General features: G+C 72.0%; 92 protein-coding genes and 1 pseudogene (1 of these 93 cut by a window edge). 36 read left to right on the top strand and 57 right to left on the bottom strand.

From position 1 onward, the window contains the following. Positions 1–139 carry the beginning of a WD40 repeat domain-containing protein gene (locus ACZ6I3_RS16730; protein ID WP_469415284.1) on the bottom strand. Its footprint begins 3,266 nt before the window's first position, so the window shows 139 of its 3,405 coding nt (coding positions 1–139); it begins with the start codon at positions 137–139; its stop codon lies off the left edge, out of view. A 225-nt stretch (positions 140–364) separates the two neighbouring features. On the opposite strand from ACZ6I3_RS16730, the gene ACZ6I3_RS16725 reads away from it, so the two are divergent. Next, the gene (locus ACZ6I3_RS16725) at positions 365–1,855 is read left to right on the top strand and encodes a hypothetical protein (protein ID WP_469415282.1); all 1,491 of its coding nucleotides are present in this window, start codon (positions 365–367) and stop codon (positions 1,853–1,855) included. Between the two features lie 256 nt (positions 1,856–2,111). On the opposite strand, the gene mmuM is transcribed toward ACZ6I3_RS16725, so the two are convergent. Further along, positions 2,112–3,023, bottom strand: a complete 912-nt coding sequence (gene mmuM / locus ACZ6I3_RS16720; protein ID WP_469415280.1) for a homocysteine S-methyltransferase — start codon at positions 3,021–3,023, stop codon at positions 2,112–2,114. A gap of 129 nt (positions 3,024–3,152) precedes the next feature. Between mmuM and ACZ6I3_RS16715 the strand changes: the two genes are divergently transcribed. From ACZ6I3_RS16715 to ACZ6I3_RS16705, 3 genes are read left to right on the top strand one after another with little or no spacing between them, the layout of a single operon-like run. Next, positions 3,153–4,550, top strand: a complete 1,398-nt coding sequence (locus ACZ6I3_RS16715; protein ID WP_469415278.1) for an amino acid permease — start codon at positions 3,153–3,155, stop codon at positions 4,548–4,550. A gap of 9 nt (positions 4,551–4,559) precedes the next feature. Next, a complete protein-coding gene (locus ACZ6I3_RS16710; protein WP_469415276.1) occupies positions 4,560–5,675 on the top strand; it encodes an aminoglycoside phosphotransferase in 1,116 nt (371 codons plus the stop codon). 24 nt (positions 5,676–5,699) lie between these two features. Further along, positions 5,700–6,527, top strand: a complete 828-nt coding sequence (locus tag ACZ6I3_RS16705) for an MOSC domain-containing protein (protein ID WP_469415274.1) — start codon at positions 5,700–5,702, stop codon at positions 6,525–6,527. Positions 6,528–6,530: 3 nt separating this feature from the next. Here ACZ6I3_RS16705 and ACZ6I3_RS16700 read toward each other — a convergent pair whose 3' ends face one another. Beyond that, positions 6,531–8,639: an autotransporter gene (locus ACZ6I3_RS16700; protein ID WP_469415273.1), complete on the bottom strand. Its 2,109-nt coding sequence runs from the start codon at positions 8,637–8,639 to the stop codon at positions 6,531–6,533. 108 nt (positions 8,640–8,747) lie between these two features. Between ACZ6I3_RS16700 and ACZ6I3_RS16695 the strand changes: the two genes are divergently transcribed. The 3 genes from ACZ6I3_RS16695 (at position 8,748) to ACZ6I3_RS16685 (ending at position 12,480) form a co-directional block, all read left to right on the top strand. Then, positions 8,748–9,809, top strand: a complete 1,062-nt coding sequence (locus tag ACZ6I3_RS16695; protein ID WP_469415271.1) for a hypothetical protein — start codon at positions 8,748–8,750, stop codon at positions 9,807–9,809. A 159-nt stretch (positions 9,810–9,968) separates the two neighbouring features. Next, positions 9,969–11,066 (top strand): glycoside hydrolase family 43 protein, encoded by a 1,098-nt coding sequence (locus tag ACZ6I3_RS16690; protein WP_469415270.1) that lies wholly within the window; start codon positions 9,969–9,971, stop codon positions 11,064–11,066. 1 nt (position 11,067) lies between these two features. Then, complete coding sequence (locus tag ACZ6I3_RS16685; protein ID WP_469415269.1) at positions 11,068–12,480, top strand: family 43 glycosylhydrolase; 1,413 nt, start codon at positions 11,068–11,070, stop codon at positions 12,478–12,480. 6 nt (positions 12,481–12,486) lie between these two features. Here ACZ6I3_RS16685 and ACZ6I3_RS16680 read toward each other — a convergent pair whose 3' ends face one another. Further along, complete coding sequence (locus ACZ6I3_RS16680) at positions 12,487–14,151, bottom strand: rhamnogalacturonan lyase B N-terminal domain-containing protein (protein ID WP_469415267.1); 1,665 nt, start codon at positions 14,149–14,151, stop codon at positions 12,487–12,489. 189 nt (positions 14,152–14,340) lie between these two features. Between ACZ6I3_RS16680 and ACZ6I3_RS16675 the strand changes: the two genes are divergently transcribed. The 3 genes and pseudogenes from ACZ6I3_RS16675 to ACZ6I3_RS16665 all read left to right on the top strand — a co-directional run. Next, positions 14,341–15,384 carry a rhamnogalacturonan acetylesterase gene (locus ACZ6I3_RS16675; RefSeq protein ID WP_469415266.1) on the top strand — a complete coding sequence of 348 codons (1,044 nt, stop codon included), beginning with the start codon at positions 14,341–14,343 and terminating at the stop codon, positions 15,382–15,384. Positions 15,385–15,474: 90 nt separating this feature from the next. After that, a complete protein-coding gene (locus tag ACZ6I3_RS16670; protein WP_469415264.1) occupies positions 15,475–17,184 on the top strand; it encodes a DUF2264 domain-containing protein in 1,710 nt (569 codons plus the stop codon). Positions 17,185–17,186: 2 nt separating this feature from the next. Continuing rightward, a pseudogene (locus ACZ6I3_RS16665) lies at positions 17,187–17,405 on the top strand (isocitrate lyase/phosphoenolpyruvate mutase family protein); the annotation flags it as partial. Between the two features lie 116 nt (positions 17,406–17,521). On the opposite strand, the gene ACZ6I3_RS16660 reads toward ACZ6I3_RS16665, so the two are convergent. From ACZ6I3_RS16660 to ACZ6I3_RS16530, 27 genes are all read right to left on the bottom strand, one after another. Further along, positions 17,522–17,686, bottom strand: coding sequence for a hypothetical protein (locus tag ACZ6I3_RS16660; RefSeq protein WP_469415263.1), 165 nt, complete (start codon positions 17,684–17,686; stop codon positions 17,522–17,524). A 52-nt stretch (positions 17,687–17,738) separates the two neighbouring features. After that, positions 17,739–18,329, bottom strand: coding sequence for a TetR/AcrR family transcriptional regulator (locus ACZ6I3_RS16655; protein ID WP_469415262.1), 591 nt, complete (start codon positions 18,327–18,329; stop codon positions 17,739–17,741). A 136-nt stretch (positions 18,330–18,465) separates the two neighbouring features. Further along, the gene (locus ACZ6I3_RS16650; RefSeq protein ID WP_469415259.1) at positions 18,466–19,722 is read right to left on the bottom strand and encodes an ATP-grasp domain-containing protein; all 1,257 of its coding nucleotides are present in this window, start codon (positions 19,720–19,722) and stop codon (positions 18,466–18,468) included. 93 nt (positions 19,723–19,815) lie between these two features. Next, complete coding sequence (locus tag ACZ6I3_RS16645) at positions 19,816–21,048, bottom strand: ATP-grasp domain-containing protein (RefSeq protein ID WP_469415258.1); 1,233 nt, start codon at positions 21,046–21,048, stop codon at positions 19,816–19,818. Positions 21,049–21,051: 3 nt separating this feature from the next. Next, entirely contained in the window at positions 21,052–21,564 is a 513-nt protein-coding gene (locus ACZ6I3_RS16640; RefSeq protein ID WP_469415256.1) for a flavin reductase family protein, read from the bottom strand. Beyond that, positions 21,561–22,916 carry an LLM class flavin-dependent oxidoreductase gene (locus tag ACZ6I3_RS16635; protein ID WP_469415254.1) on the bottom strand — a complete coding sequence of 452 codons (1,356 nt, stop codon included), beginning with the start codon at positions 22,914–22,916 and terminating at the stop codon, positions 21,561–21,563. Before ACZ6I3_RS16635 ends, ACZ6I3_RS16640 begins: the two co-directional genes overlap by 4 nt. 51 nt (positions 22,917–22,967) lie before the next feature. After that, positions 22,968–23,927, bottom strand: coding sequence for a D-2-hydroxyacid dehydrogenase family protein (locus ACZ6I3_RS16630; RefSeq protein ID WP_469415252.1), 960 nt, complete (start codon positions 23,925–23,927; stop codon positions 22,968–22,970). A gap of 1 nt (position 23,928) precedes the next feature. Further along, the gene (locus ACZ6I3_RS16625; RefSeq protein ID WP_469415250.1) at positions 23,929–24,936 is read right to left on the bottom strand and encodes a mandelate racemase/muconate lactonizing enzyme family protein; all 1,008 of its coding nucleotides are present in this window, start codon (positions 24,934–24,936) and stop codon (positions 23,929–23,931) included. Beyond that, entirely contained in the window at positions 24,933–26,312 is a 1,380-nt protein-coding gene (locus tag ACZ6I3_RS16620; RefSeq protein ID WP_469415248.1) for a DUF6025 family protein, read from the bottom strand. Before ACZ6I3_RS16620 ends, ACZ6I3_RS16625 begins: the two co-directional genes overlap by 4 nt. Beyond that, the gene (gene acnA, locus ACZ6I3_RS16615) at positions 26,309–28,855 is read right to left on the bottom strand and encodes an aconitate hydratase AcnA (RefSeq protein ID WP_469415247.1); all 2,547 of its coding nucleotides are present in this window, start codon (positions 28,853–28,855) and stop codon (positions 26,309–26,311) included. Before acnA ends, ACZ6I3_RS16620 begins: the two co-directional genes overlap by 4 nt. Beyond that, positions 28,852–30,261 carry a citrate/2-methylcitrate synthase gene (locus ACZ6I3_RS16610; RefSeq protein WP_469415245.1) on the bottom strand — a complete coding sequence of 470 codons (1,410 nt, stop codon included), beginning with the start codon at positions 30,259–30,261 and terminating at the stop codon, positions 28,852–28,854. The genes acnA and ACZ6I3_RS16610 overlap by 4 nt, the downstream gene beginning before the upstream one ends. 40 nt (positions 30,262–30,301) lie before the next feature. Beyond that, entirely contained in the window at positions 30,302–31,864 is a 1,563-nt protein-coding gene (locus ACZ6I3_RS16605) for an amino acid adenylation domain-containing protein (protein WP_469415243.1), read from the bottom strand. 220 nt (positions 31,865–32,084) lie between these two features. Continuing rightward, a complete protein-coding gene (locus ACZ6I3_RS16600; RefSeq protein WP_469415242.1) occupies positions 32,085–32,699 on the bottom strand; it encodes an RraA family protein in 615 nt (204 codons plus the stop codon). Between the two features lie 44 nt (positions 32,700–32,743). Then, positions 32,744–35,389 (bottom strand): YCF48-related protein, encoded by a 2,646-nt coding sequence (locus ACZ6I3_RS16595; protein ID WP_469415240.1) that lies wholly within the window; start codon positions 35,387–35,389, stop codon positions 32,744–32,746. Positions 35,390–35,453: 64 nt separating this feature from the next. Next, on the bottom strand, positions 35,454–36,680 hold the full coding sequence (locus ACZ6I3_RS16590) for an MFS transporter (protein WP_469415238.1): 1,227 nt from the start codon (positions 36,678–36,680) through the stop codon (positions 35,454–35,456). A gap of 171 nt (positions 36,681–36,851) precedes the next feature. Further along, a complete protein-coding gene (locus ACZ6I3_RS16585; RefSeq protein WP_469415236.1) occupies positions 36,852–37,529 on the bottom strand; it encodes a response regulator in 678 nt (225 codons plus the stop codon). 20 nt (positions 37,530–37,549) lie between these two features. Continuing rightward, positions 37,550–38,233, bottom strand: a complete 684-nt coding sequence (locus tag ACZ6I3_RS16580) for a sensor histidine kinase (protein ID WP_469415235.1) — start codon at positions 38,231–38,233, stop codon at positions 37,550–37,552. 255 nt (positions 38,234–38,488) lie between these two features. Then, positions 38,489–39,046 (bottom strand): pyridoxamine 5'-phosphate oxidase family protein, encoded by a 558-nt coding sequence (locus ACZ6I3_RS16575; RefSeq protein ID WP_469415234.1) that lies wholly within the window; start codon positions 39,044–39,046, stop codon positions 38,489–38,491. Positions 39,047–39,050: 4 nt separating this feature from the next. Beyond that, the gene (locus tag ACZ6I3_RS16570; RefSeq protein ID WP_469415233.1) at positions 39,051–40,343 is read right to left on the bottom strand and encodes an ATP-grasp domain-containing protein; all 1,293 of its coding nucleotides are present in this window, start codon (positions 40,341–40,343) and stop codon (positions 39,051–39,053) included. Further along, a complete protein-coding gene (locus tag ACZ6I3_RS16565) occupies positions 40,340–41,212 on the bottom strand; it encodes an NAD(P)-dependent oxidoreductase (protein ID WP_469415232.1) in 873 nt (290 codons plus the stop codon). Before ACZ6I3_RS16565 ends, ACZ6I3_RS16570 begins: the two co-directional genes overlap by 4 nt. A 48-nt stretch (positions 41,213–41,260) precedes the next feature. After that, entirely contained in the window at positions 41,261–41,998 is a 738-nt protein-coding gene (locus ACZ6I3_RS16560) for a TSUP family transporter (protein ID WP_469415231.1), read from the bottom strand. Further along, the gene (locus ACZ6I3_RS16555; protein WP_469415229.1) at positions 41,991–43,220 is read right to left on the bottom strand and encodes an MFS transporter; all 1,230 of its coding nucleotides are present in this window, start codon (positions 43,218–43,220) and stop codon (positions 41,991–41,993) included. The genes ACZ6I3_RS16560 and ACZ6I3_RS16555 overlap by 8 nt, the downstream gene beginning before the upstream one ends. Before the next feature lies 1 nt (position 43,221). Then, positions 43,222–44,190 carry a diiron oxygenase gene (locus tag ACZ6I3_RS16550; protein WP_469415228.1) on the bottom strand — a complete coding sequence of 323 codons (969 nt, stop codon included), beginning with the start codon at positions 44,188–44,190 and terminating at the stop codon, positions 43,222–43,224. Next, positions 44,187–45,512 (bottom strand): diaminobutyrate--2-oxoglutarate transaminase, encoded by a 1,326-nt coding sequence (gene ectB / locus ACZ6I3_RS16545; protein ID WP_469415226.1) that lies wholly within the window; start codon positions 45,510–45,512, stop codon positions 44,187–44,189. Before ectB ends, ACZ6I3_RS16550 begins: the two co-directional genes overlap by 4 nt. Then, positions 45,509–46,483, bottom strand: a complete 975-nt coding sequence (locus ACZ6I3_RS16540) for a 3-methyl-2-oxobutanoate hydroxymethyltransferase (RefSeq protein WP_469415224.1) — start codon at positions 46,481–46,483, stop codon at positions 45,509–45,511. Before ACZ6I3_RS16540 ends, ectB begins: the two co-directional genes overlap by 4 nt. Then, a complete protein-coding gene (locus ACZ6I3_RS16535; RefSeq protein WP_469415222.1) occupies positions 46,473–47,642 on the bottom strand; it encodes a pyridoxal phosphate-dependent aminotransferase in 1,170 nt (389 codons plus the stop codon). Before ACZ6I3_RS16535 ends, ACZ6I3_RS16540 begins: the two co-directional genes overlap by 11 nt. 9 nt (positions 47,643–47,651) lie before the next feature. After that, positions 47,652–49,031, bottom strand: coding sequence for an LLM class flavin-dependent oxidoreductase (locus ACZ6I3_RS16530; protein ID WP_469415220.1), 1,380 nt, complete (start codon positions 49,029–49,031; stop codon positions 47,652–47,654). 330 nt (positions 49,032–49,361) lie between these two features. On the opposite strand from ACZ6I3_RS16530, the gene ACZ6I3_RS16525 reads away from it, so the two are divergent. Then, complete coding sequence (locus ACZ6I3_RS16525) at positions 49,362–50,549, top strand: ATP-grasp domain-containing protein (RefSeq protein ID WP_469415219.1); 1,188 nt, start codon at positions 49,362–49,364, stop codon at positions 50,547–50,549. A gap of 50 nt (positions 50,550–50,599) precedes the next feature. Here ACZ6I3_RS16525 and ACZ6I3_RS16520 read toward each other — a convergent pair whose 3' ends face one another. Further along, positions 50,600–51,919: a jacalin-like lectin gene (locus ACZ6I3_RS16520; RefSeq protein ID WP_469415217.1), complete on the bottom strand. Its 1,320-nt coding sequence runs from the start codon at positions 51,917–51,919 to the stop codon at positions 50,600–50,602. A gap of 121 nt (positions 51,920–52,040) precedes the next feature. Continuing rightward, positions 52,041–53,114 carry a glycoside hydrolase family 10 protein gene (locus ACZ6I3_RS16515; RefSeq protein ID WP_469415215.1) on the bottom strand — a complete coding sequence of 358 codons (1,074 nt, stop codon included), beginning with the start codon at positions 53,112–53,114 and terminating at the stop codon, positions 52,041–52,043. A gap of 95 nt (positions 53,115–53,209) precedes the next feature. Here ACZ6I3_RS16515 and ACZ6I3_RS16510 point away from each other — a divergent pair, with 95 nt between their 5' ends. Next, positions 53,210–54,517, top strand: a complete 1,308-nt coding sequence (locus ACZ6I3_RS16510; RefSeq protein WP_469415213.1) for an MFS transporter — start codon at positions 53,210–53,212, stop codon at positions 54,515–54,517. Here ACZ6I3_RS16510 and ACZ6I3_RS16505 read toward each other — a convergent pair. The 9 genes from ACZ6I3_RS16505 to ACZ6I3_RS16465 form a co-directional block, all read right to left on the bottom strand. Further along, on the bottom strand, positions 54,507–55,313 hold the full coding sequence (locus ACZ6I3_RS16505; RefSeq protein WP_469415212.1) for an ABC transporter permease: 807 nt from the start codon (positions 55,311–55,313) through the stop codon (positions 54,507–54,509). The two genes, ACZ6I3_RS16510 and ACZ6I3_RS16505, sit on opposite strands and share 11 nt — an antisense overlap. Before the next feature lies 1 nt (position 55,314). Next, the gene (locus ACZ6I3_RS16500) at positions 55,315–56,118 is read right to left on the bottom strand and encodes an ABC-2 family transporter protein (RefSeq protein ID WP_469415210.1); all 804 of its coding nucleotides are present in this window, start codon (positions 56,116–56,118) and stop codon (positions 55,315–55,317) included. A gap of 1 nt (position 56,119) precedes the next feature. Beyond that, entirely contained in the window at positions 56,120–57,115 is a 996-nt protein-coding gene (locus ACZ6I3_RS16495) for an ABC transporter ATP-binding protein (protein WP_469415209.1), read from the bottom strand. A gap of 125 nt (positions 57,116–57,240) precedes the next feature. Then, a complete protein-coding gene (locus ACZ6I3_RS16490; protein ID WP_469415207.1) occupies positions 57,241–60,108 on the bottom strand; it encodes a glycoside hydrolase family 2 TIM barrel-domain containing protein in 2,868 nt (955 codons plus the stop codon). Positions 60,109–60,120: 12 nt separating this feature from the next. Continuing rightward, positions 60,121–61,005 carry a carbohydrate ABC transporter permease gene (locus ACZ6I3_RS16485; RefSeq protein WP_469415396.1) on the bottom strand — a complete coding sequence of 295 codons (885 nt, stop codon included), beginning with the start codon at positions 61,003–61,005 and terminating at the stop codon, positions 60,121–60,123. An 8-nt stretch (positions 61,006–61,013) separates the two neighbouring features. Beyond that, positions 61,014–61,979 carry a carbohydrate ABC transporter permease gene (locus ACZ6I3_RS16480; RefSeq protein ID WP_469415206.1) on the bottom strand — a complete coding sequence of 322 codons (966 nt, stop codon included), beginning with the start codon at positions 61,977–61,979 and terminating at the stop codon, positions 61,014–61,016. Between the two features lie 20 nt (positions 61,980–61,999). Then, complete coding sequence (locus tag ACZ6I3_RS16475) at positions 62,000–63,265, bottom strand: ABC transporter substrate-binding protein (RefSeq protein ID WP_469415204.1); 1,266 nt, start codon at positions 63,263–63,265, stop codon at positions 62,000–62,002. A 221-nt stretch (positions 63,266–63,486) separates the two neighbouring features. Further along, positions 63,487–64,734, bottom strand: a complete 1,248-nt coding sequence (locus ACZ6I3_RS16470) for an ROK family transcriptional regulator (protein ID WP_469415202.1) — start codon at positions 64,732–64,734, stop codon at positions 63,487–63,489. A gap of 207 nt (positions 64,735–64,941) precedes the next feature. After that, the gene (locus ACZ6I3_RS16465; protein ID WP_469415200.1) at positions 64,942–65,598 is read right to left on the bottom strand and encodes an ANTAR domain-containing protein; all 657 of its coding nucleotides are present in this window, start codon (positions 65,596–65,598) and stop codon (positions 64,942–64,944) included. Positions 65,599–65,827: 229 nt separating this feature from the next. Between ACZ6I3_RS16465 and ACZ6I3_RS16460 the strand changes: the two genes are divergently transcribed. Further along, complete coding sequence (locus ACZ6I3_RS16460) at positions 65,828–66,172, top strand: helix-turn-helix transcriptional regulator (protein WP_399021689.1); 345 nt, start codon at positions 65,828–65,830, stop codon at positions 66,170–66,172. 16 nt (positions 66,173–66,188) lie between these two features. On the opposite strand, the gene ACZ6I3_RS16455 is transcribed toward ACZ6I3_RS16460, so the two are convergent. Next, the gene (locus ACZ6I3_RS16455) at positions 66,189–67,445 is read right to left on the bottom strand and encodes a D-arabinono-1,4-lactone oxidase (RefSeq protein WP_469415198.1); all 1,257 of its coding nucleotides are present in this window, start codon (positions 67,443–67,445) and stop codon (positions 66,189–66,191) included. 171 nt (positions 67,446–67,616) lie between these two features. Here ACZ6I3_RS16455 and ACZ6I3_RS16450 point away from each other — a divergent pair, with 171 nt between their 5' ends. From ACZ6I3_RS16450 to rsgA, 4 genes are all read left to right on the top strand, one after another. After that, positions 67,617–68,624 carry a hydroxyacid dehydrogenase gene (locus ACZ6I3_RS16450; protein WP_469415197.1) on the top strand — a complete coding sequence of 336 codons (1,008 nt, stop codon included), beginning with the start codon at positions 67,617–67,619 and terminating at the stop codon, positions 68,622–68,624. A 215-nt stretch (positions 68,625–68,839) separates the two neighbouring features. Further along, on the top strand, positions 68,840–70,165 hold the full coding sequence (locus ACZ6I3_RS16445; RefSeq protein ID WP_399021695.1) for a radical SAM protein: 1,326 nt from the start codon (positions 68,840–68,842) through the stop codon (positions 70,163–70,165). Positions 70,166–70,398: 233 nt separating this feature from the next. After that, entirely contained in the window at positions 70,399–71,901 is a 1,503-nt protein-coding gene (locus ACZ6I3_RS16440; RefSeq protein WP_469415194.1) for a cellulose binding domain-containing protein, read from the top strand. 221 nt (positions 71,902–72,122) lie between these two features. Beyond that, entirely contained in the window at positions 72,123–73,229 is a 1,107-nt protein-coding gene (gene rsgA, locus ACZ6I3_RS16435) for a ribosome small subunit-dependent GTPase A (protein ID WP_469415193.1), read from the top strand. Positions 73,230–73,238: 9 nt separating this feature from the next. Here rsgA and ACZ6I3_RS16430 read toward each other — a convergent pair whose 3' ends face one another. Further along, the gene (locus ACZ6I3_RS16430; protein WP_469415192.1) at positions 73,239–76,070 is read right to left on the bottom strand and encodes an AfsR/SARP family transcriptional regulator; all 2,832 of its coding nucleotides are present in this window, start codon (positions 76,068–76,070) and stop codon (positions 73,239–73,241) included. A gap of 140 nt (positions 76,071–76,210) precedes the next feature. Between ACZ6I3_RS16430 and ACZ6I3_RS16425 the strand changes: the two genes are divergently transcribed. The 4 genes from ACZ6I3_RS16425 (at position 76,211) to ACZ6I3_RS16410 (ending at position 81,753) form a co-directional block, all read left to right on the top strand. Beyond that, a complete protein-coding gene (locus ACZ6I3_RS16425) occupies positions 76,211–76,585 on the top strand; it encodes a hypothetical protein (RefSeq protein ID WP_469415191.1) in 375 nt (124 codons plus the stop codon). A gap of 35 nt (positions 76,586–76,620) precedes the next feature. Further along, positions 76,621–79,779 carry a lantibiotic dehydratase gene (locus ACZ6I3_RS16420; RefSeq protein WP_469415190.1) on the top strand — a complete coding sequence of 1,053 codons (3,159 nt, stop codon included), beginning with the start codon at positions 76,621–76,623 and terminating at the stop codon, positions 79,777–79,779. A 73-nt stretch (positions 79,780–79,852) separates the two neighbouring features. Then, positions 79,853–81,268, top strand: coding sequence for a bifunctional transcriptional activator/DNA repair enzyme AdaA (locus tag ACZ6I3_RS16415; protein WP_469415188.1), 1,416 nt, complete (start codon positions 79,853–79,855; stop codon positions 81,266–81,268). Continuing rightward, complete coding sequence (locus tag ACZ6I3_RS16410; RefSeq protein ID WP_382825875.1) at positions 81,268–81,753, top strand: methylated-DNA--[protein]-cysteine S-methyltransferase; 486 nt, start codon at positions 81,268–81,270, stop codon at positions 81,751–81,753. Before ACZ6I3_RS16415 ends, ACZ6I3_RS16410 begins: the two co-directional genes overlap by 1 nt. Before the next feature lie 21 nt (positions 81,754–81,774). Here the strand turns inward: ACZ6I3_RS16410 and ACZ6I3_RS16405 are convergent, their stop codons facing one another. Further along, positions 81,775–82,257, bottom strand: coding sequence for a DUF456 domain-containing protein (locus ACZ6I3_RS16405; RefSeq protein WP_399021712.1), 483 nt, complete (start codon positions 82,255–82,257; stop codon positions 81,775–81,777). A gap of 210 nt (positions 82,258–82,467) precedes the next feature. On the opposite strand from ACZ6I3_RS16405, the gene ACZ6I3_RS16400 reads away from it, so the two are divergent. Next, entirely contained in the window at positions 82,468–84,165 is a 1,698-nt protein-coding gene (locus ACZ6I3_RS16400) for a protein phosphatase 2C domain-containing protein (RefSeq protein WP_469415186.1), read from the top strand. Positions 84,166–84,231: 66 nt separating this feature from the next. Continuing rightward, on the top strand, positions 84,232–85,974 hold the full coding sequence (locus ACZ6I3_RS16395) for a pyruvate dehydrogenase (protein WP_469415185.1): 1,743 nt from the start codon (positions 84,232–84,234) through the stop codon (positions 85,972–85,974). A 6-nt stretch (positions 85,975–85,980) separates the two neighbouring features. Here ACZ6I3_RS16395 and ACZ6I3_RS16390 read toward each other — a convergent pair whose 3' ends face one another. Continuing rightward, complete coding sequence (locus tag ACZ6I3_RS16390; RefSeq protein WP_469415183.1) at positions 85,981–87,279, bottom strand: helix-turn-helix domain-containing protein; 1,299 nt, start codon at positions 87,277–87,279, stop codon at positions 85,981–85,983. A 231-nt stretch (positions 87,280–87,510) separates the two neighbouring features. Between ACZ6I3_RS16390 and ACZ6I3_RS16385 the strand changes: the two genes are divergently transcribed. Then, positions 87,511–88,134 carry a hypothetical protein gene (locus tag ACZ6I3_RS16385; RefSeq protein ID WP_469415182.1) on the top strand — a complete coding sequence of 208 codons (624 nt, stop codon included), beginning with the start codon at positions 87,511–87,513 and terminating at the stop codon, positions 88,132–88,134. A gap of 430 nt (positions 88,135–88,564) precedes the next feature. After that, positions 88,565–89,047, top strand: a complete 483-nt coding sequence (locus tag ACZ6I3_RS16380) for an ATP-binding protein (RefSeq protein WP_468199046.1) — start codon at positions 88,565–88,567, stop codon at positions 89,045–89,047. A gap of 57 nt (positions 89,048–89,104) precedes the next feature. Here ACZ6I3_RS16380 and ACZ6I3_RS16375 read toward each other — a convergent pair whose 3' ends face one another. Both ACZ6I3_RS16375 and ACZ6I3_RS16370 read right to left on the bottom strand, forming a co-directional pair. Then, positions 89,105–90,145, bottom strand: coding sequence for a DUF2637 domain-containing protein (locus ACZ6I3_RS16375; protein WP_469415179.1), 1,041 nt, complete (start codon positions 90,143–90,145; stop codon positions 89,105–89,107). A 256-nt stretch (positions 90,146–90,401) separates the two neighbouring features. Then, positions 90,402–91,253: a (2Fe-2S)-binding protein gene (locus tag ACZ6I3_RS16370; RefSeq protein WP_469415178.1), complete on the bottom strand. Its 852-nt coding sequence runs from the start codon at positions 91,251–91,253 to the stop codon at positions 90,402–90,404. A gap of 147 nt (positions 91,254–91,400) precedes the next feature. On the opposite strand from ACZ6I3_RS16370, the gene ACZ6I3_RS16365 reads away from it, so the two are divergent. Then, the gene (locus ACZ6I3_RS16365) at positions 91,401–92,204 is read left to right on the top strand and encodes a GntR family transcriptional regulator (protein WP_469415177.1); all 804 of its coding nucleotides are present in this window, start codon (positions 91,401–91,403) and stop codon (positions 92,202–92,204) included. Between the two features lie 85 nt (positions 92,205–92,289). On the opposite strand, the gene ACZ6I3_RS16360 is transcribed toward ACZ6I3_RS16365, so the two are convergent. Together ACZ6I3_RS16360 and ACZ6I3_RS16355 are read right to left on the bottom strand one after the other, a co-directional pair. Further along, on the bottom strand, positions 92,290–93,054 hold the full coding sequence (locus ACZ6I3_RS16360; protein ID WP_469415176.1) for a hypothetical protein: 765 nt from the start codon (positions 93,052–93,054) through the stop codon (positions 92,290–92,292). Positions 93,055–93,218: 164 nt separating this feature from the next. Continuing rightward, on the bottom strand, positions 93,219–94,895 hold the full coding sequence (locus tag ACZ6I3_RS16355; protein WP_469415175.1) for a PucR family transcriptional regulator: 1,677 nt from the start codon (positions 94,893–94,895) through the stop codon (positions 93,219–93,221). Between the two features lie 316 nt (positions 94,896–95,211). Between ACZ6I3_RS16355 and ACZ6I3_RS16350 the strand changes: the two genes are divergently transcribed. From ACZ6I3_RS16350 to ACZ6I3_RS16330, 5 genes are all read left to right on the top strand, one after another. Next, complete coding sequence (locus ACZ6I3_RS16350; protein ID WP_469415174.1) at positions 95,212–96,102, top strand: FAD binding domain-containing protein; 891 nt, start codon at positions 95,212–95,214, stop codon at positions 96,100–96,102. Next, the gene (locus ACZ6I3_RS16345) at positions 96,102–96,683 is read left to right on the top strand and encodes a (2Fe-2S)-binding protein (protein ID WP_469415172.1); all 582 of its coding nucleotides are present in this window, start codon (positions 96,102–96,104) and stop codon (positions 96,681–96,683) included. The genes ACZ6I3_RS16350 and ACZ6I3_RS16345 overlap by 1 nt, the downstream gene beginning before the upstream one ends. Before the next feature lie 2 nt (positions 96,684–96,685). After that, positions 96,686–99,082, top strand: coding sequence for a xanthine dehydrogenase family protein molybdopterin-binding subunit (locus tag ACZ6I3_RS16340; RefSeq protein WP_469415171.1), 2,397 nt, complete (start codon positions 96,686–96,688; stop codon positions 99,080–99,082). A 118-nt stretch (positions 99,083–99,200) separates the two neighbouring features. Next, complete coding sequence (locus ACZ6I3_RS16335; RefSeq protein ID WP_469415170.1) at positions 99,201–100,658, top strand: NCS2 family permease; 1,458 nt, start codon at positions 99,201–99,203, stop codon at positions 100,656–100,658. A 43-nt stretch (positions 100,659–100,701) separates the two neighbouring features. Continuing rightward, a complete protein-coding gene (locus tag ACZ6I3_RS16330; protein WP_469415169.1) occupies positions 100,702–101,853 on the top strand; it encodes an XdhC family protein in 1,152 nt (383 codons plus the stop codon). 37 nt (positions 101,854–101,890) lie between these two features. On the opposite strand, the gene ACZ6I3_RS16325 is transcribed toward ACZ6I3_RS16330, so the two are convergent. Continuing rightward, positions 101,891–102,331, bottom strand: a complete 441-nt coding sequence (locus ACZ6I3_RS16325; protein WP_469415168.1) for an SRPBCC family protein — start codon at positions 102,329–102,331, stop codon at positions 101,891–101,893. Between the two features lie 240 nt (positions 102,332–102,571). On the opposite strand from ACZ6I3_RS16325, the gene ACZ6I3_RS16320 reads away from it, so the two are divergent. Together ACZ6I3_RS16320 and ACZ6I3_RS16315 are read left to right on the top strand one after the other, a co-directional pair. Then, the gene (locus tag ACZ6I3_RS16320) at positions 102,572–103,573 is read left to right on the top strand and encodes a glycosyltransferase family 2 protein (RefSeq protein ID WP_469415166.1); all 1,002 of its coding nucleotides are present in this window, start codon (positions 102,572–102,574) and stop codon (positions 103,571–103,573) included. Next, the gene (locus tag ACZ6I3_RS16315) at positions 103,570–104,169 is read left to right on the top strand and encodes a D-glycero-alpha-D-manno-heptose-1,7-bisphosphate 7-phosphatase (protein ID WP_469415164.1); all 600 of its coding nucleotides are present in this window, start codon (positions 103,570–103,572) and stop codon (positions 104,167–104,169) included. The genes ACZ6I3_RS16320 and ACZ6I3_RS16315 overlap by 4 nt, the downstream gene beginning before the upstream one ends. Here ACZ6I3_RS16315 and ACZ6I3_RS16310 read toward each other — a convergent pair. From ACZ6I3_RS16310 to ACZ6I3_RS16295, 4 genes are all read right to left on the bottom strand, one after another. Continuing rightward, positions 104,162–104,488 carry a DUF3040 domain-containing protein gene (locus tag ACZ6I3_RS16310; RefSeq protein WP_469415163.1) on the bottom strand — a complete coding sequence of 109 codons (327 nt, stop codon included), beginning with the start codon at positions 104,486–104,488 and terminating at the stop codon, positions 104,162–104,164. The two genes, ACZ6I3_RS16315 and ACZ6I3_RS16310, sit on opposite strands and share 8 nt — an antisense overlap. Before the next feature lie 113 nt (positions 104,489–104,601). Further along, complete coding sequence (locus ACZ6I3_RS16305) at positions 104,602–105,528, bottom strand: polysaccharide pyruvyl transferase family protein (protein WP_469415161.1); 927 nt, start codon at positions 105,526–105,528, stop codon at positions 104,602–104,604. Positions 105,529–105,590: 62 nt separating this feature from the next. Beyond that, positions 105,591–107,033, bottom strand: coding sequence for a family 43 glycosylhydrolase (locus tag ACZ6I3_RS16300; RefSeq protein ID WP_469415159.1), 1,443 nt, complete (start codon positions 107,031–107,033; stop codon positions 105,591–105,593). Between the two features lie 19 nt (positions 107,034–107,052). Continuing rightward, complete coding sequence (locus ACZ6I3_RS16295; protein WP_469415158.1) at positions 107,053–108,558, bottom strand: family 43 glycosylhydrolase; 1,506 nt, start codon at positions 108,556–108,558, stop codon at positions 107,053–107,055. A 215-nt stretch (positions 108,559–108,773) separates the two neighbouring features. Here ACZ6I3_RS16295 and ACZ6I3_RS16290 point away from each other — a divergent pair, with 215 nt between their 5' ends. Next, positions 108,774–109,250, top strand: coding sequence for a VOC family protein (locus tag ACZ6I3_RS16290; RefSeq protein WP_469415157.1), 477 nt, complete (start codon positions 108,774–108,776; stop codon positions 109,248–109,250). 6 nt (positions 109,251–109,256) lie between these two features. On the opposite strand, the gene ACZ6I3_RS16285 is transcribed toward ACZ6I3_RS16290, so the two are convergent. Next, positions 109,257–110,786, bottom strand: a complete 1,530-nt coding sequence (locus tag ACZ6I3_RS16285) for an MFS transporter (protein WP_469415395.1) — start codon at positions 110,784–110,786, stop codon at positions 109,257–109,259. 316 nt (positions 110,787–111,102) lie between these two features. On the opposite strand from ACZ6I3_RS16285, the gene ACZ6I3_RS16280 reads away from it, so the two are divergent. Together ACZ6I3_RS16280 and pntB are read left to right on the top strand one after the other, a co-directional pair. Beyond that, positions 111,103–112,659 (top strand): Re/Si-specific NAD(P)(+) transhydrogenase subunit alpha, encoded by a 1,557-nt coding sequence (locus ACZ6I3_RS16280; protein ID WP_469415156.1) that lies wholly within the window; start codon positions 111,103–111,105, stop codon positions 112,657–112,659. Positions 112,660–112,665: 6 nt separating this feature from the next. Beyond that, entirely contained in the window at positions 112,666–114,099 is a 1,434-nt protein-coding gene (gene pntB, locus ACZ6I3_RS16275; protein ID WP_469415154.1) for a Re/Si-specific NAD(P)(+) transhydrogenase subunit beta, read from the top strand. A gap of 62 nt (positions 114,100–114,161) precedes the next feature. Here pntB and ACZ6I3_RS16270 read toward each other — a convergent pair whose 3' ends face one another. Continuing rightward, the gene (locus tag ACZ6I3_RS16270; RefSeq protein ID WP_469415153.1) at positions 114,162–114,485 is read right to left on the bottom strand and encodes a hypothetical protein; all 324 of its coding nucleotides are present in this window, start codon (positions 114,483–114,485) and stop codon (positions 114,162–114,164) included. Positions 114,486–114,828: the final 343 nt, after the last annotated feature.

The raw sequence follows: 114,828 nt of genomic DNA, 5'->3' as shown, positions 1-114,828 counted from the left end.
CGGCGACACAGTGCGTGAGGAAGCCCAGTGGCTGGCCCTCACGGATCAGCCGGCGGCACAGATCCCGTTCGTTGGTCCCGGGTGGCAGGCGGTGCAGCAGGTCGCGGACCGCTGAGGGGAGCAGGCGTTCTTCGGCCACGTCTGCCTTTCATGACTGCACGATCAGTGGGAGGTCATCTTGGCAGCAAGAACGGCGAAAAGGCTTCGGAACGACCGAAATTGAAAGACAGTCGGTTTTTCGGGCATGCGAATTCGATCACTTACGCACCATCAGAAACAGAAATAGCGGCATGTGTCACAAGAATCTTGAAGGTCTGCCATCCTTTCCCGGCGCGAACGCCCGCGCACGAGCTGAGGGAGCGCAGTGGCCGTCACGCCCGCCCGCCGGAGCCTCCGGCACCTTCTCTGCCTGCTCTGTGCCGTGTCCCTGCTCTCCTCCTGCCAGGCGGGGCCGGACGACGACCGGCCCGGCCCCGAAGTGGCCGCCGCGCGATGGCGTCAGATTCCGCTGGCCGATCTGCCCCCCGCCTTCTTCGGGGTGACGGCCCGCTCGCTCGTGGCGGCGAAGGACGGATTCCTGCTCGCGGTCCGTCCGCAGAGCGGCGGATCGGAGGTGTACCGCTCCCAGGACGGAATCTCCTGGCGGCTGTCCCCACCCTCGGTGAAGCAGATGTCGGCGGATGTCCTCGCCGGACACGACGGTGACGTGATCGCCGCAGGCCGGCTGTTCCAGGATGCCGAGGAACTGCCGGCGGCCATGCGGTACCGCGGCGGGGGCCAGTGGGGGAAGGTGGAGCTGCTGCCCAAGGGGGAGCCGTCGAACGTCGTGCTGGCCGCGGCCCGGGGACCGCGCGGCTCAATCGTGGTGAGCCATACCGGCGGCCCATTCGAAACCGGGACCGACCAGAAGAAGGGCCGCAGCCTGCGCGTCTGGGCCTCGGCGGGCACGGGCCCCTTCGGTACGCCGCACGATGTCGCCTGCCCTCAATGGCCCGACCAGGAGCCCGAAGTGGGCGCCCTCGCGGGCGAAGAGGGGTTCACGGTGTGGGCGAAGTGCGCGGACGCCTTCGGCACGTCGGCCTCCTTCACCCTGGAAAGCCCCGACGGTGAGACCTGGCGCAAGACGTCGGCCCCACCGGCGCCCCTGGCCCCGCGCGCGGGCACCGCCCGTCCCTCGGCCGGGGCCCAGGTCGGCCAGGTCGTCGCGGTGCCGGACGGATATCTCGCCGTGGGCTCGGCCGAGACGCCCGCCCGGGTCACCGGCGCCCTGTGGTCCTCCCCGGACGGGCGGCGCTGGACGAAGGCGACCAGCGGCAAGGACGGCTTCCGCCAGTCGGTGCGCGTGGACGCCGCCGCCGAGTACGACGGCACCCTCCTCGCCTTCGGCACCGACCCGGAACCCGACGGGCACCCGCCCGTCCGCACCCGGGTGTGGCTCGGCACCCCGCCCGGTCGTACCGCCAAGCCGATCCCCACCAAGGGCGAGGGGCTGCGGGCCGTCTCCGGCACCTGGAGCTGGGCGCAGGGGACCCTGAAGATCTCCCGGCAGGGCGAGTTCACCTACCGCTACCGGGTCCTGCGCGACTGCGCCACCGACGCCCCGCCCTGCGACGACACGACCACCTCCACCTGGGGCGGAGTCGTCACCGGCACCCTGACGCAGGGGCCCCGGGGCGCACTCCGGGGCAAGGTGCTCTCCGCCAACGCCGCCGACCGGGGCTACTCCAAGGGCGATCCGGTCACCGTCACCCGGGAGCCCTACAGCGCCGTCGGCCTCACTATCGGCGCATCGGTAGCGGGCATCTTCTGCACACCCGGCTCCTACGACGAACGCTGCCTGGACGTGCACGGCTGAGGGGGTCACCGGGCCCGGGACGGCCCCACCGAGTCCCGTACCACCACGTGCATCCCCAGCAACAGGTGCTCGTCGGCGCCCGGTGTGTTCGAGGGCCGTGCGGACGGCGAGACGGCCCAGTTCCTCCGGGTACACGCCGCCCAGCACCCGGGACACCGTCGACGCCGAGACGCCCGCGCGCAGCGCTTTCCACGGACCTGGACGGAGGCTGGCAGCGGAGGGGGAGGGAGAGGAGAGTCGTGCGCCTACTGCCGGACTACGCCGCCCCGAGCGTCCCCGCGATCCCCGAGATCGCCTCCGGCCCCACCCGGCAGCACCCGCCGATCAGCCGGGCCCCTGCCTGCCGCCAGCCCGTCACCTGGTCCGCGGTGAAGCTGGAGCGTCCGGTCCAGGCGCGAGCCTCGGCGTCCCAGGTCTCGCCGCTGTTGGGGTAGACGACGACCGGCTTGCCGGTGACCCGCGCCGCGGTCGAGGCGGCGGCGTCCACGTCCTCGGGCGCACAGCAGTTCACGCCCACCGCGATGACCTCGTCCACGTCGGCGGCCAGGGCGAAGGCCTCCTCCAGCGGCTGCCCGGCATGCGTGCGGCCGCCGGCGACGGAGTACGTCAGCCAGGCCGGCACCCCGAGCCCGCGCACCGCCCGCAGCAGTGCCGCGGCCTCGTCGGCGTCGGGGACCGTCTCCAGGGCGAGGACGTCCGGGCGCGCCGCCGCCAGCACCTCCAGACGCGGGCGGTGGAAATGCTCCAGTTCATCGACCGTGAGCCCGTAGCGGCCCCGGTACTCCGAGCCGTCCGCGAGCATCGCACCGTAGGGGCCCGCCGAGGCCGCCACCCACAGGGGCCGGGAGGCGCGTGCCCGGCGGGCCGCCTCCCGCGCCAGCTCCACGCTGAGCGTCATGAGTTCGGCCGCCCGGTCGTGGCCGATCCCGCGCTTCTCGAAGCCCTCGAACGTGGCCTGGTAGCTGGAGGTGATCGCCACGTCCGCGCCCGCCCGGAAGTAGGCCAGATGCGCCTCGGTGATCGCCTCCGGCTGCTCGGCGAGCAGCCGCGCCGACCACAGCTCGTCGCTCAGGTCGTGCCCGGCCGATTCGAGCTGGTTGGACATGCCGCCGTCGAGGACGACCGTTCCGGCGGCGAGGGCTTCGGCGAGGGTGATGGTGCTCGTCATAGGCACGACGGTAGTCGAGATCCGGCGGTGGGCCCCAGCCGATTGTGTCCAGCACATGAACAGGTCGACCACCATGTGGGATGGCGGTTACGATCAGGACCCTCCCCCTCCGCTTGTACAGGATCGCTCATGACCGTCCCCAGCCCCACCGAGGCCGCCGAACCCGCCGAGCCGTCCGAACCGGCCCCCGCGGCGGCCCCCGCTCCCCGCCGCACCTTCGGCCTCGCCGCCGCCACGGCCCTCGTCATGGGCAACATCATCGGCGGCGGCATCTTCGCGCTGCCGACGACCGTCGCCCCCTACGGCACGATCAGCCTGCTCGCCTTCCTCGTGCTCTCGGTCGGCGCGGTGCTGCTCGCGCTGCTCTTCGGCAGGCTGGCCCGGCGCAGCCCGGTCACCGGCGGTCTCTACGTCTACCCGCGCGACGCGTTCGGCGAGTTCGCCGGGTTCCTGTCGGCCTGGTCGTACTGGACGATGTGCTGGGTCAGCATCGCCGCCCTGGCCGTCGCGGTCGTCGGCTACGTCGACGTCCTGATACCCCTGCACGGCAACCACGCCCTGCAGGCCGCCGTCGCCATGGCCGCCCTGTGGCTGCCCGCCGCGGCGAACTTCGCGGGCACACGGTGGGTCGGCGCGGTGCAGGTCGTCTCGACGATCCTGAAGTTCGTACCGCTGCTCCTGCTCGCCACGATCGGCCTGTTCTTCGTCGACGCGGACAACTTCGGCCCGTTCAACGCCTCCGGCCAGAGCGTCTCGGGGGCGCTGGCCGCCTCCGCCGCGCTGCTGCTGTACAGCTTTCTCGGGGTCGAGTCGGCCGCCGTCAGCGCGGGCGAGGTCCGCGACCCGGAGCGGACGGTCGGCCGGGCGAGCGTCCTCGGCACACTGGCCTCGGCCCTGGTCTACATCCTCGGCACGGTCGCCGTCTTCGGCCTGGTCCCGCACGACCGGCTCGTGGACTCCGGCGCCCCGTTCGCCGACGCCGTCAACGCCCTCACCGGCAGCTCCTGGGGCGGCACCGCCATCGCCCTGGTCGCCGTCGCCTCGATCACCGGCTGCCTCAACGGCTGGATCCTCATGGCCGCGCAGATGCCGTACGCCGCCGCCCGCGACGGTCTCTTCCCGGCGCCGTTCGCGAAGCTCGGCAAGGGCGGTGTCCCCGGCTTCGGCGTGTGGGCCTGCGCGGTCCTCGGCTCGCTCCTCATCGCCCTCAACTACACGGCGGGCCCGGACACCACCTTCCGCGTCCTCGTCCTGATCACCACGTTCACCGGCTGCGTGCCGTATCTGCTCTCCGCGGCGGCCCAGCTGTACTGGCTGGCCCGGGGCTCGCGCGAGCGCGTCCGTCCGGCGGGCCTCACCCGCGACCTGATCGTCGCGGCCCTCTCCTTCGGCTTCTCCTTCTGGCTGATCGCCGGCGCCGGGTACGCGGCCGTCTACCAGGGCGTGCTGTTCCTGTTCGCCGGGATTCCGGTCTACGTGTGGCTGCGGGGACGCAAGGACACTCCTCCGGTGCAGGCCTCGGCATAGCATCGGGGGATGCCCGAGGTCGCTGTCGCTGATGCCGAAGTTCGTGAGGTCCTGGGAGTCCCGGCCGGGAGGGCGGTGTTCGAGCCGCTCAAGCACAACCCGTGGAACGGCGTCACGGCCGGAGTGTGGCGGGTCACGGGCGGCGACCGCTCGGCCGTCCTGAAGGTGCTGACGCGCACGAAGGAGACCAGCGTCGCCTGGGCGGCGTCGAACGACCCCCGGCACTGGAACTTCTGGCGCCGCGAGGCCTACGTCTACTGCTCCGGGCTCGCCCAGGTCTGGCAGCGGCACGGCATCCGCGCGCCCCGGCTGCTGGCCTGCGTGGAACGCCCCGACGGTGATGTGGCCCTGTGGCTGGAGGACGTACCGGGTGAAGCGGCGACGGCCTGGCAGCTCGACCGGCACGTCGAACACGCCCATCGGCTCGGGGCCGCGCAGGGGGCGGTGGGAGCGGGGGAGGGCCACCCGTGGCTGTCGCGGCACTTCCTGCGCGACTACGTCTCGGGAAAGACGACGGGCCAGGACCTCCTCGACGACGACGAGGCCTGGCGGCACCCCCTGGTCCGGGAGCACTTCCCGGCGGGCCTGCGCGCGGACATGGTCCGCCTCCACCACGACCGCGAGTGGTTCCTCACGGTCATGGAGTCCCTGCCCCGCGCCTTCTCGCACCTCGACCAGTGGCCGGCCAACGTCCGCTCCGACGGCGGCGACAGCGTCCTGTTCGACTGGGCGTTCGCCGGCGACGGAGCGCTCGGCGAGGACCTCGGCAACTACCTCCCCGACTCCGTCTTCGACCTGTTCGTCCCCGCCGCCGACCTCCCCGGTCTGGCCAAGGCGGCCTACGACGCCTATGTGCACGGCCTGCGCGAGAGCGGCTGGCACGGAGACGAACGCCTCGTACGGCTCGGCGTGTGCGCCTCCGCGGTGAAGTACGACTGGCTCACCGCGCTGATGCTGGCCCGGGCGGACGAGTCGCCGGTGGCCTACGGCGGCATGGGCACCGTCCCCGCCGCACTCCGCTACCGCGAACGCGGCCTGACCCTCGCCTTCCTCGCCGACCGGGCGGCCGAGGCACGGCTGCTCGCTCCCCTGCTCGGTTTTCCCGAAGCGCCCAGCGGCCGCTGAACCGCTCAACGGAAACGGAAGACCATGGCCCGAGTCGTCGAGTTGTCATACTACCCCGTCAAGGGATGCGCCGGGATATCGGCACGCGAGGCGCTGCTGACCCCCGCGGGGCTGGCACACGACCGCAGCTTCATGGTCGTCAGCGAGGAGGGCGTGTACCGAACCCAGCGCCGGGACCCCCGCCTTGCCCTTATCAGGCCCGCCGTCACCGCCGACGGCGAACACCTCACGCTGCGCGCACCGGACGCCGAGGCCCTCCGCCTCCGGGTGGACACCTGCGGCACCCGGCAGAAGGTAGACCTGTTCGGGGACGCCTTCCAGGGCATCGACCAGGGCGACGCGGCAGCCGCCTGGCTCTCGGACGTGCTCGGCGCCCGGAGCCGGCTCGTGCGCGTACCGCCGGAGCACGACCGGGTGACCGACGGCGTGACACCGGGCACCTCCGGCTACGCCGACAGTTGCGCCCTGCACGTCATCTCCCGCTCCACCCTCGACCTGCTCAACCGGAAGCTGAGCGAGCGCGGCTCCAGCCCACTGCCCATGGACCGCTTTCGCCCCAACCTCGTGCTCGACGGCTGGGACGACCCCCACACCGAGGACCGCGCCCACCGCATCCGCATCGCCGACACCGAACTGGGCTACGCGAAACTCGCCATCCGCTGCGCGGTCACCCTGGTCGACCAGCACTCCGGAACCCGGGCGGGCCCGGAACCCCTGCGCACCCTCGCCGCCTACCGGCGCGCGTCCCAGGGCGGCATCGCCTTCGGCACGAAGTACGCGGTGCTCCGGCCCGGCAAGGTGTCGGTCGGCGACGAGGCGGCCGTCACGTCGTGGGGCGAGTCCGAGGTGTGAGCCTCACCGCCGCGCGCGGCCCGCATGACGCCCGCCGCCCCTCCGGCCCCGCCCTCGTCGCGTCGCCATGGGTACGGCGAGGCTGACCACGAGGGCCAGCCCGAGTGCGTAGGGCCACCAGCCGAAGCCGACGTTCTCCGACGCGCCGGCGCTGCGGGGCGTCACCGCGTCGGATGCGGGCGAGCCGGACGCGGTGGGGGACGGGCTCGGGGTGGTGGTGGCCGCTGTCAGGGCTATGTCGTTGCCGTCGCCCGCGTGGTAGCTGATGCGGTAGGTGGTGCCGGCCAGTTTCAGGCGGGCGCCCTCCTTCAGGCCGGTGAAGGTTCCCGAGGGCTTGGAGCGGCCCTCGTTGTCGAGCACGGGGATGACGCGAGCGGGCCGGCTCCCGGTGGCCGACACGTCGAGATCTCCGGACAGGCGTACCGCGCCCGTCACCTTCAGCGGCTTGTCCCGCAGGAGCAGGGAGCCTTTCGCGCCCTGCGTGTAGGGGCCGTTGACGGTGAGGCCGGTCGTGACGGTGCCTTCGTTGGTGACCGCGCCGGTGACCGTGCCCTTGCCGGTGAGGGTGGTCGCCAGGTGCAGGCCCGCCCGGCCGGTGTCCAGCCGGGCCCCGGCCGAGGTGAGCCGGATCGCCTTGCTGTGTGTGAGGGTGGCGCCCCGGCGCAGGGCCAGTGTGCCCCTGGAGACCGTGGTCGTCCCGGTGTACGTCACCGCGCCGCCCGTCAGTGTCGTCGTGGCCGCGCCCGACTGTGTGAGCGAGCCGCTGCCGCCGACGCGGGACAGGGTGAGGGGCCTGTCCGTGTTGCGCAGGACGAGCGAGCCGTTGTTGACGACCTCGGAGAGGGCGCCGCGCGTGTACAGGCCGCCGTCGCCGCCGCGCTTGCCGCTGCCCAGCCGCAGGACCGCGCCCTTCTCGACCGTCGTGGAGCCGTCGTAGTACTGGACGGCCGCGAAGGTCACGTCGTTGCCGGGGGTTCCGGCGATGACGATGTCGCCGGCGCCGGGGGCGGAGAGCGTGTCGTGGAACCGGCCGCCGCCGATGGGGGCGCCGAGCGTCACCGGGCCGTTGTAGTCGAAGGTGAGCCTCGAACGCTGCCGGGCCGCGAGGAGGTTGATGTACACGGTCTCCGCGGTGCCCGGCATGAAGATCTTGCGTGTGGTGCCGTCGCCCCACCGGACGTTCGCGCCCTTGATGTTGGTGCCGCGCTTGTTGACGTTCTTGCGGGCGGGTGTCCAGTTCAGGGCGGGGTCGCTGAGCGAGGGGTCGGTGTCGCCGCCCCGGTCCGACCAGCTGTACTGCCCGGTCAGGACGACCGTGCCGCCCGGCCGCGACTGGACGTTGATGTCGCTGCCGTACTCGCGCTGGTAGAAGTCCATGCCCATGGTGACGGTCTGCCCCAGCGGGGTGTCGACCGTCCAGGTGCCCTGGTTGAGGACCTTGCGCACGCGCGGCAGCGAGGTCGCGTACTCCGGCCGGCCGGCGTTCGCCTGTGTGCCGTTGTCGATCACCCCGGAGAAGGAGTGGGTCCCCGACAGGTCCCAGGTGCCCCAGAGGAAGCGCGGCTGGGTGATCAGCCCGGAGCCGCTGAGCGTGCCGAGGTTGTAGGCGCTCTTCAGGGCGAGCCGCAGGGTGCCGTCGACCCGGATGTTGTCCTGGTTGAGCCGGAACGCCGGGGTGTCGTACGGGAAGTGGCCGATGAGCCCGGTCGTGCCGCCGTCGCCGTACTGGAGGGTCGCCCCGCGCTCGACGGTGATCGCGGGCGGGTCGGGGCGGGTCACGGTCACGTACGGGTGGTTGCCGCCGAGAGTCCGCACCGTCTGCCGCTGCCGGGACCGGGGCAGCGTGAAGTCGCTGTCCCTGGTGAGGATCAGCGTCCCGCTGCCGCGCACCGTGAGCGTGCCCTCACCCCGGAACACGCCGTCGTACGTCGTCGTCCCGGGCGGCACGGTGACGGCCGTGTCCCCGGCGAGCGTCACGTCCCGCCCGTCGAGCACGGCGGCCGTGACGTCCCGGGGCCCGGCGGCCGCCGCCGGGGGAGCGCCGAGCAGAGACGCGACCGCCGCGAGAACGCCGATGGCCGCTGCTGTGGTGTGGGTGGTGAGGCTGCGCACATCACCGGAGACGTGGGTGGCGGGCGCCGATAACAGAAAATGGGTTGGCGACCCTTTGGCGCGCCGCGATACTCCCCCTGACCAGGGGGAGAGCAAGGGGGAGGCCGTGTGGCCGTGTTCGGGTGTACGCGGTGCGGCGCCGAGCTGACCGTGCCCGTGTCGCGGGTGGCGCTGCCCGACCACGCCCGTCAGGCCTACGGCCATGAGCTGCTCCCCGCCCTGATGGAATCGGGCACCTACGCCGTCGAACCCGAACCCTCCGGGCCGCCCTGGCGGAGGTGGAGTGAGGTCGGGGCACAAGAGTCCTTGGCCCGGGGCGTGTTCGCGCCCGTGCCCGCGCTGTCCTTCGGGTCGCGGGGCGCGGTCGTCGTCGCGCCCGGCGATGTGCGCGGCACCGTTCTCATCCCCGAGCGATGCGAGGGCTACTGCCTGGGTCTGGACGGGAGCAACGGTCCCAACCTGGCCTGCGCCCGGTGCGGACAGGCCGTCGCGACACGCGTCGACGACTGCACGCTCTGGCAGGCGGTGTGGCTCGAACCGAACGCCGTTCACCCCCTCACCGCGGACGCACCGGCTCTCCCGGCGGACTGGGCGGCGCTGGGCCGGGAGTGCGAGGCCATCCCGCCCGTCGAGCAGGGCGGGTGGTGGGATCCCCGGTGGGAGGCGGCCCTCGGGACGGCGCTCGCCCACCTGCTGGCCGCCTCGGCGGGCACACCGGTGAGCGTCCCCGACGGCCTCCTCGCCGAGACGCTGGGCCGAGCGCTCGACCTGCTGCTCCCGCGGGGGCGTTCACCGAGGAAGGCGGCCGCCCTCGCCGGACCGGGCCTGCCCGTCCCCGACGCCGCCCCCGACATCGTCCTCGTCCCCCGGCACCCGCGCACCGGCGAGGTGTGGCAGGCACCGCCCGGCGTCGCGCACACCGTGCCCGTGCCCGCCGGCGTCTGGCTCCACCTGGCGCTCCGGCCCGCGCGGTTGCCCACGCCCACGACCGGTCGCCTGCCCGACGGAGTCGAGCGCGACGATCCCCTGCCCCTGCGCCCCCGGTCGCTGTTCCGGCCCGACCCGCGCATCCTCCTCCACACACTGGCCCGTTTGCCCGCCGTCCGTGAGCCATGGCTGCGCGCGATCTACGACCGTGTGGACAAGTACCCGTACAGCCGCCCCTTCTGAGGCCCGGCCGTCTTCGTCCCGTCCTTGTCCCGTCTTCGTCCCGTCAGACCCGTTGACCTCCCCGTGACACACCCTTACCTTTTCGGCGTTCGTAATGACAGATGGTGTTCGAAATATCAGGCAACGCCGTGTGTCCCCCAGTGAGAGGCAGCCCCCCGCATGAGCCGCGACCGCGACCACGCTCTGCCCGAACCCCCCAGCCGCAGACTGCTGCTGAAGGGTGCCGCAGCCGCCGGCGCCCTGGCCGCCGTTCCCGCCGTCCCCGGCATCGCCCAGGCGGCCACCCCGGCCAGGCACCCCAAGCCGGCCCCCTTCGCGAACCCGCTCGTCCCCAACCGGGCCGACCCGCACATCCACCGGCACAAGGACGGCTTCTACTACTTCACCGCCACCGCCCCCGAGTACGACCGCATCATCCTGCGCCGCTCCCGCACCCTGAAGGGCCTCGGCACCGCCGCCGAGTCCGTCATCTGGCGCGCCCACCCCACCGGGAACATGGGCGCGCACATCTGGGCGCCCGAACTGCACCGCATCGGCGGCAAGTGGTACATCTACTTCGCCTCCGCGCCCGCCGAGGACGTCTGGGCGATCCGCATCTGGGTGCTGGAGAACGCCCACCCCAACCCCTTCAAGGGCACCTGGGTGGAGAAGGGCCAGGTCAAGACGGCCTGGGAGACCTTCTCCCTGGACGCCACCACCTTCACCCACCGGGGCTCCCGCTACCTCGCCTGGGCGCAGCACGAGCCCGGCATGGACAACAACACCGGCATCTTCCTCTCCGAGATGGCGAACCCCTGGACCCTGAAGGGCCCGCAGGTGCGCCTCTCCACCCCGGAGTACGACTGGGAGCGCATCGGCTACAAGGTCAACGAGGGCCCGTACGTGCTGAAGCGCAACGGCCGCCTGTTCATGACGTACTCGGCCAGCGCCACCGACTTCAACTACTGCGTGGGCCTGCTGACCGCCGACGCCGACAGCCACCTCCTGGACCCCATCAGCTGGGCCAAGTCGCCGGTCCCGGTCTTCACCAGCAACGACACCACCAAGCAGTACGGCCCCGGCCACAACTGCTTCACGGTCGCCGAGGACGGCCGCACCGATGTCCTCGTCTACCACGCCCGCCAGTACAAGGAGATCAACGGCGACCCGCTGAACGACCCCAACCGCCACACCCGTATCCAGAAGCTCGGCTGGAAGCCGGACGGCACCCCGGACTTCGGCATCCCGGTCGCCGACGCCATAAGGACCGGTGACTGAGATGAGACGTGCCTACGCCGCCCTGCTCGCCCTGTGCCTGGCCCTGGCGGGCGCCCTCGCCACGGCCGGTCCCGCCCAGGCCGCGCCGCAGACGATCACCAACGGCACCCAGTTCACGGACACCTCGGGCAACCCCGTCCACGCGCACGGCGGCGGAGTCCTCAAGGTGGGCTCGTACTACTACTGGTTCGGTGAGCACCGCAACGCCGACAACACATTCCGGTACGTCGACGCCTACCGCTCGACCGACCTGAAGAACTGGGAGTTCCGCAACCACGTCCTGACCGAGGCCAGCGACCCGGAGCTCGCGACCGCCAACATCGAGCGGCCCAAGGTCATGTACAACGCGTCCACCGGCAAGTTCGTGATGTGGATGCACAAGGAGAACGGCACCGACTACAGCGAGGCCCGCGCCGCCGTCGCCGTCTCCGACACCGTCGACGGGAACTACACCTGGAAGGGCAGCTTCCGGCCGCTCGGCCAGCACATGTCCCGTGACATCACGGTCTTCGTCGACACCGACGGCGCCGGTTACATGATCTCCGCCGCCCGCGAGAACTACGACCTCCAGATCTACCGCCTCACCGCCGACTACACCGGCGTCGCGAGCCTGGTCGCCAACCCCTGGCCCGGCGGCCACCGCGAGGCTCCGGCCTTGTTCAAGCGCAACGGCGTGTACTTCATGCTGACCTCGGGCGCCACGGGCTGGAACCCCAACCAGCAGCAGTACGCCACCGCCACGAGCATCGCCGGACCCTGGTCGGCCATGAGGAACGTCGGCGACTCGACGACCTACGGCTCGCAGACCGCGTTCGTCCTGCCCGTGCAGGGCGGTTCGGGAACCTCGTACCTCTACCTCGGCGACCGCTGGGGCAACTCCTTCGGCGGGACCGTCAACGACTCGCGGTACGTGTGGCTGCCCCTGGCCTTCTCCAACTCGACCACGATGTCCATGTCCTGGTCGCCGGAGGTCACCATCGACACGGCCGCCGGGACCGTCACCGGCACGAGCGCCACGTACAACAGCCTCATCGCCCGCCACTCCTCCAAGTGCGCTGACGTGACCAGCCAGTCGCTGTGGGCCGGTGCCCAGCTCAAGCAGTACGACTGCAACGGCGGCACCAACCAGAGGTACTGGTTCAAGTCCGTCGGCGGCGGCAACTACCAACTGGTGGTCCGCAACAGCTCCCTGTGCGTGCGGGAGAACGCGAGCACGGTCACGCAGGAGAACTGCGACGCTTCCGCGACGAGCCAGCAGTGGTCGCTGACCACCACCGGCTCGTACGTGAACGTCAAGTCGCGTGCCACCGGCGAGTGCCTGGACGTGAACGGCGCGTCCACCGCCAACGGCGGCGCCCTCATCACGTACACGTGCAACGGAGGGACCAACCAGCAGTGGACGCGCGGCACCTGACCGGGCTCAGGCGAGCAGATCGATCGCGTCGATCGCCGTCCCCGCGCTGAGGAAGCCGGCCGCCCCCGACCCGCTCACCACGTCGATCCTGAGCACGTTGTACTGACTCGTGTCCGTCTTCCAGGCGGACGCCGGGACGCTGTACGTGAACGTGTGGTTGTTGCCGCGGTACGAACCGTTGGTCAGCGACCGGGTGTTCGGCTGGGTGGGCGGCGAGGGGGCGGCCGAGGTCCAGCCGTCGTTGACGGTGATCTGGGGCCGGCCGTTCGCGTACGCCGTCGTCACGCCGATGCGCAGGGTGTGCGCGGCGGCGGCCTGCGCGGCGGTCAGCTTGAAGTAGACGAGGATGCCGCTGTTGACGTCCTTCCAGAGGTAGCAGGGGAAGGCCGCCGTCTCACCGCCGCCGCCGATCACCACGTTCCCGGTCCAGGACGCGGCCCTCGCGTCCGACGGATGCGCGTACGTCATCAGGTCCGCGTTCTTGAATCCGCCCGGCGTGCCGTTCCAGTCCCCGATCCGCCAGATCGCGCTCGCGCCCGCGGGGTCGTTGGAGGACGGCAGGGCGATCGTGTTCAGTGTGGTCGTCCCGCCCGCCGACACGCTCACCGACGTCGTGTACACCGCCAGCTCGCCCTTGAAGACGGTCAGCGTGTACGTCCCCGGCAGCACGCCCGGGACGGAGAAGTAGCCGTCCGAGGCACGCGCCGAACCCCAGTACTGTGCGGCCGGGTTGGCCAGCCCGACGGTGTACGGGTACGCCGTGTTCCGGCCCGAGATCCCGACGCCCGCCACCTTGCCCCGGCCGCTCGCCGGCACGTACCCGGAGATGCCGAGCGAGTCGGCCCACGGCGTGGTCAGCGTGCCCGGGAACAGCGCCGAGGAGGGCACCCCGCCGTCCGTGAAGGCGATGACGTACGGGCCCTGGAGGCCGAAGCGCTGGGCCTCGGTCTGGTTCTGGCCGTAGTACAGGATCTCGTAGAGACCGCCGCCGTCGGCGCTCTGGTGGCGGAGCAGGGAGCGGTAGAAGGGGCCGCCGGAGGCCTTCTCGTGGTTGCTGCGCACGACCCACAGGCCGACCCCGCCGGCGGACCAGCCGACGTAGTCGTAGTCCATGACGCGCCGCTTGGAGTAGTGCTTCGAGCGGGTCTGCCCGTCGGACTTCCTGAACACGTCCGAGGCCTCGATGGTGGTCGGGGCGTACGTGTAGGAGTCGGGCTCGTCGTTGAGGAACGCGCCCTTCTTCACCCGCACGATGTACCGGGTCGCGGAGACGGACGTGTCGGCCTTGTTGGTCCACAGGTAGACGTTGTTCTCGCCGCTGCGGGCCGCGTAGTAGTGCTTCAGCGTGCCGTGTGTGACGGAGACCAGGATCGTCGAACCGGACTGCTTGACGGACACGGTGGAGGCGCCGAGGCCGGACTCGATGTGCGAGTTCATACCGCCGTAGCCCTGGTACTCCGTGCCCCGGTAGACCAGCGAGGTCAGGTCGCCGGTGGACTTGCTGACCTTGAAGACCAGCTGGGCGCCGGTGTCGACGACGTAGTTCGAGCCGTCGTCGCTGTAGCCGAAGGCGGCGGCGTGTGCCGTGCCGACGGTGAGGGCCGTCCCGGCCGCGGTGGCGGCGAGGACGAAGGCGCGGCGGCCGACCGGTCTGTTCGCGGATCCGGACATGGGGGGCCTCCTCGGGAGGTGGGGGGAGTTCGGGTGGGAGTGAGGGTGACAGTTGAATCGATTTCGCGAAAGGGCTTTCGGTCATGTGAAGTTGTCCATCTCGTGAATGCTGCTCGGGGTCTAGAAAGCGCTTGTCCGGAGCGGTACGGTCCACCTCCAGGTCTTGTCGTCAGCTGGGAGGAGCCGCGAGTGAGACGTTTCAGCATCGCCGTCGTGGCGGCGATGGCCCTGGGCAGCGCGTTGCCGTCCGTACCGGCGCAGGCCCACCCGGGCCGCCCGTCCCCGGGCCTGGCACAGTGCGCCGCCGGGACCTGCCACTTCGACGTCCCGCCCGGCACCTACGACGTGCGGGTCGTGCTCGGCGGGACCACCGCGTCCGCCACCAGCGTCAGCGGCGAGACCCGCCGCACCCTGCTCCCCGAAACGGCCGCCCCGGCGGGCCAGCGCGTCACCCGCGGCTTCACCGTGAACGTCCGCACCCCCGAGGGCGAGCCCACCGGCCCCGACGGAACCCCCGGCCTCGACCTGCGGATCGGCGGTTCCGCACCCGCCCTCGCCGACATCAGGGTCACCCCCGCCCGGCACACCCGCCAGATCTTCCTCGTCGGCGACTCCACCGTCTGCGACCAGTCCGGCGACCCGTACTCCGGCTGGGGCCAGCAACTGCCCCAGTACCTCCGCCAGGGCGTGTCCGTCGCCAACTACGCCGATTCCGGCGAGAGTACGGTCTCGTATCTGGGGAACCCGCGACTGTGGGCCACCGTGCGGCCCCTGATCCGCCCCGGCGATCTGGTCCTGGTCCAGCTCGCCCACAACGACAAGACCACGGACGAGGCCACCTACCGGGCCAACCTGGAGACCCTGGTGGAAGGCGTCCGCGAGCGGGGCGGACAGCCGGTCCTTGTCACTCCCATCGTGCGACGCTGGTTCAACCCGGACGGCACGCTGAACAACGGAACCGCCCTCCTGGTCAACGGCCTCGGTGTCGACCACCCGGCGGTCACCCGCTCCGTCGCCGCCGCGCGGAACGTCCCGCTGATCGACCTCACCGCGAAGACGAAGGCGCTCGTGGAGTCCCTGGGCGTGGAGGGCTCGAAGGCGCTGTACCTCTACAACGAGGCGCGGGACAACACGCACACCTCCGTGCGCGGTGCCACGGCCTACGCGGGCCTGGTCCGCGACGAACTCGTCACCCGGCATCTGGTGCCGAAGGGCACAGTGCGGGTGGGATAGAGCCCCTGGGGCGCCCCGACCGGAACCGGGGCGCTCCAGGTCCGCCGAGTGTCCTGAGCGTTTGAATGCCCTGAGCACGAAAGAGAACCGATGCAGCTGCCCGCAGCCGACCGCACGACGTCTCCCTTCACCGGCTACACCCGCGCCCACTGGGAGGCGGCGGCCGACGCCCTGCTCACCGCCGTCGAGCCGTACGCGACCGAGGACCGTGCGCTGTACCACCTGCCCGGCGACCGGAGCAGCTGGTCGGGCCGTCTCTCCGACGGCCTGGAGGGTTACGCCCGCACCCTGCTGCTGGCCGCCTTCCGCCGCGACGAGAAGGCCCTGGAGCGCTACGCCACCGGCCTCGCCGCCGGCGTCTCGGGCGTCTGGCCCCGCATCGAGGACCGCGGCCAGCCCCTGGTGGAGGCGGCGTCGATCGCGCTCGCCCTGCGCCTGACCCGGGACCTGCTGTGGGACCGGCTGGACGACGGCGTACGGCAGCGGACGGCCGACTGGCTCGGCGACGCCCTCACCGCCGAGGCGTGGCCCTGCAACTGGGAGCTGTTCCCCGTCACCGTGGGCGGCTTCCTGGCCGAGATCGGCCACGAGCCGGACGCCTCCCGCGCGGCGATCGACCGCGGCCTGGAACGCGTAGAGCGGTGGTACCTGGGCGACGGCTGGTACACCGACGGCGACGGCCGCAAGTTCGACTACTACAACGGCTGGGCGATGCACCTCTACCCGGTGCTGCACGCCTGGCTGGACGGGGACGAGCGCCTGCTGGACCTCTACGGCGACCGCCTCTCGCGCCACCTCTCCGACTACGCCCGGCTGTTCGGCGGTGACGGCGCCCCGATGCACCAGGGGCGTTCCCTGACGTACCGCTTCGCGACGACGGCCCCCCTGTGGCTGGGCGCGCTGACCGGCCGTACGCCCCTGCGGCCCGGGGAGACCCGGCGCCTGGCCTCCGGGGCGCTGCGGTACTTCCTCGACCGGGGCGCGGTGGACGACAGGGGCCTGCTGTCCCTGGGCTGGCACGGCCCCGACGCGTCCGTCCTCCAGGGCTACTCGGGCCCGGCCTCCCCGTACTGGGCGAGCAAGGGCTTCCTCGGCCTGCTGCTCCCGGCGGACCACGAGGTGTGGACGGCGGCGGAGGAACCCGGCCCGGCCGAGCGCGCGGACGCCGTCACGCCCGTCGGCCCGCCCAACTGGCTCCTTCAGGCGACCCGTTCGGACGGTGTGGTCCGCCTCCACAACCACGGCAGCGAGGACGTCCGCTACGACCCGTACTACACCCGCTTGGCGTACTCGACGGTGACGGCCCCGGCCGCGTCGCCCTCCCTGTCGTCCTCCTCGTCGTACGACAACAGCGTGATCGTCGGCGACGACCCGAGCCGTACCGGCATAGAACCGCTGGGCGTCGGCGAGGGCTGGGCGGCCTCCCGGCACACGGCGGGCGGGGGGACGCGGGTGACCAGTCTGGTGCTGGCACGCGGGGCCGCGGAGGTCCGGGCGCATCTGGTGACGGGCGCGGAGCCCGGGACGCCGGTCCGGGTGACCGGCTGGCCGGCGGGGGAGGGCCTGCGGGCCGAACTCGTACCGGCGATCGGACTCGCGGACTCCCTGACGGGCGTCGTGGGCGAGACCGCCACCCTGTTCGTCGCGCTGGCCCGGCTGACGGCCGAGCCGGATCCGGTCCCACTGGAGGAGCTGGTCTCCGTCCGCGCCGACGGTGCCGGAGCACTGGCGGTCCGCTGGAGCGACGGCGGCGTGACACGGGTCCGGCTGACGGAGTCGGGCGTGGACGTCACGGCCTGAGCCGGGCGATCGCGACGACGAGCCTGGGCGTCGCCGCGGTCGCGGGACTGCCCGACGGTGTGGCGGCGACCCGGGAGGAGACGCTCCGACTGGCCATCGCCCTGGGCTCCGAAGCGTTCCAGGTGTCGGTCGACGCGGAGGGCGGTTTCAGCGACGACCCGGACGAGGTGGGGGAGTTCGCGCGCGAGCTGTACGCCGTGGGAGCGGTCGGCATCAACCTGGTCGGCGACGGCGACGGCGACGGCGCGGGGCTGGAGGCGGTGGCGGACATCGGGGCGGGGCGGATGCCGGGGGGCATGACACCGTCCTACGACGAGGTGGCCGGGTTCGCGACCCGCTAGGTGTCGAGCGCGGCGACCAGCAGGGCGACGGCGGCCAGGTCTGGTACATCGCGCAGGAAGGCGTGGGCCTGCTCACCCGCGAACGCGCGTTGGGCATCGGTCACAGCGGGATCGACGGCATTGCAGATCTGGCCCAGGGCGCCCCGGGTCACGGGCGTCATCGTCCAGGGTCCGGTGCCGAGGGAGTAGATCTCGGCTATGGAGCCGGCCGTGTCACGTATCGGGGATCCTCTCCTCGCGGGGCCAGTTCACCAGCAGTGCGTGCAGGGCGTCGACGGCCCGGTCCCAGGACGCCCGGACGTCACGCGGCGCGCCGAAGGCACCGTTGGACTCCAGGGCGCAGTAGCCGTGGAAGGTGCTGCGCAGCAGGCGCACGGCGTCGGTGAGGTCGGGTTCCTCCAGGCCGTAGGCGCGGAGCATGCCGTAGGTGAGGTCGGCCGTGCGGCGCATCGCGGGGGAGTCGGCGAGGAGGTCCTGGTCGACGGGGAACTGCGTCGCCGCGTACCGGCCCGGGTGTTCCAGGGCATAGGCCCGGTAGGCACCGGCGAACGCGGCGAACGTGTCCCGGCCGGGCTCGCACCCCTCGACCGCCGCCGCGATCCGGTCGATCATCTCGCCGCCCGCGAGGAGGGCCATGCGGGTGCGCAGGTCCTTGAGGTTCCGGACGTGGGTGTACAGGCTGGCGTCCTTCACACCGAAGCGCCGCGCCAGCGCGGACAGGGTGACACGCTCGAAGCCGGCCTCGTCGGCGAGGTCGGCTGCCGCCGCGACGAGGCGGTCGGGGGTGAGGCCGGCTCTGGGCATGGGGGCTCTGGAGGTTACCTCTCGAAGAGGGCCAGGACGGTGATGCCGCGTCGGTGTGAAGGTCCCACAGGCGCACGGTGATCGTAGCCGGGGCAGTGGTTGCGGTGCCCATGACCAGGAGGGCACCGTCATGCCGTCATATCGTCACACCACGCCGGCCGGGAACGCGCAGCCGGAACTCGAGGCATTCCACAGCGGCCCGTGCGGCGGCCACCGCCTCGTCGGCGCTCTCTCCCAGGGCACGGGCAAGCGCCACTCGGGACTCCGATGTCTCGAGCCTGCCGACCTCCGTACCCGGGCGCGCCAGCACAGCGACCTCGGTCACGCCGGGGAGCGCACGGGCCTCGTCGAGGCCGGACACGCCGTCGAGCACCCCTGCCGCGTCGAGCGAGGCGAACCAGATGGCCGAACAACGGGCGGGACGGTCCCCGGCGAGAGTGGCCCGGATGCCGGGCAGCACCTTCTCCCCCAGTGTCTGGCGGGCCGTGCAGTCGTCCACATCGACTCCGGTCGCGTCGAGGGTCAGAGCCGGGATCTGGTCCCCGCCCATGCGAATGTGGGTCTCGATCAGACGTGGGCCCTTGTCGCCGAGTACGACCTCCGTGTGGGTGGGGCCGAACTCCACCCCCAGCGCGTCGAGTACGCCGCCCACATACGTGTGGATCTCTTCGCGCAGCGCGGCGGGAAGATCCGCGGGAGACACGTGGCCGAGTTCGACGAAGGTCTCCGGATCCGAGAACTTGCGGGTGATGGTCACGACCTGGTGCTCGCCCAGCTCGGAGAACGCCTCGACGCTGAACTGCGGGCCGTCGAGGAACTCCTCGGCCAGGACACCGGTGTTCGGCAGTCCGAGATAGCTGCCGCCGGCCTTCGCGAAGGCGTCGGCCAGCTCGCTCTCGTCCACCACTTTGGTGACGCCCGCGCTGCCCGAGCTGGAGATCGGCTTCACCACGCAGGGCAGGCCGTTCTGCCGTATGAAGGCGCGCAGTTCGTCGAGGTCGGCGGCCCGGGCGCTGACGGTGGCGTCGACCCCCGCCTCGCGCAGACGCACCCGCATGGCCTCCTTGTCGTGGACCAGGGACACCGTGGCCGGGCTGTGGGCGGACAGGCCCAGGGCCTCGGCCACGACCCCGTAGTGGTCCTGGTCCCGTTCGCCGAAGGTGCCGATCCGGGTGAAGGGGTGCAGCGCGTGCACCGCCGCCGCCAGGTCGATCCACTCCTGCTCGGGCGCATCGCCGCGCACTCCGATGACCCGGGCGTTCTCGCCGGGGACACGGACCTTGCCGAGGTAGTCCAGCTGGCAGATCACCGTCGTACGGGTGCCTGGCTGAAGAGCGCGGATACGGGCGGGGAAGTCGCGGCCGGGGCCGACGATCAGGACGTGTTCGGACAACGTTGCTTTCCTGTCTGTTCGCGAAGGGAGGGGAGGGGGGAGAGGGGAGGAGGCGGGCCGGCGTCCGTCGGGACACGAGGTGCCGCTCCGGCACTACTGCCAGGCGGTGTTCTCGTGCCACCACTCCATGGCTTCGGCGAGGAGAGCGCGGACCGACTCGGAGGTCTCGGCCTGGACGAAGAAGCTCGCCGCCCCGTCCCCGACGTGCTCCACGCCCTTGCACTGGGCGCCGGGTTCCCGCATGAGAGTCATCTCCGTACCGGGAACCGGGCACGGCCGGGCCGGTGGTACGAAGGCGCCGTGCCCGGGAGGCACGATGACCCAGCCGACGGCGGCCGACGGGGCCGCGGGCTGAGTGGTCCGGGCGAGAGCCGAACCGCACTGCGCCCGAAGCCCCTCCCGCGCCAGCTGGACGCCGAAGACGCGCTCGTACTGCTCGCCGACCAGAGATCCGCCCGCGCGGCTGGCGATCTCGCACAGGACCGGCACGCCGTCCGGGCCGATCCACGCCTCCAGGTGGAAGGCGAGCGGATGCGGAGCGGCGGGAAGGGCCGCGACGACGTCCTCCGCCATGCGCCGCATCACCGCCGTGCGAGGGTCGTCGGGCGCCAGCAGCACGCTGCCGATGTGCAGTTCGTCGTGGATGCGCTCCGCGAGGCCGCCGGTGTACTGACCGGGCCAGGCGTGCACGATCCGGCCGTCCTGCATGATGCCGTCGACATGGAAGAACTCCCCCGTGGCGAAGCCCTCGACCATCCACTGGGCAGGCAGGTACGGCACGTCCGAGGAGCCCTCGCGGTCCAGGAACGCCGTGACGTCCGCCGGGCCGCGCAGGATCGCCACGCCCTCCGCGCCCGCGCCGAGGCGCGGCTTCACCACGACCGGGAAGCCCTCGGCCTCGATGAAGTCCAGCAGGTCCGCGGGGCTGTCCACCGGGGCGAACGCGGGCACACCGATGCCCGCCGCCCGGGCCAGCCGCTTCATGACGACCTTGTCCCGGTACGCGGTCGCCGACGCCACGTCCTGGCCCGGCAGACCGAGGCGGGCCCGCAGCCGGGCCGCGCGGAGCACATCGCTCTCGCTGGTGCTGGCGACGAGTTCGGCCCCGTGCTCGCGGGCGGCCTCCTCGGCCACCTGCTCGGCGGACCAGCTGTGGTACGAGTCCACCAGGCGGTGCATCGGGAAGTGCTCCGCCAGGATGTCCTCCGCGCCCGCCACCGCCTTGGGTGTCGTCAGCAGGATGATGTCGTCCGCCGTGCGGTCCAGCCACTGGTGCAGCGGGCGGGTGGCGAGCGGCTGGCGGGAGAGCAGCAGAATCCTGGGCATGGTTCACGTCCTCGCTGGGATGGGGGTGGTGACGGGACGCAGGTCTCCGTGCAGATGCACCAGGCTGTCGCCCGGCGCTCCGTGCCGTACCTGCTCGACGGCGCCCACCAGCAGATGGTGGTCGCCCAGCCGGAGCTGCCGGTACCGGGAGCAGATCAGCCAGCTCAGACAGCCGTCGAGCAGCGGCACCCCGAACGGGCCCGGCCGCCAGGCGGTGGGAGACGCGAACCTGTCACCGGACCTGGCGAAACGCAGGGCCAGATCCGCCTGGTGCGCGCCGAGCAGCTGGATGCCGAACCGGTCGCAGTCCTTGATCCGGCCCCAGGTGGCCGAGGTCTCGGCGAGCGTGACGGAGACCAGGGCCGGAGCGACGCTGACCGAGGTGAAGGAGGTCACGGTCACGCCCATGAGCCCCTCGTCGTCGGCAGCGGTCAGCACGGCGACACCGGCGGCATGCGCCCGCAGCACGGACCGCAGCTCCGCCCCTTCGACGGTGACCGGGTGCTCGGCACTCACCGCGTGGCCCCGGACACCGCCCGGAACCCCGGCCGCGGCAGGCCCAGGTTCTCGCGAAGCGTCGTGCTCTCGTACTCGGTGCGGACGAGTCCGCGGCGCTGCAACTCGGGCACGAGCAGGTCGACGATCGCGTCGAGACCGCCGGGATGGTAGTCCGGCATGATGTTGAAGCCGTCGGCGGCCTCGTTCACGAACCACTCCTCCAGCTGGTCCGCGATGGTTTCGGGGGTGCCCAGCAGGAACCGGTGGCCGCGGCCGGCGGCGACGGACAGGTACAGCTCGCGGATGGTGAGGCCCTGCCGTCTGGCCTGCTCGTAGATCATCTGCTGTTTGCTGGTGCTGCCCTCCGTGGCGGGCAGCTCCGGCAACGGGCCGTCCAGCGGGTACCCGGAGATGTCGACCATGCCGAGCTGGTACGACAGCATGCCGAGGCCGACGACCGGGTCGACCAGCGACTGCAGCGTCTCGTACCGGTCCTCGGCCTCGGCCTGGGTGCGGCCCACGACGATGAAGGCACCGGGCAGGATCTTGACGTCGTCCGGGTGGCGGCCGTGGTCGGCGATCTGCTTCTTCAGGCCGCGGTAGTAGACCTGCGCCTGGTCGAGGGTCTGCTGCACGGTGAAGACGACCTCGGCCCAGCGGGCGGCGAAGTCCTGGCCGTCCGGGGACGAGCCGGCCTGCACGATGACCGGATGACCCTGCGGCGGGCGGGCCACGTTGAGCGGGCCCCGCACCGAGAAGTGCTCGCCCCGGTGGCCGAGGACGTGCAGTTTCTCCGGGTCGAAGAAGCGCCCGGAGTCCTTGTCGTACAGGAAGGCGTCGTCCTCCCAGCTGTCCCAGAGGCCGGTGACGACCTCCATGAACTCGCGGGCGCGGTGATAGCGGGCGGCGTGCTCGGGCTGCTTGTCCAGGTTGTAGTTGCGGGCCTCGGCGTCTGTCGCCGAGGTGACGACGTTCCAGCCGGAGCGGCCGCCGCTGAGGTGGTCGAGCGAGGCGAACTGCCGGGCGACGGTGAAGGGTTCGTTGTACGTCGTCGAGGAGGTCGCCGTCAGGCCGATGTGGGTGGTGTGGACGGCGAGCGCGGACAGCAGGGTGAGCGGCTCGAAGTGCACCATGCGTCCCTGCCGGCTGAGTTCGTCGGCGTCCTTGTACTTGGTGCGCACGCCGGCGCCGTCGGACAGGAAGACCATGTCGAACTTGCCGCGCTCCGCGGTCTGCACCAGCGAGCGGTAGTAGTCGAAGTCGAGGCCGCCGTCCGGCCGGGCCTCGGGATGGCGCCAGGCGGCTATGTGGTGGCCGGGCGCGGGCAGGAAGGCGCCGAGTTTCATCATGCGGCGCTGCGGGCTGGTCACCGGTGTCTCTCCAAAGGCTGTGGGACGGGAAGTGTTCGGGCGCGCGGGGCGTCAGCCGAGTCGGCGCACCGGGGCGCCGGCCAGGTAGGCCTCGATGTCCTCGACGGCCTGGCCGTAGTACGTGCGGTAGTTGCTGTGGGAGACGTAGCCGAGGTGCGGGGTCGCCAGGAGCCGGGGCGCGGTGCGCATCGGGTGGTCCCCGGGCAGCGGCTCGATGTCGAAGACGTCCACGCCGGCGCCGGCGATCCGCCCCTCGTGCAGCGCGGCGAGCAGGGCGTCCTGGTCGACGATGGCCGAGCGGGAGGTGTTGATCAGGTACGAGGTCGGTTTGAGCAGGGCCAGCTCGGGGGCGCCGAGCAGGCCGCGGGTGCGTTCGCCGAGCCCGAGATGGACCGAAACGAAGTCACTGCCGCGCAGCACCTCCTCCTTGGAGGGGGCCAGGTGAACGCCGGCCTCGTCGGCGCGCTCCTTGGTGAGGTTCTCGCTCCAGGCCGTCACCTCCATGCCGAAGGCGAGACCCACCCGGGCCACCCTGCTGCCGATCTTGCCCAGCCCGAGCAGGCCGAGACGCCGGCCGTGCAGGTCGACGCCGAGAGTGGACTGCCAGGGGCCGCCCGTGCGCAGGGCGTTGTTCTCGGTGACGATGCCGCGGGCGAGACCGAGCAGCAGCGCCCAGGTCAGCTCGACCGGCGGGGTGGAGGAACTCGCGGTGCCGCAGACCGTGACGCGGTTGCGTTCGGCGGCGGTGTAGTCGATGACCGAGTTGCGCATGCCGGAGGCGATGAGCAGCTTCAGCCGGGGAAGGCGGTCGAGGAGACCGGCGCGGAAGGGGACGCGCTCCCTCAGGGTCACCGCGATGTCGAAGTCCGAGAGAGCTACGGCCAGTTCGTCCTCGGTGGCGAAGTGCTCGGTGAAGGAGACGACCTCCACCCGGTCCTGGACGGTGCTCCAGTCGGCCACGGTGGTGGCGATGTCCTGGAAGTCGTCGAGCACGGCGCAGCGCAGCCGCATGTCAGTCCTCTCCGTGGATGTCATGGATCCCGTGGGCGGGGGTGACGCCGATGCCGGGCGCGGTGGGCAGGGTGAGGGTGCCGCGGTCGATGCGCATGCCGGTGAACGGGTCGTGGAGCAGGCCGACGGGCCCGTCCAGGTCGAGGTGGTCGGCGAGCGGGGCGAGTTGGGCCATGGCGGTGGTGCCGAGGACGCTCTCCACCTTGCAGCCGAGCATGGTCGTCAGTCCGCAGGCCCGGGCGAGGGTGAGCATCTCGTGCGCGACGGCCAGGCCGCCGCACTTGGCCAGCTTGATGTTGATGCCGCTGACACGGCCGCGCAGCCGCAGTACATCCTGGGGCCCGCCGCAGTCCTCGTCGGCGAAGACGGGGACCGGGGAGCGTTCGTGCACGTACTGAAGGTCGTCGAGCGCACCGGGGGCGACAGGCTGCTCCAGGATCTCGACGCCGTGCCGGTGCAGTTCCTCGGCGACGCGAAGGGCCTGGTCGGGGAGCCACGAGCCGTTGCCGTCGACGCGGATGCGTCCGTCGTAGACCGAGCGGAGCACTCCGGCGCGGCTGCCGTCGTCCTCGGGCGTGAGCTTGAGCTTGAGGACCGGCCAGTCGGCCAGCTTCTCTGCCTGCCGGACGAGTTCGTCGTCGGGGCAGGCACCGATGGACAGCGCCGTGGGCGCGAGCGGCAGCCCGTCGAGGCCGAGGAGCCGGTGCAGGGGCTGCCCGCTCGCCTTGCCGAGCAGGTCGTGCAGGGCCATGTCGACCGCCGACCGGGTCGCGGGGCTCGTCGGCGGGAGCAGGTCCAGCGTCCGGCGCACCGCGAAGGGCGAGGCACCGGCCAGGAGTGGTGCGCAGGCGGCGATCCCGGCCGGGTCGGCACCGCGCGCGGTGCCGTGCCCGCGCAGCCCCTCCCAGGTCAGTTCGACGACGCTCTGGCGCACCTCGGTGGTGACGCCGGTGTTGCTGACGAACGGTTCCCGCAGAGCGATGACGACCTCGCGCTGGGCGAGTCTCATCCCAGCACCTCCTCGAACGCGGCGACCGCACCACAGGCCTGCCGGAAGGTCAGCTCCCGGAACCCTTCGGGCTCCACCGGCACCGCGACCTCGCGCGGGGTGTCGTCGGCCGGCACTCCGCTGCCGCTCCTGAAGCGGCCGCGCAGGTACTCCGAGAGCCGGTCGCGATGGGAGTCCAGCCAGGTCAGCGTGGTGTCGTAGGCGGCCTCGGGGCCCGCGGCGCGTACCCCGCGGAACAGCTCCGCCAGCACCTCGACGTCGTCCGGCGCCGTGCTCGGCGGACAGAGCATGAAGGCCTGGGCGGGCAACAGCACGAAGGCCACCGGAGCCGCCTCGTCGAAGTGCCGGACCAGCGGGTCGGTGATGGCCCGCAGGGAGCGCACCGTGGAGCGCCGGGACAGATAGCCGCCGCGCCGGGGCGGGCAGCCGGCCATGGCCCGGGCACCCCAGTGGAGATGGGTGATGAACGGGCTCTCGGGCGGGCCGGCCGGAGTGTCCGGGTGGTGCATGTCGAGCAGGGCGAACAGCACATTGGTGAGCTGGAGCGACATCACCGGCAGGACCGGCGGCAGGTCGCGCGTCCGGGCGAAGAACTCCGCCGGTTCCACCAGCGCGCGCACCGTGAGCATGACCGCTTCGGCGAGGGCACGGGCCGACGGGTAACGGTGGCCGTCGAGTACGTAGCCGGTGCCGTCCCGCCACAGGTCGCAGCGGCTCACCTCACCGTCCAGGCGCACGGCCTGGCTGATCAGCTCGGCGAACGCCTGGTTGCGGCCCTGCGCCGCCGCCTGCTCCAGGAGCAGGGTGAGTAGGTCGGTGACGAGCGGGGCGCGGTCGGTGAGGGTGGCCGCCCAGTGCCGGAAGCGGAAGCCGGGCAGGGCCTGCATCCGCTGCCGGTGCAGTTCGACCAGCGGGACCAACTGCCCGTCCACCTCGGCCTGCACCAGGGGGCAGAACAGGGGCTTGGACCGGTCGCGGCGGACGAAGCGGGTGCCGTCCCAGGTGTGCAGGGGCAGGGTGTGCCGCTTGCCCCGTTCGATGAGCGAACCGGGCTGGTACGCCTCGTCGCCGCCCTCGGTGTCGGCCTCGGTGCGGGTGAAGCCGTAGATCAGCGGATAGCCGTGACCGCCGCCGCAGATCGCGGTGTTGAAGTCCATCGGCCCGGAGCGGCCGGCCGCGATGTCCTCCCAGTTGCCCAGGTGGCCGGTGCGCGGCGGCAGCAGGGCCGGGTCGTCGTGCAGGGCGTCGAGGAGGGCGCCGATGGTCACGTCGTGCGTGCCGAGGTGCACCGGGACGAAGGTCTTCGTCCCGGCGGTGAGGGCGTCGGCTTGGGCGGCCCGGCGCAGGCCGAGCCGGTCGAGGATGTGCGTGCTCATCCGGACACGGCCTCCTGCTCGCGCAGTTGCCGCAGCAGGTACGGCAGCGTGCCGCCGGCCAGCAGGACGTCCCACTCGCCCTCCGACTGCACGTCGGCGCGGGCCGTGAACGCCTGCTCGCCGGCGGTGACCCGCACCTCCCGGGTCTCCCGGACCCGGTCCAGGTCCAGGTCCAGTGCGAACTCCTCGTGGCCCGTGAGGCCGAGATCGGCCCAGCCCTGCCCGGCGGGCAGCAGCAGCGGCAGGATGCCCATGGCGCACAGGTTGGCTCGGTGGATGCGCTCGAAGCTCTCCGCCAGGACCGCGCGGACACCGAGCAGCCAGGGCCCCTTGGCGGCCCAGTCGCGGGACGAGCCCATGCCGTAGCTGCGGCCGGCCAGCACGATCAGCGGGGTGCCGGACTCGGCGTAGCGCCGGGCGGCGTCGAAGACGGGCAGCTGCTCGCCGCTCGGCAGGTGCAGCGTGGAGCCGCCGCTGTCGCCGTCGCCGACCAGGAGGTTGCGCAGCCGGGGGTTGCTGAAGGTGCCCCGTGCCATCACCTCGTGGTTGCCGCGGCGTGAGCCGTAGGAGTTGAAGTCGCGGACCCCGAGTCCGAGGAGGTGACGCCCGGCCGGGGAGTCCGCGGGGATGGCGCCGACCGGCGAGATGTGGTCGGTGCTGATGTCGTCACCGAGCGCGAGCAGGGCGCGGGCACCGGACAGCGAGCCCGGAGCGGGGCCCGGGTCGGCGTAGGCGGGGGGCCGGATGTACGCGGACGCCGGGTCCCAGGCGAAGACCTCGCCGTCCGGGGCACTGATCGCTTCCCAGGCCGGGTCGGGCGCCTGGTCGTGGGCGAACATCCGGGGAGTGACGAACCGGTCTTCCAGTTCCCGCAGTTCGCCGTTGTGCGGCCACAGGTCCCGCAGATGGACGGGCCGGCCCTCGGTGTCCGTGCCGAGCGGCTCGTTCTCCAGGTCGGCGCGGACGGTGCCGACCAGCGCCAGGGCGACCACGAGGGCCGGGGACGCCAGATAGCCCGCGCGGACCTGGGCGTGGACACGCGACTCGAAGTTGCGGTTGCCGCTGAGCACGGCGGCCACGGTCAGCCCCAGGCGGTCGACGGTCTCACCGACCCCGGGGTTGAGCGGGCCGCTGCCGCCGTTGCACGTCATGCAGCCGTATCCGGCGACGTGGAACCCCAGCTTCTCCAGATCGCCGAGCAGCCCCGACTCCGCCAGGTAGCGGGTGACCGCGCGGGAACCGGGCGAGAGACTGGTCTTGACGTGCGCGGGCACGGTCAGGCCGCGCTCCACGGCCCGGCGGGCCAGCAGCCCGGCGGCCAGCATCGCCTTAGGGTTGGAGGTGCTGGTGCAGGACGTGATGGCCGCGATGACCAGGTCGCCGTCGGACACCACGTCCTCGGTGCGGACCTCGCCCTGGTGCAGCGCCGCGAAGGAGGCGGGCAGCGCGCCGAGGGAGATCCGCTGGTCGGGCCGGCTCGGCCCGGCGAGCCCCGGGCCGACCTCGCCCAGATCGAAGTCGATGGTCCGCCCGAAGACGGGTTCCTCGCCGCCGCGCAGCAGCCGCTGGCGCAGGCAGTAGTCCCGCACCCGGGCCACGTCGGAGTCCGTGCGGCCGGTGCGCCGCAGATAGCTCAGGGTCTCCTCGTCGACGGGGAAGAACGCGGTCATGGCACCGTACTCGGGAGCCATGTTGGCGATGGTGCAGCGGTCGGGCGCGGTGAGTTCGGCGACCCCGGGGCCGGTGAACTCCAGCATCATGGCGCGCACGTTGTGCTCGCGCAGCCGGCGGGTCAGGGCGAGCACCACGTCGACGGGCGAGGTGCCGGGGCTGACCGCGCCGGTGAGGCGGACGCCGACCACGGGGGGAATGCCGATCGGCTGGGCGAGACCCAGCATCTGCGCCTCCGCCTCCAGGCCGCCGACGCCCCAGCCCAGCACTCCGAGGCCGCCCACCATGGTGGTGTGACTGTCGGTGCCGAGCACGGTGTCGGGATACAGGCCGCCGTCCGGGCCTTCGGCGACCACCGTGGCGAGCCGCTCCAGATTGACCTGGTGGACGATGCCGTGGCCCGGCGGGATGACCCGCAGCCCGTCGAAGGCGCCCTCGGCCCACTTGAGGAACGAGTAGCGCTCCTGGTTGCGGGACATCTCCAGCGCCTCGTTGAGCCGCAGCGCGTCCGGACGTCCCGCCCAGTCGGCCTGCACGGAGTGGTCCACGACCACGTCGATGGGCAGCGCGGGATTGACCCGGCCCGGCTCGGCGACGCGGTCGCGCAGCACGGCGAGGTCGACGAGCAGCGGGATGCCGGTGTAGTCCTGCACGAGGATGCGGGCGGGCCGGAACGGCATCTCCAGGCCGGGGGCCTCGCCGAGCGCGAGGCGCTTGCCGAGAACCGCGGCCTGCGCCGGGTCGCCTCCGCGCAGCAGGGATTCGATCAGGACACGGCCGGTGTACGGGACGGCGCCGAGGTCGAAGCCGTGCTCCGCGGCGAAGCCGGGCAGCGAGGGCGCGGCAGGTGCGGCAGCTGTCGTACGGCTCATCGGCCGTCCGCCTTCCGGTAGGTCCGGCCGTGCGGCCCGGCATAGCTGAGCAGCGGCCGGATCAGCACGTTGTTGGACTGCTGTTCGAGCGCCTGGGCGACCCAGCCGGGAGCGCGGCCGACGACGAAGAGCGGCACGGCCAGGTCGTCCGGCAGGCCGAGCAGCCGGTAGGCGAGCCCCGCGTACAGGTCCACGTTGGGGGCGACGCCGTGCCGGCCGTACGGGCGCATCGCCGTGGCCACGGCGTCCAGGATGTCGAGGCCGGTGGTGTCGCCGCGCTCCTCGCTCAACTCGACGACGGTGGAGCGCAGATGACGTACGCGGGGGTCCTCGGTCCGGTAGACGCGGTGGCCGAAGCCCATCACGGGCTCGCCCCGGCTCTGGAGCGCCTCGACGTGCGCCCGCGCGTTCCCGGGCGAACCGACCTGGTCGATGAGGCCGACGACGCGCTCGGCGGCACCGCCGTGCACCGAGCCCGCGAAGGCGGCGACGGCGGCGGTGACCGCGGCCGTCATGCCGGCCCGGCAGCCGATGGCGACGCGGGCGGTGAACGCGGAGGCGTTGGAGCTGTGGTCGGCATGGACGATGAAGCCCTTGTCGATGAACCGCACCGCGGCCGGCGAGGGCCGCTCGCCGAGCAGCACGGTGAGGAACGCCTCGGCGTGGGTGGCGTCCTCCGGCGGCGGCAGTGGCTCGCGGCCGGTGCGGAAGGCGTGGTGCGCGGCGACGATCATCGGTATCCGGGCGATCAGCGAGACACCGGTCTCCAGGGCCTCGGCATAGCTCTCGTCGGTGCCGGGCGCCCGTCGCGGGCCGAAGGCGCCAAGGGCGGAGACACAGGTGCGCAGTGCCTCCATGGGGTGCGCGTGCGCGAGGGAGCGGACCAGACCGAGGACGGGGGCGGGCAGCGCGCGCAAGGCGCGCAGTTGCTTGGCGAAGCTCTCCAGGCCCGCGGCGTCCGGGAGTTCACCGTGGACCAGCAGGTGAGCGACCTCCTCGAAGGAGGACCGCTCGGCCAGGTCGTGGATGCTGTAGCCGCGGTACTCGAGGACGCCCTCGGCGCCGTCGATGTGGGTGATGGCGGTCCGGTCGAAGACGACGCCCTCCAGACCTCGGTGCACGGTGCGGCGCTCTTCCTGTCCGGCGGCCGCCGCGGGGAGATCCCCGTCCCCGCCGGTCCGCCCAGGGACTCGGGCGGCGGCGAACTCGCGGACGGCGGCCACCGATCGGAGCCCCAGCGTGAGGTCGTCGTCGATCTCGACGCCGTACTCCTGCTCGATGGCGACCAGCAGCGAGACGTGGCCGAGCGAGTCCCACTCCCTGATCGACTGGTATTCGAGTCCGTCCGTGACACGGTCCTCGGCGATGCCCAGGGCGCGGGCTATGAGCTGGTCGACGTTGCTCACGATTCCCTTTCTTGGAGGTCCGGAGACCTCTGTTCGTAGGTCAGAGACCTTCGTCGAGTCGTCTGCGCAGCGCGCCGCGGTCGGTCTTGCCGTTGCCGTTGACCGGCATCTCGTCGACGACGTGGACCGAGCGCGGCACCATGTAGGCGGGCAGCGCCTCGGCGCAGGACGCGGTCAGCGCGGCCGGGTCCGTGGCGCCCGAGACGACGGCGCTGACGGTGTCCGCGTCGGGCCACAGCAGGGCGACCGCCTCGACGGCGCCCGCGCGGCGCAGCACGGCCTCGATCTCGCCCAGTTCGACGCGGTGGCCGCCGACCTTGACCTGCTGGTCGTTGCGGCCGAGACAGACGTATTCGCCGTCCTGAAGCCGGACCAGGTCTCCGGTGCGGTAGTACGTACGGCCGCCGTGCGAGAAGTAGCGCTCCGCGGTGATCTCGGGGGCCTGCCAGTAGCCGGGGGTGGTCTGCGGTCCCGTCATGCAGAGCTCGCCGGTCTCCCCGTCCGGCACCGGGGTCAACTCCTCGTCCACCACCAGGGAGTCGAGGCCGGGGTACGGGCGGCCGATCGGCACGTTGTCGTGCACGCAGGCCGCGGGGCTGGTGGCCGGGTCCCAGCGGTGCACCGTGCAGGCGATGGTGAGCTCGGTCGGCCCGTACAGGTTCTCGACCACCGAGCCCGGAGCTGCGGCCTGCCAGGCCTCGGCGGTGGCGCGGGGCAGTGCCTCGCCGCAGAACAGGCTCCAGCGCAGCGTGGGCATGGTGGCGGGCCGCAGCACCCCGCGCCTGCGCAGCATGGCGGCGACGGAGGGCACGGAGAACCACACCGTGATCTCGTTGCGCTCCAGGTACCTGAAGGGAGCCAGGATCTCGATGGACTCCATCGAGCAGACCCGCGCGCCGTTCTCCCACGCCATGAAGAGGTCGAAGACCGACAGGTCGAAGGTCTGGTCGAAGGTCTGCGTGAGCCGGTCCTCGGGCGTGATCCGGTATCGCTCCTGGTTGGCGTCGAGGAACGCCCGGACGTTGCCGTGGGTCACCGGGACGCCCTTCGGGACGCCGGTGCTGCCCGAGGTGAACAGCAGGTACGCGATGTCGTCGGGCGACACCTCCGGCAGCTGCTCCAGCGGCGCGGCCACGGCCAGGTCCATGGCGTCAAGTACCCGTACGTCCCCGAGATCGACGGCCTGGCTCCGTACGGCATCGGGCAGCAGCACGACCGGGCTGCGCGGCAGGTCCCGGAGCATCCCGGCGAGGCCGGGCAGCGAGGCGGAGTCGACGATCACCGCGTCGACGTCGGCCCGTTGGAGCATGGACCGGGTGCGCTCGGCCGGGAACTTCCGGTTCAGCGGCACGAATGCGGCGCCGGCGCACAGCGCGGCGGCGACGCCCAGGTACGAGGCCTCGCTGCGGTGGGCGAACACGCCGACGCGGCGTGGCCGGCCCCCGGCCGCCTCGACCAGCAGGGCGGCCCACCGTCGCGCTGTGACCGCGGCCTCCTCGTAGGTGTAGCCGCGGCTGCCGATGGTCAGAGCGATGCTGTCGGGCAGGACGCGCGCGTGGTGGAGGAGGCCGGCTCCCAGGCGCACGTTCAGTGCTGTGGTCATGTCGATCCGAACTCATCGATGACTGGACCCGACCGACGCTAGTCACGCCGCTTCCCGGCAGCTCGTTTGTGCGCGCTGAATCCCTAAACACCGCTATTCCGAGAAAAGCGCGTTCTGCTCATTCACCGCACGGCTAATGGCCCCTGGGCCCGAAAGCGAAACAGCTGTGCGCCCCGGTCGGTGTTCCGGGGCGCACAGCTGCGAGGGAAGGCCGGTCCGGTCAGCCGGTGAAGCCCTGGTCGCTCAGCGCCTTGTCGATGCGGGCGCGGTGGTTCGCCTCCCAGGCGTCGAGGGACTCCTCGGCCTCCTTGGCCAGCTTCGCCTGAGCCGCCGCGAGGATGTCCTCCCGGCGGGCGGCGGGAGTCACGACGATGCCTTCCTCGTCGGCGACCACGATGTCGCCGGGGTGCACGAGCACGCCGCCGACGCGGGCCGGCTCACCGAGCGCGCCGATCTTCTTCTTGGTTCCGGGGATCGGGATGACACCGCGCGAGAAGACGGGGAATCCCGCCTCGCGCACCTCGCCGAGATCGCGGATGACACCGTCGACCACGAAGGCCGCGACACCCCGGCGCTGGGCGACGGCGCACACGTTGCCGCCGGCCAGCGCGTAGTCCACGTCGCCCGACTCCACGACGATGACCGAGCCGGGCTCGGCGCGGTAGATCGCGGCGTGCAGCATCAGGTTGTCGCCGGGCTCGCACCGCACGGTGTACGCGGGACCGGCGACACGGGGCGAGTTCCACAGTGGACGGATGCCGGTGTCCATGACCTGGGCGCGGCCCAGCAGATCGGCGAGGGTGGTGGGAGGAACGTCCTTGAATGCGTTGTCCATTGCTTCCTCTGTTTCGGTGGGTGGTGTCGCGGCCCGCGCACCGGTCAGCGGCCGGCGATCGCGTCCTTCTCCGGACTGTAGAAGTGCCGATCCCAGGTGGCACCGCCGTCGGAGGTCGACAGCACGATGCCCTCGTCGCCGACGATCCAGGCGTCGAGCGCGGACAGACTCCGCACGTTCCACAGCGACATCCCGGTGCCCGTGGTGCCGACCTGCCAGGTCGTGCCGCTGTCGTACGAGGTCATGACGGTGTCGCTGCGGCCGACCACGCGGCCGGTCCGGCCGTCGGGCGTGAAGTGCACGGCGGTGAAGTTCTGCCGGGTGGGGCTCTCGCGGCGCTCCCAGGTGCGGCCCCCGTTCCGGGTGTGCGCGACGGTGCCCCGGTGGCCGACGGCCCAGGCCGTGGCGGGGTCCACGGCGTGGATGTCGATCAGGTCGTCCGTGCCGCCGCTGTCCTGCGTCTCCCAGGTGACCCCGCCGTCCCGGGTGGCGAAGACGATGCCGCCGGTGCCCACGGCCCAGCCGGTGCGGTCGTCGGCGAAGTCCACCGCCCACAGGGCACAGTCGGTGTACGGGCTCGGCTGGTGCAGCCACGTGCCGCCGCCGTCCCGGGTACCGAGGATGGTGGCCCCGTCGCCGACGGCCCAGCCGGTACGGGCGTCGGGGCGCATGTGCACCTCGAGGAGGTCCTTGCCGCTGCCGCTGGGCTGCCGCTGCCAGGAGACGCCGGAGTCGCGCGTGACCAGAATGGTTCCGGCCCGGCCGACCGCCCAGGCGGTGGTGTCGTCGGCGGGCGAGACCGAGTAGAGGTTCGCGGCCGTGCCGCTGGGCTGCTGGGCCCAGCGGCGTCCGGCCCGGGTGGCCAGCACGGTGCCGCCGTCGCCGACCACCCAGCCGTCCCGGCCGGTGGGGGAGATGTGAGCGCCGTACAGGTTCCGGCCGGTGCTGGCCACGTGGGAGGACCAGGTCGTGCCGTGGTTGCCGGTGGCGATGACGGAGCTGCCGTCGCCCACCGCGTACACCCGGGCGCCGTCGGGTCGGGCCCACACGGCCTTCAGGTTGTCGGCGATGCCGCTGTCCTGTGCCTCCCAGGTGACGCCGCCGTCCTTCGTCGCCCGTACGGTGCCGCCGTCGCCGACCGCCCAGCCGTGCTCGCCCGACGCGGTGAACGCGACGCCCCACAGGCTCACGTCGGTGTCGCTGTCCCGCGACTCCCAGGTGACACCGCCGTCCTTCGTCGTCAGTACGGTGCCGGCGCGGCCGACGACGCGTGCCGCGCCGCCGGTGCCGGCGTGGACGCAGGTGAGCGTGGTCGATGTCGGGGCGGTCTGCCGTTGCCAGGTGGTACCGGCGTCGGTGGTGGCGAGGATCGTTCCCTCGGCGCCGACGGCCCAGCCGCGGTCGCCTTCGAAGTGGACGCTCAGCAGGGGCACTTCGGTGGGAGTGTCCTGGTGGTGCCAGGTGGTACCGGCGTCGGTGGTGGCAAGGATCGTTCCCTCGGCGCCGGTCGCCCAGCCGTGGTCGTCCTCGAAGTGGACGCTCAGCAGCGGCACTTCGGTGGGAGTGTCCTGGCGGTGCCAGGTCGAACCGCTGTCGTCCGTGGCCAGGACGAGGCCGGCGTCGCCGACGGCCCACCCGCGTCGCGAGTCGGCGAGGAAGGTGACGTCCCACAGCTGTGCGCCGCTGCCGGTGTCGCCCACCTGCCAGGTCGCACCGCCGTCCGTGGTGACCGCGAGCAGGCCGTCCCGGCCGACGGCCCAGCGGGCGTCGCCCGAGCCGTGCACACCGGCCAGGTCCTTGTGGATGCCGTCGAGCTGCGGGGTCCAGGTCTCACCGCCGTCCGGGGTGGCCAGGATGAGGCCGCAGTCGCCGACCATCCAGCCGTGCCGGGTGTCGGGCATGAACGCGAGTGACACCACGTCCTTGGCCGTGCCGCTGGACTGCGGGGACCAGGTGCGGCCGCCGTCGTGGGAAGCGAGGACGACGCCGTCGTCACCGGAGGTCCGGACCTCACGGCCGTCGGGCGCCGCCCACAGCCCGTACAGATCGAGGCCGGTGCCGCTGTCTGCCCGGATCCAGGTGCCGCCGCCGTCCTCGGAGCGCAGCACGGTGCCCATCCGGCCGACGGCCCAGCACAGCTCGGGCGAGACCGCGTAGATGCCCCGCAGGTCGGCATCGGCCTCGCTCCGCTGAACGACCCAGGTCGCTCCCGCGTCGGTCGTGGCGTGGATGCTGCCCCGCTTGCCGATGATCCAGGCGGTCTTCTCGTCCAGCGTGAAGCAGCGGGTGAAGCGCGTGTCGTCGGAGTGCTGCCGCTGCCAGGTCAGTCCGCCGTCGGACGAGACCAGGATGGTGCCGCTGTCTCCGACGGCCCAGCCGGTGCGACCGGTGGATTCGAAGGAGATGCCGTACAGGTTCCGGTCCGTGCCCGTGTGCCGCTGCTCCCAGTGCCGGCCGCCGTCCGTGGTGTGCAGGATGACGCCGTCCCGGCCCGCCGTCCAGCCGCGCTCGGTGTCGGCGAAGCAGACCGCGCGCAGGTCCTTGTCGGTGCTGCCCTGCGAGTGCCAGCGCAGGCCGCCGTCCGTGGTGGCCAGGATCATGCCGCCGTCGCCGACGGCCCAGCCGTGGGCCTCGTCCACCAGGCAGACGCCCTGGAGGTTGACGCTCCGTGGGGCAATGGTGCAGGTCATGGGTGACACCTCGCTGAGTGAGGGGCTTGTGGAAGGCTTGCCGAGGCGCACGGCGGACCGGGGCTCAGGCTGCGGCGGCGGCCTTTTCGGCGGTGGCGGCCCGGCTGCGCACACCGCGGGCCACGACGGCCGGCATGGCGGCGCCCAGCACGGCGTACGCCACGGCCAGGACGATCCAGCCGGTCGCACCGTGGCCGATGATCAGCCAGGTGAAGACGGCGGGGGCGAACATCTTGCCGACGTCGCCGCCCATCTTGTACGTGCCCTGGTACTGGCCCTGGGCGTGGTCGGGCGCGAGGTCGTACGCGATGGTCCAGCTGCCCGCCGCCTGCCGGATCTCACCGAGCGCGTGCACGAGAGCGCCCAGGACCAGAAGGACGCAGGCCGTCAGCGTCCCGCTCCCGCCGGTCGTCGCGAACACCAGGCAGGCGGCCGCCACACAGCCCGCCCCCTGGAGGCTCGCCCAGGACGCGGACCTGAGGTCGTCGGTGCCGCGGGCCGCCCTGGTCTGGAAGGCCACCACGAAGGCGGTGTTGACGAGCAGGATGGCCGCGCTCATCCAGCGCGGGGCGTCCGTGTGGCTGATGACCCACAGCGGCAGCACGATGTCGAGCAGCAGCGCGTGCGTGACGAGCAGTCCGTCCAGGGCGGTGAACGCCAGGAACGGTGTGTCACGCAGCACCGCGAAGGCCGCGCCCGCCGAGGCCGGCACGGGCGGCACCGGTGCCTCCTTGAGGGTGAGCAGGCCGGTGGCGAGGAAGCAGAGCGCGGTGAAGAGGACGGCGCCCTGGTAGCCGACGCGTTCGCCCCAGGCCAGGACGAGGCCGGAGACGCAGGCGCCGATCGACATGGTCACGTTGAGCGCGGCCCGGATGTACGCCATGACCTGTGCCCGCTCGCCCTTCGGGACCTTGGCCGCGATCATCGCCTTCCGGGCGTTGTTGCCGGCCCGGTAGGCGAGGCCCTGGACGGAGGTGACGAGCAGATACGACCAGAACCCCTCGACGAGCACCAGGGCGGCGGTCAGCGGCGCCAGCGCCAGGAACGACCACATCTGGACCGTGCGCGGCCCGGCCCGGTCGGCGAGGTGGCCGAGCGGGATGCTGGACACCAGGACGAGGCCGGCCGCGATGCCCACGCTGATGCCGAGCTGACTCGGTGTGAGACGGACCATGGTCACCGCGTAGATGGCGTTGATGGCCATCCACAGCCCCTGCCCCAGGCTCATCACCATGGTGATGAACGTGAGCATCCGGGCGGGACCGGGAGCGGGGAGAACACGGGTCAGCACGGATCGGCTTCCTGTCGCATCGCTGAGAATTCGTTGGGGAGGCTAGTTCATGGGAGGGGGCGCGCCACCGTTGTGGGCGCAAACCGACTTGACGGCGGAAAGCCTGTTCTTCTCGTAAATCCAACGGCCGTTCCGCGGCCGGGTCCTGCGGCCGCCCGGCGAGGAACGGGATCAGAGACCGGAGTACAGGTGCTGAGGCCGCCCGCTGTCGCCATATCGCAGTGTGAGCCGCAACTTGCCGTTCCCGGCCAGGTACTTGAGGTATCGCTGGGCGGTCGACCGGCTGATCCGCGCCAGCTCGGACACGTCCTGGGCGGAAACCTGCCGTTCGGTCCCGTACTTCGCGACGATGCGCAGGATCAGCTCGGCGGTGCGCTCCGAGTACCCCTTGGGTATGGAGTGCTCGGCCTCTTTGGTACGCAGGGCGCCGAACGTCCGGTCGATGCGGGCCTGGTCCATCTCCGTGCCCTCGTCGATGTTGCCGCGCAGCTGGGCGTAGGCCTCCAGCTTGCTGCGCAGGCCGTCGCTGGTGAACGGCTTGGCGAGGTAGTACAGGGCCCCGGCGCGCAGGGCCTCGTGGACCGACGTGGGCCGGCGGTCCGCCGTGACCATGATGACGTCGACGTCATGGCACAGCTGCCGGAGGCGACGTGTGAGGGACAGTCCGCTCTCGTTCGGCAGGAACTGGTCGAGGAGGATCAGGTCGATACCGCCGCGCTCGACGGCCGCGAGGGCCGGAGCGGCGCTGTGCACGATTCCGGCCACCCGGAATCCTGGCACTTTTGACACATAGTGGGCGTTGATCTTCGCCACATAGAAATCGTCGTCGACGACGAGCACATTGAACATGGTTCCCCCGGTTTCGTATGTCAGCCCGACCCTTGTCTGTCGACCGACATCCATAAGCGTGTGGGGACGGCCGCCAGCCGTACCGTGAACACGGCGCCGCCGCCTTCCCGGTCCCCCACCGTGATCGTTCCGCCCCGCTCCTCGGCGATGGCCCGCACCAGCGGGAGCCCGAGCCCTCGCGGCCACGCGGGGGAGGAGGACGGCTTGGTCGAGGCGCCCCGCTCGAAGATCCACCGTCGTAGCAACGGGTCGACGCCCGTTCCGTTGTCGCTCACCGCCAGCTCGATGACGCCCTGGTCGTGGCGGAGGGCGACCTCCACCGTGGGCGCGAGCCGGGACGTGTCCGCGACGGCGTCGAGGGCGTTGTCGATGAGGTTGCCCACGACGGTGACGACATCGCCGGCTCCGTCGATGTCGCCGGGCAGAGACGATCCGGGAGCGAGCCGCAGCCGCACTCCGCGCTCCGAGGCGGCGAGCAGCTTCCCGACCAGCTGGGCGCGGATCAGGGAGTTGCCCACCCGCCGCACGATCTCGCCGACCTCGGCGAGCGGAAGTCCCGTCGGCGAGGTGCCCGGCGCCGGTCGGTCACCGGTGTGCCGGGCGATCTCCATCAGCCCCTGCAGGGTGTGGAGTGCGTTTCGCCGCTCGTGCCGCCGGACGTGTGCGTCGGCGAAGTGCGGAACGTCGGTCACGTCCGGAGGCATGCCCTCCACGGGCATCGACGCCCGCAGCCGTGACGCTTCGTCCTCAACGTCCGGCGGCCCCCCGATGTGGTGTCTCACCGGCGGGCACTCAGCTCGGTGAAGGTATGCGGCAATGCCCGCTCGGGCTCGTTGTCAAAATGGGCAGAAGTCACGCCGGGAATCCAAGCAACAAGGCGCCTGCCCACGCCACTTGATTTGAGCCACTGCCCGGCGATGCCAGGCCGGAAATCGCTTCTGAGGCCGTTACCGTAGGTTTTACGATGCCCGGTGCGGGCGGGCCGGCAAGCCGTCGATGCTGGTGGAGTTCTTCTGCCGCATGTAGTCCTCGAGTTCCTGGTCCGACTTGCGCATGCCCCACTGGTCCTGGAGGTCGCGTTCGCGGACCAGGTCCATCTCCGGCACCGTGAACCCGCAGGAGTCGGTGATACGGGTGAGCGAGACGACCATGACGGACCGCGGGATCGGATGCTTGCCGAAGTGGCCGATCAGGGCGTCCCATTCGGGGGAGTCGGGAAAGACGCAGCGGGCGGTGCCGTACAGCCGCAGGATCTTGGGGCGGCGGGTGAACGAGCAGAACATCAAGGTGATCCGGCCGCTCTCCCGCACATGCGCGATGGTCTCGGCCCCGGAACCTATGAGGTCCAGGTAGGCCACCGTCGTGTCGTCGAGGACGGCGAAGGTGTCCATGCCGCCCTTGGGGGAGACGTTGACATGCCCGTCCGCGGACAGCGGCGCGGTGGCCGCGAAGTACAGGGGCGCCTGGGCGATGAACTCACGCAGCGCGGGGGTCAGTGCCTCGTAGAGCTTGCCCATGGGGTCACCCCTCCGACTTCTCGGGACTCGAGGGCCTGGTGCCGAGCAGCCGTTCGGGCCGGGGGGCCACGGCCGCGATGGAGCGGGGAGCGCCCGGCTCCGCGCCGGGCCGGGTCTTGATGGTGATCCGGGCGGCCAGCTGACGGGCCCCGGCGCGCGCGTCGTCGGCCGACTCGCCGCGCACGATGAGCAGCCCGGACCTGTCGTACGACCAGGCGATGGGGGCCACCGTGGCACCGGGCTCGACGGAGAGCTGAAGGGCCACCACCCGCGGATCGGCGCGCACCTCGTCGGCTCCGGTGACGGACTCGACGACGCCCGGCTCGGCGGTCAGGAAGCGGATGGCGCCGCCGCCCCTGGCCGGGCCCGGCGTGATGGGCGCGGTGCGGCCCGCGTACCAGAGGAAGGCCAGCGCGTCGATGTCGGTCCCGTACACCTCGTCGACCAGATCGGCGATCCGGTCGCCGCCACGCCGGTTGTGGGACTCCACCAGGCGGGGGCCGCCGGGGGTGACGATCACCTCGGTGTGCGAGGGGCCGTCCTCGATGCCCACGGCGTCCAGCATCCTGGTGACCAGCGACTCGATCCGGGCCGTGCCGTCCGCGTCGAGGCCCGCCGGCTGCACGTGCCCGACCTCGACGAACGAGTCCAGCTTCTCCTTGGCCGTGTACGCGACGACCACGTGCTCGCCCGCGAAGCTGAACGCCTCCACGCTGAACTCCGGGCCCCGCAGATACTCCTCCATCACGAACGTGTGCAGCCCGAACTCCGCTGCCCAGGACGCGACTTCCGCGACCTCACCGGGACCGTGCACCAGCCGCACGCCGAGGCTGCCGGATCCGTACCTGGGCTTGATCACCGTGGGCCCGAACTCGGCGACGAAGGCGCGGATGTCGGCCTCGTCGTGTCCCAGCCGGGCGGCGACCCCCTCGATGCCGCGGTCGGCGAGCAGTTCCCGGAAGGCCAGCTTGTCCTGCAACACGCGGACGGTGCCGAGGCCGGTGCCGGGAAGGCCGAGCGCCGTGGTCGCGGCCGCCGCCGACTCCAGGCCGTCCTCGATCATCGAGACGACCCGGGCCAGCGGCCGGTGCCGGTGTACGGCGGCGAGGAGATCGGCGACGGCCCCCGGGTCGCGGTAGTCCGTGAGGTGGGCCTCGGCCACCAGCTCCAGGCCCGACCTGTCGAGTTCGTGCGGCCCGTGCACCCAGACGATCTCGAAGCCGGCCTCCCGTGCCTTCCTCAGGGCGGCGACCTGGCCGCCGATGACCGCGATCCGCGGTGCGTTCTCCTGCGTCATGCGCGCAACTCCCGTCCCGATGCGTTCTCCAGCCAGCGCACGACCTCGACGTTGTCGGCGCCCGCCGGCAGTTCTTCGTGCGCCTTCTCCCACAGCTCCTGGCAGGCGTGGCCGAAGGCGGCGGGGCCGCCCGCGGAGTCGAGCAACGACGTGCCGATGCGGATGTCCTTGAGCATCAGGCGCAGCGCGAAACCCGAGTCGAAGGTACCGGACAGCACATGGTCGGGGAGTTTGGTCTGCGAGGCGTGGTTGCGGCCGGTGGAGGCGTTGATCACCTCCAGCATCGCCGCGGGTTCGAGGCCGAACGCCCGTCCGGCGAGCATGACTTCGGCGACCGCGGCGAGATTGACCGCGGAGAGCAGGTTGTTGAGAGCCTTCAGCGCGTGTCCCGCGCCCGCCGGACCCACCCGGTACACCGTGCCGAGCGCGCCGAGCACCCGCTCCGCCCGCTCCACGGCCCCCGGTTCCCCCGCGGCCATCAGTGTCAGCTCACCCGCCCGCGCGGCGGCCGGGGAGCCGGAGACCGGCGCGTCCACCACGGACACCCCGTACGCGGCTGCCGCCGTGCCGAGTGCCAGCGTGTCACCGGGTGCCGAGGAGCCCGTGTCGATGATCAGGGAGCCCGCGGCGAGGTGCGGGAGCAGTTCCTCGGCCACCTGCCGCACGGCCGCGCCGTCGGGGAGCATGGTGACCACCACCGGGGCGGCCAGGTCCGCGACGCTCGCCGCCGCCCGCACGCCCGGGTGCGCTCCGGCCGCCGCCGCGGCACTCGTATCGACGTCGTACGCGACCACGTCGAACCCGCGCTCCGCGAGCCGGCGGCACATCCCGCCGCCCATGGACCCCAGTCCCGCACATCCCACCCGCATGATCCGTTCCTTTCTCGGTATGTGTGCTCGCGCGTCCGGCGGACGCGCTCATGGCGTGCCGGCGGCCACCAGCCCCCGGACGATCAGGACAAGCGCGGCGACCACCGCGAGGACGAGCACCGCGCGGCGCATCCGGCCGCCGTCGACATGCCGCCGGACCGGCCCCGACAGCGCGAATCCGGCCACCACGGCGGGCAACAGCAGCGCCCCGAAGACCAGTTGCTCGCTCGGCAGGCGGCCGACGGCGGTGAGGGAACCGAGCGAGAGCAGCGCCCCGGCCGTGAAGAAGACCCCGAGGGTGCCCCGGACCGTGGGCCCGGGCTCCCGGTGGTAGACGAGCGCGATGAACGGCCCGCCGATGGAAGACGTGGTCCCGGTGAGGCCCGCCACGGCGCCGGAGGCGAGCAGCGTGCCCCGGTTCCGGGGAAGCCGGGCCGGGTCGGAGGCGAGGAGCGAGACGACGCCCAGCGTGATGCCCGCCGAGAGCAGGTCGAGGGTCGGCCCCGAGACCACGAGGATCACGTACGAAGCCGCCGCCGTGCCCGCGATCCGCCCGGCCAGCGCCCAGGAGACGCCGTGCCAGTCGGTGTGGGAGATCTCCCGGGCCGCCCCGAGCACGGCCAGGACGGCGGCGACCAGGAGCAGCGATCCCGGCATGAACTGCGGCGCGGCGATCTGCACCACCGGCGCCGACACCAGGGCGAGCCCCACTCCCACGCTGCCCTGGACCAGCGCGCCGAGGAACACCGCGACGGACGCGCAGACCAGGACGGTCAGTTCAGGCATCGGCGGGCACCCTGGCGGGCATGCGCTCCCCGGCCGCGCGGGCGACCCGCTCGGCCGCGCCGCCGGCCACCACGAGCACCGCCGCGGCCACGACCCAGCCGAGCGGACCCGTGCTGAGCAGCAGCCCCGTGACGATCACGGGGCCGAGAACCCGCTGGCCCGCCACACTCAGATTGAAGACGGACAGATAGCGTCCGCGCTGCTCCTCGGGGGCCAGGGCGATGGACAGGTCCCATACGGCGGAGTTGGCGATGACCTCGGCCAGCGACAGCAGCACCACGGCGGTGACCAGCCACGCCACCGCGAGGCCGCCCGCGACGGAACCGGACGCGGCGAAGCACAGGCTGCTCACCGCGAGCACGGCCCCCGTCCACGTCAGCATCCGGGTGGTGCGCCGCTGGCCGGTCGCCAGCCTGCTGACCGGGATCTGCAGCACCACCACGAGCAGGGTGTTCAGCGTGAACAACACGGACACGGTGACCCGCGGGGCATCCGTGTGCTCCAGGACCCACACGGGCATCGCGATCAGCAGCATCGTGTCGAAGAAGAACAGCAGGAAGTTGAGCCCCGTCAGCGCCAGATAGCGCCCGTCGGGCAGCACCCGGCCCCTGACCGGCCGTTCCCCGGCCCGGTCCGGGGCGGCCTCGGCCTTCGGCGCGGCCGGCTCGGGTACCCGCAGCACCAGCACCGCACCGCCCAGGAAGGCGAGCCCGATGGTGACCAGCGTGACCCGGTAGGCGGCCTGGGTGTCGCTGACGAGCGCGACACCCGCCGCCATCGCACCGACCCCGAGCCCGCAGTTGCGTACGACATTGACCACGGCGAGCAGCCGGGTGCGCTCCTGGCGCTCGGGCACGGCCACGGCGACCAGCGCCTGGAGCACCGGAGGCCCAGCCCGGTCGCACGCCACCGCGCACAGCGTCACCGCCATGAACTGCCAGAAGTCCGAGACGAAGACGTACGCCACACAGCACAGCCCACGCCCCAGGTACACGGCGGCGAGCACCCGCCGCGCCCCGTACCGGTCGGCGAGGACTCCGCCGAGCAGCGAGATCCCGAGGGCCACGACACCGGCGAGGGCGAGCCCGGAGGCCACCTGGTTCGCCGTGAGGTCCACCTGCCGGGTGAAGTACGCCATCGAGCTCGCCATGAACAGGCCGATGCCGAGCGACTGGACGAGCGCGGCGACGGCGAGCCGGCGACCGCCCGCGGTGAGCTTCACGTCACTCGGCCCCGAAGTCGAAGTCGACCTGGTCCTCGAGCTCCATCTCGCGCACGATGCGCCGTACCCCGGAGAAGTCGCGCACCAGCAGGCCGGTGCCGGCCTGGCGGCGGCAGTCCTCGACGATCTCGTCGGCCTGCTCGAACCCCGCCGCCCGCAGGATGCCGGGCCACACCGCGAAGTCCTGCTCCACGAAGGCGTGCAGCGCCTTGGGCAGCGCGTCGGCGAAGGCACGGCGCTGTTCGGCGTTCATGTGCACGTACAGCGCCTTGGCGACCTCGACCATGACGGAGGAGTGCGCGGACTCGTCGCGGGCGTGCAGCCGGGGCACGAGGGAGTGCAGCGGCTGGACGGTCTTGTCGCGGGAGAGCAGTTCCAGATAGGCGTTGACGCTGATCTCCGAGACGGTCGTCCACACCAGCTTCAGCAGGTCGCGCTCCCAGCGCTCCGGCAGCTTCGCGTCGGCCTCCAGGAGGCGGCGGTAGGTGACCGTGTGCGGATAGGCGGGCTCGTCGGTGACCTGCCGGATCTCGCGGGTGCGCTGCATCGCGATCATGTGCATGTACGTGTGCCAGACCTCGTCCACGTGCGTCTGCTGGACGGCGCGCTTGAGGTGGATGCCGTCGGCACCGGGGAAGGCGCCGTGCATGATCATGGCGAAGGTCGGGTTGGCGACGTACTCCTCGGCCGCGATGACCCGCTCGTTGTAGACCAGCCACGCCATGGTGAGGACCTTCTGGCGCTGCTCGGGCTCGGCGGCGAGGTACAGAGGGTGCTCGGCGAACGGCAGCAGATGCTCCGGGTAGTCCGGCAGGCGCTCGTCGTACTCCTCCGGCTCCGAGATCCGGTCCAGGTCGGTGCGGATGGTGGCGCGCCGCGGCCAGGAGTCGGCGATCCTGCGCAGCACGCTCTCGTCGATGCCGTGCGCGTGGTCGCCCTCGACGGTCTGCTCGTGCTCGGCGATGCTCACGTCAGGTCCCCTTCGGTTGCGTCGTCTTGGGCGGCCGAGGCGATGGCGTCGGCCAGGAGGGCGAGACCGGGCGCCAGCTCTTCGGCCTCCGCCACGATCGGCGGCATGATCTTGAGGACCTGGCCGCGGGCGCCGGACGTCTCCACCAGGAGCCCCCGGGTGAAGGCGGCCCGCGACACCCGGTCCGCGAGCGCGGGGTCGGTGAAGCCGAGCCCGCGGATCAGGCCGCGGCCGAGCACGGTGCAGCCGAGGTGCGCGAACTCGGTCGCCAGTTCGGTGAGCCGGGCCTCCAGCGCGGCGGCGTTGCGCCGCACCCCCTGGGCGAACTCCGGCTCCGCCCAGCGGTCCAGGCAGGCCGTGGCGGTGACGAAGGCGAGGTTGTTGCCGCGGAAGGTGCCGCTGTGCTCGCCGGGGCCCAGCTGGTCGAACTCGGGGCGGACGAGGACGAGGGCCATGGGCAGGCCGTAGCCGCTGATGGACTTGGACAGGCAGATGAGGTCGGGGACGATACCCGCCTCTTCGAAGCTGAAGAAGGTGCCGGTGCGCCCGCACCCGGCCTGGATGTCGTCGACGATCAGCAGGATGCCCCGCTCGCGCGCCACTTCGGCGAGTCTGCGCAGCCAGGGCGCGCTCGCCGCGGTGAGGCCGCCCTCGCCCTGCACGGTCTCCACCACGAAGGCCGCGGGCAGGTCGATGCCACTGCCCGGGTCGTCGAGCATCCGGGCGAGGTAGTCGATGGTGTCGACGTCGTCGCCCGCGTAGCCCTCGTACGGCATACGGGTGACATGGCCGAGCGGCACTCCGGCCGCGCCGCGCTTGAACGAGGTGGCGGACGCGGCGAGCGCGCCCAGCGACAGGCCGTGGAAGCCGCCGGTGAAGGCGATGATGTCGGTGCGCCCGGTGACCCGGCGGGCCGTCTTGAACGCCGCCTCGACGGCGTTGGTGCCGGTCGGCCCGGTGAACTGCACCCGGTGGTCGAGCCCGCGCGGAGCGAGCACCACCTCGCGGAAGCGGTGCAGGAACGCGGCCTTGGCGCCCGTGTGCAGGTCGAGGCCGTGGACCGGGCCGTCCGCCAGCAGGTAGTCGATGAGGGCGGCGCGGAGGTCGGGCGGGTTGTGCCCGTAGTTCAGCGCGCCGGCGCCCGACAGGAAGTCGATGTACTCCCGGCCGTCCGCGTCCCACATGCGGTGTCCGGCCGCCCGCGTGAAGACGGCGGGAAAGCGCCGGCAGTAGGTGCGCACGGCCGATTCGAGCTCGTCGAAGACAGCCGTGTCCGACCCGGGGGCGGCCGGTTCCACGGTGACCGGTTCGGCGGTGGTCATGAGGCACTCCAAGGGTCGATGCGGGTGATCTCGGCCGTCTCACGGGGGGTCATCGCGGTGCGCGGGGAGAGCGGGAACCAGCCGGCGAGGCTGAGCCGCAGCAGCTCGCGCATGCGGTCGGCGATCAGGTCCGGGGTGTACCGGTCGGGCACTTCCGCCGCGTCGATCACCGGGGTCGGCGGGAAGTACCGGCCGCCGGGTACGGGGCGTACGACGGCGTCCCACAGGTTGAGGCTCTGGCCGCCCCAGCGGGCCCGGCCGCTGAACACCGAGTACAGCGGGAGGCCTTCGGGGTGGGGACGGCTCAGTGTCTGGTTCACGGCCTCGCTGACCATCTCGACGATCAGTCCGCAGCCGCCCGCGTCCCGGGCCCGGCGGGCCTGAGCGAAGAGCGTCAGCGCGCCGTCCAGGGTGTCGCCGTGCCGGGCCAGGCCGCCGCTCTGCGGGGTGTACCCGAGATGCGCCAGGGTGGGTGTGCCGGTCGCGGTGACCGCCTCCACGCAGTCGAACTCGGTGTCGCACGACACCTCGATCTTGACCGCGTCGGCGCCGGCCGCGGCGAACCGGTCGGCGGCGGCCCGGGCCGCGGTGGTGCTGCGGGTCGTCCCGTCCGGCAGGTCGGCGAGCAGGAACGGCCGGCTGTCCGCGGGGAACTCGGTGTCCAGTGCCTTGCGCACCTCGGCCACCAGGCCGACCAGGGTCGCGAGGCCCCACTCCTGCTCGTCCGGGCCGGACAGCGTGGTGCCGCCGCGGCCCAGGTGGGTCATGAAGTACGAGTCGCCGACCATCACGCACTCGACGGGGGCGCCGTTCAGGTCCGGTGCGCGCAGCGCCTCGGCGAGGCCTTCCACCTCGTAGCCCCGATACGCGTTGATCTTGAGTCCGAGCTGTGCGGGGCTGTCGTACCGGTGCAGATACGGGGCCAGCGCGGAAGCCGCCGCCGGCCTGGCCACGGTGGTGTCAACGGTCAAGGCCGCCCTCCCAGTAGATCTTGTTGATACGGCCGATGGCGGCCGCGACCGCCTCTTCGGGTGCCGCGGTGAAGCAGAGCCGGGCCCAGCCGTCGCAGTGACCGCCGAACACCCGGCCCGGTGCGAGTCCGACCCCCGCCTCGGCGCAGCGGCGCACGAACTCCGCGCCGTCGCCGTACCGGCCCAGGTCGAGGAACGTGTAGAGCCCGCCCGCGACACGGGTGTGCGGGATCTCCAGTGCGGCGTCGGCCAGTCGCCACGCCCGCTCCGCCGCCGCCCGGCGCCGCGCGAGCTCGTCGGCGGGTGTGGCCAGCGCCCGGAACGCGGTGTACTGCGCGGCCGTGGACACCGAGTACAGCGTGTGCAGCGACCACTTGGTGAGGACCTCCTCCGCGCCGGGCGGCGAGATCAGGTGGCCCACGCGGGCGCCGGGCATGGCGTACGTCTTGCTGCAGCTGTGCACCGAGAAGGTGCGCTCGGCCGCGCCGGGGACGGTCGCCATGTCGAGGAAGCCGCCGTCGCCGAAGTCGTAGTTCTCGTAGGCGTTGTCGGCGATCAGCCACAGGTCGTGCCGCGCGGCCAGCTCGGCGAGCGCGCCCAGGGCCCGCTCGTCCAGGCGGAAGCCCGTCGGATTGTTGGGGTTGTTGAAGTAGACCGCCCGGGTGCGCGGCCCCACGGCCCGCTCGATCGCCGCGATGAAGTCGAAGCCGGGGTCCTCGCTCAGCTCCAGGAAGACCGGCACCTCGCGCGGCGTCCCGCCGGCCGCCCACACCAGGCCGGTCGCGAACAGCCACTGCGGGGACAGGATGAGGACCTCGTCGCCGGGGCTCAGGATCGCGTGCAGGGTCACCGCGATGGCGTGGGTGGCGCCGCTCGTCACCAGCACCTGCCCGGGGTCGACAGGAGCGCCCCGGCGCCGGCTCGCCGCGTCGGCGAACGCCGAGCGCAGCGCGGGGACTCCGGCGGGCGGCGCGTGCTCGTGGGCCGCGATCCCGAACTCCGCGCGCTCCCAGGTGCCCGGCCGCGCGCACGGCTCGAAGACGGTCCTGCCCTGCTGCAACGGCACCGGTTCGGCGTGCGCGCCGGAGCGCAGCAGCCGGTCGACGGTCACCAGCGGGGAGGGCGGTATCTCGCTGAGGGTTCTACCGAAGGACGGCATGAGGTGTGCTCACTTCCGGACGGGTGACGGGCCGGTGCTGAGCGGGAGTTCGGCGGCGGCGCCCCGGGAGGGCCGGTCGATGCCGAGGTTTCCGCGCAGGGTGGTGCTCTCGTACTCGGTGCGGAACAGGCCCCGGCGCTGCAGTTCGGGCACCACGAGGTCGACGAAGTCGTCCAGGCCCTCGGGGAGTACCGGCGGCATGACGTTGAAGCCGTCGGCGGCCTCGCCGGTGAACCACTCCTCCATGAGGTCGGCGACGTCCTGGGGCGTGCCGATGACGATGCGGTGCCCGCGGCCGCCGGTCAGCGACCGGTAGAGCTCCTTGATCGTCAGGCCCTCGCGTCGCGCCTTGTCGTAGACGAGCTGCTGGCGGCTCGTGCTGCCCTGGGTGGGCGGCAGTTCGGGCAGCGGTCCGTCCAGCGGGCAGCCCGAGATGTCGATGTCGCCGAGGAGCTGGGTGAGCAGCCCCAGTCCGACGACCGGGTCGACCAGCTCCTGGAGTACGGCGTACTTGTCCTCGGCCTGCGCGCGCGTGCGGCCGACCACCGGGAAGAGGCCGGGCATCACCTTCATCTGGCCGGGGTCGCGCCCGTAGGAGGCGGCCTGCCGCTTCATCCCGCGGTAGAACGCCCGGGCCTCGTCCAGGGTCTGGGCGGCGGTGAACACGACCTCGGCCCAGCGGGCGGCGAAGTCCTGGCCGTCCGCGGAGGCGCCCGCCTGGATGAGTACGGGGTAACCCTGGGGCGGGCGGGCCACGTTGAGCGGCCCGCGCACCGAGAAGTGCTCACCCTTGTGGTCCAGCACGTGCATTCCGCCGGGCTCGAAGTAGCGCCCGGACTCCTTGTCGTACCCGAACGCGTCGTCGTCCCAGCTGTCCCACAGGCCGGTGACGACCTCCATGAACTCCCTGGCCCGGCCGTAGCGCGACGCGTGGTCCGGCTGGGAGTCGCGGTTGAAGTTCCTCGCCTCGGCGTCCGTCACCGAGGTGACGATGTTCCAGGCGGCCCGGCCGGCGCTGAGGTGGTCGATCGAGGCGAACTTCCGCGCGATGTGGAACGGTTCGTTGTAGGTCGTCGACGCGGTCGCCGCGAGACCGATGTGCGTGGTGTGCGTGGCGAGGGCGGACAGCAGCGTCAGCGGGTCGAACTGGAGGAAGCGGCCCCAGCGGCTCAGCTCGTCGGCGTTGCGGTAGGGGGTGCGGATGCCCACCCCGTCGGCGACGAAGAACATGTCGAACTTGCCGCGCTCGGCGGTGTGCAGGAGCTCGCGGTAGTGGGCGAAGTCCAGGCCGCCGTCCGCGCGGGCCGTGGGGTGCCGCCAGGAGGCCACGTGGTAGCCAGGAGTCAGCAGGAAGGCTCCCAGACGGAGCGTACGGCGTGTTCCGCCCATGGCAGGTCTCCGGTGTCCTTGCAGGCGAGGTGCTTCGGATCGAGACGGACACTAAAACAGGGGCCGGGGCGGGACACGGTTCTGCGTGCACTGTGGATTTACCTCAGAAAACTCCTTCTGCTTCTTTTGACCACCGCGTGGTGATGCCCGGTATCGCGGCCAGAATGAGCAGAACAATCTTTCCGAGGTAAAGCGAGGGTATGTGCCAGGACGGGCCTGAGCTGGGCTCGCACCCCTAGCCTTGAGGCCGCGCGCGTCCGGGTGCGTGCTTTTCAGGAGCCCTGGGAGATGCTGATGAAAAACGGAGCAGAACGGAGTGTTCTGACTTTTGTGGACAGCGACTACGCGGACACTCCGTACGACAAGTGGGCCGGCGATACGGGCGTACGGCCGCACCTTCTGGTCTCCGCGGCCAAATTCCCGCAGTACCGGCATGTTCCGGGTGCCGTTTCCGTTCCCGGCTACCACCAGGGTGGCCAGGCGGAGCGGGCGGCCCTCGACCTTGCCGAGCGCGTGCCGCCCGGCACTGTGCTCGCCCGCATGGAGGGCGACCTGCTGCGCGCCGCGCGGCTGCGGGAGCTGCTCGGAGTGCCGGGCCAGGACTTCGCCAGCGCCCTGGCGTTCCGCGACAAGGTCCGCATGAAGACCCTGGTGCGCCGCAGCGGCCTCGAGGTACCGGAGTTCGCTCCGGTACGCGTGGCCTTCGACCTCTTCGGCTTCGTCCGCGAGCACGGCTACCCCGTGGTGGTGAAACCGGCCTTCGGCTCCGGTTCCACCGCCACGCAGGTGCTGCGGGGCCCCGCGGATCTGGACCGGCTCCTCGCTGCGGGCCTGCCCGAACACGCCCAGGTGGAGCGGTTCGTGGAGGGGCCGATGTATGTGGTGGACGGGCTGGTGGTGGCGGGCGTTCCGGTGGCCTCGTTCGTCTCGCGCTACCTCAACGACTGCCTGTCCTTCCGCGACGGCACCTATCTGGGGTCGGCGCAGCTCACCCGCGACGACCCGATGACGGACCGGCTCATCGGCTATGCGCGCAAGGTCCTCGACGCGCTGCCCACGCCCGAGTGCACCACCTTCCACCTGGAGGTCTTCCACACGCCCGACGACCGTCTCGTGCTGTGCGAGATCGGCAGCCGGACCGGCGGCGCGCTGACCGCCCCGGCCATCCGCGCGGCCACCGGCTTCGACCTCGACGAGCAGTGGTTCCGGGCTCAGGTCGACCCCCTGAGCCCGATCGATGCCGGGGTGCACGGCGTAGCGCCCGGACGGAGCGCGGGCTGGGTCGTCTTCTACCCGGAGCGGGGCGTGCTCGCGGCCCTGCCCGCGGATCCCCCGCCCTTCGTGGTGGAGGAACGCCTGCGGGGCACGGTGGGAACGGCGTACCAGGGGGGAGTGAAGTCCGGCGTGTACGTGGCGGGTTACGTCCTGACCGGCGCCGACGACCAGGAGATCGAGCGGCGGGCACAGGAACTCGCCCGGTGGTACGAGACGGGGGTGCGGTGGACGGGACGCAACTGAGCAGGCGCGTCGCCGAGGGCGTCATGGCCTGAGGACGGCGTGTACGGGCCTCAGCGGATCGGCGCGTACACCACTCCCAGCTTGTCGACCTCGGCTCCCGCGCGGCCCGTGAAGCCCACGATCTGCCGGCCGGCGGGGGCCGTGAAGGTCTTCGCGTCGGACGTGGCCGTGCCGGTGGACAGGGTGCGGCCCCTGTCGGTCGTGAACGCCGCCGAGAACAGGCGTGTCCGGCCGTCCTTCTGGCCCTGCGTGAGCTTTACGGAGGTCAGGTGCTCACCGGCCGCCAGCGTCAGGGACGTCGCCGTACCGCCCGTACCGCCGTGGGCCACGGTCGTACCGCCGTCGTGGGCCAGGGACACCGCGTCCAGGCGGGCGCCGCCGCGCAGGGTCAGCGTGCGAGGGGCCGGGGTCGCCGGCAGGTCGTCCGCGTCGTTGAAGGCCGTGCCGTGCGGGCCGCCGAAGAAGTCGCTCGCGCGCAGGGAGGAGTCGAGCGTGTAGGAGAAGTCGACCGTGTGCGGGAAGTGGTCGGAGAGGTTGGCGCCGGCCGGGTCGAGGAAGGATGCCCACTCGTTGCTGTAGCGGGTCGCGTCGAGGCTGAGCAGCTTGCTGCCGCGGTAGAGGACCTTGTCCACGACCTCGCAGTCGTTGGTGGGCGCTGTCGTGGGGCAGACGAGCGCGTCACTGCCCTGGGCCGGGGGTGTCCCGCCCTTCACCCGCTGGACCCACGCGTCGGTCAGGCCGTTCTCGCTCAGGAGCGTGCGGATGTTGTCGCCGGAGCGCGTGTACCGCGTGTTCGTGTCGCCCATGACGATCACCGCGTTGCCCGCGGAGTTCGCCTGGATGAAGTCGGAGAGCTGCTCGACGTTGGCCCGGCGGGCGGCGAGCGCGTCGTCCGTGGAGTCCGCGTTGGTGTGCACGTTGTAGAGGTCCAGGAAGACGCCCTCGGCGAGCCGCACCCGCGCCAGCGAGAAGCCCTTGGGGGTGAGGCAGTTGGTGCCCGTGCACTTGTTCCACTTCACCCGCTGGAAGTCCTCGAAGGGATGGTCCGAGAGGGTGTTGAGGCCGTCACCGAAGGGGACACCACCGCTGGTCGCGGTGCGGTGGGCGTGGTCGTCGCCCGCGTACAGGGCCGCGTGGTAGTTGAAGTCCTCCTGCACATTCACGATGTCGTACGCCCCGAGGCGGGGGGAGATCAGCGGGGTGTTCTTCTCCGGACTGCCGGAGCTCAGGCCCTCGGGAAGGCCCGCGACGTTGTAGGTGAGGACGCTGAAGGAGCCGGAGTCCGCGGCGACGGCGGGTGCCGCGGCGGTGGTGGCCAGGCCCGTGACGGCCAGGGCGGCGGCCATGAGCGTGCCGATCAGTCTCTTCATGGGGGTGTCTCCGGTCGGGGAGGCGGAGGGAAGAAGTTGAACGGTGCTCAGATTCGTGGCCAACACCCTTGTCACGCAAGGGAAGTCGGGAAAACAGTGGGAGACGCCCCGGCGTCAGCGCCTACGCCTGCGGATTGAGCCCGTCGGAGAGCCCCTGGTACGCCGGCTTCGCCGCGTAGCTCTCGTTGTAGGGCAGAGCTGCCCCGTAGCCGCTGAACGTGCCCGGTACCCAGGAGTACTTGTCGGTGAGGCCCCATACCGTGATGCCGGCGCAGCGGGGTACTCCCAGACAGTTCTCCGTGGCCGTCTTGTAGTCCGTGGACTGCTGGGCCAGCTCCGCGGAGGAGGCCGGCAGCGGGATGCGGACGTCGAGTTCGGTGATCGACACCTCCAGGCCGAGGTCGGAGAAGCGCTTCAGGTTCGCCTTCATCGAGGACGGCAGCTGGCCGACGACGAAGTGCGCCTGGAAGCCGATGCCGTGCAACGGCACGCCCTGGGAGAGGAGTTGCCGCGCCAGGTTGTAGAGGGCGTCGCTCTTCGCGTTGTCCGCCTCGATGTTGTAGTCGTTGATGTACAGCTTGGCGTTCGGGTCGGCCGCGTGGGCCCAGCGCAGCGCGTTGGCGATGTAGCCGCTGCCGAGCTTGCTCTGCCAGAGCGAGTTGCGCAGCGAGCCGTCCTCGTTGAACGCCTCGTTGACGACGTCCCAGGCGTAGATCCTGCCCTTGTAGCGGCCGAGGGTGGTGTCGATGTGCTTCTTGAGGATCGTGTTGAGCTCGGACGCCGAGAAGTTGCCGTTCGCCAGCCAGGACGGGTTCTGGTTGTGCCAGACCAGGGTGTGGCCGCGCACTCCCTGGTTGTGGGCGGCGGCGTGGTTGACCAGCCGGTCGGCGGCGGCCCAGTTGTAGCTGTTCCGGCTGGGCTCCAGCGCGTCCCACTTCATGGCGTTCTCCGCCGTCACCGAGTTGAACTCCCGGTTCAGGACGGTGGTGTACGCCGGCTCGGTGCGCAGCGGCCCGTCGGCGACCGCCGCGCCGATCCGCGCGCCGCGCGCGTCGGCGTAGCCGCGCAGCGTGGTGGCGGCGGAGGCGTCGGGAGTGAGCTGCGGCAGCGTGACCGTGGCCGTGGCGAGCAGGGCGCCCGTGGCGGCCAGCGTGAGGAGACGAAGGGAGCGGCGCCTGTCGGGGGTGTGCGGCATGGCTCCTCCAGTGGGGGTGGGGATGCGGGTGCGACATCCCCCGGTCGCCGCCGAGGACCGTAAGGTTGCCGTGCATCGGCGACGGGGGAGGGCGCATGACGCACGAGGCGGCACGGCGCGAGGACGAGCCCGGCAGCGGCACGCCCTCGGACGCCGGCGACGACGGCTTACGCGGCACCCGCCGCGGCACCCGCCCGCTGTGGCGGCAGCGGGACTTCGGGATCTTCTGGACCGCGCAGACCCTCTCCGTCCTCGGCGACTCCTTCGCCCTGATCGCCCTGCCCCTGCTGGTCCTGGAGGCCACGGGCTCGGTCGCGCGGATGGGGCTGCTGACCGCCGTGGGCGGGGCGGCGTCGGTCCTCGCGGCCGTGTTCGCCGGGGCGGTGGTGGACCGGGTGGACCGGCGCCGGCTGCTCATCGGCTGCGACCTCGTACGCATGGGGCTGTACGGGCTGATCCCCCTGGTGTGGCTGTTCGGCCCTCAGATCTGGCTGCTGTACGCGGTGCTGCCGCTGTGCGAGGCCGTCGGCATGCTGTTCGCGGTCGGCTACGTCACCGTCGTACGCGGCCTGGTCGGTACCGAGCGACTCACCGAGGCCAACGGCCGGTTGAACGCCACGGCCGCCGCAGCGGGGGTGCTGGGGCCGCTCTGCGCGGGGCTGGTCGCCGCCTGGTCCGGACCGGCCGCCGCCGTGGGCGTGAACGCGGCCAGCTTCGGGGTGTCGGCGACCCTCCTGTTCTTCGTACGGTTCCGCAGGCGCGCCCCGGACGAGCAGCCGGGCAAGCGCACCGGACTGTGGCAGGACCTGCGCACCGGCATCGCCTTCCTCTACGGCCATCCCGTGCTGCGCTCGCTCACCGTTCTGCTGTTCGTCTTCAGCTTCCTCACCCTCGGTATCCACGACCTGGTCATCTACCACCTCAAGCACGACCTCGGCCAGGACGACGGCACGGTCGGCACCGTCATGGCCGCCGGCGCGCTCGGCACCATCGCCGGCGCCCTGCTCGTGGCCCGGATCCGCCGCCGCCTCGGGTTCGGGCCGACGTGGACCGGCTCGGTCGCGGTGTGCGGGCTCGCCTTCGCCGGTCTCGGCTGGGCCCGTGACGTGCCCGTGGTCGCGGCCCTGTGCGCCGCCTTCCTGGGCTGCGCCGCCATGGGAGGCACCTGTTCGATGTCGCTCCGCCAGGAGGTGACGCCGGAACACCTTCTGGGCCGGGTCACCTCCGCGTTCTGGACCCTGCACTACGCGGCGGCACCGATCGGTGCCGCCGTGCTGACCTGGGCCGCGGAGGAACAGGGCACGACGCCGGTCGCCCTGGCCGCCGGAGCGACCTGCGTCCTGCTCGCCGTGTGCGCCCTGTTCACCCCGATCCGGAGGGCGGGCCGGACCGTCAGCCGTTGACCCCGCTGTAGTGCCGCAGACTCCACCGCCACAGCAGCCGCGCCCCCAGATACGCCAGCAGCCCGAGCAGCGGTGAGGCCGCCGCCAGCCAGTAGGGCACACCGGTCGTATGCCCGTGGCCGGTCAGTACCGCCGCCGGGAAGAAGGCGACGAACGCGAGCGGGAGGCCGTAGGTCAGGAAGCCGCCCACCGCCTTGGGCAGCACGTTCAGCGGGTAGCTGCCGAACGTGCCGAGGAGTTCCTCCAGCCAGCGGCCCCAGTAGTCCGCCGCCGGGAAGCGCAGTGCCGCGCTCGCCACGACCGTGAACAGGGCCGCCTCCAGCAGCATGCCGCCCAGCACGGCCGCGACCAGATACGTGATCCGGCCCGCCGTCCAGTCCAGGTCGCTGCGCGACAGCGCGCCCACCATCAGGCCCGCCGCGACCGTGAGGTCCCCGATGGCGTTGGTGGGGAAGTAGGCCAGCTGCATCTGCCGGTGCACCGGCATCGGACGCATCAGGTAGATGTCGATCCGGCCTTCCTGGATCTGCCGGCCGGCGAAGTGCACCCGCCCCAGGAGCAGCACGAACAGCCCGTGCGCCAGCATGCGCGTCGCCGGGATCAGCAGCACGTCCGAACTGTCCCAGCCGCCCATCCCGGCGAACCGGGTCAGCAGCACCGTGGCGAACACGATCACCGACACCTGCCAGATCGCCCCGATCGCGATCATCAGCAGGAACTCGGTGCGGTACTCCATCTGCGCGCGGAAGTTGAGCGCGGTCACGCGCCACACGATCCGCAGAGCCCTCAACGACATCTCAGCCTCCCTGCGAGATCACGCGCCGGGCGGCCCGCCGCCACAGCAGCCGGGTGAACAACGCCAGCGCCACCACCCAGGCGGCCTGTACGGAGAGCTGGAAGGCCGCGTCGGACAGGGGGATCCGGCCCACGTACAGCGACAGCGGCACGCTCAGCGTGGCCTGGAAGGGCAGGAAGGCGCTCATCGTCACGAACCAGTCCGGGAAGAACCACAGCGGCGCGTACACCCCGGACAGCAGGTTCTGCGCGAACAGCAGGATGAGCATCGCGGCGTTGTTGCGGATCGTCCAGAAGCACAACTGGTCGAGCGTGAGCATGACGTAGTACAGGACCCACTGGCCCAGCAGCATGCTGAGCACGAACACCCCGGCCACGGCTGCCGAGCGGGGCGGCTCGACGAGTCCGGCGGCCAGACAGACCAGGTACCCGGTCAGCGCCCACGCGAGCCCGTACAACTGCTCGCCCGCGGCCCGCAGGGCGTAGTAGCGCTGCGGAGGCAGCGGGCGCAGGTACCAGTAGACGATGGTGCCGAAGTGCATGTGCTGGAGGACCGTGTCCCGGCCCGTGTACTGGTCCAGCTCCCGCAGCCGGGACGCCAGTACGGCCAGCACGGCGTAGGTGACGGCCTGGTCGCGGCTCAGGCCGGCGGTCGTGCCGGAGTGCGCGTACAGGCCGCGCCACAACGACCAGACCAGCACCACCTGCACGGCCAGCCGCAGGGCGACGGCCGTCATCCGGGGCGGTGCGTTCAGCTCGCCCAGCGGGGTGACGCGTGCGGCGCGCCAGGCGTGCAGCACGGCCATGTCAGACCTCCCCGGCGTGCGCGTACGCGGCCCGCATCACGTCTTCCAGGTCCGCCTCGTCCAGGGCGATGTCGGTCACCTCGTACCGTTCGATCACCGCCTTGAGCGCCTGGTGGACGGTGGGTGCGCCGGGTCCGTCGGGGCCGAGGACGATCTGTGCGCCGCTGTGCCGCAGGAGCGCGGTGCCGGGCGGCGGCAGGACCTCGGTGTGCGGGTCGGCGAGGGTGGCCCGCACCTGCCAGGTGGAGCCGAACTTGCGGCGGATCTCGTCGAGGCTGCCGTCCAGCATCAGCCGGCCGTGGTTGACCAGCACCACCCGCTCGGCGAGCCGCTCGACCTCCGTCATGTCGTGTGTGGTCAGCAGGACCGTACGGCCGCGCTGCTCCACCTGGTGGCGCAGGAACTCCCGCACCTGCTCCTTGACCACCACGTCCATGCCGATGGTCGGCTCGTCGAGGAAGACCACCGGCGGATCGTGCAGCAGGGCGGCGGCAAGGTCGCTGCGCACCCGCTGGCCGAGGGAGAGATGGCGGACCCGGGTGTCCCAGAAGGACGACAGGTCCAGGATCTCGTCGAACTCCTTGAGCCGGGCGGCGTGCTCGGCCTTCGGCACCTCGTAGATGTCCCGCAGGATCGCGAACGACTCGCGCACCGGCAGGTCCCACCACAGCTGGGTGCGCTGCCCGAAGACCGCGCCGACGTTCCGGGCGTTGCGCTCCCGCTCCCGGTACGGCACGACGCCCGCGACCCGGGCCTCGCCTGAGGTGGGCGTGAGGATGCCGGTCAGCATCTTGATGGTGGTGGACTTGCCGGCGCCGTTCGGGCCGAGGAGGGCGAGGAGTTCGCCCGGGGCCACGTCGAAGGTGATGTCGGCGACGGCGTGCTTGGCCACCCGCTCGGGGTTGACCAGCGAACGGACCGCGCCCAGGACACCCGGGCGGCGGACGGTGGTGTGAAAGGTCCGGGACAGTCCGCGGACCTCGATGGAGACACTCAATCGACCCACCTGCTTCCTCGCGGTGAAGGCAGCTGCGGCCGGTCGGCTCTAGGGCCGACCGGCCGCGGATGACATCCCGACACTGTCGGAATGTCGATCAATCGGTCAATCGATTAATCGGTTTCTTACCTTGGGGTCGAGAACACGAACGAGAACTCCGCCGGCTCCGCCTTCAGGAAGTACCGCGGCAGCGGACCCGGGCCGCACGACTGCGAGCCGATGCCGTGCTGCCCGTGGTCGAGGTTGACCCACACCGTGTCACCGGCCGTGAGGTCGGTGCGGTGCCGGGCCGCCTCCAGCTCCTCGGTCGTCCAGCGCCGCGCGGTGAACCAGAACTCCGGGTCGCCCTCGATCCGCAGTCCGCCCAGCTCCACCCAGCGGACATCGGCACGGGCACCGTTCTCCTGCGGACGGACGTACGGCGTCTGCAGCCCGTCCACCGTCGACTGCCAGCGGCCCACCATGGAGGCCGTCCCGGTGTCCGGGTACGCCTCACCCGGACCGCCGCCGAACCACTCCACCCGGTCGGCCTCCGGCAGCCCGAAGCGGACCCCGAGCCGGGGCAGCGGCACCGTCCAGTCGCCCTCGGGTGTCACGGACACGGTCAGCCGCAGCCGCTCGCCGTCGGACGTCCAGCGGTACACCGTGTCCAGACCGACCTCGCGGGCCGCGGGCGCCACCCGGGTGCGGACCGTCAGCGCGTCGTCGCCGGCCTCGACCGAGACCAGACGGTGCCGCATCCGGTGCAGGCCGAGCGTGCGCCACAGCATCCCGTAGCGGGTGTCGGTCTGCCATTCCGCGCCGTCGTCGTTGTCGGTCGGCGCCCGCCACACGTCCAGCTTCGGTGCCGCGCCGACCGTCACCCCGCCGATCGAACGCAGGGCGCCGGTACGGGGGTCGAACTCGGCCGGGCCGAGGGTGATCCGGTCCGTGTCCGCCACGGGCCGGTCGCTCGCGGGGAAGGACGGCAGCGGCCGTGCCCCCACGGCGAACTGCCCCCAGGCCACGACATGGTCCTTCGGACCCCAGACCGTGTCCTCGGCGAGCAGCGCCCGCACCGTCCACTGGCGTTCGCCGCCCCGGCCGTCCGCGGGCGGCTCCGGCAGCTTCACCTCGGCCGATTCGCCCGGCACGAGCACCGGCACCGCCAGCGGGCCCGACTCGACGGTCTCGCCGTCCACCTGGCAGGACCACTCGAAGGCCAGCTCGGACAGGTCGGCGAAGTCCTGCTTGTTGGTGATCCGCACGGTGCCGCTCGTGCCGTCGCCCTCGATACGGACCGGCTCGATGACCTTCTTGTACTCGATCAGGCCCGGCGACGGCGTCCGGTCCGGGAAGACCAGCCCGTCGCAGACGAAGTTGCCGTCGTGCAGTTCCTCGCCGAAGTCACCGCCGTAGGCGTAGCCCAGCTCGGCGTGCTTGACGCCGTGGTCGATCCACTCCCAGATGAACCCGCCCTGGAGCCGCTCGTGCTTCTCGAACAGCTCCTGGTAGTCGGCCAGTCCGCCCGGGCCGTTGCCCATCGCGTGCCCGTACTCGCACTGGATGAAGGGGAGTTCCCGGCGCTTGCCGGTACCGCCGTCGAGCCGCTGCCCGATCTTGTCGACCTCGTCGTGGAAGGCGTACATCCGCGAGTACACGTCCGTGTCGCGGCAGTTCCAGTCGCCCTCGTAGTGCACGAGCCGCTCGGGGTCGCGGTCGTGGATCCACTCGGCCATCGCGGTGAGCCCGCGGCCGGTGCCGGCCTCGTTGCCCAGCGACCAGAACACGACGGACGGGTGGTTCTTGTCCCGCTCGACCATCCGCTCCGCGCGGTCCAGCAGGGCCGGGGTCCAGCGGTCGTCGTCGACCGGGTTGTCCCGCCAGTCCTGCTCGGTGAAGCCGTGGGTCTCCAGGTCGCACTCGTCGATGACCCACAGGCCGTACTCGTCGCACAGGTCCAGGAAGGCCGGGTGCGGCGGGTAGTGCGAGGTGCGCACGGCGTTGAGGTTGTGCCGCTTCATCAGCAGCACGTCCTCGCGCATGGTCTCCAGGTCGAGGGCGCGGCCCCGCTCCGGGTGCCACTCGTGCCGGTTGACGCCCTTGAAGAGGACGGCCTTCCCGTTGACCTTGATCAGGCCGTCCTCCAGGACGACCGTACGGAAACCGATCCGCAGCGGCACCCGCTCGCCGTCCGTCGTCAGCACACCGTCGTACAGCTTCGGCGTCTCGGCGGTCCACGGCTCGACCGCGACCGTCACCGGCTCACCCGTCGCGACATCGATGTCCAGCCCCGGGACGGTCACCCGCCCCTCGACGTCGGAGTCGACGCGCAGGGTGCCCTCGCCGGTGGTGTGGTCGTACGACGCGTGCACGAAGAAGTCGCCCACGCTGCCCGCCGGGCGGTGCAGCAGCGTCACGTCACGGAAGATGCCCGGCAGCCACCACTGGTCCTGGTCCTCCAGGTACGAGCCGGCCGACCACTGGTGCACCCGCACCGCCAGGACGTTGCCGCCCGGCTTCAGCAGATGCCCCACCGCGAACTCGTGCGGCAGCCGGGAGCCCTTGAACTCGCCGAGCTCCGTGCCGTTCAGCCAGAGCCGGGCGCAGGACTCGACGCCGTCGAACCGCAGCACCGCCCCGCCGTCCGACGGCCAGTCGGACGGCAGGTCGAAGACGCGCAGATGGTCACCGGTCGGATTCTCGGTCGGGACGTGCGGCGGGTCCACCGGGAAGGGGTAGAGGTGGTTGGTGTAGATCGGGGACCCGAACGCCCCGTCGCCCTGGAGGACCCAGTGCCCGGGGACCGTGACCTCGGCCCAGCCCCCGGCGTCGTAGCCCTCCTCGGCGAACGAGTCGTCCTCGGCGTCGACGGTGGCCGACAGCCGGAAGCGCCAGCTGCCGTTCAGCGACAGGGAAGCGGCGTCCGAGGCCGCGTACCAGGCGCGGGCCGGAAGGGCGCCGCTGCCCGGGGAGACGTCCTCGACGTAGTCGGCGGTGGTGCGGAAAGACATCGGTCTCCTAGCTCAGCCCTTGATGCCGGTCTGGGCGATCCCCTGCACCAGCCAGCGCTGGAGGAAGAGGAAGACGAACACCAGGGGCAGGATGGATACGGCCGTGGCCATGAAGATCATGTGGAACACGACGGTCTGGTTGGTCATGTAGCTGGACAGCGCGACCTGCACGGTCCACGCTCCCGGATCCTGCCCGATGACCAGGGGCCACAGGAAGGCGTTCCAGCCCGCGATGAAGGTGATGGTCGCCATGGCCGCGAAGAAGTTCAGCGAGTTGGGTACGACGACACGCCAGTAGGCGCCCCAGTAGCCCAGACCGTCCATGCGCGCCGCCTCCTCCAGCTCCTTGGGGAACCCCAGGAAGTACTGCCGGAAGAGGAAGCAGGTGAAACCACTGAACAGGCCCGGGATGATGAGACCCCGGTAGGTGTCCACCCAGCCGAGCGAGGAGACCAGCACGAAGCTCGGCACGAAGGTGACCGCGGTGGGGACCATCAGGGTTCCCAGGACGGCGTAGAAGACCTTGTTGGCGTGCTTGTACGGGATGCGGGCCAGGGCGTAACCCGCGAGGGAGCACACCAGCAGGACACCGACGGTGTGCAGGGTGGCCACGACCGCCGAGTTCCACAGGGACTGGGCGAAGGGGACCGTCTCGTCGGTGAACAGTTCGCCGATGTTGCCCCACTGGATGTCGGTGGGGAAGAACTTCCAGTTCTCTCCGGTGATCTCGGCGTCGGTGGAGAGGGCGTTGCGGACGAGGATGTAGAACGGGACCAGGAAGAGGAAGGCGGCGACGCCGGTGGCGATGTAGAGCCCGGTGGAGCTCATCACGCCGCCACCGCGCCTGACCCGGCTGGGTGTGTTCGACGCCGGCGCGGACTTCCGCGCCTTGGGCATGGTGGCGGTCACTTGGACTCGTCCCCCCTTCCGAAGCCCATGAGCTTGCCCTGGAGCAGGGTCACGGCGCAGATCAGCACGGTCAGGATCAGCGCGCCCGCGCTGCCGGCGCCGTAGTCCTGGCTCTCGCCCAGGGCCTTGTAGTACAGCTCCATGAGGGGCGGGCGGCCCCAGGTGGTCTTGGACAGCAGGTTGAAGAACTCGTCGAAGGCCTGGTAGGCGGCGACGAGCAGCAGCAGGATCACCGCGGTGGACGTGGCGCGCAGCTGGGGCAGGGTGATGTGCCAGAAGGTCTGCCAGCCCGACTTGGCGCCGTCGATGGCGGCGGCCTCGTACAGCTCGTCCGGGATGTTCTGCAGCGCGGCGATGAAAAGGATCATGTAGAAGCCGGACTGCAGCCACAGCCGGGCGGTCACGATGACCAGCCAGTACCAGGGCGGATTGGGGTCGATCAGCCAGGCGATGTTCTCGACCCCGAACCAGCCGAGGACCGTGTTCATCAGTCCGAAGCGAACCCCGCTGAAGATGGACATCTTCCAGATGAGCGACGCGGCGACATAGCTGACCGCGGTCGGCAGGAAGAAGACCGAACGGAAGAACGCCCGCATGAAGCGCATCCGGTTCACCAGCAGGGCGAGCCCGAGGGAGAGCGCCCAGGTGGTGGGCACGATGAACGCGGCGAAGACGGTGAAGGTGCCGAGCGAGCCGACGAAGTCGTCGTTCGTCAGCATGTACACGTAGTTGTCGAAGCCTACGAACTTGTCGGGCGTGACGGTGAAGCGGGCCTCGAAGAAGCTGAGCCACAGGCTCCAGAGGATCGGCGCGTAGACGAAGATCGCCAGGCCGATCAGGAACGGTCCGGTGAAGAGCCAGAAGTTGACGGTGGGGCTGCCCCACAGACCCCGCCGCGGCTTGGCCGGGGAGGCCTTGGCCGAGGCGGGGCTCGTGAGGTCGAGCTTGGTGGTCGTCGACATGTCGTGTTCCGCCCCGCGACCTATCCGAACAGCTTCTTGAGCTCGCGGTCGACGGCTGCGTCGCACTTGTCGAGAGCCTTGCCCGGGTCCATGTTCTTGCGGACGCAGTTGGCGAAGACGTCCTCGAAGGCGGTGCGCATGGCCTGGGTCCAGCCGATGTTGTCGAAGTGCCCGAACTCGTTGAAGAGACGGACGCCCTCAGCGGCGTTGCCCGACTTGAGCTTGTCGGCCTCCTTGGCGAGTGAGGTGCGCGGCGGGATGTGGAAGCCGTAGGAGGTGGCCCAGTCCTCCTGGTACTCCTTCTGGTCGATCCACAGCCACTTGACGTACTCCTTGGCCGCGTCGACGTTCTTGCCCTTGGCGTTGACGAACATCGACCAGCCGCCGTTGTAGACCGACGGCTTTCCGGAGTCCGTGACCTTGGGGAAGGGGAAGATGCCCCAGTCGTCGCCGAGCGCGTCCTGGATCGCCGGCATCGCCCACATGCCGCAGAACTGGATGGCGCACAGGCCCTGGTTGAACGAGGAGGGGTCCCAGGACTCGGTCGGAGCGCCGAGGAGGAGGTCGCCGCTGGTGAACAGCTTGCGCATCTTCTTCAGACCTTCGACGACGCCGTCCGTGTGGTAGGCGATCTGGTTCTTCTCGTCGAGGTGCTGGGCGCCGGCCGACCAGATCAAGGTGTCGTTGACGCTGTGCAGGTCGTTGCCCATGTACAGGCCCTTGACCTTGCCGGTGGTGAGCTTGGCGGCGGCCTCCATCAGCTCGTCGAGGGTGGTCGGCACCTCGACCTTGGCCTTCTCCAGCATCGACTTGCGGTAGAAGAAGAACTGCGGGTCGTCGATCATGCGGACGCCGTATATCTTCCCGTCGACCGTGTGCGACTTGATGTCGGCCGGGTTGAAGTCGTCCTTGACCGGGTCGATGATGTCGGTCAGGTCCGCCACCTGGCCGCTCTTGACCATCTGGATCTGCGGGTGGAACTCGAAGAGGTCCGGCGCGTTCTTGGTGAGCAGGGCCGAGAAGAGCTTGCTCTCGAAGTCCGCGCTGGTGATCCACTGCGTGGTCACGTTGGCGTCCTTGTACGCCTTCGCGTACTTCTTGATGGCCTGCTCGGTGCCGGCCTCGCCGTACGCGTGGAACATCTGCGTCAGGTTGGTGCCCGAACCGGACCCACCGCCCCGCCCGGTGTTGCTGCCGCACGCGGCGAGTCCGCCGGCGGCGGCCAGGCCCATCGCGGCCCGCAGTACGTTGCGGCGGTCCCAGTTCATGTTGCTCGATGCCGACATGCTGACGTCCTTGTCTCGAGTGCGGCTGCGGCTCTTCGGCTCACTGCCTGATGGCTCACGGGCCCGGGGGCTCGCGCCAGATGGCTCAAAGAGAGGTGCGGTGCGGGACGCTAGAGCTTCGGCTAAGGCTTCGGCAAGGGGTTGGACGAAGTCTGTTCGAAGCGTTGCGTCCGGTTCGCGATTTCGAACAGGCGGGGGGAGCGGAGGAGTTGCTTCCGCCGCTACGAGGGTGGGGTGGCGGTACGGCTCCTCACGAGGGCGGTGCGTTTGCCGTTCTTCTGCCCGACGGCCTGCAACGCGCCCTCCAGCGCGAACGTCGCCGCGCCCAGGCACACCGGGTCGGTGGGGATCGGGGAGAGGACGATCTCGGTGGCGGCCAGCGGCCGCGGCAGCGCGTGCCGGGTCACGGCCTCGCGCACCTCGTGCAGCAGCGGTTCGCCCAGGGTGCGGGCGACCCAGCTGCTCAGCACGACGATCTCGGGATTGAACAGGTTCACCAGGTCCGCGACGCCGGCGCCCAGATAGCGGGCGGTCTCGTGGACGGCCCGGCGTGCCACCGGGTCGTCCGCCGCGATGCCGCGGGCCAGCGCGTCGATGGTCGCCGTCTGGTCGTCCGCGTGCAGCAGCGCGCTGTCGGGGCCGATCTCCCGCAGATTCAGCATGATCCCGCGTGCGCCGACGTACGTCTCCACACAGCCGTGGTTGCCGCAGCGGCACAGCCGCCCGTCCAGCACCATCGTGGTGTGGCCCCACTCGCCCGCGCTGTTGCTCACGCCGCGGTGCAGCCCGCCGCCCAGGACGAGTCCGGCGCCCACGCCGGTCCCGAGGTTGACCACCACGGCGGTCCCGGCCCCGCGCGCGGCCCCGAACCACAGCTCGGCGACCGCGCTGGCGCGCAGCGGGTTGTCCAGGTAGAGCGGGTAGGCGATGTGCTCGGTGAGCAGGTCGAGCAGCGGTACGTCGTGCCAGTCCCAGTTGGGCGCGTACTCCGAGATGCCGGTGGCGCGGTCCACCTGCCCCGGCACGCTCACCCCGACCCCGAGCACCCGGGCGCCCTCGATACCGGCCTGGGTGACCACCGAGCCGACGGCGGTGGCCACATGGCCGACCACCTGCTCGGGCAGGCTCTCGCTCGCGCGGACGTCCTCCTCGGCGCGGGCCAGCACGTTCAGCCCCAGGTCGAACAGCTCGACGTGGACGTAGGTCTCGGCGATGTCGACGCCGATCAGCGCGCCGCCCGAGGCGTTGACCGCCACCAGGCCCCGGGGCCGGCCGCCGGCCGAGTCCTCGAAGCCGACCTCCGTGATCATGCGGAGGTCGAGCAGCTCGCCCACGAGCGTGGCCACCGTGGCGAGGCTGAGGCCGGTCGCGGCCGCCAGCTCCTGCCGGGAGGTCGGTGACTCCGCGATGATCTGGCGCAGCACCTCGTAGCGGTTCGCGGTGCGGATGTCGCGTGATGTGCGCTTCACCGGAGTGCCCCATTCCTTCCCGGACCGGCCCTGGCCGGGGTCGACGTCGGCACCGGCGCGGCGCAAGGCTATGGGCTGGCGGGACTTTCGACAAGGGGTTTGGAAAGGGGCTTTATAAAGTGCGCTCCTGGTGGGACCGGTGGCGGCCGGCCGTGGCCTGTTTCATGATGCCCGAGGGGGTGGGTGCGACGGGTCGCGGGAGGGGGGTCAGTCCCCGTGCCCGGCGGTTCCGCTCGCGGGGCCGGCTGCCGCGCCGCTCCGAGGGGCCGCGCTCGCGACCGCGGCCGCGAGTTGCCGCCGCATCTGCTCCGGCAGGGTGGTTCCGTGGGCGGTGCTCACCAGTTCCTCGGCCAGTTGGCGCAGCTTGGTGTTGGTGTTCTGGGAGGTCCGCACCAACACGCTCCAGGCCGCCTCGGGGCTCAGCCCGAAGGAGGCCATCAGGATGCCGCGGGCCAGATCGATGGTCGGCCGGGTCTGCATCGCCTGTCGCAACTGGGCGACTTCGGCCCGCAGGTCCTGGTCGGCGTCGGTCCGGGGGGAGACGGCACGGGAGGGCGGGGGGACGGCGTTCGTCAGCAGCTCCCGGGTGCCGGTCAGGTCGAGGACCCGCTCGACCGCGCGGCCGCTGGAGCGCACGGCGACCGTCTTGTCCAGGGCTAGGGCGCGCATGCGCAGATCCAGCAGCACGTTGAGGCCCGAGCAGTCGCAGAAGCCGACCGCGTCCAGGCGCAGGTCGATGCCGCTGCCCGACAGCGTCAGGATGTCGTACAGATCCGGCAGGAGCCGTCGGCTTCCCAGGTCCAGTTCCCCCCACAGGGTCACCAGCATCCGGTCGCCGTCCGGTGCGACGTCCATGGTCGCCATGCACGGCGGGATCGCCGCCGGCGTGTCGCCGCCCGCCGTGGACGCGGCGCCCTCCCGCGTGTGAGGCCGCGCAGAGTACGCAGGCTCCGGCATGGCTCTGTTCTCCCTTGTCCGTTCGCCCTGCCTCCGTGTTTACAGCGTTGCCTCTCTACCCCACACACGTCAACCGATACATGAAACGAAGTACGTGTTTTTGAGTGCGTGAACCCCTGGTCGCTAGAGTTGGGGCATGGATGGAGTGCCCGAGCCACACACCGGATGGACGTTCATCACCAACCACGCCCGGGTGCTGGCGGCCATCGCCGACAATCACAGCGCCCGTATCCGGGACATCGCAGCCCACTGCCGGCTCACCGAACGCGCTGTGCAGAAGATCATCGCCGACCTGGAGCAGGACGGATATCTCTCCCACACCAAAGAGGGCCGCACCAACACGTACCGGATCGACCCCGGCAAGGTGCTGCGCCACCCGGCCGAGGCCGGTCTGACCGTGGCGTCACTGCTCTCCCTGCTCGTCCAGGCCGAGGCCGACCGCACCTCGGTCCCGGGCGGCAGGCCGCGCGCCGCGACCTGACGCGCCGACCGCCTGCCTATGCCTCCGCGAGCACGTCCCGCACGAAGGCGTTGGCGAACTTCCCCTCCGGGTCCAGCTCCCGCGTCAGCGCGCGGAAGTCGTCCAGCCGGGGATACAGCCCGCCCAGGACGGAGGAGGGCACGGTGAACACCTTGCCCCAGTGCGGCCGCGCCCCGAAGGGCTCCAGTACCTCCTCGACCCGCCGCACCACCGGCAGCACCGCCCGGGTGTCCTCGACCCAGGTGAAATGCGCCGCCACGGTGTCCCGGCCGTGGGACGGGCTCAGCCACTGGTCGTCACCGGCGACCGTGCGCACCTCGCAGGTCTGCAGCACCGGGGCGACCGTCTCCCGGATCGCGTCGAGCGCGCGCAGCATCTCCACGGCGTGGCCGCGCGGCAGCAGATACTCCGACTGCAGTTCCGCCCCGCTGCTCGGGACGAACTCCGCCCGGAAGTGCGGCAGTCGCTCGTGCCAGGGACCCGGTGCACCGAACTGCTCGGTGCAGTTCACCGCGGGCATGCCCGGCACGGGGTGCATCTTCTCGGTGGCGGGCGGCGCCCAGGGGAAGGCCGGCAGCGCCTGGTCGGTGCGCCGCTTCAGCCACACCTGCCGGAAGCCCGGCGCCCGCCAGTCGGTGAACAGGCTGACGCTGTACCCGGTCGCCATCACCGTCTCGAACGTCCCCGAGTCCAGTCCCTCCAGGGGGAGTTCGGTGAACACGTGCTGCTCGACGTCGAAGGCCGGCTCCAGGTCGAGGGTGAGCGCGGTGACGACGCCGAGCGCGCCGAGCGAGGTGACGGCTCCGCCGAACCGCTCCTCGTCCCGCCCTATCGTCACCGTCGAGCCGTCCGCCGTGACCAGTTCCACCTCGCGTACGACCGTCGAGAGCGGGCCGTTGAGGACGCCCGAGCCGTGGGTGCCGGTCGCTACCGACCCGGCCACCGAGATGTGCGGCAGGGACGCCATGTTGTGCAGCGCCAGACCCTGACCGTGCACCCGGCGGGACAGCTCCGCGTAGCGCACCCCGCCGCCGACGCGGACGGTACGGGCCGCCGTGTCGACGTCCACCTCGGGCGGCAGGGCGGCCAGCGACAGCAGGACGCCCTCGGTGCCGGGCTCGGCGATCCCGTTGAACGAGTGCCCGCTGCCCAGTACCCGCACCCGGTCGCTGTCCGCGACCAGCGCCCGCAGCGCGGTGAGCGAGCCCGGACGGTGCAGCTCCTTGGCCGCGTAGGTGATGTTGCCCGCCCAGTTGGTCACGGTCCCGGTCATCCACGTCGTCCTTCCCCGAGGCTGTGGGGACGGCAGGCCCCCGCCGGAACCTACCTCGGCCGGGTGTCCATTGCTCCGGCCGCCCGGCCCGGCCTACCGTGGAGACGTCGTAGAGAGCGGTTTCTGTACGCTCCGTCTCTCCGTGTGCCGCCGAGCCGGAAGGTCACCTCCTTGAGCCAGCGCCCCCAGGCACTGTTCGCCATGGCCGCCGAGAACGTGCCGCAGGTCTTCCCGCCCGAGGTGCTGGCGCGGCTGCGGGAGTCCGTGGACATCGATCCCGCCCTCGTGGCGCGGGACGTCACCGACCCGCGGGTGCTCGACGTGCTGTCCCGGACCGAGATCCTGGTGACCGGCTGGGGCTGCCCCCGCCTCGACGAGACGGTCCTCGACGCGGCTCCCCGGCTGCGTGCCGTGCTGCACTCGGCCGGCTCGGTGAAGTCCTTCGCCACTCCCGGGATCTGGCGGCGCGGCATCGCCGTCTCCTCGGCCGCCGTCGCCAACGCGCTGCCGGTCGCCGAGTACACCCTCGCCATGATCCTGCTCGCCGGGAAGGACGTCCTCGCCGCACGCGACCGGATGCGCACGTCCCGTGCCTCCTCCGGCTGGGGCATCGTCCCCGGCATCGGCAACTACGGCCGCCGCGTCGGCGTCATCGGCGCCTCCCGCATCGGCCGCCGCGTCCTCGAACTGCTCCGCCCCTTCGATCTGCGGCCCGCCCTCACCGACCCGTACGTCGACGAGGCGGAGGCCGCCGCGCTGGGCGTCCCCCTGCTGCCGCTGGACGATCTCCTGCGCACCTCCGACATCGTCACCGTCCACGCCCCCGAGACACCCGAGACCCACCATCTGATCGGCCGCCGCGAGCTGGCCCTGATGCCGGACGGGGCGGTGCTCGTCAACACCGCGCGCGGCGCGCTGGTCGACCACGACGCCCTCGTGACGGAACTGCGCGCCGGCCGCCTCACCGCGATCCTCGACGTCACCGACCCCGAACCCCTCCCCGCCGACTCCCCCCTCTACGACCTCCCCGGCGCCTTCGTCACCCCCCACCTCGCGGGCTCCCAGGGCAACGAACTGGCCCGCCTCGGCCTGACGGTCGCGCAGGAGGCGCAACGGCTCCGGGCCGGAGAGAAACCGGCCTACGCGGTCGACCTGGCGGCACTGGAACGCGAGGCCTGAGGGTGGGCCTCGTCGGCGGACGTCCTGGCATTCAGGAACCTCTGGGACATCTGGTGCATCCGGGTTATCGGTGACACGTATCCGGCGCGTACCGGCCGACACGGTTCGCCCGCCGGGTGGGGGATCGGCCCCGCTCCGGGGGACCCGGTACCGGTCGCGCGCAGCCGTGGGCATACCGTGAGGAGTCGTACGTCCGAGTCGGGAGGAGAGACGGGATGAGCAGCGGCAGCCGTACCGCGCTGGTCGAGGATCTGATGGAGCGATTCCCGCACGTCCCGCGGGAGGCCGTCTTCAAGGAGGACCTGCTCCGGGGCGGAGTGGCTTTCGACCCGTCCGCGCTCAGTGACAACGAGGGCGGCGAGGTCAAGCCGAAGTCGTACTTCATCTTCTCCTTCGACCACGGCACCCTGCCCGAGCTGGGCGAGGCGGCGCTGCGCCGACCGCCCGAGGAGATCATCCTCACCGGCGGCCCGTACGACCTGCGCCGGACCGTCGTCTCGGTCAGGGTGAACCCCTCCTCGCCCTACCGTGTCGCCGCGAACGAGGACGGCGTGCTCGGCCTCTACCTCGACGGCAAGCGGATCTCCGACGTCGGCGTGCCGCCGATGCCCGAGTACTACCGGCACACCCTCGCCAACGGGAAGTCGGTCATGGAGGTCGCCCCGACCATCCAGTGGGGCTACCTGATCTACCTGACGGCGTTCCGCGTCTGCCAGTACTTCGGTGCCAAGGAGGAGTGCCAGTACTGCGACATCAACCACAACTGGCGCCAGCACAAGGCGGCGGGCCGCCCGTACACGGGCGTGAAGGACGTCGACGAGGTCCTCGAGGCGCTCGAGATCATCGACAAGTACGACACCGCGAAGGTGTCCACCGCGTACACGCTCACCGGTGGCGCGATCACGTCGAAGGTCCAGGGCCTGGACGAGGCGGACTTCTACGGGCGGTACGCCAAGGCCATCGAGGAGCACTTCCCCGGCCGCTGGATCGGCAAGGTCGTCGCCCAGGCGCTGCCGAAGGACGACGTCCAGCGGTTCAAGGACTACGGCGTGCAGATCTACCACCCCAACTACGAGGTGTGGGACGAGTACCTCTTCAAGATGTACTGCCCGGGCAAGGAGCGCTACGTCGGCCGCGACGAGTGGCACAAGCGCATCCTCGACTCGGCGGACATCTTCGGCGCACGGAACGTCATCCCCAACTTCGTGGCGGGCGTGGAGATGGCCGAGCCCTTCGGGTTCAAGACCGTCGACGAGGCCATCGACTCCACCACCGAGGGCCTGCGCTTCTTCATGTCCCACGGCATCACGCCCCGCTTCACCACCTGGTGCCCGGAGCCGACGACCCCGCTCGGCAAGGCCAACCCGCAGGGCGCGCCCCTGGAGTACCACATCCGTCTGCTCCAGGCGTACCGGCAGACGATGGAGGACTTCGGCCTCTCCTCACCCCCCGGCTACGGTCCCCCCGGCGCCGGCAACGCGGTCTTCTCGGTCAGCTCCTTCATGGACAGCCTGCCCGCGGACGAGCCGGTGGAGATCTGACGCCCGACTCCTGTCCTGCTGTGTCTCGATGGCGGCCCGATGTGATTCGGGTCGCCATCGAGACGTTTCGGCGTTCCGTACGTATCTACTTCCGGAGTCGGCCGCATCAGGATTTGAATACGCGGCTTGTCAGTTGTGTCGAGAACGTGAAAAACTCTTCCCCTGCCCCGAGGTTCCCCCCAACTCCTTTGCCAACATGGTGAGTTGACCTCGCTTGTGGATGCAGGAGACTCATGCCCGACCTGCCGACCCCTCAGGACGCCTCCGAGGCCGCGCTGTTCTCCGAGTGCTGGGACGCGGTCCTCGCGTACGCCGACCTGTGCACGGCCGGTTCCACGGCCGCCGCACAGCTGGGCCGCGAGGCGTTCGCACACGGCATACGTGAGGCACGCGCCGCCGACGCCGGCCCGGTCCGTACCTCCGGGCGCCGACCCGCCCGGCTGCCCCGCATACCCCTGCTGCTGACCGCCGTACGCACCACGGCCGCGGACTGGGAGGACGCGGGGCAGGGCCACAAGCTCGACCCCGACCTGCGGCTGTGGCTCAACTCGGACAAGGCCGCCCGCTACACCGGACCGCCTCTGCGGCGCCCGCTCGCCCTGCGCGGACTGCGCGACCTGCAACAGGCGGACGCGGAACTGCTGTGGCTGGCCGAGGTGGAGGCCCTGCCGCTGTCCCTGGTCGCCCGCCGCCTGGGCCTCGACCCGGCCACCGCCGACGACGAACTCCAGCAGGTACGCACCCTGTTCCGGGACCGCTGCCACCGCAACCACCTCGACACGCCGATGGACGCCCGGTGCCGCAGCTACGCCCGGCTGCTGGACGCCGTCACCCGGGCCCCCGCCGCCGACACCCCGGGCGACCTCTCCCGGCACCTCGCCACCTGCGTGGAGTGCGCCGAGGCCGCCGCCTGTCTGCGCCTGCACGGCGGAGGACTGCCCGCGGCGCTGGCCGGCGGGGTGATCGGCTGGGGCGGACTCGCGTACCTGGAGCGCCGCCGCCGTGCCGCCGAGGTGCGTCTCGGCGTCGGCCGTCCGGGCCGGGCGGAACTGACGAGCGGAGAATCGGAGGAGGGCGCGCAGAAGGCGCGGGTCGCCCGCAACGGCCTCCTCGTCGCCGCCGTCCTGGTCTCCGTCCTGGCGCTCGGCGTCTCGATGATGCCCTTCGGCGGCGGCGGCGACGACCTCGGAGCACGCGGCGACGCCGGCCGTCAGCCGGTGGCCGACCCCGACCTCTCCGTGCCGTCCGTCCCCTCCCTGCCTCCCGCGACCTCGAAGCCGGCCGGCAAGGCAACCGAGCACACCGAGAACAGGGGCAAGTCGCAGAAGCCCCGCAAGCCGGAGAGCGGCGACAGCCGGACCGAACCGCAGGGCACCTCCTCTCCCACGGAACGCCCGGAGGACCGCGAGAGCGAGGACCCCGTCTGCCGGGTCGAGTACGACCTGGTCAACCAGTGGCCCGACGGCTTCCAGGCCACCGTCACCGTCACCACCAACGAGCCCCTCGACTCCTGGCGCGTCTCCTGGTCCTTCCGGGACGGCCAGCAGGTCGGCCAGATGTGGGACGCCTCCGTCTCCCAGAACGGCTCCCGCGTCACCGCCACCGCCGCCGACTACAACAAGTCGGTCCAGGCGGGCGACGACCTGGCCTTCGGCTTCCTCTCCTCCTGGCGCGGCAAGAACTCCCCGCCGTACGACTTCGAGCTCAATGGCGAGGACTGCGCGAAAACCGGTTGACGCGACTCCGCCGTGACGGGATACCGTGACGGCGGTTCACACGAGAAGCCCGAGAGAACCCGAAAGACCCAAGAGTCCAAGGACGAGGAGGTGTTGACCGATGGCTGTCACTGCGACGAGCGCTGCCCGCATCCAGTTCATCAAGTCCACCTCCATCTCCATGGCCACCGGCTGATCCGACCGACCGTCGGGCCGGGGGCCGACCTTGGAAAGGGTCACCCTTGACCTCCAGCTTTGCTTCATCCGTTTCCTCCGCGCTCGCTCCCTACGGCTGGGACGAGGCATGGGCGGCCGAGTTCGCCCCCTACGACACCGAAGGCCTGCTGCCCGGACGCGTGATCCGGGTCGACCGGGGCCAGTGCGATGTCGTCACCGCCGACGGCGTCCTGCGGGCCGACACCGCGTTCGTCACGCCGCACGACCCGATGCGGGTCGTCTGCACCGGCGACTGGGTCGCCGTCGAACCCGGCGGGAACCCGCGCTACGTCCGCACGTATCTGCCGCGCCGCACCGCGTTCGTCCGCTCCACCTCCTCCAAGCGGTCCGAGGGGCAGATCCTCGCGGCCAACGTCGATCACGCCATCGTCGCCGTGTCCCTCGCGGTCGAGCTCGACCTCGGCCGCGTCGAACGGTTCCTCGCGCTCGCCTGGGAGTCCGGGGCGCAGCCCGTCGTCGTCCTGTCCAAGGCCGACCTCGTGCCGGACGCCGTCACCCTCTCCCATCTCGTCCAGGACGTGGAGACCAGCGCGCCCGGCGTGCCGGTGGTGCCCGTCAGTTCGCTCGACGGGGACGGGCTCGACGTGCTCGCGGCGATCGTCGCCGGTGGTACGACGGTGCTGCTCGGGCAGTCCGGCGCGGGCAAGTCGACCCTCGCCAACGCGCTGCTCGGCGAGGACGTCATGACCGTCCAGGCCACCCGGGACGCCGATGGCAAGGGCCGGCACACCACCACGACCCGCAACCTGCTCGCACTGCCCGGCGGCGGTGTCCTGATCGACACCCCCGGACTGCGGGGCGTCGGACTCTGGGACGCCGAGACCGGCGTCGGGCAGGTGTTCTCCGAGATCGCGGAACTGGCCGAGCGGTGCCGCTTCCACGACTGCGCCCACGAGGCCGAGCCGGGCTGCGCGGTGCTGGCCGCCATCGAGAGCGGTGAGCTGCCGGAGCGGCGGCTGGACAGCTACCGCAAGCTCCTGCGCGAGAACCAGCGCATCGTCGCCAAGACGGACGCCCGGCTCCGGGCCGAGATCCGCAAGGACTGGAAGCGGAAGGGGGCGATCGGGCGGGCCGCGATGGAGGCCAAGCGCGGACCGCACTGGCGTTCGTAGCGGCTGGTGCTACGCGACCGAGGTGAGGTCCAGAGCCAGGGCCACCCGGTCGGCCGCCGTGAAGCCTGCGTCGTGCGCCACGACGTAGGCCTCATCGCCGAGTTCCTCCCGCACACGCAGCTCCGCGGACAGGTGCGCGGTGTGGAAGGGCAGCAGGCCGGTCAGGTCCACGCCCATGTCCCGGCGCAGCCCTTCGGCGGCACCGAGCAGCGTGGCCGCGGGGCCGGGCCGGGCGACTGCGGCCGTCGCCCACGCCAGGCTCTCCACGCCCCACACCGGCCCCCAGTTGTCGCCGACCTCCCGCTGCCGGGCCAGGGCGTCCCGCAGCCATGGCAGTGCCCGCACCGGGTCGCCGTACCGCAGCTCGGCGATCCCCGCACACCAGGTCGCCCAGCTCCTGGCCCATTCGGCGCCGGACGCCTCGGCCTCGGCGACGTACGTCTCGCGGATGGCCAGGGCGGTGTCGCGGGGGCCCAGGAAGGCGGCGGCCATGGCCCACATCATGGTGGCCATGTGGGTGTCCCCCGGTTGTCCGGCGGCCCGGAACGCCTCGCGGGCCCGGGCGAGCCGGTCGACGGCCGTGGTGTCGCCGTCGACGAGCAGCGCGCAGGCGCCCTCGACGAACCGGACCGCGGGGTGGGCTGTCGGGGCGGCTCCGGCCGGCCGGCACGCGTCCAGGAAGGTCCGGACGCCGGTCCGGTCGCCCTGGCAGAGGGCGACCCACGCCGTCATCGCGCGGGCGGCGACGTCCCGGTCCGGCCGGAGGGTGCCGTCCGCACGGGCGAGCAGCCGCTCCAGCCAGTGCCGGCCCTCCCCGAGGGTGCTGCTGAAGAACCAGCACCGGGTACGGCCCAGGTCGACCGCGATGTCCAGGCCCGTGCCGGTCAGGTCCGCGGCGGACGCGCACAGGTCGAGGGCCGACCGGATGTTGGGCAGGTCGAGACGGAGCCGGGTGAGCCAGTCCACCTCCCGCGGCCCGCACCACTCGGCGGCGGCCCTGGCCGCGAGGTCCCGGTAGTGGCATACGTGGCGCAGCCGGACCGCCGACACGTCACCGCGTTCGTCGAGCCGGTCCCGGCCGTACTGGCGGATCGTCTCCAGCAGCCGGTATCTGACCCGCGGTCCGGCATGACCGGCGTACACGATCGACTTGTCGACCAGCGCCGCCAGCAGATCACGGACGTCCCCGGGGGCGAGCGCCCCGCCCGTGCCGACCGCCTCGGCGGCGTCGAGGTCGAAGCTGCCGGTGAAGACGGAGAGCCGGCACCACAGCAGCCGCTCGGCCTCGGTGCACAGATCGTGACTCCAGTCGATGACCTGGCGCAGGGTGCGCCGCCGGTCGTCCGGGCCACCGCCCCGGGGCGCGGCCAGCAGCCGGAAGCGGTCGTCGAGCCGGTCCAGGATCTCCCCGGCGGCCAGGGTGTTCAGCCGTACGGCGGCCAGCTCGACGGCGAGCGGGATGCCGTCCAGGCGATGGCACAGCTCGGCCACGGCGGCGCGGTTCGCCTCCGTGACGCGGAAGCCGGGCGCCGAGGCCGCGGCCCGGTCGGCGAGCAGCCGCAGCGCCTCGCAGCCGGTGTCGTCGGCCCGCTCGGGCAGGGCGAGACCGGGGACCACGACGACGTGCTCGCCCGGGACCGCCAGCCGCTCCCGGCTGGTGGCCAGCACGGTCAGCTCCGGCGCCCACCGCAGCAGCCGCAGCACCAGGGCGCCGACCGGTTCCACCAGGTGCTCGCAGTTGTCCAGGACCAACAGCAGCCGTCGGTCGCGCAGATGCTCGGTCACCGCGTCGGCCACGGGCCGGCTGGAGTGGTTGCGCAGGCCCAGCGACTCCGCCACCGCCCGGTCCAGCAGGCCCGGATCGGTCAGCGGTGCCAGGTCCGCGAGCCACACCCCGTCCGTGAAGCCAGGGGCCGACCGGGTCGCGGCGCGCAGCGCCAGCCGGGTCTTACCGACCCCGCCGACACCGGTCAGGGTCACCATCCGGGCCCGCGTCAACAGGTCGGCGACATGGTCGAGTTCTCTCACGCGGCCGACGAACGATGTGGTCTCGGCGGGCAGCCGGCCCGCGGCCCGGTCCCGGCCGGGGAAGGCGGCGGGAGCATCGTCACCGGACAGCACCCGGCGGTGCGCGTCACGCAGCCCGGCCCCCGGGTCGACGCCCAGTTCCCGTGCCAGGGTGGCCGCCGCCTCCCGGTAGCAGTCGAGGGCCTCGCCCTGCCGTCCGCTCCGGTGCAGCGCCAGCATCCGCTGCTCGTGAAAGCGTTCACGCAACGGGTGTGCCCCGGCCAGAGCGCGCAGTTCGGACAGCACCCGCGCGTGCCGGCCCAGCGCCAGATCGGCGTCGATCCTCAGTTCCAGGGCGTCGAGCAGGGCCTCGCCCAGGGCGGGCAGCACCTCCCGCAGTGACTCGGCCGGCAGGTCGGGCAGCGGGTCGCCCCGCCAGAGCCGGACGGCCTCGTGCAGGGGGCCGGACGCCTCGGCCGGACGCCCCGCCTCCAGCGCCGTACGGCCGTGCCGGACCAGGGCCGTGAAGCGGTGCAGGTCCACGTCCTGCGGGGCCACGTCGAGCAGATAGCCCGACGGGCGGGTCAGGACAAGGTCGCGGCCGAGAGCGCGGCGCAGCCGCAGCACGTAGTTCTGCAGGGCGTTGGGGACACGGGCGGGCTGCCGATCGCCCCACACCCGGCGGGCGAGGCACTCCACCGGCACGGTCCGTCCGGCGTCCACCAGCAGCGCGGCCAGCAGGGCCCGCAGCCGCGCCGCGCCGAGTGGCACGGGCACTCCGTCCCGCCGGATCTCCAGCGGCCCCAGCACCATGAACTCGTAGCGTGCACCCATCGCGTTCATGATGCTACACAGGGTGACTCTCGTGAGGTGGTGTCGGTGAGAGCCGTACGTGACCGGGCCGAGAGCGGGCCGGGTGACGGTGGACGGGTCCATGACGATCCGACGACTCGACGTTCCGAGAGGAGAACACCGTGCACGACGATCCGTTCGACCTCGACGCGCGGCAGACCGGCGCGGGGGAGGGGCACGCTGCCGCCCTGACGAGCACGACCTTGCACCCGTGGGCGGGGGCCGCCGGGCAGCGGACCAGCCACACCATGCACCCGTGGTCGGGTGCCGCCGGGCAGCGGACCAGCCACACCATGCACCCGTGGTCGGGTGCCGCCGGGCAGCGGACCAGCCACACCATGCACCCGTGGTCCGGTGCTGCCGGGCAGCGGACCAGCGGCACCATGCACCCGTGGTCGGGTGTTGTCGGGCAGCGGACCAGCGGCACCCTGCACCCGTGGTCCGGCGCCGCCCGGCACGCGACCCAGCACGGCACGCAGCCGTTCCCGGCGCCGTGACCCGGAACGGCCCTTCGGAACCGGGTCGGACGCGGATGCCGTCCGACCCGGTCTTCACCCCTCTCGGTACCGCCCTGCTGCGCTCCCCCCTGCTCCCCGTCGACACGCTGCGGACACCGGCCACACCGGATCCGGCCGATGTGACGGACGCGACGGACGCGACGGACGAGGCCAAGGCGCTGCGCGCGGCCATCATGGAACTGACCGACGATCCACTGCTGTACGAGGCCCTGGCACTGTCCAGCCCGTCCCTCGGTCGGCGGCTGGAGTCCGTGCGGGCGGGCGGGGACGTGTCCTTGTCCGCGCTGCGCCGCACCTGGCGGGCGGTGCTGCGCTACCGCGTACGGATGGCCGGCCGGCCCACACCGTTCGGGCTGCTGGCGGGCGTCACACAGGCCCGGTTCGGGGAGACCGCGCGGGTGCGGCTCGGGCCGGCGCACGGCAAGTCGGTCCGCCCCGACGCCGAGTGGCTGGCCTCTCTGACGCAACGCTGGGAGCGGGACCCGGCGATCCTGGCCGGACTGCGCCTGTCGGCCAACGGCCTGTGCGTGCGGCGCGGCGACCGACTGGTCCTGCCCTACGCCCCTGCCGCGCCGGAAGCCGGGCCCGCGGAGGCGGAGGAACCCCGCGAGGTGTCGGTGCGCTGGACGACGGCCGTGGCGGCGGCCTATGGGCACGCCCGCCGGCCGGTGACCCATGCCGCTCTCACGGAACATCTCCGTGCCCGGCTGCCCGCCGCACCCGCCGGCGCGATCGAGAACCTGGTCACGGAACTCGTCACCCTCGGCTTCCTGCTGACGGACCTGTCGCCGCCGCCCGGAGCGGCGGATCCGCTGGCGCACGTGACCGACTGCCTGGCGGATGTCCCGGCCGCGAGGGGCGAGGCACGGCGGCTCGCGGGGGTGGCCGCCGCACTCGCCGACTACGCCGAACGCCCACCGGGCCGGGGGCTGCTCGCGCTGCGCACGGCCGAGGACCGCATGGACGCCCTGACCCAGCGCCCGTACCGCCTGGCCGTGGACACCGCGCTCGACGCGGACATCACCCTGCCGTACGCGGTCGCCGAGGAGGCACGGCGCGCGGCGGACCTGCTGTGGCGCCTCGGCCCTCCGGTCTCCGGGACGACACGTCCACTCGCCCCCTACCATCGCGACTTCCTCGAACGGTACGGCCTCGCACGGGCGGTACCGGTGCCCGAGCTCCTCGATCCGGTCGGCGGACTCGGCCCTCCGCTGCCGGACACGACGCCGCGTGCAGGTGCCCGGGACCGTGTGCTGACGGCCCTGGCCCAGGAGGCGACCGCGTCCGGTGCGCGCGAGATCGTCCTGGCCGACCGGGACCTGGACGCCCTCGGTGACGTCTCCGGTGCCCCTCCGCCCTCGGCCGAGCTGGTCTTCCAGCTCTTGGCGCCGTCCGAACAGGCGCTCAACGAGGGGAAGTTCACCCTTGTCGTGTCCGACCGGCTCACCGGCACCTGGCCGGCCGGCTCCCTCGCGGCACGGTTCGCCCGTCTGCTGCCCGAGGCGGGGCGGCCGTTCGCCGAGACCGCGCCCGCGGCGCTCGCCGGTGCCGCCTCGCCGAACGGTGCCGTCCTCCCGGTCCAGTTGGTCTTCCGCCCGGCCCTGTCCCGCGCCGGCAACGTCGTCCGCACACCCCGCTGGGTCGAACACACCGTGGCGACCGGCGTGTTCGGGGAGGGCTCGGAGCCGGGGCACCTCGCACTCGACGACCTGGCGGTGGTCGGCGAGCCGGACCGGCTGCGGCTGGTGTCCCTCCGGCACGACGGGCAGGAGGTCGCCGCGGGCACCTTCCACATGCTCGACACCAGGCTGCTGGCCCCCGCGCACGTAAGCCTGCTGCATCTGCTGAGCATCGACCACCTCCGGCCCCTGCTCGGCTGGGACTGGGGGACGGCACGGGACTGGCCCTGGCTGCCCGCCGTACGCCACGGCCGGACCGTGCTGTGCCGGTCCCGGTGGCTGGTCCGGGACGCCGATGTCCTGGACCACCGCACCGGGTTCACCGCCTGGTCGGAGGCGCTCGGGTCGTGGCGGCGCCGGCTGCGGGTGCCCGATGTGGTCGAGGCCGGCAGCGGTGACCGTCTGCTGCCGCTGGACCTCTCCCGTACGGCGGACGCCCGGCTGCTGCGCGAGGAACTGCGGCGCGACCCCGACACCCCGCTGCACGAGCGGCCCGACCTGACCGGAGACGGCACCGGCTGGCTCACCGGACCGCACGGCACCCACGCCGCCGAGATCTCCGTACCGTTGCTGCGCCGCGCGCCCTCCGCCGCCACCGCCACCCGGGCCGTCACCCGGCGTCCGCTCGTCCGCCGCGGCGACGACCCCGAGGGCGGCCTGCCGGGAGGCTCATGGCTGTACGCCAAGCTGTACTGCCCCGGCCCGCTCCAGGACACGGTCCTCGCCCGCCACCTGCCGGAGCTGCTGGACGCCCTGCCGCCCGAGGCGGACCGCTGGTTCTTCGCCCGGTACGCCGACCCGGACCCCCACCTGCGGCTGCGCCTGCACGGCGCCCCACGGACGCTGTACGGCGAGATCCTCCCGGCGCTCCACGACCTGGCGGCGGACCTGCGGCGGCACAGGCTCGTCGGCCGGCTGGCCCTGGACACCTATGACCCGGAGACGGAGCGGTACGGAGGCACCGCCCGGACCATGGAGGCGGCGGAACGGGTGTTCCACGCCGACAGCGCGGCGGCTCTCGCACACCTCCGCCTCCTCGACCACGCCCGGCCACCGGCCGACCGGCTGCCGCTCACGGCGGCCGGCCGGGCCCAGTTCGCCTGGCACCTCGTCCCGGGCACCCCGGCCGAGCGCGCCCGGCGCCTGCTCGCGGTCGCGCCCCGCGACGAACACCACCGTGCCTTCCGCGACCACCGTGCCCAGGCACTGCGGCTCGTCGACCCGTTCGGTGACTTCGCGGCCCTGCGCGAGGAGACCTGGGCGGCGCCGCTCCTGACCGCCTGGCAGACCCGCGCGGCCGCCGCCGGCAGCCTGCGCCGGTGCCTCGCCGAGACGCCCGCCGACGCCGACGCGGTACTGGCCTCCCTGCTCCACATGCACCACAACCGGCTGACCTCCGACCCCACACCCTGGTCCGAGGGCCGGGTGGCCGCCGTCGCCCGCGGTGCCGTGGAGGCCCACCTCGCCCGCCGCGAGGCGCGGCCCGCTCCATGACACGGCCCGGCACCCGAAGCGCCCTGTCCGATTTCCGCCAGCGACAGGCCGGACCACAGCGGAGACTGGACGTGTGAGAGACCAGGTAACGGACGAGGACACCAGGTACGAGGCCGTACGCAGCCGCGACGCCCGGTTCGACGGCGTGTTCTTCTTCGCCGTCGAGACGACCGGCATCTACTGCCGGCCGAGCTGCCCCGCGGTCACCCCGAAGCGGGCCAACGTACGGTTCTTCGCCACGGCCGCCGCCGCGCAGGGCTCGGGCTTCCGGGCCTGCCGGCGCTGCCGCCCGGACGCCGTGCCCGGCTCCGCCGAGTGGAACGTCCGCGCGGACGTGGTGGGCCGGGCCATGCGGCTGATCACCGACGGCGTGGTCGACCGGGAGGGCGTCGCCGGTCTCGCCGCACGGCTCGGCTACAGCGCACGGCAGGTGCAGCGGCAGCTCACCGCCGAACTCGGCGCCGGGCCGGTCGCGCTCGCCCGGGCCCAGCGCGCCCACACCGCGCGCGTGCTGCTCCAGACCACCGCGCTGCCGGTCACCGAGATCGGATTCGCCTCGGGCTTCGCCAGCGTCAGGCAGTTCAACGACACCATCCGGGCCGTCTACGCCTCCACCCCGAGCCGGCTGCGCGCCGCCGCCGTCCCGAAGGGCGGCCGGAACCGCCGTACGGCCACCCCGGACGCCGGCATCCCGCTCCGGCTCGCCCACCGCGGCCCCTACCAAACCGGACCCGTCTTCGACCTGCTGGAACGCGAGGCCGTACCCGGCGTCGAGGAGGTGAGCGGCCCGCCCGGCGCGCGCACCTACCGGCGCACACTCCGGCTCCCGTACGGCACCGGCATCGTCGCCGTCGACGAGCGCCCCGGCACCGCCCGCGCCGGGCTCGGCGCCCACCCCGGCGGCTGGCTCGACGCCCGGCTGCACCTCACCGACCCCCGCGACCTGACCACCGCCGTCCAGCGGCTGCGGCGGCTGTTCGACCTCGACGCCGACCCCTACGCCGTCGACGAGCGCCTCGCCGCCGACCCCCGGCTCGCGCCCCTGGTCGCCGCCCGGCCCGGGCTGCGCTCGCCGGGCACCGCCGACCCGGAGGAACTCGCGGTACGCGCGCTGACCGGCCCGACGGCGGCACAGCGGCTCGTACTGCGGTACGGCAAGGCGCTCGACGCCCCCTGCGGCAGCCTCACCCACCTCTTCCCCGAGCCGGCCGTCCTCGCCGCGGCCGAACCCGGCGGCACCCTCGGCGCGCTCACCGCCGCCCTCGCCGACCACGCCGTACGCCTCGACCCGGGCGCCGACCGGGACGACGCGCAGGACGCCCTGCGCGCCGTGCCCGGCCTGGACGCCCGTACCATCGCCGAGATCCGCACCCGCGCCCTCGGCGACCCGGACGTGGCCCCGCCCGGCCTCGACGTCCCCGACAGCTGGCGCCCCTGGCGCTCGTACGCCTTGAACCACCTGCGCGCAGCAGGGGAGTGGGAGTTGTGATGACCACGACGTACTGGACGACCGCGGACGGCCCGCTCGGGCCGCTGCTCCTCACCGCCGCCCCGACCGGCGAGCTGACCTCGCTGTCCGTGCCCGGGCAGAAGGGCGGACGCGTGGTCCTGGACGACTGGCGGCAGGACCCCGGGCCCTTCCGGGCGGCCGAGGAGCAGCTCGCCGCCTACTTCGCCGGGGAACTGAAGGAGTTCCGGCTGCCGTGGCGCACCGAGGGCACGGCCTTCCGGGAGAAGGTCTGGGCCGCGCTGGACGACATCCCCTACGGCTCGACCGCGACCTACGGCGAGATCGCCGCGCGGATCGGAGCGCCCAGGGCGGCCGTACGGGCCGTCGGCGGGGCGATCGGCGCCAATCCGCTGCTGGTCGTCCGGCCGTGCCATCGGGTGATCGGCGCCGACGGCACACTGACCGGGTACGCGGGCGGCCTGGACCGCAAGGTACGGCTGCTCACGCACGAGGGTGTGCTCTGAGCCCGCCTTCCCGGGGCGGTGTCAGCCCCAGAAGACCGCGCCGAGCCAGGCCGCCGCGATCAGCTGGCAGGTGAACAGTTCCGTCAGGATGCTGGAGCCGCCCGAGCGCATCACCTGACGCACGGCGGCGACCGCGTCGCCGTGGCGGCCGAGGCGGCGGCGTTCGTAGAGATAGATACCGGCCAGATATCCCGGGATCGCGCCGAGCACGGGCAGCAGGACGAAGCCGAGGGTGGAGCCGCCTCCGGCCCAGGCCAGCATGCGGCGGTTGGCGCCGCTCGCCCGGAGCCGCCGGGGCGGCAGGGCCCAGCGCACGCCCTGGGAGACGAACATCAGGACCGTGGCACCCACCAGGGTCCACCACGCGACGGGCTGGGGATCCTTCAGCGCCCACCACATGACCGCGGCCCACACCAGCAACGACCCGGGCACCGCGGGCAGCAGCACTCCGCACAGACCGAGCAGGATGACCAGCCCGACCAGCAGGAGGTCCCACACTCCCATCTGACCAGCCTGCCGGAATCCGTGAGAAGACGCAGGTCAGGAGCGTGGCCGTGGTCAGGACCCGCAGGTCAGCCGCCCGGGGCCCGCCATCCGCCCATATCGCATGGCCGTTCTAGGGATCACTCGCGCAGCCGTTTCACCGTGCCGGGACGGGCCGGTTTTTCCGGAAGCCCCGTTTTCATCCCGGCCGTGCGGTGGACAATTACGGGCATGAGCCAGCAGGGGGGAAGGCCCACCGGTCATGACGACGACTGGTGGAGGCAGTTGTACGACGACTCCACCGACGACACGGGCCCCGCACCCGCCCCGGATTCCCTGGACGACCGCTTCGCCTCGGCGGCGGGGGCGGTAGGGGACCCGGCGGACGAGCGGCCCGCCGCCGAGCCGGTGGTCCCGGCGCCCCGGGCAGGCGCCGCCGAGGTCACGGACACGCCGCGCCGCGCGCCCTGGGAGCCGCCGCCGGCCCGGCTCACGGACCCGGTGACCTTCCCGGCCGCCGCGAAGCCGCCGGGCCGGTCCGGGCAGGTACCGGACCGGCCCCCCACGGCCGACGCGACCTCACCGGCCGCGCAGGGCCCGACGGAGCCCTCCGCGGCGGCGGCCCCCACCTCGCCGCCCTCCGAGGTCCCACCCGCGTCCCCTCCACCCCTCCCCACCACCCCACCCTCCTGGCCCAGCCCGGAATTCCGCCCCGCCGAGCCCGCCTCTCCCGCTGCCGAGCCCAGCGGGACAGCCCTCCCCGCCCCGGTCGACCCACCGGCCCCGCCGCCCCGCTCCGCCGAACGTCCGCCGGCACCACCACGCCCAGCCGACGCACCGCCCGCGCCACCCCGCCCCGCCGACCCGGCGCTCGCCCCGCCTCGCCCGGCCGTCCCACCGCCTCCGCCGCATGCCCCCTCCGACCGACCCGCCCCCCGGATCGAGCGCCCCGCGCCCTCTCCCCGGCCCCGTGGGCACGTGGGGTCCGGGCCGCCCACCTACGACGCCGAACCCGTCGCGCTTCCGCCGGCCGACCCCGATGATCTCGATGACCTCGTCGCGGACACCGTGCTCGACGGGGCCCGGTACGGGGCCTGTACGTTGCGGGCCGTGTCCGTGCGGGGGGACTCCGCGCGGTACCGGGGCGAGCCGCGGCGCGACTCGTTGCTGACCGCGCGCTTCGGTACGGGCGAGCACGCGCTGCTGCTGGTGGCGATGGCGACCGGGGCCCGTGCCACGCCGGGGGCGCACCGGGCCGCCGCCGAGGCCTGTCACTGGATCGGGCGGGCCGTCGGGCGCAGTCATGCCCGGCTCGTCGCGGACATAAGGGACGGCCGGCGCGGCGACCTCAAGTCCGGACTGCACCGTCTCACCGACCGCAGCCTCGGCAAGCTCCGCGCCAGCGCCGCCGAACAGGGCGTCGACCCGGAGGAGTACGCCGCCGGCCTGCGCTGCCTCCTGCTGTCGGCCGATCCGGAGTGCCGTACGCGCGTCTTCTTCGGCGTCGGACCCGGCGGGCTGTTCCGGCTGCGGGACGGTGAGTGGCAGGACATCGAACCGCAGATCGCCGAGATCAAGGGCGAGCCCGTGATGGGGTTCGGGTCGCCGCCCTCCGAGACGCCCGAGGGCGACCGGTTCACCATGGACCTGGGGATCCCGACGCCGCCCAGCCCTTACGAACCGGCCCCCGAGCCACCCCGCGAACCCTTCCGCTTCCGTACCTCCGTCGCCCGCCCGGGTGACACGCTCCTGCTGTGCAGCGGCGGCCTCGCCGACCCGCTGCGCGGCGAACCCGAACTGGGCGACTACCTCGCCGAGCGGTGGTCCCGCCCCGACCCGCCCGGCCTCGCCGCGTTCCTCGCGGACTCCCAGGTGCGGGTCAAGGGCTACGCGGACGACCGTACGGCCGCCGCCGTGTGGGAGGCGTGAGCGCGCACCCTGTGACTTGATGGAACCCGGAGGGATCCCCGGAGACCGAAGGGGCACACGAGAACCATGGCCAAACAGAACGTCGCGGAACAGTTCGTCGACATCCTGACCCGCGCCGGAGTCAAACGCCTCTACGGAGTCGTCGGCGACAGCCTGAACCCGGTCGTCGACGCGGTCCGGCGCAACTCCGCCATCGACTGGATCCACGTCCGGCACGAGGAGACCGCCGCCTTCGCCGCGAGCGCCGAGGCCCAGATCACCGGCGGGCTCGCCGCCTGCGCCGGCTCCTGCGGCCCGGGCAACCTCCACCTCATCAACGGCCTGTACGACGCCCACCGCTCCATGGCGCCCGTCCTCGCCCTCGCCTCCCACATTCCCTCCAGCGAGATCGGCCTCAACTTCTTCCAGGAGACCCACCCCGACCGGCTGTTCGCCGAGTGCAGCCACTACAGCGAGCTGATCTCCAGCCCCCAGCAGATGCCCCGGCTGCTGCAGACCGCCATCCAGAACGCCGTCGGCCGCAGCGGCGTCAGCGTCGTCTCCCTGCCCGGCGACATCGCCGACGAGCCCGCCCCGGAGAAGGCCGCCGAGACGGCCCTCGTCACCTCCCGGCCGACGGTCCGCCCGGGTGACGAGGAGATCGCCCGGCTCGTGAAGATGATCGACGAGGCGGGCAAGGTCACCCTCTTCTGCGGAGCGGGCACCGCGGGCGCGCACGCCGAGGTCATGGAGTTCGCCGGGAAGGTCAAGTCCCCGGTGGGCCACGCCCTGCGCGGCAAGGAATGGATCCAGTACGACAATCCCTACGACGTGGGCATGAGCGGGCTCCTCGGCTACGGCGCCGCCTACGAGGCCACCCACGAGTGCGACCTGCTGATCCTGCTCGGCACCGACTTCCCCTACAACGCCTTCCTCCCCGACGACGTGAAGATCGTCCAGGTCGACGTCCGGCCCGAACACCTCGGCCGCCGTTCGAAGCTGGACCTCGCGGTGTGGGGCGACGTACGCGAGACGCTGCGCTGTCTGATCCCCCGGGTGAAGGAGAAGCGGAACCGCCGATTCCTCGACCGCATGCTGAAGAAGCACGCCGACGCTCTGGAGGGGGTGGTGAAGGCGTACACCCGCAAGGTGGAGAAGCACACGCCGGTCCACCCCGAGTACGTGGCGTCCGTCCTCGACGAAGTGGCCTCCGACGACGCCGTGTTCACCGTCGACACCGGCATGTGCAACGTCTGGGCCGCCCGCTACATCACGCCCAACGGCCGCCGCCGCGTCATCGGCTCCTTCTCCCACGGCTCGATGGCCAACGCGCTGCCCATGGCGATCGGCGCGCAGTTCACCGACCGCAAGCGGCAGGTCGTGTCGATGTCCGGTGACGGCGGGTTCTCCATGCTGATGGGCGACTTCCTGACGCTGGTGCAGTACGACCTCCCCGTCAAGGTCGTCCTCTTCAACAACTCCTCCCTCGGCATGGTCGAGTTGGAGATGCTGGTCGCCGGGCTGCCGTCCTACGGCACCGCCAACAAGAACCCCGACTTCGCCGCCGTCGCCCGGGCCTGCGGCGCGTACGGTGTGCGGGTCGAGAAGCCGAAGGAACTCGCGGGCGCCCTCAAGGACGCTTTCAAGCACAAGGGACCGGCCCTCGTCGACGTCGTCACCGACCCCAACGCGCTGTCCATCCCGCCGAAGATCAAGGCCGAGATGGTGACCGGCTTCGCCCTGTCCGCCTCCAAGATGGTGCTGGACGGCGGGGTCGGCCGGATGCTCCAGATGGCCCGCTCCAACCTGCGCAACGTGCCCCGGCCCTGAGCGCGGTCAGCTGTAGGGCCCCCACTGGCGTGCCGAGGTGTCGTACATGTACCGGGGCAGGCCCTTGATGCCGCTGGTGCGGAACGGGCGGCCGTCGTCGTCGATACGGACCGTGCCCTCGCGGCCCTGGGAGGACCAGTCCAGTTCGAGGTACCAGCGGCAGTCGCATGTCACGGTCCGTGCGGTGACCAGCAGCACCTCGGGGTCTTTGGCCGAGACGCGGTACGGCATGCGCACCGCCGGGATCGGCACGCCGGTGTCGCTCCCGGCGACCGCGCGGGCGATGGGGCGGTCCTTGTCCAGGTTCACGTCGAAGAAGCGCGGGGTGACCGCGCCGCCGCAGCCCTGGTCCATGGCGTAGGCGTTGCCCGGGGCGGGAGCCGCACGCCCCACCACGCGCACGCGCAGCGCGTTCAGCACGACGGCCGTGTCGGTCCGCCCCTGCACCGACAGCTCCACGAGCGTCTCGCCGCCGTGCACCGCGCCCTGCGTCGCCGCCCAGGTCCCGGCGTCCTGCGGGGCCGGGGGCGGAGGCACCTGCCCGGGCGGCTTGGCGATGACGTAGTCGTGACCGCAGCCGAGCTTCCAGGCCTGGGAGTCGGCGGTCCAGGTGAGGGGCGGGGCGGGCTTCTTCCCGCTGGGTGGCGGGGTGGTGGTCCGGGCAGAGGGGGCGGAGGAGGGCTTCTTCGTGCTCTTCGGGGTGGCGGAAGGCCGCTCGGTGGTGGGGGAGCCGCTCGGGGTGGGCGAGGTGCCGCTGCGGTCCGGTGCCTTGGCCTCCGTCGTGCCGGACGCGGTGGGTCCGGCCGTACGGGCACGGTCGGCGGCGGGGCGCCGTCCGTCCGGCAGCGCGGACAGACTCCCGAGCGTCGCGAGCAACGCACAGACGGCGGCCAGCCCGACCGCGACGCGCCTGCGGCGGTACCAGGGGAGGCGGGGGAGCGGGGCCGGATCCGGGTCGCCCGCTTCCTCCCCGGCAGGGACCGTCGCCGCCACCTCCTCCTCGGCAGGGGCCGCCTCCTCCACCACACTCGCCGTACGGGGCCGCCGGCGTGCCGCCACCGCCAGGAGCCAGCGGCGGTGGAGCTCCAGGCGTTCCTCCGGGGTCGCCCCGCAGAGCGCGGCGAAACGTTCCACGGGCGCGAAGTCGACCGGGACCGCCTCGCCCGCGCAATAGCGGTGCAGGGTCGAGGTGTTCATGGCCAGACGGCGGGCCAGCGCACCGTAACTGCGGTCCGTTCGGTCCTTCAGCGCCCTCAGCAGCGCCGCGAACTCACCGACGTCGTCGACGTCGTCCTGTGCCGACACCGTTCCCCCGTCCTCGTACGCTCCGACCGGCCCGGGACGGCATCCCAGGCACCCCTGTACCTGCACGTCAGAAGGGCTGGGATGGTTCCACCCCGGCCGATCGGCAGCGGGCTGTTGCGCCCGGCCGCTGTGACCGCTGATGCTCTTGGTGTCGCACCGGCCAGGCCCGGGCCGACCAGCCGGCCTCGCCGCGGCATCCACGTCCACGCACTCATCCACGGGGGAACACCCATGTCCATGCGCATCCGAACGAGCGCTCTCACCGCACTCACCGTCGCCGCCCTCGCGGCGGGCACGGTTCTCACGGCACCGGCGGCCGGCGCCGCGCCGAAGGCGGCCTCGCCCAAGTTCCTGTCGGCGTCCCAGCTGCCGCCGCACCCGACGTCGTCCTGGACCGCCGGGCCGGTCACCGAAGGGTTCCCGGAGGCACTCGGCTTCTGCGTGAGCACGGAGGGCGTGCCCAGCTACGACTACCGGCACCGGGAGTTCCGGACCGGCCTGGACACCGGCGCCGTGCAGCTGACCGTCGTGGCGGACACGGCCGCCCTGGCCAAGGCCCTGGCGAAGCACTACGACGACCTGATCCGCACCTGCGCCGACCGCATCGAGCAGAACGACCCCGACATCGAGGCCGAGGGCCGGGACTACGGCTCGCTGCCGGTCGAGGAGGGCGCCCGGGTCCGCGGACTGCACACCGAGACGTCCTGGGGCGCCACGGACATCTCGCTGCTGTCCGTCGGCCGGGACGGCCGGACCGTGACCGTCGTGCAGTGGGGGCAGCTGGGCGACTTCGGGGACGCCCCCGTGGCCGCCTTCAAGAAGACGACGACCACCGCCGTCAACAAGCTGTACTGACCGAGCCGCCACCGGAGAGAAGCAGGGCCGTCCTCCCGCCACGGGGGTGGGGAGGACGGCCCTGTTCCGGTCAAGGGCCCGGGGGAGACCGTCGTACTTCGGCCAACTTCACCGGACCGCCGCGCACCGGGGCCGGCTGCCCCACTCCTTCGTCGCGTACGCAAGGATCGGCAGCCGCCCCTCGGTACATCGGCCGATCTCCTGCGGTCACGATCCGCACGACGACATGTACCGGCTACCCTCTTGTCCCCCTCCCCGCATCCGCAGTACCGCTCAGCGGCCCGCAACCCGGCCCGCCGGTCCCGTCCGATTGGCCGAACACTCGGTCGTTGACGACTCGACATGACTGCCGCGTGTCCGATCGGGCATGGATCCCCGTGAACGTGTTCGAGGCAGGAGGGGAACCGACATCGGCGCGCGGGCGGGGGTCATGGAGAGGCAGGCACGAGGAGGCGGTCCCATAACGATCGGGGCCTTCTCGGCGAAGACGGCGGACGACAAGACCGACGACGACACGGAGCAGGTGCCCGTGCCTCAGCTGAGGCGCAGACTCGGGCGGGCGGACCTGCGGGCCGTGCCGGAAGCCCGCAGGGCCCTGCGGGAAATGCTCGGGCAGTGGGGGAGGACCGGGCGATCGGACGTAGCGGAACTGCTCACCAGCGAACTCGTCACCAACGCGATCGTCCACACCGATCGCGACGCGCTCCTGACGGCCACGGTCGGACCGCGTGGACTACGGGTGGAGGTACGGGACTTCGTGGCCCGCAGACCCCGGCTGCGCGTACCGATCGCCGACGACGGTACGAACGGCAGGGGCCTGTTCCTTGTGCAGTCCCTCGCGGACGCCTGGGGCGTCAGGCCGCACGGAGTGGGCAAGGCCGTCTGGTTCGAGCTGGAGGCCGAGGCGGCGTGAACGGGAAGGGGGCGCGGCCCGCAGGCCACGCCCCCTTCCCGGCTCGGTTCGGCCGGACTAACCGAACTGCTGCTCCAGGTCCTTGAGCTTGCGCTCCAGGGAGTCCAGACGCGGCAGTGCCATGGTGTCGTCCTCGGCGGTGAGGTCCACGGTCACCGGGTCAGCTCCTTTGCGAGCGGGCTGCAGGGAGGGACGCGAGCGGACGGGCAGCGGCTCCGGCGCGGATATGGCAGGCTCCGCGGTGACCTGCGAGGAGCCGCGCTCCACCTGCACCTCCAGCTGCCGGCCGCCCCCGCGTCCGAAGTGGCCGCGGTGGCCGCGGCTGATCGCCTTCAGCTGGGCCCGCTCCACGCGCTGCTGGTCGCGCCGCCGCTGCCGGGCCTCGTCCTTCTTGCGCTTGTCGTCGCGCACCTCGTCGACCGCCTCGTCGAGGCTGCGCACGCCCTCCAGGAGCATCAGCGACCAGGCGCTGTACGTCTCCCGGGGAGCCCGCAGCCAGCGGACGATACGGATCTGCGGCAGCGGGCGCGGCACCAGGCCCTGCTCCCGCAGGGCGGCGCGGCGGGTCTGCTTCAGCGCGCGGTCGAAGAGCACCGCCGCCGACAGGGACATGCCGGCGAAGAAATGAGGGGCGCCCGCGTGGCCGATGCCCCTGGGCGCGTGCACCCAGTTGAACCAGGCCGCGGCGAAGGCGAACGTCCAGACCAGTATCCGGGAGCCGAGCGCCGCGTCACCGTGACTGGCCTCGCGCACCGCCAGCACGGAGCAGAACATCGCGGCGCCGTCCAGGCCGAACGGGACGAGGTACTGCCAGCCGCCGCTGAGGCCGAGGTTCTGCTCGCCGAAGCCGACCAAGCCGTGGAAGGAGAGCGCGGCGGCCACGGCCGCGCAGCAGAAGAGGAGGACGTAGGAGACGGTGCCGTAGAGGGCCTCCTTGCGTCTGCGGCGTTCTTCGCTGCGCTCCCAGGAATCGTCCGCGCTCGTGTCCTTGACCGAGGAGCGCTTGCCGCGCGCGAGAACCGCTATCGCCGCCAGCATGCCCAGGAGAAGCACGGCGCCCGGAAGCAGCCAGTTCAGCGATATGTCGGTCAGTTTCATCTGGGGGTCCCTTGCATTGGGATAGGGCGTAACGCCCGCCATAGTGGCCCAATCCCGACGTCCCTCAGGGGGTTTCGGGGCAAGAGGCCGCCAAGGAAGTGCAAGGGAATGTTCAGGGCGGCGTTCTGCTCGAACTGCCGCGTGAGGGGCGGGAGTTGAGTTCGAACAAGACTACCCGTACGGGTGGTTCCCCGGAAAGTTGCTGCGCGTTTTGGCGATGATCCTACGGGAGGAGCCGGCTCTTTCTGAGGGTGTCTCAACTGGCGGTGGCCAGCAGCTTGGTGACCCGGTCGGCGTCGCAAGTGCGCGGGCAGGTGGCGCAGGTGTCCTGCGGGCGCAGCGTGTAGAACATGCAGCAGCTCGCGCGGTCCCGGGTGCGCAGCGCCTCGCCGCCGGGGCCGGTCAGCTCCCGGAACGCCGCCGTGCCCACGTACGGCTTGGTCGCGCCGGGCAGGAGCAGCTCCAGCTCGCGCGTCGCGCGCCGTTCCTCGATCTCGCCGAACAGCTGGGCGATGTACCAGAGCCCCTCGACGATCTCGTCGGTCGCCATGCCCCACAGGGCCCGGCCGCGACGCCGCATCCGGGGTCCGAAACCGGTCAGGACCGGCTCCAGGTGCTCGGCGACCGCCGACCGCACCTCGGCCCGCAGCGCCTCCTCGTCGGGGACGACCCGGGCGCCGGGCAGCGTGGCGGCCTCGTCGCCGGGCAGGCACGCGAAGCCGGCCGGGCGGACGGCCATCCGCCCGATGGGGTGGCCGGGGGCGGTGCGGTCGTACGAGACGTGCGTCACCGGGTAGCGGGGCACACGGCGGTTCAGGAACCAGGGGACGGTGATCAGGAGGCAGGCGGGCCAGGCGTAGCGGTGCAGGCCGAAGCTGGCGACGACGTCGGGGCGGGCCCGCAGGCCGTAGTCCCGCTGTACCTGGTCCTCGTCCCAGGACAGGAAGGCGTCGAGTGCGGGGCCGGCGGCCGCGAGGTCGGTGGCCGTGACCCAGGCGCCACCCTGCGGGGTGGCGTCCCCGGGGGTCAGTTCGGTGACGGCGAGCCCCGGGAGGACCTCGGCCAGACGGGCGTAGGCGCCGGAGACTGCCGAAAGGGGCTCGGGCATGCGATCACCGATCTACTCAGAGGTAAGCCTAACCTAACTCAAGATCCCTGGGATTTGAACTGGCGCTCGAGACGCTTATGGTGCTTGACGGGCAAGTGACAACCCGCCGTAATGACCCCAAGTAGGGATACGTCCGGAGGAGGACCCTTGAAGCAGGGCGCGCAGGGCTCCGCCGGGACGGAGGAGCCGTGGTCTGCTGTGCCGGCCGGGCAGGCCCGGGTGCCGCGACAGGCCGGGGCTGCCGGGGCCGATGGGGCTCGGGCCGACGGGGCGGTGCGCGGTGAGCACACGCATGGTGAGCCGGCCCTCCCGCGGTCCAGGGCCGTCATCCAGCGGTCCTCCGTGCGCGGGCAGATCGTGGACGCGCTGCGGGCCGCGCTGGTGGCCGGGGATCTGAGGCCCGGTGAGGTGTACTCGGCGCCGGTGCTGGGCGAGCGGTTCGGGGTGTCGGCGACGCCGGTGCGGGAGGCCATGCAGCAGCTGGCCATCGAGGGTGCCGTCGAGGTCGTGCCGAACCGTGGATTCCGGGTGGTCGAGCGGGGGGCGCGGGAGCTGGCGGAACTGGCCGAGATCCGGTCCCTGATCGAGGTCCCGGTGATGCTGAAGCTGGCCCGTACCGTTCCCGCCGAGCGCTGGGCCGGGCTGCGCCCTCTCGCCGAGGCGACGGTCCGCGCGGCGTCCTCCGGCTGCCGAGCGACCTACGCGGATTCCGACCGGGTGTTCCACCGGGCCGTGCTGTCCCTCTCCGGCAACGAGCAGCTGGTCCAGATCGCGGAGGACCTGCACCGGCGGGCGCAGTGGCCGCTGGTCGGGGGCGGGCCGAGTGGCCGGGGGCGGGCCGAACTGGTGGCGGACGCGCATGAGCACACGGCGTTGCTGGACGCGTTGGTCGCCCGGGACCTGGACGTGGTGCGGGTACTGGTGGGGGAGCACTTCACGGGCGCGGGCTGAGGGGGCCGGCGCAGCGGCACCCCGCCGCGCCGGGCCGCGGACCCGCCCGGGCCTCGGCTACGACGCCGAGTACCCCGTCACGAGCTCACGCCGTCGCCGCCGGTGGCAGCGGGGCCAACTGCCGGGCCAGCCAGGTCGGTACGCCCCCGAGGAGCCGGAACAGCCGCCGGGCCTCCTCCCGTAGCCGGGACGCCTCCGGCTCGGTCTCCGTGTCGGCAAGGGACACCAGCGCGGGCGCCGTACCGACGAGATACCCCAGCTCCTCCCGGATCCGCAGCGACTCCGCGAAGCCGTGGCGGGCCTCCGCCAACTCCCCGTCCCGCAGGGCGAGTCCGGCCAGATGGCGCCATGTGAACGACAGCAGCAGCGGATTGTCATGCGCCGTGGCCCCCGCGTGCGCACGGCGGTACGCCGCCCGCGCCGCCTGCGGGGCACTCGTCAGGTTCTCCGCCAGCAGACCGCGACGGAAGTCCAGCAGGGCCCGCTGCGACGCCCCCGGAGGGATCAGCGCGGCCGCCCGCCCCAGCGCGGCCCGCGCCTCGTCGGCCCGGTCCCGCACCACGAGCAGCGTCGAGGCGTAGGCCAAGTAACCGCGTTCACAAGCGGCCGCGCCCCGCTCGTCGTCGGTGTGGGCCAGCGCCTCGGCCGTGCGCAGCGCGTCCTCGGCCTCCTCCCAGCCCCGCTCGGTGTACAGACACCGTTCCACCAGCAACGACGCGCGTTGGAGCGCCGCCGCGGGTGTGTCCGGCAGCAGCAGGGCGGCCGCGTCGGCCCAGCACCCGCGTGAGCGCAGCCGCCATACCGCGGTCTGGAGGGGATCGTCACCAGAGGTCGTTCCGTTACCAGACATGGCGGTATGCGCCACGTTGCCCTCCCCGAGCACGCCATCGAGCTGTTGAGTGGTGGCGGCATCTCAGCACGAATCGCGGGGCCGGGCCAAGGGGGTGGGTGAAGGATTTCACAAAGTCGTGGGACTCAGGGGCGTCCCATGTTTGGCACGGGACACCCCTTGTCTCAGCTCATGCGCAGGGCCAGGAAGAAATCCAGCTTGTCCTCGAGGCGCGACAGGTCCCGTCCCGTCAACTGCTCGATCCGTCCGACCCGGTAGCGCAGCGTGTTGACGTGCAGGTGGAGGCGGCCGGCGCAGCGGGTCCAGGAGCCGTCGCAGTCCAGGAACGCCTCCAGGGTGGGAATCAGCTCGGCCCGGTGGCGGCGGTCGTAGTCCCGGAGGGGGTCCAGGAGGCGGGCCGTGAAGGCGCGGCGGACGTCGTCAGGGACGAAGGGGAGCAGGAGGACGTGCGAGGCCAGTTCCTGGTGGCCCGCCGCGCAGACCCGGCCCGGGCGGGCCGCCGCGACCCGACGGGCGTGGCGGGCCTCCTCCAGTGCGCCGCGCAGCCCCTCCGCCGAGTGCACGGCCGCGCTGACGCCGAGGGTGAGGTGGCCGTCGCCGTCGAGACCCGCCGTGAGGGGGTCCCGTACGGATTCCAGGAGTACGTCCGCGAGGACGCCGGTCTCGGAGCCGTCGTGCTCCGCGGCGACGGCGGGCAGGGGGACCAGGGCGATGGCCTCGTCGCCGGTGTGGGCCACGGCGATGCGGTCGGAGTGCTCCGGGCCCGACGACAGCGGGTCGACGAGGATCTCCTCCAGCAGCGCCTGCGCCACCGGGCCGCACTCGATCTCGTCCCCGTCCCAGTCGACGCGGGCCACGACCACCTGCCAGTGCGGCGCGGCCCCGAGGCCGGGCAGCAGCACCGGCGCGGCCACGCGCAGGCGGGCGGCGATCTCGGCGGGGGCCGCGCCCGCCTGGACCAGTTCCAGCACCTCCTGGGCGAGACGGCGGCGGACCGTGCGGGCCGCGTCGCGGCGGTCCCGCTCGACCGCGATCAGCTGGGTGACGCCGTGCAGCAGGTCGAGCCGCTCCTCGGCCCAGTCCCCGGCGTCGGCCTCGACGGCCAGCAGCCAGTCGGACAGCAGGGTCTCGCGGGCATCGCGGGCGGTCTGCGCGGAGCGGCCCGTCGAGCGGATCGGGAACAGGGAGTAGGTGGTGCCGCCCAGGACGACGCGGTGCGGGGCGCGGCGGCCCGTGCGGGTGGCGGTCAGGTGTTCCGCCGCAAGGTGCCCGCAGGTCTCGGCGGGCAGGGCGGAGGGGCCGGCGGCCTTCGAGCCCGCGATCAGCCGGCCGGTGGGGGCGAGGACCCAGGCCCGCAGGTCCAGGTCCGAGCCGAGCAGGTCGAGGACCACGTCCGGGCCGCCGCCCGCCGGGCCCGAGGTCATCATCCGGCGGTGGCGGTCGACCACCGCCGCGAGGTCTCCGGCGCGCTCGCCGGAGACCTGCCGTACGACGTGCTCGGTGATCGTCGCGAACGCCACCGACTCGTGCACCGCGAAGAGGGGCAGACGGTGCCGGGCGCAGGCCGTGACCAGGTCGGCCGGGACGTCTCCGAGCTCGGCCTCGCCCGCGGCGAGGGCCGTCACGCCCTGCTGCACCAGGATCCGCACGAAGGGCTCCGAGTCCTCGGCGTCATGGCGCCAGGCCAGGCCCGTGAGCACCAGTTCGCCGCCCGAGAGGTAGCGGCTGGGGTCGCGCAGGTCGGTGGTCATCACGCCGCGCACCGTGCGGTCCAGCTCTTCCTCGCCGCCGAGCAGCTTGAGGCCCAGCGCGTCGGTGTCCAGCAGTGCGCGCAGCCGCATTCTCGTCGCCGCCGTTCTTTGTCTCGAAATCAAACCCCTGCCCCGGCTGTGTTCCAGGTCACGCGGCTGTGTCGCGCGTTTCCACAGGAGAACGAGGAGGTTTCTGATGCCCTCCGTTCATACGAATCTACAAGATGCCTGTCCTGGCCAGCCAACTCCTTCATGGTTTCCGTGACTGACCCCGTCGGAGTACCGCGCTGTGTACTGAGGCCACTACGCGTAAACAGCACATGAACGAGCCGGGACCGCCGCACACGGATTGGCTCAATCTGAACGCCCCACGAGAAGCACGAGAAGACGGAGAAGAGAGCCGGTCATGGACTTCCTTCGCCCCGCCAGCTGGGAGGAGGCGCTCGCCGCGAAGGCCGAGCACCCCACAGCTGTGCCGATTGCGGGTGGCACCGACGTGATGGTCGAGATCAACTTCGACCACCGCCGGCCCGAGTACCTCATGGACCTGAACCGCGTCGGCGATCTCTCCGAGTGGGAGGTCGGCGAGGAGAGCGTACGGCTGGGCGCCTCCGTGCCGTACACGAAGATCATGGAGAACCTGCGCGCCGAACTGCCGGGCCTCGCCCTCGCCTCGCACACGGTCGCCTCCCCGCAGATCCGCAACCGCGGCGGCGTCGGCGGCAACCTCGGCACCGCCTCCCCGGCCGGCGACGCCCACCCCGCCCTGCTCGCGGCGGGTGCCGAGGTGGAGGTCGAGTCGGTGCGCGGGTCGCGCCGGATCCCGATCGACGCGTTCTACACGGGCGTGAAGCGCAACGCGCTGGCGGCCGATGAGCTGATCCGGGCCGTGCACGTGAAGAAGGCCGACGGGCCGCAGCAGTTCTCCAAGGTGGGGACCAGGAACGCCATGGTCATCGCCGTCTGTGCCTTCGGGCTCGCGCTGCACCCCGAGACGCGGACCGTGCGGACGGGGATCGGTTCGGCCGCCCCGACGCCCATTCGGGCCAAGGCCGCCGAGGAGTTCCTGAACGCCGCTCTGGAGGAGGGCGGCTTCTGGGACAACGGGAAGATCGTCACCCCGTCGGTCGCCAAGCAGTTCGCGGACCTGTGCTCCGCCGCCTGCAACCCCATCGACGACGTCCGGGGCACCGCGAGCTACCGCCGCCACGCGGTCGGCGTCATGGCCCGCCGCACGCTGACCTGGACCTGGGAGTCCTACCGCGGCGCCCGCCGCCTGACGGAGGGAGCTGCGTAATGCGCGTCAACTTCACGGTCAACGGCCGTCCGCAGGAAGCCGACGACGTCTGGGAGGGCGAGTCCCTGCTGTACGTGCTGCGGGAGCGCATGGGCCTTCCCGGGTCGAAGAACGCCTGCGAGCAGGGCGAGTGCGGCTCCTGCACGGTCCGGCTCGACGGGGTGCCGGTGTGCTCGTGCCTGGTGGCCGCCGGGCAGGCGGAGGGCCGCGAGGTCGTCACCGTCGAGGGGCTCGCGGACTTCGCCCGGCAGCGGGCGGAGAGCGGCTGCGCGACGGGGGCCTGCGGCACGTCGTTGCGCAGCGCCCAGGAGTGGCAGGCCAAGGGCACCGACTCGCAGACCGGCGAGGGCACCGAACTCTCCCCGATCCAGCAGGCGTTCATCGATGCCGGCGCCGTCCAGTGCGGCTTCTGCACCCCCGGACTGCTGGTCGCCGCCGACGAGATGCTGGAGCGGAACCCCGACCCGAGCGACGCGGACATCCGCGAGGCGCTGTCGGGCAACCTCTGCCGCTGCACCGGCTACGAGAAGATCATGGACGCGGTCCGCCTGGCGGCCGCCCGGCAGGGAGAGGCGGTCTGAGCATGCCCACCAACGGCGCACCCACGAAGATCACCCAGGGCTCCCGGACCAAGGGCGGCATCGGCGAGTCCACGCTCCGCCCGGACGGCACCCTCAAGGTCACCGGCGAGTTCGCGTACTCGTCCGACATGTGGCACGAGGACATGCTGTGGGGGCAGATCCTGCGGTCTACCGTCGCGCACGCCGAGATCGTGTCCATCGACACGAGCGAGGCACTGGCCCTGCCGGGCGTCCACGCCGTGCTCACGTACGACGACCTGCCCACCGAGGTGAAGAACTACGGCCTGGAGATCCAGGACACCCCGGTCCTCGCCCACGGCAAGGTCCGCCATCACGGAGAGCCGGTCGCGATCGTCGCCGCCGACCATCCCGAGACGGCCCGCCGCGCCGCCGCGAAGATCAAGGTCGACTACCGCGAACTGCCCGTCATCACCGACGAGGCGTCCGCGACCGCGCCGGACGCGATCCTCGTCCACGAGGGCCGCGACGACCACCACGCCGGGCACGTCCCGCACCCGAACATCGTCCACCGCCAGCCGATCATCCGCGGTGACGTCGACGCCGCACGGCGGCGGGCCGATGTCATCGTCGAGGGCGAGTACACCTTCGGCATGCAGGACCAGGCCTTCCTCGGCCCCGAGTCCGGCCTCGCCGTCCCCGAGGAGGACGGCGGCGTCCACCTCTACATCGCCACCCAGTGGCTGCACAGCGATCTGCGCCAGATCGCGCCCGTGCTCGGCCTGCCCGAGGACAAGGTGCGCATGACGCTGTCCGGCGTCGGCGGCGCGTTCGGCGGCCGCGAGGACCTCTCGATGCAGATCCACGCCTGCCTGCTGGCGCTGCGCACGGGCAAGCCCGTCAAGATCGTCTACAACCGTTTCGAGTCCTTCTTCGGGCACGTCCACCGCCACCCGGCGAAGCTGTACTACGAGCACGGTGCCACGCGCGACGGCAAGCTCACCCACATGAAGTGCCGGATCGTCCTGGACGGCGGCGCCTACGCCTCCGCCTCCCCGGCGGTCGTCGGCAACGCCTCCTCGCTGTCCGTCGGCCCGTACGTGATCGAGGACGTGGACATCGAGGCCGTCGCCCTCTACAGCAACAACCCGCCCTGCGGCGCCATGCGCGGCTTCGGCGCGGTCCAGGCGTGCTTCGCCTACGAGGCGCAGATGGACAAGGTGGCGAAGAAGCTCGGCATGGACCCGGTGGAGTTCCGGCAGCTCAACGCCATGGAGCAGGGCACGCTCCTGCCGACGGGGCAGCCCGTCGACTCCCCGGCCCCGGTCGCCGAACTCCTGCGCCGCGTCAAGGCGATGCCGATGCCGCCGGAGCGCCAGTGGGAGTCCAGCGAGGGCGCCGACGTACGGCAGCTGCCGGGCGGCCTGTCCAACACGACGCACGGGGAAGGCGTCGTACGCGGTGTCGGCTACGCGGTCGGCATCAAGAACGTGGGCTTCTCCGAGGGGTTCGACGACTACTCGACCGCGAAGGTGCGGATGGAGGTCGTGGGCGGTGAGCCGGTCGTCACGGTCCACACGGCCATGGCCGAGGTCGGGCAGGGCGGTGTCACCGTGCACGCGCAGATCGCCCGGACCGAGCTGGGCGTCACGCAGGTGACCATCGATCCGGCCGACACCCGGGTGGGCAGCGCCGGTTCGACCTCCGCCTCCCGGCAGACGTACGTCACCGGCGGCGCCGTGAAGAACGCCTGCGAGCTCGTCCGCGAGAAGGTCCTGGAGATCGGGCGCCGCAAGTTCGGGTCGTACCACCCGGCCTGGGCCACGGCCGAGCTGCTGCTGGAGGGCGGCAAGGTCGTCACGGACGGCGGCGAGGTCCTCGGCGACCTGGCCGACGTCCTGGAGGGCGAGACCGTCGAGGTCGAGGAGGAGTGGCGGCACCGGCCGACCGAACCCTTCGACCTGCGCACCGGGCAGGGCAACGGGCATGTGCAGTACTCGTTCGCCGCCCACCGTGCCGTCGTCGAGGTCGACACCGAACTCGGGCTGGTGAAGGTCATCGAGCTGGGCTGTGCCCAGGACGTCGGCAAGGCGCTCAACCCGCTGTCCGTGCTCGGCCAGATCCAGGGCGGCACGACACAGGGCCTGGGCGTGGCCGTCATGGAGGAGATCGTCGTCGACCCGAAGACGGCGAAGGTCAAGAACCCCTCCTTCACCGACTACCTGATCCCGACCATCCTCGACACCCCGACCATCCCGGTCGACGTCCTCGAACTCGCCGACGAGCACGCCCCGTACGGGCTGCGCGGCATCGGCGAAGCACCCACCCTGTCGTCGACGCCGGCGGTCCTCGCGGCCATCCGGAACGCGACCGGGCTCGAGCTGAACCGGACTCCGGTACGGCCCGAGCACCTCACGGGTACGTCACTCTCCCAGGCCTGAGCAGGAGAGTTCCGTCCGGGGGACAGCTCCCCCTGTCTCCCGGACCCCCTTCGTTCGTCTCGGGCCGTCCCCCGGGTCGTGCATCCCAACCCCCTATGAAACTTGGGAGTAGGCCCACATGACCCAGCAGTCAGTAGAGCCGAGAACCACAGCCGACGACGCGGGCGAAGGCACCCGCGTCCCGGCCGGACGGTCCTGGCTCGACCGGTACTTCCACATATCCCACAGAGGATCGACGGTCGCGCGTGAGGTGCGCGGCGGTGTCACGACCTTCATGGCGATGGCGTACATCCTCCTGCTCAACCCCCTGATCCTGTCCGGCAAGGACGCGGCGGGGGACACCCTCGCGCAGCAGGGCCTGATCACCGCGACCGCGTTCGCGGCGGCCCTCACCACGCTGCTGATGGGGTTCGTCGGCAAGGTGCCGCTCGCCCTCGCCGCGGGCCTGTCCGTCTCCGGAGTCCTCGCCTCCCAGGTCGCGCCCGAGATGACCTGGCCGCAGGCGATGGGCATGTGCGTGATGTACGGCGTGATCATCATGCTGCTGGTCGTCACCGGCCTGCGCGAGATGATCATGAACGCGATCCCGCTCGCGCTCAAGCACGCCATCACCATGGGCATCGGCCTGTTCATCGCCCTCATCGGCTTCTACAAGTCCGGCTTCGTGCACCAGGGCAAGGCTACTCCCGTCACGCTCGGCCCGGCGGGTGAACTGGCCGGCTGGCCGGTCCTGCTCTTCGCCGGCACCCTGCTGCTGATCTTCATGCTCCAGGCCCGGAACATCCCGGGCGCCATCCTCATCGGCATCGTCGGCGGCACGATCGTGGCCGCGGTCCTGAACGCGGCCGGCGTCATCGACCCCAGGCAGTGGCAGGGCGGCGCACCCGAACTGCACGGCAGCGCGGTGTCCATGCCCGACTTCTCGCTCTTCGGGGACGTGGAGTTCGGCGGCTGGGGCGAGGTCGGCGCGATGACGGTGGGGATGATCGTCTTCACCCTCGTCCTCGCCGGGTTCTTCGACGCGATGGCGACCATCATCGGCGTCGGCACCGAGGCCAAGCTCGCCGACGACAAGGGCCGGATGCCGGGCCTGTCCAAGGCGCTGTTCATCGACGGGGCCGGCGGCGCGATCGGAGGCGTGGCCGGCGGCTCGGGCCAGACGGTGTTCATCGAGTCGGCGACGGGTGTCGGGGAGGGGGCGCGCACGGGCCTCGCCTCGGTCGTCACCGGAGCCTTCTTCGCGGCCTGTCTGTTCTTCACGCCGCTCACCGCGATCGTGCCGCAGGAGGTCGCGTCCGCCGCCCTCGTCGTCATCGGCGCGATGATGCTGATGAACGCCCGGCACGTGGACTGGGCCGACCGGGCCACCGCTGTCCCGGTGTTCCTGACGGTCGTCCTGATGCCGTTCACGTACACCATCACCACCGGTGTCGCCGCGGGCGTCATCTCCTACGCCGCCATCAAGACCGCCCAGGGCAAATGGCGCGAGATCGGCGCCTTCATGTGGATCCTGACGGCGGTGTTCCTCGTGTACTTCGCCCTCAACCCGATCGAGAGCTGGCTCGGCGTCCACTGACGCCCGGCGCACCAGCCCCGCAGCCTTAAGGAGACCGAGACAGATGCTGGACATCGCCGAGGAGCTGAACCGGTGGGTCGGGCAGGGCCGTGACTTCGCCGTGGCCACCGTGGTGGCCGTCGGCGGCAGCGCGCCCCGGCAGCCCGGCGCCGCGCTCGCGGTGGACGCCGAGGGCACGGCGATCGGCTCGGTCTCCGGCGGCTGCGTGGAGGGCGCGGTCTACGAACTGTGCGCACAGGCACTGCGGGACGGCGAGACCGTCCTGGAGCGCTTCGGCTACAGCGACGACGACGCCTTCGCCGTGGGCCTGACCTGCGGCGGCGTCATCGACATCCTGGTCACCCCGGTACGGGCCGCCGATCCGGTCCGGCCGGTGGTCGCCGCCGCGCTCACTGCCGCCGCCCAAGGGGAGGCGGCGGCGGTGGCGCGGATCGTGTCGGGCCCGCCCGAACTGACGGGCCGGGCCCTGCTGGTCCGCCCCGACGGTTCCCGCGACGGCGGCTTCGGCGCCCATCCGGAACTGGACCGTACGGTCGCCGCCGAGGCGGGCGCCTTCCTGGACACCGGCCGCACCGGCACCCTGGAGATCGGAGAGCGGGGCTCACGCTGCGGAGCACCGCTCACGGTCCTGGTCGAGTCCTCGGTCCCGGCGCCCCGCATGATCGTCTTCGGCGCGATCGACTTCGCGTCGGCACTGGTCCGCATGGGCAAGTTCCTCGGCTACCACGTCACGGTGTGCGACGCACGGCCCGTCTTCGCGACCCGGACGCGTTTCCCGGAGGCCGACGAGATCGTCGTCGACTGGCCCCACCGCTACCTGGAGGGCACCGACACCGACGCCCGCACCGTCCTGTGCGTGCTGACCCACGACGCCAAGTTCGACGTGCCCCTGCTGAAGCTGGCGCTGCGCCTGCCGGTGGCGTACGTCGGTGCCATGGGCTCCCGGCGCACCCACCTGGACCGCAACGCCCGGCTGCGGGAAGTCGGCGTCACCGAGCTGGAGTTGAGCCGACTGCACTCGCCGATCGGCCTGGACCTCGGGGCCCGTACGCCCGAGGAGACGGCCCTGTCCATCGCGTCCGAGATCGTCGCCGGCCGGCGCGGAGGCAGCGGGGTGTCACTCACCGGGGCCCACACGCCGATCCACCACGAGCCGCGGCCGGGGGCGATGGGGCGGATCGGGTCCGTGGCCTGAGGCGCTCCGGAGACCGGCCCGGTGTTCCCGGCGCCCGTCACGCCCGTCTCAGCAGGCGGTTCAGCGCACGGCCGAACACATACCGCGCCGAACTCCCCACCAAGCCGTCGCAGAACGACGGCAGCAGCCGGATCCGGATCTCCTCCCGCCACACCACGCGGGCACGGCCGCCGGGCCCCGGCCGGACCTCCAGCTCCGCCCAGCCCAGCACCACCCGGCCCCGCTTCTCCAGACGGCACATCCCCGGGGCCCCGTCCTCCGGGGGCTCCCACACCGTGACCTCCATCGGGTCGTCGAAGGACAGCGGTCCGACGCCCGTGCGGGCCATGACGACAGTGCCGACGCGGGTCGGCCCGGCCGGGACCGGCCCGACCCTCGTCAAGGGCACCCCGTCCCCGTGCCGCCGCCACTGCGTGATCCGCCGCCACGCCTCGTCGAGGGGGAGCGGGACCGTCCGTTCGAGCAGGATGTTCGCCACGTCCCGATCGTAGGGAACCCATGCCGTCCAGCGGCCCGCTCGGGTACGGCTCACCCACTCGGCCCATACCGGACCCCGGGCCGCACAGGGCGGGTGCACGCGCGGTTTCTAGGGGCCGGAAAGTCTCCCGACGGGCCTGACCTGGTGTTTGAGAAGGCCGCACCGTGTTTGAGAAGGCCGCACCGCGGCACTCGCCAGCACCGAAGGCCCCGCACACCGCCCGGGACGGAGCACAGCCGTATGACCTCGTACGCCGTCGTGATCCCGACTCTCGTACGGGACACCCTCGCCGACTCTCTCGCGGCGCTCGCCGCCGCGACCGGCCCGCGGCCCGCTGAGATCGTCCTTGTCGACGACCGGACCGACCCCGGCCCCGGGCAACTGGAGCATCCGCTGAGCGTGCTGGGCGACCTGCGGGGGCGCACCACAGTGCTGGGCGGCGGCGGTCGTGGGCCCGCCGCCGCCCGTAACGCCGGGCTGCGGGCCGTGACGGCGCCGTGGACCGTGTTCCTCGACGACGACGTCCAGGTCGGGCCCCACTGGTGCGATCAGCTGGCCGAGGACCTCGCCGAGGCGTCGCCCGACATCGCGGGCGTCCAGGGCGTCATCGCCGTCCCGCTGCCCGGCGAACGCCGCCCCACCGACTGGGAACGCGGCACGGCGGGACTCGCCCGCGCCCACTGGATCACCTCCGACATGGCGTACCGCACGGAGACGCTCAAGCAGGTCGGCGGCTTCGACGAACGCTTCCGGCGTGCCTTCCGCGAGGACGCCGACCTCGCGCTGCGCGTGCTCGACGCGGGCTGGCGCATCCGGCAGGGCCGCCGCACCACGCGGCACCCCGTGCACCCCGCCTCCCGCTGGGTGTCGGTGCGCCAGCAGCGCGGCAACGCGGACGACGCCCTCATGCGGCATCTGCACGGTCCCGACTGGTGGGACAAGGCGGTCGCGCCGCGCGGCCGGATCCGCGCCCACGCGGCGATCACGACCGCGGGTGTCGCCGCGTGCGCCCTCGCGGCCGCCGGGCACGGACGGGCCGCGACGGCCTGCGCGGTCGGCTGGGCGGCCGGCACGGCGGAGTTCGCCCGGACCCGCATCGCGCTCGGCCCGCGCACCCGCCACGAAGTGACGACCATGGTGGCGACCAGCGTGCTCATCCCGCCCGCCGCGACCTGGCACCGGCTGACCGGCGCCTGGCGCCACCGCCACGCGCCCGCCTGGCAGGAGGGGACCGCACCGTGAACCCGGTGAAGGCCGTGCTGTTCCACCGTGACGGCACCCTGGTGGAGGACGTACCCCACAACTCCGGCCCCGGCCGCGTACGCCCCGTCGCGGGCGCCCGCGAGGCGCTCGCCCTGCTGCGCGCCCGCGGTATCCGCACCGGCGTCGTCACCCGGCAGCCCGGTGTCGCATACGGACCGCTGACCGATGCCGAGGTCCGCCGCGTCCATCACCGCGTCGACGAACTTCTCGGCCCCTTCGACGTGTTCGCCGTCTGCCCGCACGGCCCCGGCGACGGCTGTCACTGCCGCGCACCCCACCCCGGCATGCTGCTGTTGGCGGCCGGGCGGATCTGCACCGCACCCACCGGCCTCGTCGTCATCGGCGACAACGACGCCGACATGGAGGCCGCTCGCCGGGCCGGTGCCCGCGGCATCCTCGTACCGACCGCACGGACCCGCCCCGGGGAGACGGTGCGTGCGGACCATGTCGCCCCGGACCTGATGACGGCGGTCCGCGCGGTGCTGGACGGGCCGCCCAAGGGCCGTGTCCTGGCCGATGAACGCCCCATCCAGGAGGCCTACACGGCCGGTCCCGGGCCGGACGGCGTCAGGTAGGGGTCCCGCACCACCGGCACATCAGCCGGAACGCCGCGTACAGGGTCAGGGGGCATATCGCGGCGAACGCCCAGATCACCCCCGGCTCGGAGGTGACGATCCCGGCCACCAGCAGGCCGACCGACACCGCGAACAGGACCACCACGGTCCAGACGCGGGGGCGGTAGCCGGCCAGGCGGGCCAGGACGCGGGCGGGGTCGGGGCGACGGCGCACCCGCAGGGTGCGCAGCCGGCGGTCGAGGCGGCGGTCGCGGCGCAGGGCGCGTTCCATCTCGTCGAGGATGCGCTGCTCGTGATCGGGAAGTCGGCCGATGGACACGCTCTCTCCTTCCGGACGGCCGGACCGTCTCTCCTCCCGGGGGGACGTGCGGCGGGGGAAGCGGGGAAGTTCAGCGGGGAACGTAGATGCGGATGCCCGGTGAGGTCACGGAGCTAACCGGCGACCGGCCGGGCCAGCGCCTCGACGAGCCGGTCGGCGCTGTCCGGCACCGTGCCCTCGCGGAAACCGTCGCGGATCTGCCGCGCGGTCACCCGGCCGCCGGTCAGGCACCAGTCCCACCAGCGGTCCAACTGCCGCACGTCCAGCCGCTCGGCGGCCACCAGCGCGGGCCAGCCGCAGGCCCGGGCCTGTGCGGTCAGCTTGGCACCGCCCGCGACCGGGTCCACGGCCAGCACCGGCGTGCCGACCCGCAGCGCGATCACCAGCCCGTGCAGCCGGTCGGTGACGACGAGGTCCATCCGGGCCAGCACGGACTGGAGCTGCGCCGGCGTCGCACTCAGATGCCAGTCGTGCGTGTCGAGCCGCGTCTCCAGTTCCAGCCTGCCGCAGTCCTTCCCGGCCAGCCACCGCGTCACCTCCTCGGCCACCTGCCCGTGCCGTCTCAGCTGCCCGTACTCGTGCTGCCCGTGCGCGAGGATCACCCCGACGACGGGCCGGGCGGGCACGTCCGGGGCGCGGGCCGCCAGATCCTCCACCGGCTCCCGGTCGGGAGCGTCCCGCGGCAGCACCCGGTGGAAGCCGGTCACGGCCGTGCTGCCGGGGTCGATCACCGAGGTGCCCACGGCGATCCGCACACAGTGCGCGAACCGCCGGTGCAGCTCCTCGACCTGCGGCCCGTGCAAGGGGCCGCACACGAACACCAGGTGGGTGTAGTCCTCGGGCCACAGCCGCTCCAGATGCAGGGCCTCCGGACGGAAACCGGGACTCCAGGCGACGTCGTAGGGGATGCCCGTCCCCCGCAGCACGTCCTCCACGCGGCGCAGGGCCAGCACGTCCCCGGCGGTCGCCTCCCTGTCCCGGAAGCTGAACCACCCGGTCAGCAGAACCCTGCGCGGTCGTTCGCCGTCTTGTATGCGCACATGCCCTGAGTGCCCCTCCCACCGGGAAGACAATCAGGGCATTACGTGCGTTTAGCCTTCCGTCACTGGGCGTAGAAGGTGGCGTCAGCCCGGTCGGTCGCTGTGCTCACCGTCTGCACGTTCAGCAGGTACTCCCAGTGGCGGACGTATCGCCCCGGGTAGTTGTACGACTCGTACGACACGCCCGCCGCGTCGGCGAGCCCGGCGCGCCGCTGGAACGTGGCGTCGGAGGCGAAGCGCGCGGTGCCGTCGTTCTTCTCCAGCCACACCTCGAAGTTCCTGTGCCGCAGGTAGTAACCGGGGAAGTTGGCCGACTCCAGCGAGACGGTCCCGCTGCCGGTCAGACCGGCGACCACGCGGAACTGCGAGTCCGCGAGCGGGGAAACGCCGGCCTCGATGCGGGCGCGGTACTCCCAGTGCCGGACGAAGCGGTCCGCGAAGTTGTACGACGACAGGCGCTGCGGGGTGACCCCGTCGGCCACCGGAATGCCGAAGTCCGGCGTGCCGTCGGCCTTCCAGTACACCTTCTGCACGCGGGTGCGGCGGTTGGGGTCGTTCAGCGGGTCGCCGCTGATGTCCTTGTAGCCGCGGTCGTGGTAGACGAGGACGTCGCTCTTGCCGTCCTCGGAGACGGTGAAGGAGTTGTGGCCCGGGCCGTACTGGCTGGTCGCGGCGCTGCTGGCGAACACCGGGGTGGGGCTCTTGCTCCAGGACGCCTGGCTGAGCAGGTTCGCGCTCGCGGAGGCGGTGAGCATGCCCAGGCAGTAGTTGCTGTCGGTGGCGCTGGCGGAGTACGTCATGAACACCCTGCCGCCGCGCTGGATGACCGCCGGGCCCTCGTTGACCTTGTAGCCGACGGTCTCCCAGGAGTAGGTGGGCCGCGACAGCATCACCGGAGTGCCGGTGATCGTCCAGGGGTTGGCCATCCTCGCCAGGTAGACGTCCGTGTTGTTGTTCACGGACGGGTCGCGCTGCGCCCAGGCCAGGTAGCGCACGCCGTTCACGACGAAGGTGGTGGCGTCCAGGGAGAAGCTCTCCCACTGGGTCCTGATCTGCCCCTTCTCCGTCCAGCCGGCGGTGAGCGGGTTTGCACCCGTGCCCTCCAGGACGTACATCCGGATCGCCCACACGTCGTTGGTGGCCCCGGCGGCGAAGTACACGTACCACTTGCCGTCGATGAAGTGGATCTCCGGCGCCCAGATGTGGGCCCCCATCACACCGCTGGCGTGCTTGGTCCAGATGGTGGTCTCGGGGGCCGACTTGAGTCCCTGGACGGTGGTCGCCCGGCGCAGCACGATGCGGTCGTACTCGGGGACGGTCGCGGTGAAGTAGTAGTAGCCGTCGGTGTGTTTGAAGATGTGCGGGTCGGCCCGCTTCTCCGCGATCGGGTTGGTGTACGTGACGGCCGGGGAGTCGGGGGCGGCGGCCTGCGCGGGGGCACCCGCGAGGCAGGTCGCGAGGGCGACGATGACGGCGAGGAGCAGCCGTACGGCCATGCGTCTCAAGGGGGTTCTCCGGAGGGGGTCAGGTGGTGGGGACGAGGCGCCACTGCTGGCAGGTGTTGTTCAGCCAGGACCACTGCCGTACGTCGGTGCCGTCGGCGGTGCCGCAGTTCGCGACGTCGGCGACCTTGCCGGTGCTCTCGTTCACGATCCGGACGTGGTCCTCGCTCGCCGTGAACACCAGCCGGTAGCGCTGGCACTTGTTGTTCAGCCAGGACCACTGCCGCAGATCGGCGCCGTCGGCGGCGGAGCATTCGGCGGTGTCCAGCACCTTGCCGGTGGCCACGTTGACCAGCCGGCTGGTGTCGTCACCCAGGTCCTCGATCCGCCACTTCTGGTTGGCGCCGCCTGTGCAGCTCCACTGGAAGACATTGGTGCCATCGGCGCCGGCGCCGCCCGCGACGTCCAGGCACTTGCCGCTGTTGCGGTTGACGAGGGCGTACGACGTCGGGGTCGTGGCCGTTTCGCCGGACGGGCCGGGGCGCGTGGTGCCGAGGGCGACCGGTGTGCCGAAGTCGGGGGTGCCGTCGGCGTTCCAGGTGAACTTCTGGGCACGGGTGGTGCGGGCGTTGCCGCAGCCGCCGTTCGCCGAGGAGTTGGCGTGGTGGACGATCCAGTTCTCGGTGCCGTCGGGCGAGGTGAAGAACCCGTTGTGCCCGGGGCCGTACACACCGGCCGCGTCATCGCGCTGGAAGACCGGGTTCTGCTTCTTCGTCCAGGACGCCGGGGCGAGCGGGTCGGTGCCGGTGAGCTCCAGCAGCCCCAGCTTGTAGTCGGCCGTCTGGCACGAACTCGCGCTGTATGTCAGGAAGGTGCGGCCGTTCCGGTAGAGCGGCTCGGGCGCCTCGTTGACGGGGGAGCCCGACCGCTCCCAGCTCAGCGTCGGGCTGGAGATGACGGTGAAGGCGCTGCTCGCGAGGGTGTACGGATTGCTCATCGGCGCGATGACGAGGCTCTGCGTACCGCCGTTCACGAAGCCGCTGCCGACGAGATACAGCCGCCCGTTCGCCTGGAGCACGCTCGCGTCGATCAGCCAGCCGCCCGGCGTGAGGTTCGCCCCGGTCAGCGACCCCTTGTAGGTGTAGGGGCCCATCGGGTCGGCACCGGCGCTCTCCAGGACGTGGGTGCGCTGCGAGTCGCAGCAGGCCACACCGCTCTGTCCGGCGGAGTAGTACAGGTACCAGCGGCCGTTCAGGAAGTGGATCTCCGGCGCCCAGATGTTGGTGTCGCGGGTCGCGGTGGTGTCCGACCACACCTGGACGCTCGGCGCGGTGGCGAGCCCGGCCAGGGTCGGCGACTTCCGCATCGCGAGGATGCCGGTGAACGTCGTGGTGATCAGGTAGTAGTCGCCGTCGTGGTACGTCAGCCAGGGGTCGGCGCCCTTGGCCGACTTGAGCGGGTTGGTGTAGGGCCGCCCGTCCGCCGCGACCGCCTGCGGGGCGGTCGCCGCCACGAGGGCGAGGAGCAGGGCGAGCACGCACCCGAGCAGGGGGCTGCGGCGCCTGACCGCAGGGGGAGTCCGGAGCATACGAGCCGCCTCTGTCGATCCAATGTCCGTGATATCGAACGCAGTTCGTGAATTCGGCCATGAAGTCGGTCAGAAGATAAGCGGGGCCCGTACCTCCGTCAACGGTTCGGTCTGGGTTCGTGCGCGACCACGTTCGGCCGTCCGGGCGGGTGACGCCCCGCCCGGACGGCCGCGCTCCGCAATCCACGGCCCCCGGGACCCGCGATCGTGAAGGCATGACGAACACACCCGACAGCGCATCCGACACCCCGCCCGACGCCCCGGCCGTCACCCGGCTCTACGCCCGGCTCGTGGTCTCCGACGGCCCCCGGGCGGTCGACTTCTACCGGACCGCTCTCGGCGCCGAGGAGATCGAGCGGTACACCGACCCCGAGGGGAGGATCGTGCACGCCATGCTGCGTCTCGGCGGCACCGTGATCGCGGTCAAGGACGCCGACGACGGCGACCCGGCGCCGCCTTCCCTCGGCGGCTCCCCGGTGATCATGGCGCTCGACGTGTCCGACGCCGACGCCGTCGCCGAGGCCATGCTGCGGGGCGGGGCGACGGTGGTGTACCCCGTCGCCGACCAGCACTACGGGCAGCGCGGCGGCCGTCTCGCCGACCCGTTCGGCCACCTCTGGATGATCTCCCAGCCGATCGAGGAGCTGACGCCGGAGGAGATCCAGGCGCGGACCACCGACCTGTTCACCTGACGGCCCTCAGTGGGCCTGCCCGACCGGTTCCTCCACCGCCGCGTTCGAGGCCGGCCGCCCGCCCGGGTGCCGCAGGGCGCACAGGTATCCGATGCCCAGGGCGATGGCCATGCCGTAGAACACCCACTGGTTGGCCTCGGCGAAGTCCATGCGGATGGCGCTCATCGCGTCCCGGGTGGCCTCGGCGGCGGGGCCCGTGCCGGTGGGCGGCTGGGAGTCGCCGCTGCCCGTGATCGACTCGGTGATGTCACGGGCCACGGTGTTCGCGTCGTCCGTGGACATGCCCCGGGACTGCAGGGTCTGCACCACCTTGTCGGTCGTGACGTGCGTCAGGATCGTGCCGTAGACGGCCAGGCCCACGCTCGCCGCGTAGTTGCGCACCGTCTGGGTGATGCCGGTGACCTCGCCGTACGAGGCGCCGATGGACCGGTTGACGGCGTCCGTGGAGGCCGGGGCGAGGATGAAGCCGATGCCGGCCCCGGCGAGGGCCGCGTACGGCCACTGGTCGTGCATGGACAGGTCGGTGAGCTTGTTCGCCCACAGGGCGAACCCGACGCAGCCCACCACCGTGCCCAGCTTCAGGGCCGGGCGCGCGCCCTTCTTGTCGAGGATCCGGCCGCCCCACTGCGAGGCGATCGCGAAGCCCACGAAGAAGTACAGCAGGAACAGGGCCGCCTGGTTCGGCGAGGCGCTCAGGGACACCTGGGCGTAGACCGAGGTGAAGAAGAACAGCGGTACGAAGGCGAGCATCGAGAAGAACAGCACCGCCGCGTCCACGGTGAACGCCTTGTCCCGGAAGACCCGCAGGTCGATCAGCGGATGCTGCACGTCGCGCTCGAACCGGACGAACCCGAAGAGCACCGCGAGGCCGCCCGCGATGCAGAGCCAGGTCGCCCAGGAGTCCCAGCCCCAGGACCAGGCCTGCTGGAAGCCGAGGACGCTCAGGCCCATGCCGACCGCGATCAGGGCGGCGCCCCGGACGTCCAGGGTGCCGGACCGCCGCCGGTCGGAGATGTGCGCCAGCGCGGTGAGGACCAGCGCCACGATCGCCACGGGCACGTTGACCCAGAAGACGGCGCGCCAGGTCCAGTTCGTGAGCCAGCCGCCCAGCAGCGGGCCGAGCGCGGTCAGCGCGCCGGAGACACCGAAGAACAGCGCGAGGGCGCGACCGCGTCTCTCGACCGGGAACACCGCCACCACCACGGCCAGAGCCGCCGGGAAGAGCAGTGCCGCCCCGAACCCCTGGGTGGCGCGGAACACGATCATCCAGGTCTGCGCCGCGCTGCCCTCGGGGACACAGCCGCACAGCACCGACGACACGACGAACACCAGCGTGCCGATCACGACGACCCGGCGTGGTCCGTAGAGGTCCGCGAGACGCCCGCCGAGGGCGAAGAACGCCGCGAGGGCCAGCAGATAGGCGTTCACCACCCACTGCATGCCGGAGGACGACAGGTTCAGCTCGCGGACGATGTCCGGAGCCGCGATCGACACGATGGTCTGGTCGATGAAGGTCATGGCGACGGCGAACATCATCGCCGCCAGCGCCACGGTCTGCTGCTGCGGCGCTGATCGGGAGGGGGGCGGGGCCTCGCCGCGCCCCGGGCGCGTGCTGCTCACGCATTCAGTCTGCGCGCGGCCGTGTCATGGCGCATCACAAGGCGACTCCGGCCCCGCGCGCCACTCCTCTACCCCCAAACGCGCCCCACGGCAACCCCTGGGTGGTGTGAGGACGACCTCCTCGGCCATGTGACCACGGTCCGCCACAGTTGCCGCGTCGAAGGTGCAGGATGCGGGCACCAAGGAGGACAGGCAGTCGAACGACGGCAGAGAACGACGGGAGAGGCAGACGATGGCCCCAGCGGAACCGGAACCCCAGCGGATCGGCGTACCCGCCGAGTCCACTGCGGGCGAGACCAGGGTGGCGGCGACGCCGGCCACCGTGGGGAGACTTGTCGCGCTCGGATACGACGTGGTGGTCGAACCGGGAGCGGGAGCCTCGTCCCGCTTCTCCGACACGGCCTACGAGGAGGCGGGAGCCCGCCTCGGGGACCCGTGGTCGGCCGAGATCGTACTGAAGGTCAACGGCCCTTCGAGTGAGGAGATCGGCCGGCTGCGCGACGGGGCCACCCTGATCGCGCTCATCAGCCCCGCCCTCAACCCCGAACTGGTCGAGGAACTGACGCGGCGGCCGGTCACGGTGCTCGCCATGGACGCAGTGCCGCGGATCTCGCGCGCCCAGTCCCTGGACGTGCTCAGCTCGATGGCGAACATCGCCGGATACCGGGCCGTGGTCGAGGCCGCGCACGCCTTCGGACGCTTCTTCACCGGCCAGGTGACCGCCGCCGGCAAGGTGCCGCCCGCCAAGGTGCTGGTGGCCGGCGCCGGCGTCGCAGGACTCGCGGCCGTCGGCGCGGCCCGCAGCCTCGGCGCCGTGGTCCGCGCCACCGACCCCCGGCCCGAGGTCGCCGAGCAGGTCCGCTCGCTGGGCGGCGAGTTCCTGACGGTGAGCGCCGAGCAGGAGGTGAGCACCGACGGCTACGCCAAGGCCACCTCCGACGACTACAACCGGCTCGCCTCGCAGCTCTACGCCGAGCAGGCCGCCGACGTCGACATCATCATCACCACCGCGCTCATCCCGGGCCGCCCGGCACCCCGGCTGGTCACCGCCGAGGACGTCGCGCGCATGAAGCCCGGCAGCGTCATCGTCGACATGGCCGCGGCCATGGGCGGCAACGTCGAGGGCACGGTCGCCGGGAAGGCGGTCGTCACCGACAACGACGTGACGATCATCGGCTACACCGATCTGCCCGGCAGGCTCCCGGCCCAGGCCTCGCAGCTGTACGGCACCAACATCGTCAACCTGATGAAGCTGCTCACCCCGGGCAAGGACGGCCGGCTCGTCCTCGACTTCGACGACGTGGTGCAGCGGTCGATGACCGTGGTCCGCGAGGGCGAGAAGACCTGGCCCCCGCCTCCGGTCCAGGTGTCCGCCGCGCCCGCCCCGGCAGAGGTCCCGGAACCCGTGGCCGTGCCCTCGGAGACCTCGGCGAAGCCCGCCCGTCCGGCGTGGGCGCCGTACGCCCTCGTCGGTGCCGGAGCGCTCGCCCTGTTCCTGGTGACGGCCTTCTCACCGAGTGAACTCATCGGCCATTTCACGGTGTTCGTCCTGGCGATCGTCATCGGCTTCTACGTCATCGGCCATGTGCACCACGCGCTGCACACCCCGCTGATGTCGGTCACCAACGCCATCTCCGGGATCGTGGTGGTCGGCGCGCTGCTGCAGATCGGGCAGGGGAACACCGCCGTCACCGTGCTGTCGTTCGCCGCGATCCTGCTGGCGAGCATCAACATCTTCGGCGGATTCGCCGTCACCCGCCGCATGCTCGGCATGTTCTCGAAGGGCTGATCACGGATGACCACAGTCACGGCCGCAGAGGCCGCCTACGTCGTCGCCGCGCTGCTGTTCATCCTCAGCCTGGCCGGCCTCTCGCAGCACCGGACCTCCCGCTCGGGAGTCGTCTGGGGCATCGCGGGCATGGTCATCGCCCTGGCCGCCACCGTCGGCCTCGCCTCCCGGAGCATCACCGCCACCGGTCTCGTGCTGATCGCCGTCGCCACGGCCGTCGGCGCCGGCATCGGACTGTGGCGGGCCCGGGTCGTCGAGATGACGGGCATGCCGGAGCTGATCGCCATCATGCACAGCCTGGTCGGCCTCGCCGCCACGTTCGTCGGCTGGAACGGCTACCTCGACGTCGATCCCGGGCTCAGCGGTTCGCTGCTGGGCATCCATCACGCCGAGGTGTTCATCGGGGTGTTCATCGGCGCCGTCACCTTCACCGGCTCGGTCGTCGCGTATCTGAAGCTGTCCGCGCGGATCAAGTCGAGCCCGCTGACGCTGCCCGGCAAGCACATCCTCAACGTGGGTGCCCTGGTCGCCTTCGTCGCGCTCACCGTCGCGTTCGTGGCCCGCCCGAACATCGGCCTGCTCATCGCCGTCACCGTGGTCGCGCTCGCCCTCGGCGCGCACCTGGTCGCCTCCATCGGCGGCGGTGACATGCCGGTGGTGGTCTCCATGCTGAACAGCTACTCCGGCTGGGCGGCGGCGGCCTCGGGCTTCCTGCTCGCCAACAACCTGCTGATCGTCACCGGCGCGCTGGTCGGCTCCTCCGGTGCCTACCTGTCGTACATCATGTGCAAGGCGATGAACCGCTCCTTCATCTCGGTGATCGCGGGCGGCTTCGGCACCCCGGCGCCGGCCGCCGACGACGGCGAGCAGGGCGAACACCGGGAGATCAACGCCGAGGAGACCGCGGAACTCCTGCGCGACGCCTCCTCGGTGATCATCACGCCGGGGTACGGCATGGCGGTCGCCCAGGCCCAGTACCCGGTCGCCGAACTGGCGCGCAAGCTGCGCGAGCGGGGCGTCGAGGTGCGCTTCGGCATCCACCCGGTCGCCGGCCGGCTGCCCGGGCACATGAACGTGCTGCTCGCCGAGGCGAACGTGCCCTACGACGTCGTCCTCGAAATGGACGAGATCAACGACGACTTCGCCGCCACCTCGGTCGTCCTGGTCATCGGCGCCAACGACACCGTCAACCCGGCCGCCACCGACAACCCCACCAGCCCCATCGCCGGCATGCCGGTGCTGCATGTGTGGGAGGCGGCCAACGTCGTCGTCTTCAAGCGGTCGATGGCCGCCGGGTACGCCGGAGTGCAGAACCCGCTGTTCTTCCGGGAGAACACCCAGATGCTCTTCGGCGACGCCAAGCAGCGGGTCGAGGACATCCTGCGCGGCCTGGACGCTCTCGACGCGCCGGTCCCGGAGATGGCCGGCACCACGCGGTGACCAACGGTGCCCCGCCGGCGCGGTCCGGCGGGGCACCCCCGGCACCGGCCGCCCCGCCGGGGTCAGTACTCCCTGATGAAGCAGTCGGAGACGTAGCCCTCGACTCGGGTCCGGTTGTTGTGGACGTACGTCCAGTGGTCCTTCACCGAGCCGTCCGGGCAGGGCACGCTCTCCGCGTTGCTCTGCCCGCCCATGTGCGTGTAGCCGTCGCCGGGATTGCCGTGCCCCCGTACGGAGGATGTGGTGCTGTAGCCGCTGTGGATCTTCACGCCTCTGGCCGTGAAGTCCCCCTGGGGCGGCGCCGCGGCGGTCGCCGTTGTGGAGAACAGAGTGCCCAGCAGCGTGAGGAGGGCCGTGGCCGTCACGGTGGCGTGCTTGATGCTCATGAGACTGCTCCTTACGTTGAGTGATCAGACGACTACAGGCTGACATGGGGATGTGTGGGCGGAGGCCGCCCCCGTGGTGGCGCTGGGAGCAAGGGCGGGGCGTGTGGAAGCCATGCCGCGGGCCGGGCGCGGCTTCTCGCCTCGTCAGTCCGCCGTCTGCGCCGGGTTCGCCGTCACGCCGGTTCGAGCGCTGAAACCGGCAGCACGGGCCCTCGGCCGTTCGGTCGATCAAAAGGGCCGGGGTGGGAAACAGAAAGGTTGGAGAGAGTCCTCCCTTTGTTGCGGGGGTGGGTCTGCTCGGGCCGGCGCCCCCCCCCCCCCGGGTCGGCAAAAATCCCTCTCT

Source organism: Streptomyces sp. NPDC041940 (assembly GCF_055589465.1).
Note: the sequence above shows the minus strand (reverse complement) of the source record. Positions and strands in the feature narration are given on the sequence as shown.

Excerpts from the sequence above, each read along its gene's own strand:
- mmuM (WP_469415280.1), bottom strand. The coding sequence starts at position 3,023 with ATGACGAGCACCATCACCCTCGCCGAAGCCCTCGCCGCCGGAACGGTC.
- ACZ6I3_RS16715 (WP_469415278.1), top strand. The coding sequence starts at position 3,153 with ATGACCGTCCCCAGCCCCACCGAGGCCGCCGAACCCGCCGAGCCGTCC.
- ACZ6I3_RS16710 (WP_469415276.1), top strand. The coding sequence starts at position 4,560 with ATGCCCGAGGTCGCTGTCGCTGATGCCGAAGTTCGTGAGGTCCTGGGA.
- ACZ6I3_RS16705 (WP_469415274.1), top strand. The coding sequence starts at position 5,700 with ATGGCCCGAGTCGTCGAGTTGTCATACTACCCCGTCAAGGGATGCGCC.
- ACZ6I3_RS16690 (WP_469415270.1), top strand. The coding sequence starts at position 9,969 with ATGAGCCGCGACCGCGACCACGCTCTGCCCGAACCCCCCAGCCGCAGA.
- ACZ6I3_RS16685 (WP_469415269.1), top strand. The coding sequence starts at position 11,068 with ATGAGACGTGCCTACGCCGCCCTGCTCGCCCTGTGCCTGGCCCTGGCG.
- ACZ6I3_RS16680 (WP_469415267.1), bottom strand. The coding sequence starts at position 14,151 with ATGTCCGGATCCGCGAACAGACCGGTCGGCCGCCGCGCCTTCGTCCTC.
- ACZ6I3_RS16670 (WP_469415264.1), top strand. The coding sequence starts at position 15,475 with ATGCAGCTGCCCGCAGCCGACCGCACGACGTCTCCCTTCACCGGCTAC.
- ACZ6I3_RS16660 (WP_469415263.1), bottom strand. The coding sequence starts at position 17,686 with ATGACGCCCGTGACCCGGGGCGCCCTGGGCCAGATCTGCAATGCCGTC.
- ACZ6I3_RS16655 (WP_469415262.1), bottom strand. The coding sequence starts at position 18,329 with ATGCCCAGAGCCGGCCTCACCCCCGACCGCCTCGTCGCGGCGGCAGCC.
- ACZ6I3_RS16645 (WP_469415258.1), bottom strand. The coding sequence starts at position 21,048 with ATGCCCAGGATTCTGCTGCTCTCCCGCCAGCCGCTCGCCACCCGCCCG.
- ACZ6I3_RS16630 (WP_469415252.1), bottom strand. The coding sequence starts at position 23,927 with ATGCGGCTGCGCTGCGCCGTGCTCGACGACTTCCAGGACATCGCCACC.
- ACZ6I3_RS16625 (WP_469415250.1), bottom strand. The coding sequence starts at position 24,936 with ATGAGACTCGCCCAGCGCGAGGTCGTCATCGCTCTGCGGGAACCGTTC.
- ACZ6I3_RS16620 (WP_469415248.1), bottom strand. The coding sequence starts at position 26,312 with ATGAGCACGCACATCCTCGACCGGCTCGGCCTGCGCCGGGCCGCCCAA.
- acnA (WP_469415247.1), bottom strand. The coding sequence starts at position 28,855 with ATGAGCCGTACGACAGCTGCCGCACCTGCCGCGCCCTCGCTGCCCGGC.
- ACZ6I3_RS16605 (WP_469415243.1), bottom strand. The coding sequence starts at position 31,864 with ATGACCACAGCACTGAACGTGCGCCTGGGAGCCGGCCTCCTCCACCAC.
- ACZ6I3_RS16600 (WP_469415242.1), bottom strand. The coding sequence starts at position 32,699 with ATGGACAACGCATTCAAGGACGTTCCTCCCACCACCCTCGCCGATCTG.
- ACZ6I3_RS16595 (WP_469415240.1), bottom strand. The coding sequence starts at position 35,389 with ATGACCTGCACCATTGCCCCACGGAGCGTCAACCTCCAGGGCGTCTGC.
- ACZ6I3_RS16585 (WP_469415236.1), bottom strand. The coding sequence starts at position 37,529 with ATGTTCAATGTGCTCGTCGTCGACGACGATTTCTATGTGGCGAAGATC.
- ACZ6I3_RS16580 (WP_469415235.1), bottom strand. The coding sequence starts at position 38,233 with ATGCCTCCGGACGTGACCGACGTTCCGCACTTCGCCGACGCACACGTC.
- ACZ6I3_RS16575 (WP_469415234.1), bottom strand. The coding sequence starts at position 39,046 with ATGGGCAAGCTCTACGAGGCACTGACCCCCGCGCTGCGTGAGTTCATC.
- ACZ6I3_RS16570 (WP_469415233.1), bottom strand. The coding sequence starts at position 40,343 with ATGACGCAGGAGAACGCACCGCGGATCGCGGTCATCGGCGGCCAGGTC.
- ACZ6I3_RS16565 (WP_469415232.1), bottom strand. The coding sequence starts at position 41,212 with ATGCGGGTGGGATGTGCGGGACTGGGGTCCATGGGCGGCGGGATGTGC.
- ACZ6I3_RS16560 (WP_469415231.1), bottom strand. The coding sequence starts at position 41,998 with ATGCCTGAACTGACCGTCCTGGTCTGCGCGTCCGTCGCGGTGTTCCTC.
- ectB (WP_469415226.1), bottom strand. The coding sequence starts at position 45,512 with ATGACCACCGCCGAACCGGTCACCGTGGAACCGGCCGCCCCCGGGTCG.
- ACZ6I3_RS16535 (WP_469415222.1), bottom strand. The coding sequence starts at position 47,642 with ATGCCGTCCTTCGGTAGAACCCTCAGCGAGATACCGCCCTCCCCGCTG.
- ACZ6I3_RS16530 (WP_469415220.1), bottom strand. The coding sequence starts at position 49,031 with ATGGGCGGAACACGCCGTACGCTCCGTCTGGGAGCCTTCCTGCTGACT.
- ACZ6I3_RS16520 (WP_469415217.1), bottom strand. The coding sequence starts at position 51,919 with ATGAAGAGACTGATCGGCACGCTCATGGCCGCCGCCCTGGCCGTCACG.
- ACZ6I3_RS16515 (WP_469415215.1), bottom strand. The coding sequence starts at position 53,114 with ATGCCGCACACCCCCGACAGGCGCCGCTCCCTTCGTCTCCTCACGCTG.
- ACZ6I3_RS16510 (WP_469415213.1), top strand. The coding sequence starts at position 53,210 with ATGACGCACGAGGCGGCACGGCGCGAGGACGAGCCCGGCAGCGGCACG.
- ACZ6I3_RS16505 (WP_469415212.1), bottom strand. The coding sequence starts at position 55,313 with ATGTCGTTGAGGGCTCTGCGGATCGTGTGGCGCGTGACCGCGCTCAAC.
- ACZ6I3_RS16500 (WP_469415210.1), bottom strand. The coding sequence starts at position 56,118 with ATGGCCGTGCTGCACGCCTGGCGCGCCGCACGCGTCACCCCGCTGGGC.
- ACZ6I3_RS16490 (WP_469415207.1), bottom strand. The coding sequence starts at position 60,108 with ATGTCTTTCCGCACCACCGCCGACTACGTCGAGGACGTCTCCCCGGGC.
- ACZ6I3_RS16485 (WP_469415396.1), bottom strand. The coding sequence starts at position 61,005 with ATGCCCAAGGCGCGGAAGTCCGCGCCGGCGTCGAACACACCCAGCCGG.
- ACZ6I3_RS16480 (WP_469415206.1), bottom strand. The coding sequence starts at position 61,979 with ATGTCGACGACCACCAAGCTCGACCTCACGAGCCCCGCCTCGGCCAAG.
- ACZ6I3_RS16475 (WP_469415204.1), bottom strand. The coding sequence starts at position 63,265 with ATGTCGGCATCGAGCAACATGAACTGGGACCGCCGCAACGTACTGCGG.
- ACZ6I3_RS16465 (WP_469415200.1), bottom strand. The coding sequence starts at position 65,598 with ATGGCGACCATGGACGTCGCACCGGACGGCGACCGGATGCTGGTGACC.
- ACZ6I3_RS16460 (WP_399021689.1), top strand. The coding sequence starts at position 65,828 with ATGGATGGAGTGCCCGAGCCACACACCGGATGGACGTTCATCACCAAC.
- ACZ6I3_RS16455 (WP_469415198.1), bottom strand. The coding sequence starts at position 67,445 with ATGACCGGGACCGTGACCAACTGGGCGGGCAACATCACCTACGCGGCC.
- ACZ6I3_RS16445 (WP_399021695.1), top strand. The coding sequence starts at position 68,840 with ATGAGCAGCGGCAGCCGTACCGCGCTGGTCGAGGATCTGATGGAGCGA.
- ACZ6I3_RS16440 (WP_469415194.1), top strand. The coding sequence starts at position 70,399 with ATGCCCGACCTGCCGACCCCTCAGGACGCCTCCGAGGCCGCGCTGTTC.
- ACZ6I3_RS16430 (WP_469415192.1), bottom strand. The coding sequence starts at position 76,070 with ATGGGTGCACGCTACGAGTTCATGGTGCTGGGGCCGCTGGAGATCCGG.
- ACZ6I3_RS16420 (WP_469415190.1), top strand. The coding sequence starts at position 76,621 with ATGCCGTCCGACCCGGTCTTCACCCCTCTCGGTACCGCCCTGCTGCGC.
- ACZ6I3_RS16410 (WP_382825875.1), top strand. The coding sequence starts at position 81,268 with ATGACCACGACGTACTGGACGACCGCGGACGGCCCGCTCGGGCCGCTG.
- ACZ6I3_RS16405 (WP_399021712.1), bottom strand. The coding sequence starts at position 82,257 with ATGGGAGTGTGGGACCTCCTGCTGGTCGGGCTGGTCATCCTGCTCGGT.
- ACZ6I3_RS16400 (WP_469415186.1), top strand. The coding sequence starts at position 82,468 with ATGAGCCAGCAGGGGGGAAGGCCCACCGGTCATGACGACGACTGGTGG.
- ACZ6I3_RS16395 (WP_469415185.1), top strand. The coding sequence starts at position 84,232 with ATGGCCAAACAGAACGTCGCGGAACAGTTCGTCGACATCCTGACCCGC.
- ACZ6I3_RS16385 (WP_469415182.1), top strand. The coding sequence starts at position 87,511 with ATGTCCATGCGCATCCGAACGAGCGCTCTCACCGCACTCACCGTCGCC.
- ACZ6I3_RS16380 (WP_468199046.1), top strand. The coding sequence starts at position 88,565 with ATGGAGAGGCAGGCACGAGGAGGCGGTCCCATAACGATCGGGGCCTTC.
- ACZ6I3_RS16375 (WP_469415179.1), bottom strand. The coding sequence starts at position 90,145 with ATGAAACTGACCGACATATCGCTGAACTGGCTGCTTCCGGGCGCCGTG.
- ACZ6I3_RS16370 (WP_469415178.1), bottom strand. The coding sequence starts at position 91,253 with ATGCCCGAGCCCCTTTCGGCAGTCTCCGGCGCCTACGCCCGTCTGGCC.
- ACZ6I3_RS16360 (WP_469415176.1), bottom strand. The coding sequence starts at position 93,054 with ATGTCTGGTAACGGAACGACCTCTGGTGACGATCCCCTCCAGACCGCG.
- ACZ6I3_RS16355 (WP_469415175.1), bottom strand. The coding sequence starts at position 94,895 with ATGCGGCTGCGCGCACTGCTGGACACCGACGCGCTGGGCCTCAAGCTG.
- ACZ6I3_RS16350 (WP_469415174.1), top strand. The coding sequence starts at position 95,212 with ATGGACTTCCTTCGCCCCGCCAGCTGGGAGGAGGCGCTCGCCGCGAAG.
- ACZ6I3_RS16345 (WP_469415172.1), top strand. The coding sequence starts at position 96,102 with ATGCGCGTCAACTTCACGGTCAACGGCCGTCCGCAGGAAGCCGACGAC.
- ACZ6I3_RS16340 (WP_469415171.1), top strand. The coding sequence starts at position 96,686 with ATGCCCACCAACGGCGCACCCACGAAGATCACCCAGGGCTCCCGGACC.
- ACZ6I3_RS16335 (WP_469415170.1), top strand. The coding sequence starts at position 99,201 with ATGACCCAGCAGTCAGTAGAGCCGAGAACCACAGCCGACGACGCGGGC.
- ACZ6I3_RS16330 (WP_469415169.1), top strand. The coding sequence starts at position 100,702 with ATGCTGGACATCGCCGAGGAGCTGAACCGGTGGGTCGGGCAGGGCCGT.
- ACZ6I3_RS16320 (WP_469415166.1), top strand. The coding sequence starts at position 102,572 with ATGACCTCGTACGCCGTCGTGATCCCGACTCTCGTACGGGACACCCTC.
- ACZ6I3_RS16295 (WP_469415158.1), bottom strand. The coding sequence starts at position 108,558 with ATGCTCCGGACTCCCCCTGCGGTCAGGCGCCGCAGCCCCCTGCTCGGG.
- ACZ6I3_RS16290 (WP_469415157.1), top strand. The coding sequence starts at position 108,774 with ATGACGAACACACCCGACAGCGCATCCGACACCCCGCCCGACGCCCCG.
- ACZ6I3_RS16285 (WP_469415395.1), bottom strand. The coding sequence starts at position 110,786 with ATGATGTTCGCCGTCGCCATGACCTTCATCGACCAGACCATCGTGTCG.
- ACZ6I3_RS16280 (WP_469415156.1), top strand. The coding sequence starts at position 111,103 with ATGGCCCCAGCGGAACCGGAACCCCAGCGGATCGGCGTACCCGCCGAG.
- pntB (WP_469415154.1), top strand. The coding sequence starts at position 112,666 with ATGACCACAGTCACGGCCGCAGAGGCCGCCTACGTCGTCGCCGCGCTG.
- ACZ6I3_RS16270 (WP_469415153.1), bottom strand. The coding sequence starts at position 114,485 with ATGAGCATCAAGCACGCCACCGTGACGGCCACGGCCCTCCTCACGCTG.